The following is a 115,343-nucleotide window of genomic DNA, read 5'->3' on the forward strand; positions in this document are numbered from 1 at the left end:
TGTGCACCCGGGCGCCGAGCAGTTGTTCCAGGTGGGCGAGGAGCGTGACCTGGTCGGTGACGGCCGAGTCGAGCACCATGATCTGGTGCCGGTAGTGGCGCAGCAGCCGGGGATGGTCGCCCAGGAACATCACCACCAGGATCAGCCCCATCAGGCCGGCGCTGAGCCAGACCGAGGTGGTGCTGAGCGCGCCGAGGATGCCCAGGGCCAGCGCCGAGAAGTAGTACGCGACCTCGTGCTGGTCGAGCTCCGTCGAGCGCAGGCGGATGATGGACAGCACGCCGAACAGCGCCAGCCCCAGCCCGAGCCCCGCGCCGACGTTGCTGGCGCTCAGGGCGCTCGCCACGGCGAGGACCCCGACGTTGACCCCGAGGTACGCGACGACGAGGTCGCGGCGGCGGTGTCGGGGGAAGTAGAGCCCGAAGACGAGCAGCACCACCGCGCAGATGTCGATCGCGAACAGGACGAGCTGCGACATCCTCTTCCGTTCCTCCTGGATCGCTGTCGGGCGGTTGCCACCGGCGCAGGGACGGGGTGCGACGTACGGCGGGCCGGCGCCGAGGGAATTTCCGGTAAACTTTCGGCAACTGTTCCGGAAAGAGTAACCCATCGATCGATAGACGTCGATAGTTTTCCTCTGCCTCGCGGCTGCGTGCGGCCCGTTCGAGCGATCAGTTGACTCCGAAAATTCCGGGAATGCGACCAGCCGAGGAGCACGCCCACGGCGGCCCGGACCGGGGGACTGCAACCGGTCGCTCTTCCGTCGCCCGGCCGGCCCACGACCCGGGAGCGAGGCATACGCCGCGCCGCGCCGGGTAGCCCGCGGGCATGGCGCGGTACACGGACCCGGAGCTGAGGAGACGGCTCAAGGACGAGATCCAGGCCGCGGACCGGGGCGGACGCCCGGGACAGTGGTCGGCGCGCAAGTCACAGCTGCTCACCAGGGGGTACCAGAAGCGCGGCGGGGGCTACGCGGGACCGCGGGACGAACGGCAACAGTCGCTGCGCCGGTGGGGTGCCGAGCAGTGGCAGACCCGCGAGGGCGGCACCCGGGCCCGCCGGGGCGCCGAGACGAGCCGATACCTGCCCAAGCGAGCCTGGGAGCAGCTCTCCGACGAACAGGCCCGGGCGACCGACGCCAGGAAGCGGCGGGCCTCGCGGTCCGGCCGGCAGTACGTGGCGAACACCGGCCCGGCCCGACGCGCCCGCCGCGACACGTCGGCGGTGGGGCGGCTGCTCGACCTGCGCGTGGCGGACGCGGTCAAGCAGGTCCCCGACCTCGACACGCGCCAGCTCAGGGCGGCGCTGCGCCGCGAACGCGACGGCAAGGGCCGCAAGACGCTGGTCCGCCGGCTGGAGTCCGAGCTGAACCGCCGCTGACCGGCGGGGCACCCCCACCCGTCAGCGCGATTGAGGTACGCCACCACCCGTCCCTGGGACGCGGTGGTGGCGTTCCGTGTCCGGCAGCGGTTGAGCCTTCACGCTCGGCCACTGAGTCGCATGCATCGATCTGGTGCGCACCCTTGAATCCGCGGCGGCGAAAGCGGATCCTGCCTCTTACATCGACAGTCAACGATCGGAGGTTGCGGGATGCGCCGCGTACCGCTCGTCCTCGCGCTCGCCGTGCTGCTGGCGCCGGCCACCCCGGCCGCCGCGCACGAGCGCGGCACCGCCCCGCCCGCCACCGTGGCCGAGGTGCGCACCGCCGGAACCGCCTGGGGGCCGGACCCGGCGACCGGCCGGCTCACCCTGACCGTGGACGAGTCCGTCGACGAGGCCCGCGCCCACGCCCTGCGCGCGCTCGCCGAACGGTCCGGGGCGCTCTTCCGCCGGGAAGCCGGCCACCTGCGCCTGCTCATCGCCGGCGGGCAGGCCGTTTACGGCGGCGGCGGCCGCTGTTCCCTCGGCGCGAACGTGCGGGCCGGCGGCACCTACTACTTCGTCACCGCCGGGCACTGCACCCGAGCCGCCGCGACCTGGTACGCCGACAGCGGCCGCACGACCGTGCTGGGCAGCCGCGTGGGCAGCAGCTTCCCGGGCGACGACTACGGCATCGTGCGGTACACCGGCACGGTCAGCCACCCCAGCGCGGTCTACACCCATCCCGGCCTGGTTCCGATCAACGCCGCCGGCGCACCGTACGTCGGTCAGGCGGTCTGCCGCAGCGGGGCGACCACCGGGGTGCGCTGCGGCACCGTCACCGGTCTGAACCTGACGGTCAACTACGCCGAGGGCAGCGTGTCCGGGCTCATCCGCACCAACATCTGCGCCGAACCCGGTGACAGCGGCGGGCCGCTCTACGCGGCGGCGACCGGAACCGTCCTCGGCATCCTGTCCGGCGGCAGCGGCAACTGCGCCACCGGCGGGACCACCTACTACCAGCCGATCCTGGAGATCCTGGCCGCGTACGGCGTCACTGTCCCCTAGTCGGCGGCGGTGCCGCTCCGTCGCCCAGCCGGGCGGCGAGGTCGGCCGCGGCCACCAGGTCGGCGGCGACCGCGGCCCGGTCGGTGGCGGGCAGTTCCAGCCCGTCGACCTCGGCGAGGAGGGTGGCCGCGGCGGCCGCGGACGCCGGCTGGCGGGGCGGTGCCGAGCAAGCCCCTCCTGACCGGATCTTGCCTGCTCAGGTGTGGCATTGTGGGTCCAGATGGAGCCGGAGCGGGACGCTGGGACGCGCCGAGCGCTGCCTCGGCATGTGCGCGTCGGCCTACAGGTGCTGCGCGACTACCGGCCCACCCTCGCTCGGCTCCGCGCGCTGCTGCGCAGCACGGTCACCTCGTTCCTGGTGCTCAGCGCGACGCTGTGGCTGCTGCCCGGCGTCACCGCCAGCGGCCTGTTCGCGATCCTGTGGCTGGTCGGGCTGATCGCCGCGATCGGCGCGGTGCTGCGCCCGCTGCTGTTCGCCCTGGCCACCGTGCTGAGCGGGCTCGGCGCGCTGATCATCGGCGTGGCCGTGCAGGCCGGCGTCATGTACGCCGCGTTGGAGCTGAACCCGGAGGCGGAGGTGGCCGGGTTCGCCGACGCCTTCGCCGCCGCGTGGGTCGCCGTGGCCCTCGCGGCGATCGTCAACTGGCTGGCCGACGCCGGCACCGACGACGCGTTCGTCAGCGAGATGCTGTGGGTGATGACCCGGGTGCGCCGGCGGCGGGAGTCCCGGCGGCACCTGCCGTGGCGGCGCCGGCGCGGCGTCGACACGGGCCCGGCGTCCGCCCCCGGGGAGGTCGACGGGCTGCTGGTCATCCAGCTCGACGGGGTGGCCGCGCCACTGGTGCGGTGGGCGATCCGGGCCGGCAACCTCCCCACGATCGGTCGCTGGCTGCGCGAGCGCAGCCACCGGATGACCAACTGGCATACCGGCCTGCCGGCCACCACCCCCGCCGCGCAGGCCGGGATGCTGTACGGCGACGTCCGCCGCGTGCCGGCCTACCGGTGGTACGAGAAGGCGGCGCCGAGCGACGACGGGAACCCCGCCACCGGTCGGCTGATGGTGACCAGCCGGCCCCGTGACGCGGCGGAGGTCGAGCGGCGGCTGTCCGCCGGGCAGGGTCTGCTCCGCGACGGCGGGGTCAGCATCAGCACCGCCTTCTCCGGCGACGCGCCGACCAGCCTGCTGACGGTGAGCCGGGCCGGGCTGCCCGGACGCTCCACCCGGGGCTACGCGGTCTTCATGGCCAGCCCGTACGGCTTCGCCCGCGCCGTCGTGCGCGGGGCCGGTCAGGTGGTCCGCGAGCTGTACGAGGCACGCCGGCAGCGGTTGCGTGACGTCCAGCCCCGGGGCGGCCGCAGCGGCTCCTACCTCGCGTTGCGTCCGATGGCCAGCCTGCTCAGCGACCTGAACGTGTCGCTCATCGCCGAGCAGATGGCCGGCGGCGCCCCCGTCATCTTCTGCGACTTCCTCGACTACGACGAGGTGGCGCACCACGCCGGGCCGGCCCGCCCGCAGGCGCTCGCGGTCCTGGAGGCGCTCGACCAGACACTCGGCATCCTGCAGCGCCTGGCCACCGAGGCGGCACGGCGCTACCACATCGTGGTGGTGAGCGACCACGGTCAGAGCCAGGGCGCCACGTTCCGCCAGCGGTACGGCGAGTCGCTGGCGGAGGTGGTCGACCGGCTCGTCGCCGCGGCGGCGGTGCGTCCGCCCGGCCCGGACGGGCGGCCCGGGCCGACGACCCCGGCGCGGCCGCCGACGACCGCCGAGGCCGCCGGGCCGGTCGAGGAGTGGGGGCGGGTGAACACGCTGCTCACCGAGGTCGCCGGCCACGGTGGGGCGGCCGGTACGGCGACCCGCGTGGCGGTCCGCTCGCACACCGACGGCGGTGAGGTCACCCTCGGTCCGGCCGACCGCGAGGAGGCGGCCACCCGGGCCGATCCGGAGACCGTGGTGGTGGCGTCCGGCAACCTGGCGATGATCTACCTGCCCCGGCACCCGGGGCGGCTGCCCCGGGAGCGGATCGACGCCGTCGCACCGGGGCTGATCGACGGCCTGGCCGCGCACCCCGGTGTCGGGTTGGTCGTGGTGGACTCGGCGGTCGGGCCGCTGGCGATCGGGGCGCGGGGCTGCCACCGCCTGCGTGACGGGCAGGTCGACGGCGAAGATCCACTGACGCCGTACGGGCGGTGGGCCCGCCGGGACCTGCTGCGCCACCAGGCGATGGACCATGTGGGCGACCTCGTGGTGATCAGCGTGGTGGAGCCGGGACTGGAGGAGGTCGCGGCCTTCGAGGAACTGGTCGGCTGCCACGGTGGGCTCGGGGGTTGGCAGACCGAGGCGCTGCTCATCCACCCCGCGGACTGGCCGCAGGCGGGCGAGCTGTTCGGGCCGGACGCCGTACACCGCCAGTTGCTCGGCTGGATGCGCCAGCTGGGCCTGCGCCGGCCGGACGACTGACCTGCCGGCTACGGCGTACCCGACGGCTCCCCCGCCGCGGCCCGCCGCCGGCCCAGCCAGCTCAGCCCCTGGGTGACCAGCAGGACGAGCGCGATCGCGGCGACGACGCTCTGCCACGGCTCCGGGAAGACCGCCCGCCCGAGGACGCCGATCGCGGCGTAGAGCGTCGACCACATCAGGGCGGCCGGCAGGTTGGCGACGGCGAACCGCCGCCAGGCCAGCCCGGACACGGCCGCCGCGAGCAGCACCGGGACCCGGCCGCCCGGGATGAGCCGGGACACCAGGAGCGTCGAGACCCGCCCCTCGCGCATCCGGGCCGACAGCCGGCCGACCCGCGGTCGTGCGTGCAGCCCGTGCAGCCGGCCCGCGATCCGCTCACCGCCCCAGCCGAGCAGGCGGTAGGTCGCGAGGTCCCCCGCGTACGCGCCGGAGGCGCCGGCGAGCACGACCAGGACGACGGCCAGCGGGTGCTGGTGGGCGGCCAGCGCGGCGGCCCCGCTGACCGCCGCGCCGGTCGGCAGCACCGGCACCACGGACCCGAGCAGCACCACCAGGACCAGAGAGCCGAGCGCGGCGAGGGTCGCCGTCACGACCGGCGCACCGTGAACGACTCCCCCGGCCGCAGCACCCGCACCCGGGTGTCCGGCGCGACCGTCTCGGCCCGGCGGGCGAACTCCTCGCCCGGGCCGAAGAACCGGTCCGGGCGGAGCCGGTCGCAGCCGACCGGCCAGAAGGTGCCGAAGTGGATGGGTACCGCCCACGCCGCGGCGGCACGCCGGACCGCCTCGGCGGCCCCGGCCGGGTCGAGGTGGCCCGGGCCGAGCGTCGGTCCCCAGCCGCCGACCGGGATCAGCGCGAGGTCGAGCGGCCCCAGCGCGGACATCCCGTCGAACAGGCCGGTGTCCCCGGCGAACCAGGTGCGCGCGCGGCCCTCGATCAGGTAACCCAGCGCGGGCGCCCGGTGCCGGGACCACGGGGTGCGGCCGGCGGGGTGCGCCGCGGGGACGGCGGTGACGGTCAACCCGCCGACGGTCAGCCGGTCGCCGGGCACGACCTCCCGGCAGCAGCGGGCGGCCGCCGCCCCGAGGGCCCGGTGGATCAGGCCCGCGGCGCCTGCCGGCACGACCAGCGCGGTGTGCCCGGGCAGCCGGCGCAGCGACGGAAAGTCGAGGTGGTCGGCGTGCAGGTGCGACACGAGTACGGCGTCCGGGTCGCCCGGCAGCCGTGGGGTCGGACCGCGACGGCGGCGCAGGTGGGCCAGCCGGTCGCGCAGCAGCGGGTCGGTCAGCAGCCGGGTGCCCGAGTCCTCGATCCAGAGGGTGCTGTGCCCACACCAGGTCAGCTCGACCACGCCACCGCCTCCACCACGCCTGCCACCGTAACCGCTGGGCCGCGCTCCGGGACTACCGACGTACCGGCCCGAGGGGTGTCTGCCGCTGGACGCGCGCCGAGCGACGCGCACACCGCCCGAATCGCTGATCCGGTCCCTGGCCGTGGCACCACTACGATCCGAGGGTGGCTCGCGTTCCTGCCGTCCGCAGGCCGTACCCCCTGCTCGCGGTCGCGCTCGTCCTGATGCTGCTCGGTGCGGGTGTGGCCTGGACGGTGGGCGACACGCTCGCGCTGAGTCACGCCCCCGCCGCCGTCGCCGACGAGGACGTCGCGGCGGCGCCGCAGCGGGCGGCGGCGCCGGCGCCGCCGTTGGCGTCCATCGTGGTGCCGGACGAGCCGCGCCTGGTCAAGGCCGCGTCCGCCGTCGCCGACGCGCTCGCCGCCCGCGGCCTGCCCCGCCCACCCGTCACGGCCGGACGGACCGGGCCGGCCACCACGGCGGCCGGTGCCCGGGGCACGGGTGGCGCGGCCACCGCCCCGGACCTCTCCGGGGTGACCACGCTGCGGGCGAGCGTGAGCCCCGGTGCGCCGGAGTCGTACCGGCTCAGCGTCCGCGGGACCGGGCTGACCGTCGAGGGCGGCGACGTCGCGGGCGCCGCGTCCGGGCTGTACCGGCTCGCCGACCGGATCCGCTCCGGCGCCGAGGCGCTGCCCGCCGCCGAGGCGGGCCGGCTGGTCCGGCCCGCCTCGGCCTGCGGCTGACCGACGCGGGCTCGGTGGGCCGCGAGGCCGACCCGGCCGCCTTCGCGGCGGGTGACGACTACGGCCTGAACACCGACGTGGTCGGCTCGGCGCTGCTGCCGGCGGCGCCCTGGGTGGACGCCACGGCGGTGGCCCGCATCGGCGCGCAGTTCCGGCAGCTCGTCGACCACTCGGTGGCGCAGGGGTACAACGGCGTGGTCGTGCCCGGCTTCCTCGAGTACGTCACCTTCGCGAAGGTCGGCGACGGGCGCGCGGTGTACCCGCCCGGCGATCCGCACGTCGACCGGGCGCGGGCCATGGTGGCGGCGTTCGGCCCGGTCTTCCGGTACGCCGAGGAGATGGGCGTCCGGGTCTTCCTGCTCACCGACATGCTCGCGGTGTCACCGCCGCTGGAGGCGTACCTGGCCCGGACCGTCGGCGGGCTCGACGTGGCCGACCCGCGGCTCTGGGCGGTCTACCAGGCCGGACTGGCGGAGCTGTTCGAGAGCCTGCCCTTCGTCGACGGCCTGATGGTCCGCGTCGGCGAGGGCGGCGAGGTGTACGCCCAGGACGGCTGGGACTACTCGTCGAAGCTCGCGGTCACCACCGAGGAGTCCGTGCGCGCCATGCTGCGGGCGTTGCTGGACACCGCCGGCGCCGCCGGCAAGGAGGTCATCTTCCGCACCTGGACCGTCGGTGTCGGCGCGGTGGGCGACCTGCACACCAACCCCGAGTCGTACGCGCAGGTCCTCGGCGGCTTCGACGACCCGCACCTGATCGTGTCCACCAAGTACACGCTGGGCGACTTCTACAGCCACCTGCCGCTGAACACCACACTGCTGGCCGGCGGGCACCGGCGCATCGTGGAGTTCCAGGCGCGGCGCGAGTTCGAGGCGTTCGGCGCGCTGCCCAACGACCTCGGCGCGCTGCACCGGCGGGCGCTGCGCGAGTTCCTCGCCGCCAACCCGCGGATCGAGGGCGTCTGGAACTGGACCCAGGACGGCGGGCCGCTGCTCGCCGGGCCGATGTCGCTCTACCTGCGCACCGGATTCTGGCAGCTGTACGGCCTCAACACGTACGCGGTCGGGCGGCTGGCGTGGGATCCGGAGGCCGACCCGGCGAGGATCACGGCGGACTGGGCCTACCGCACGTTCTCCGCCGACCCGGCCACGGTCGCCGCGATCGGGCAGGCGATGGCGCTGTCCCGGCCGGCGGTCACCAGGGGCCTCTACATCGGCCCGTACGCCGACCGGTCGGTGCGGGCGCTCGGGCTCGAGCCGCCGCCGATGATGTGGATCTTCGAGTGGGACATCCTGACCGGGGACTCGGCGGCGCTCGGCAGCATCTACGCGGTCAGCGAGGGCCGCGTCGACGCGGCGATCGAGGAGGGCGCGCAGGCCGTCGCGCTGGCCCGGCGCATGCGCGACCTGGTCGCCGGCACCGACCCGGCGACCTGGCGGGACGCCGGGCTGCGCGAACGCCTCGTCCGCACCCTCGACTACCAGGTGAACCTGTTCGAGACGCTGGGCGCCTACCGCGCCATGGTCCTGCGACACGCGCAGTGGCTGGACACCGGCTCCCGCGCCGCGTACGACAGCTGGCGGCAGGCCGAGACCGCGTACCGCGGGGCACGCGACGCGCACCGGCAGCGCTACGGCGCGGACCTGGACCTGCCGGCGTACAACTTCACCGCCGCGGACCTCGGGGCCCAGCGCGCGCACCGGGACCCGGCCATGGCCTGGGCCGCCCGGGCGCTGCTCGCGCTGGTCCTGCTGGTGGTACTGCTCGGCGTGCGCGGGCGTGGGCGCGGCACCGCCGCCGCTCGGGGACTGCTGGTCGGCGCGGTACTGCCGTGGCGGGTCGCGGCCCTGCCGGCGCCCACGTCCCGCGTCGACCGGCTGCTGGTGTGGCTGGTTCCGGCGCTGCTGCTGGTGGCGAGCCGGCTCGTGTTCACCTGGTTCGCCGCACCCGCGCACCTGATGGTCACGCTCGGTGCCTGGGCGCTGTTCGCCCTGGTCGTACGCCTCGCCGTGGGCCGGCGGGACCCGTTCCACCTGTGGGCCGTGGTCGGCGGCGTCGCGCTGCTGCGCACCGTGCTGCTGCTGGCGGCGCTCGCCGGGCGCGGGCCGGGGCGGTACTGGTTCACCTTCTGGACCGCCCCGGCGTCGCGCGCGGTCTACGTCACCGTGGCGTTCGCGGCGTTCTGCTGGTTGTTCGTGGCGACCGCCGTGGTCCTGCGCGACCGGTACGGCCTGCTTCGCCGCCGGGCGGTCGGGCTGACCCTGTGCGCGGCGGGCGTTGCGCTCGGCGTGCTGTCCGGTCTGGTCGCGGCGGTCGGCGCGGAGCGGGCGCTGACGGTGTGGAACGACCAGATGGCACTGCTGCCGTGGGGCCTGTCCCGCATCCTCGGCATCACTGTCCACCTCGGCATCCCCGCCGACCTTCCGGGGTACGCCGCCGTCGCCGGTGCCGCCCTGACCGCGTTCGGGCTGCTGGTGTCGGTCGGCCGCCGCGGCCGACCGGCCGCCGCCGGGCACGCTCGTCCGGCCGCCGCGGGTCCGTAGCCGCCCCCGCCCGCTCCGCTCGGCTCACCGTCCGGCCGGCCGCCGGCCCCGGGTCGACACGAACTGGTACGACATCACGGCGAACCCCGGATCCCGCAGGAGCTGGCGGAACGCGCTCAGCTGGCCCGGCGACAGCCCCGCGTCGATCAGCTCCGGCTCCAGCTGGCGGGAGTTCGTCTCGTACAGCGACGCGCCGACCGAGCCCCCGGGCCAGCTCTCGGACCGGGTGACGGTGTCGACCTCGACCAGGCCCGCCGCCACCAGTTCGGCGTGCACGTCCTGTGCCCACGCCAGGTCCGCGCCGTGGTGGTGCAGAACGCCGAGCATCGCGTCGGTCACCTGGCCGAACAGCTTGGCCGCGTCGTCGCTGGGCGCGGTCAGGACGCGCAGCGGCGCCGTGCAGTCGAACTCCTCGACCACCAACCAACCGCCGGGGGCCAGCGCGCCGGCCAGCGAGCCCAGCACGCGCCGCCGTTCCGGTAGGTGGAGCAGGACCAGCCGGGCGTGGATCAGGTCGAAGTCGGTGCGCGGCGGTGGCTCGCTGCGTACGTCGTGCCGGCGTACCTCCAGGTTGGCCGCCGGTGCGAGCCGCGCGGTGTCGATGTCGGTGGCCAGCACCCGACCCGCCGGACCGACCGCCCGGGCCATGGCGCGGGCCACCGAGCCGCCGCCGGCGCCCACCTCCCAGCACACGCTGCCGGGGGTGAGGACCGGCGGGGCGAGCCGGTCGGTGGTGGTCGGGTCCAGGAACGACTCCAGCGCCCGCAGCTGCGGGACCGCCTCGGGTGCGCCGTTGTCGAAGGTGTACTCGGTGTCACTGATTTCGGTCGGCATCCCTGCTCACCTCTGTAAAGGACCGTTGGTTCAGGTGCCCGGGGTCGGTCCAGAGCCCGGGCACCGGCCGGGCAGCCGGCGGCTCCCCGGCCACGGCGACGCTGAGCATCGCCGCCAGTGCGCCCGGATCGCTCCGGGCCTCGCCCGCCGGCCGGTCGTAGACCACCCGGCCGTACTCGAGCACCGCGATCCGGTCCGCGATCTCGATGGCGTGTCGGAGCTGCTGCTCGACCAGCAGCACGGTCAGCCCGGTGGCGGCCAGCGCGCGGACGAGGTCGCGCACCCGGGCGGCCAGTTCGGGGGCGAGCCCCTCGCACGGTTCGTCGAGCAGGAGCACCCGGGGCTGGCCGAGCAGGGCCCGGGCGATCGCCAGCATCTGCTGCTCGCCCCCGGACAACTGGTCGCCCCGGTGGCGTAGCCGGGCGGCCAGCCGGGGCAGCAGCTCCAGAATGCGCGCCACCGTCCATCCCTCGCCGCCGGGCGTCGCCGCCCGCCACGGGGCGGCGGCCAGGACGAGGTGCTCGGCCACCGTGAGCCGGGAGAAGACCCGCCGGCCCTGCGGCACGAGGCCGACCCCGGACCGGGCGATCCGGTGCGGTTGCCGGCCGGCGACCGGCGTGCCGCACACCTCGATCCGCCCGGCGTACGGCCGCAGCAGCCCGGCGACCGTGTGCACGAGGGTGCTCTTGCCGGCGCCGTTGCGCCCCACCACCGCCTGGACCGTGCCGGGCACCACCTCGAGGCTCACCTCGTGCAGCACCGTGCCGCCTCCGTAGCCGGCGCAGAGCCGCTCCACGCGCAGCATCACGCCACCCCCTCGGCGTACGCCTGCCGGACCTCGTGGGAGGCACGGATCTCAGCCGGGGTCCCGGTGGCCAGCGCCCGGCCGTCGCGCAGCACGGTCACCGTGTCGCTGAGCGCGTACACCAGGTCCAGTCGGTGCTCGACCAGCAGCACGGCGACGGCGCGCGGCAGGACCCGCAGGAACTCCACCAGGCGCTCGACCTCGACGGCGGACAGCCCGGCGGCCGGTTCGTCGAGCAGCAGCAGCCGGGGCCGGCCGGCCAGCGCCACGGCGATCTCCAACTGGCGGCGCTGCCCGTGCGCGAGTTGCCCGGCCGGGACATCACCCAGTTCCGGCAGGCCGACCCGCTCCAGCAGCGTCGCCGCGGTGCGCTCGGCGGCGCGCCGCCGACCGCCCGGTCGCCACGGGTGGGGCCGCATGGCGTGGGGCAGCGCGGCGACCACGACGTTCTCGGTCGCGGTCAGCGTCGACCAGACGGCGGGACGCTGGTGGATCCGGCCGATCCCCCGCCGGGACCGGGCCGCCGGGCCGAGCCGGGTGACGTCCCGGCCGGCCAGGAGCACCCGTCCCCCGCCCGCCGGGGTGGACCCGCCGAGCACGTCGAGCAGGGTGGTCTTGCCGGCCCCGTTGGGCCCGATCAGGGCGTGCCGCTGGCCGTGGTCGATCCGCAGGCCGACCCCGTCCAACGCGGCCAGCGACCCGTAGCGCACGGTGATGTCGTGGGCGGCCAGCAGCGGGGTCATGCGCCGACTCCCGTCGGCGTGGGCCGGTCCCGGCCGAGCGGACGGGCCACCAGGTCCGGGGTCAGCCGTCCCCGCACGGCGGGCCGCCGGTGCGCGGTGCCGGGCAGCAGGTAGACGGTGACCACGAACGCCAGCCCCAGCACCAGGGGCGCCTGCCCGGGCAGCGCGCCGAACAACCAGTCCCGGGCGGCGATGACGAGCACCGCGCCGACCAGCGCCCCGCCCACCGAGACGGTGCCGCCGATGACGACGCCGAGCAGCAGCAGGGCCGAGGTGTCGAAGGCGAAGTCGGCCGGTGAGACGTACTGCTGGGCCACCACGAGCAGGGAGCCCGCGCCGCCGGCGACCGCACCCGCGCCGACGTGGGCGGCGGCGACGTGGGCGGACACCCGGTGACCGCTGGCCCGCAGCCGGGCCTCGTCGTCGCGGCCGGCCCGCAGCAGCAGCCCGGCCCGGGTACGCAGCACCAGCAGCACCGCGCCGACCAGCGCCGCGACCACCACCAGGGCGTACAGGTAGCGGGCCCGGTCGGTGGCCAGCACCGGCATCCCCCACAGCGGACGTACCGGCGGGATGCCGGCGAGCCCGTCCGTGCCGCCGGTGACCGACCGCCACCGCCCGACAACGGTCACCACGAGTTCGCCGACCGCCAGGGTGATCATCAGTACGATCACTCCCCGCGCGTACACCACCAGCGGGACGGTCACCGCCGCCAGGGCCGCGCCGGCCGCCGCGGCGACGGCCAGCTGCACCACGCCGACGTCGGAGACCTGGCTGCCGACGACCGCGCTGCTGTAGGCGCCCGCCGCGTAGGGCGCGGTCTGGCCCAGGGTGGGCAGCCCGGCGACCCCGGTGAGCAGCGCGACGCTCACCCCGACCAGGCCGAGCGCGAGGGTGCGGGCGAGCAGCGCCGCGGTGTAGTCGTCGACGGCCCACGGCGCGAGCACCAGCCCGCCGAGGACGGCCACTGCGACAGCGCGTCGCAGCGCGCGGACGGCCTCCTCCCTCACGTCGCCCTCCGGGCCGTGGCCAGGCTCCGGGCGCGCACCGCGAGCACCGCCGCCATGGCGGCGAAGAGCAGGAACGGCGCGGCGGACGGGGCGAGCGCGACACCGAGGGTCTGGATCTGGCCGACGGCCAGCGCGGCGACCAGCGTGCCGGTCATCGACCCGAGGCCGCCGAGGACGACCACGACCAGGGACAGCAGCAGCACCGCGTCGGCGGTGTCCGGGCCGGGGCCGATGATCGGCGCGCCGAGCACCCCGGCGGCGCCGGCCAGCGCCCCGGCGACGGCGAGCACGCCCACCCGGATCCAGGCCGGGCTCACGCCGAGGACGGCCACCATCTCCGCGTCGTCGACGGCGGCGCGTACCAGCATCCCGGCCCGGGTCCGGCGTACCGCGAGGTGCAGCAGGCCGGCGAGCAGCGCGGCGACGACGATGAAGACCAGCCGGTAGGCCGCGTAGCGGTGACCGGCGACCACCACCGACCCGTCCAGCGCGGCGGGGACGCGCACCGGCGGATCGTCCGGCCCGAACGCCCCGACGAGCAGGCTCCCGCCGGCCAGCGCCACCCCGAAGGTCAGCAACGCCTGGCTGAGGTGGCTACGCGCGGCGACCCGGGTCAGCAGCGCCGCGACCAGCGCGCCGGCCAGGGTGGCCGCGGCCATCCCGACGGCCAGCGCCAGCAGCAGGCTCGACCAGCCGCCGTCCAGCAGCGTCGCCGCGGTGTAGCCGCCGATCGCGTAGAGGGTGCCGTGCGCCAGGTTCAGGATGCCGGCGACGCCGAAGCAGAGCACCAGGCCCGCCGCCGCGACGAACACCAGCAGCCCGTAGGCCACCCCGTCCAGGGCCGGTACGACGTACGGGTCGATGCCGAGGTCGGTGGCCACCGCGGTCACCCGCCGATGGTGGCGAGGTCACTCACGACGGTGTTGGACAGCGCCCGGCCGTCCTGGCGCACCTGGCGCAGGTACCACTTCTGCACGGGCGCGTGGGTGGTCGGCGAGAACTGCCAGCTGCCGCGCGGGCTGGCGATCTGGCCGAGCTCGCCGATGGCCGCGTTGATCCGCTCCGGCGTCGGGTCGTCCCCGGCCGCCGCGATCGCCCGGTCCAGCACGGCCGCCGCGTCGTAGGAGGCCATCGCGTACGTCGTCGGAGAGTTGTCGTTCTTGGCCTTCCAGGCCGCCACGAACGCGCGGTTCTCCGCGTTGTCCAGGTCCGGCGAGTAGTTCAGCACCGAGTAGATGTCCCGGGCGGCGTCGCCCTGCGCGTCGAGCACGCCGCCCTCGGTCAGGAAGCCCGCGGCGTAGAGCGGCAGGTCCTTGATCTCGGACTGGGCGTACTGCTTGACGAAGTCCACGGCCGCGCTGCCAGCGTAGAAGGTGTACACGGCGGACGCGCCCGAGGCCTTGATCCGCGCGAAGTACGGGGTGAAGTTGGTGGTGTTCGGGAACGGGGTGAAGGTGGTCTTGCCGTCCGGGTTGGCCAGTTCGCCTCCGAGCTTGGTGAACGTGTCGGTGAAGCCGCGCAGTTCGTCCCAGCCGCCCTGGTAGTCCGGCCCGATGGCGTAGACGCTGCCCTTGACGTTGTCCAGGACGTGCTGCGCGATCGCCTCCCCCGGCTCGTCGGAGAGGTAGGAGGTGTGCCAGACGCGGGCCACGTCCTTCAGCTCCGGCCGTCCGTTGGAGCCGACGAAGGGCACCTTGGCCTCGTTGAGCAGCGGGTAGACCGCGGCCACCGACCCGCCGCCGACGATGCCGGTGAGCGCCGCCACCCGGTCCTGTTTGAGCAGCTTCGTGGCGGCGGGCACCGCCGTGGCCGCGCCGTTGCCCTCGTCGGCGACGACCAGTTCCACCTCGCGGCCGCCCAGCTTGCCGTCGTGGGTGGACAGGTACAGCTCGAAGCCGTCGCGGATGTCCTTGCCGACCGCCTGGTACGTGCCGGACAGCGAGGCCAGCAGACCGATCTTGATCGATCCGCCGGACGAGGCGCCGCTCTCGTCGTCGGCGCAGGCGGACGCGCCGAGCAGGACGAGGGCGAGCATCGCCGCGGTGCGGGCACGGCGGCGCCGGGGGGTGGTGAGTGACATCTTCTCTCCTACGGAAGGGGTGGATTCCGGCGTGGGGGCGCCGGGGTGTCAGCGGCTGCGACTGAGTGCCGCCGGGGTCAGTGCGTCGCCGATACGGTTCGCCAGCTCGGTCATCTCGTAGGAGACCTTGCCGACGTCGCACTGGGGGTCGGCGAGTACGAGCAGGGAGGCGCCGTCGTTGAAGGCCATCGAGAACATGAAGCCGCCCTCCAGCTGGGTGACGTTGGAGATCACCGCGCCGGCCTCGAAGAAGGCCGCCGCGCCGCGGAGCAGGCTGACCAGCCCGCTGCCGGTGGCCGCCAGCTGGTCCGCCCGGTCCGGCGGAAGGCCCCGGGTGGCGGCCACCATCAGCCCGTCGCTGGAGATGGCGATGGCGTGGCTGACCTCGGGGGCCCGCTGGGCGAAGGCGTCCAGCAGCCAGCCGAGATCCTGTTGGTCGGTCACGTGCACTCCCTGTCGGTTCAGTTCTTGACCAGGTTGGGCCGGCGGGCGGCGACGCCTCGCGCGTACGCGGCCATCGCGGTGGCCACCTGGGCCGGGTCGCGGTACTCGGAGCGTTGCTGCGGCGTCGTGACACCGCCCGGCACCAGGTGCCGCTGTGGCTGCCGCCGGGGCAGGCCGGAGACCGTCGTGCCGGCGACCTCGGGCGAGTGGGCCCGGGCGGCCGTGCGCCACGCGTCGTCGGCGGGGCTCGCCCACCCCGTCCCGTTCCCGTGGTCGGGGTGGTCGGCCTGGAACCAGTGGTTCACCTCGTGGAAGATGACGAGTTCCTCGGTCGGCGCCGCACCCCGCCGGTCCGGGCCGGGGGCGGGCCGGAAGACCGGCGCGGCGGGCAGCACCCGCTCGCTCGCCGGCCTCCCGGCCTGCGGAGCGGTCCGCTGCACCGGGGGTGCCACGGTGGTCCGCGCCGCGCGCCGGGACGGCCGGGTGGGCGTGAGCAGGAACTCCTCGGGGGGCAGCGGCCGGATCATGGCCGCGGGCAGCGCCGCCTCGGCGATGGTGCCGCGGCGGGGACCGGGGCGGAGCTGGACGGCCACGCCGAGCCGTACCGCGAGGTGCCCCACGACGACCAGGCCCATCGCCCGTACGGCGGCGACGTCGATGGCGGGCGGGCGGGCGAGCAGGTCGTTGAGCTGCTGCCGCCGTTGCGGGGTCAGCCCCACGCCCTCGTCGCTGATCTGGATGATGACCCGGTCGCCCAGGCTGCGGCCGCTCACCCACGTCTCGGTGTCCGGCGGTGAGTACCCGGTGGCGTTGTCCATCAGCTCGGCCAACAGGTGCACGACCTCGTCGACCGCGTCGGCCGCGACCGCCACGTCGCCGTCGATCGTGCCGAGCCGGATCCGGGCGTAGTGCTCGATCTGGCTCTGCGCGGCCTGGAGCACCTGTTGCAGTGGCACGTTCTGCTGGCGCACCCGCCCGACGCCGACCCCGCCGAGCACCAGCAGGCTGGCGTTGATCCGTCCCATCCGGGTGGCCAGGTTGTCCAGTGTGTAGAGCTGGTGCAGGCGCTCGGGGTCGGTCTCGTCCCGCTCGACCCGGTCCACCTGGGCCAGCACCGCGTCGACCAGCCGCTGCTCGCGGCGGCTGAGGTGGATGAAGATGTCGGCTGTGTTGGCCCGCATGACCGCCTGCTCGGCGGCGGTCCGCACGGCCGCCCGGTGCACCGCGCTGAACGCCTGCCCCACCTCGCCAATCTCGTCGTCGCTGGACGGTTCCAGCGCGTCGGCGGTCTGCCGGCGGGCCAGGTCGTCCGGGTCGACCTTGGCGCTGTCGGGTTGCTGGAGCCGGGCCACCACCTGTGGCAGCCGCTCGAACGCGACCCGGTTCGCCGCGTCCCGCAGGCGGTGCAGCCGCCGGGTGATCTGCCGGGCCACGGCCCAGGTGACCAGTGCGGTGAGCAGCAGCGCCACCAGCGCGGCGGCGGCCTCCACGACGGTGCGCCGCTGCTGCTCCGCGTGCGCGGCCCGGATGTCGGCGAGGACCGCCGCGTCGACCCGTTGGCGCAGCTCGGCGAGGCGGGCCGACCACTGCTGGGTCGCGGTGATCCAGGTGCCCAGGTTCAGCCGGAGCCGGTCGCCCGAGCGGGTCCTGGACACCTCGTCCTGCATGCGTTGCAGCAGCAGGGCGTCGGCGCCGCTGCCGGCCTGCGCCCACCAGTCCCGCCACTCGGACCGGGCAAGCGCGAGGAACGAGAGGCTGGCCTCGGTGAACCCGGTGCGGGCGGCGGTGACGTCCTGCTGGGTGGCGGGGGTCAGCTGGTTGGCCGCGACCGCCCGCAGGACGGCGACCTGCTGCTGGCCGACCGCCTCGGCCGCCTTCGACAGCGCCGTGGAGGCCCGGATGCCGTCCGCGATCTGCGCGTTGACCACACCGAGTGTGACGCTCTCCCGCAGGCTGAAGAGGTCGGCGATGACGATCCGGTAGCTGAAGGTCATCGCGGAGACGGCGGCGTGCTCCGCCGTACGCACCTGCGCGCGCAGCGGCGGCAGGCCGGCCAGCGCCGCGTCGACCCGCGGCAGCACGTCGCGGCTGGCGGCGGAGCCGGCGGGCACCCGGGCCCGCTGCCGCCGGTAGTCGGCGGCGGCGCTGTCGGTGGCGGTGGCGGCGGCGACGAAGGCGTCCTGCTGCTCCGGCGTACCCCGGGTCAGCAGGTCGGCGGCGACGATCCGTTCGTGCTGCAGCCGGTGGGCGAGGTCGCCGGCGGCGGCGCCGAGCTGGGCCAGGACCTCGAGGTCGCTCGCGCGGGCGGTCTGGCGGGCGCTCTCGGTCAATGCCAGGCCGGCGAAGCCCATCACGGCGACCAGCGGCGCGGCGACCATGAGGCGCATCCGGGCGGCGATCTTCCAGCCGCGGCGGCGGGTCGGGTAGGGTCGGGCCGCGTGGGACCTCGTGCTCGACGCCAAGACGACTCCCGCATTTCATCAACGAAGGTCAATGCGCAATTGCGGATTGCACGTTTCATTGCGCCGGAACCCGCGCCCGCAGGCCAGACCTGACGGTGGTACAAACAGCCCGTACCATCATCTGTACCCAGAGTCAGCAGACCGGAGAGTGACCCGGCCCAGTTCGGCCGCGAGCCGGCGAGGTCAGGGCCGTTCCGCGGACCGGCGCGGCGCCCCGCCCACCTCCGGCTGAGCGAGCACCTGACCGATCAGCTCCCGCAACTCGTCGATCGCCGCCACGACCGCCTCGGGGTCGCGCGCGTCCCGCCGGCGCGCACCGTCAGCGGGATCGAGGCGCGCGACCTCCCCGGACCGCGGACCGCGCCGGCCGTCCGCGGCCAACTGCTCGGCCGCGACCTGCGGCCACAGCGCCGCCAGCCGGCCGCCGGTGCCGAGCACCTCGTCGCAGCGCACGGCGAACTCGTGGCTGCCGTACCGCCGGCCGGCCTCGACCGCGGCGACCGTCTCACGGCTGAAGCGCACCCGCTCCGCGAGCGCCCGCTGGGTCAGCCCCCGCCGGGTCCGCCAGTCGCGCAGTTCGGAGCGGAACCGATGGCTGGCGTCGGATCCAGCGGCGCTCGTCGGAGGCGTGGCATTCATGTGTTCACCTTCATGACGCCAGGCTGGGCATCGGCGTCAGACCGAGGTTGGGCGATGACCGGGCATTCGCAGGGGACAATTCTTAACCCATGGAGCGCCGGGTGTGAAGAGATGACTCCGTTGAGTCACCCTTGAACGATTACTGTCGATGCCCGTCCGATGACCCGGCCGACCCGGTCGCGTTCGCCCGCCCACCGCCCGGGCCGGGGCACCCGACAGCGGCCGCCTGGCGCACCGCGGCGCAGGTCAGCACCCCGATCCGGCTCACGCGGCGGGTCGCTCGACGGCCGGTGTCCCCGAGCCCTCCGACGGCGCCACCGTGTCGACGACCACCGGCAGCCCACGGTGCGCACGAAACGCGACGTTGGGCCGGTACGAACGGCTGTGCCCGGCCGCCAGCCGCAGGCCGGGTACGGCCGCGGCGAGCCGGACGAGTGCGGTCTCGGCCTCGAGCCGGGCGAGCGCGGCGCCGATGCAGAAGTGCGGCCCGTGCCCGAAGGAGAGATGGTCGGCCGCGTCCGACCGGTGCGGGTCGAACCGGTCGGCCCGGGCGAAGACCGCCGGATCCCGGTTCGCCGCCCCGATCAGCAGCAGGCAACGCGCTCCCGCCGGGATCACCACGCCGCCCAGGGCGACCGGCCGCTTGGTCACCCGCAGCCAACCGTCGATGGCGGGCGCGAACCGCAGCGTCTCGGTGACGAACCCGGGGACCCGGCCGGGATCCTCGACCAGCGCCCGCCACCGGTCCGGGTTGGACAGCGCCTGGTCCAGCGCGTGGGCGAGCAGCCCGGCCGTGGTCTCGTGCCCGGCCACCAGGAGGTTGAACACGATGCTCGACGCCTCGGCCACGGTGAGCACCTCGTCGTCGCCGCCGCGGTACGCCAGCAGCCGGCCGACGTAGTCGTCGCCGTACCGGCCGCCGTCGAGCCGGTCGCCGACCAGCCGCTGGCAGTAGCGCCAGAACTCCAACAGCCCCCGCGCGAGCCGGAGCTGCTCGGGCGGATCGGGATTTCCCCAGATGAGCGCGATCTGCCCGTCCGCCCATTCGCGCACCCGACCGATGTCCCCCTCCGGCACGCCGAGGAGGTCGAGCAGGACGAGCAGGGGCAGTTCGGTGGTGAACTCCGGAACCAGGTCGGCCTGCCCGCCGTCGCGGTCGACGAGCCGGGCGACCAGTTCGTCGACCCGGCGCCGGACGATGCCGCCGTAGCGCTGCTCCACGCGATCCGGGGTGTTGGCGAAGGTCGCCCGCAGCGCCCGCCTCGTCCGCGGATGCACCGGCGGGTCGGCGGCGGCGGTGGTGGGCGGCGCGTCGATCTGCATGACGACGTCCATCGCCTCCGGACAGACCTGGTAGACCGGCACGAGCGTGAGGGCGTTGCCGAAGGTCTCGGTGTCACCCAGGGCCCGGCGCACGTCGGCGTGCCGGCTGATCAACCACAGCCCCAGCTCCTCGTCGTGGCGCACCCCTCCGGGGGCCTCGAGAAGCCCTCGCCAAACCTGGGCCGGATCGGTGAGATACGTACCGGCGAACGGGTTCAACCGCATGACCGCCTCCTGGTCCACCGGCTCCGCAGGACCGGATCCGACGCCTTTCCGGGCGGCCCGATCGCCGCCGGACATCCTCAACGGTGAGCCATTGGAAATATCAAGTCAAGATTTGCCGACATCAATGTATTAGGTTTGGGAACTGCGCCGTCGCCACCTTGCGCACCGCCTTGTCCATCTGCAACTTGCCGCCTGCCGATTGCCGGTCGATCAACACCCTCAGCAGCCCGGACGGCCTCGGTCACGGTAGCGGATTGGGGTGCCGTCGGACTATATGCCGGACGCACCGAATGAGACGGACGTCCGACAGTCACCTACGCCGGGACGGGCGAGCACAGAACGGTTCTCGCCATTTCGCGCACCATTGAGGACTGCGCGGCACGCTGGCGGGCCGGTCCTTCGTAAAGAAGAGGACCAGCCAGGTCGCCGCCGTTCGACGCAGGACCGGAAAGCCGGGTCACCCCGAGACGGAACGGCGAGGGTGCCGGCCAGCGGCACCGCCAGGGCCGCCGGCACCGCGACGGCCGCACCGATTCCCGGCAAGCGCCCGACCGGCCACGGCACGCCCGGGGCGAGCACCAAGCCCGCCCGGCGTTCGTCAGGGAGATTCACACGCCTGACCTGCCACCCCGGCGACGACGGCCCGCCGATGATAGGTCCAGGTCGGAGCCGTCCGAAACCAGCCGCACGGAGGGCACGCCGATGGGCCGGATCCGGCCCACCGGCGTGAGAGCTACGTCAAGCGCCCCCGATCAGATCCCGCCGGCGGAACACCGCTACCGCTGCCTGCGCCACCACGACGGCGAGCACGCTCAGCGCCACGACCGCGGTCACGCTGATGTCGTCCAGCGGGTACTCCCCCACGTGCTCGAACGGCGACAGCCGCACCGCGCCGTCGGGGATCTCCAGGATCGGCGCGAAGTATCCGACGACCAGCGCGTAGCCGAGCACCGCCCAGATCATCGGCAGCGCCCGCGGCGCTGCCGCGTAGAGGACGGCGGCTGCGGCGAGGACGAGCCAGACCGCCGGGCCGTGCGCGACGTGGCCGAGCACCAGGTCCCCGATCAGCCCTGGGTCGCCGGTGCTCACCGCCGCCCCGACACCCATGCCGATGCCGGCGACCAGCAGCAACCACGGTACGCCCACCGCCGCCACCACCACATGGCCGCCGATCCAGGCACGGCGACTCACCGCCGTGGCGAGGACCGACTCGGCCCGGCCCTCGGTCTCCTCGGCGCGCAGCGCCTGCACGGCGAGCACCGCGTAGACCCCGACGGTGAGCGCCATGGTCAGGCCCATCATCCCGAGGAAGCCCTCCAGCAGGCGCTCCGCGCCGCCGAAGACCGCGACCATGTCCTCGGGCGCGTCGGCAAAACCGTCGAGCAGCGGCTGGGTGAACCAGCCGTACGCGAGGCCGGCGACGAGCAGCGCGGCGCTCCAACCGATCAGGCTGGCCCGGTGCAGTCGGAACGCGAGCGCGAGCGGGCTGCCCAGCCAAGCGGCGGCCCGCGGCGGTCCGGGGCGGGGCGGCACCAGGCCCGCGCCGAAGTCCCGGCGTGCCGAGAAGGCGTAGCCGGCCGAGGCGCTCACCGCCGCGAAGGCCAGGGACAGGGCTAGCGGCCACCAGCGGTCGTGGACGTACGGGGCGGTCTGCTGGGACCAGCCGATCGGTGACAGCCAGGACAACCATCCCGGACCACTGCCGTGCACCGTCGCCATGTCACCCAGTCCGCGCAGCACGAACGCGGCCCCGAGGAGGGCACCGGCCGCGCCGGACGCCGCGCGCGGGTACTCCGACAACTGGACGGTGAACGCCGCGACGCCCGCGAACGCTATCGCCACCGCGCCGACGGACGCCCCGAACAGCAGTGACCCGCCCGTGTCGTACCCGCGACCGGCCATCGTCCCGGCGATCAGCAGCGCGACCAGGACGGCCATCCCGGCGGTGAGCGCCAGCGCGGCGGTGAGCTGGGCGTGCCGGCCGACCACGTTGGCTCGGATCAGCTCAGCGCGACCGGAGCGTTCCTCGACGCGGGTGTGCCGCACGACCGTGAGCAGTCCCATCAGGCCGGCGCCGAGCCCCACATAGAGCCCGTACTGGCCGGCGAGGAAGCGTTCAATGGTCAAGTCGTCGAAGCCGAAGCCCGGTCCGCCGAACAGCGCGCCAGCGGGGCTGCCAGAGAACGCAGTCAGCCCCGCCAGGTCGTCCGGGGTCTTGACGATGGTCTCCAGCGCGGTGGCGAAGTAGGTCATCAACAGCGTCAGGCCGAGCGTCCAGGCCGGAAGGCGGATCCGGTCTCGGCGCAGCATGAACCGGAGCAGGGTGCCGGTCCCGGTGACCGTGCCTCCCCCGCCGTCGAGGGCCGGGACCGGGCGGGCGAGGGTCGTCGTGGCCATCACGCCACCCCGGCAGTGGTGTCGCGGGTGGGCTGCTCGTCGTAGTGGCGCAGCAGCAGTTGCTCCAGGGTCGGCGGTCGGACGGTCAGTCCCCGCACGTCGAGGTCGCCCAGCCGGCGGACCACCGCGGCGAGGTGGTCACCATCAACTTCGAAGCGGAGGTGACCGTCGTCGTAGGTCAGGCCGTGCACGCCGGGCAGCGTGGCCAGCGCCTCGACCGGGCGGCCGGTAATCGCCTCGACCGAGGTACGGGTCAGGTGCCGCAGGTCCGCAAGCGAACCGGTCTCGACGATGCGCCCCTGCCGGATGATCGAGACCTGGTCGGCGAGCACCTCGACCTGGGCGAGGATGTGGCTGGACAGCAGGACCGTCCGGCCGTCGCCCTTCGCCTCGCGGATGCACTCCTGAAACACCGCTTCCATCAGCGGGTCCAGCCCGGCGGTGGGCTCGTCGAGCAGGAGCAGTTCGACGTCGCTGGCCAGCGCGGCGACGAGGGCCACCTTCTGCCGGTTGCCCTTGGAGTAGGTGCGACCCTTCTTGCTCGGGTCGAGGTCGAAACGCTGGCAGAGCTCGTCGCGGCGGACCGGATCGGTGCCGCCGCGCAGGCGGGCGAACAGGTCGATCGCCTCACCACCGGTGAGGTTGGGCCACAGCTCCACGTCGCCGGGCACGTATGCGAGCCGGCGGTGCAGGCGTACCGCGTCGGCCCAAGGGTCACCGCCCAGCACCCGTGCCCGGCCGGCGTCGGCACGCAGCAGCCCGAGCAGGATCCGGATGGTGGTGGACTTGCCGGCGCCGTTGGGGCCGAGAAAGCCGTGCACGGTGCCGGTCTCGACCCGCAGGTCGAGCCCATTGAGCGCCGTGATCCGGCCGAAGGACTTGTCGATGTGGTGGACGTCGATCGCAGCAGTCATCGTCGTGGACCTCGTTCGAGAAGAGCCCAGGGCAGCCTGGGAACCGATGTCGTCGACCGCGGAAGGACCGCGGGTGGAAGAGACCACGCCGGGGCGTGGCGGCTAGCGTGCAGTGCTGTCTGCGTCGGCTGCCGCGGGCGGGTCCGGGACGTACATCAGGTAGTCGTCGAGCATCGACCGGTCGACGAGCAGCCCCTGAGCGAACAGTTCGAGCGCCGGTGCCATGGTCTCGTCGGCGTACCGGCGGAACAGGGCGGGGAACTCCTCAGGGTCCGCGTCGGCGCCGTGCAGGGTGAACCACAGCAGGAGGCTCCCGGAAGCCTGGTAGGCCAGGTAACGGGTCCGGGCGGCGCGGTCGCGGCTGGGCCGGATCACCCCAGCGGCCTCCCCCGCGGCCAGGTATCCCTCGGCGTCCGCGGTCATCTGCTCGACCAGCTCGAGGGCCAGTTCGCCGCCGGCTTGCAGGCTGCGCAGCAGGTATCGCACCAGCGGAGCGAACAGCTCGATCCCGGCCATCCGCGCCAGCAGCATCCCCCCGGCGCCTCCGGTGAGCGCCTTCGTCTTCTCCCGGCGCAGGACCTCAAGGACGTGCTCGTCGCAGGCACGGCGAAGCCCGTCCTTGGAACCGAAGTGGTGAATGACCAGGCCGGCAGTCACCCCGGCGTCAGCGGCGACCGCCCGCAGCCCCACGCCGAAGCCGTCGCGGCCGAACCGCCCGATCGCGGCGTCACGGATGCGGCAGGCGGTGGCGAACTCGCCATCCCGCCTCTCCGACCGCACGCCGTTCGACGTCACCCCATCAGTTAAACACCCGTTCAATCGACCGGCAACCCTCAGCTGTCGGCGAACGTCAGGCCGGGCCGGCGCGCCGAGTGGAAGAGGTTTCAATCTCGACGAGACTGGTGAAGGTGGGCCCAGCACCTGCGCCCATTGGGGGGAATCAACCGTGTCCGACACCAGTACCTGCACCGAGCGGCCCGAGCACGACGCCGACCGGCCCGACGAGGTGACCGACCCGCTGCTGTGGAAGCGGGCCCTGGAGGTCGCCGACGCACACGAGCCGGACGGGGAGGGCGGCTGCCGCAACCTGCTCTGCGCCGGTCAGCCGTGGCCCTGCGCCGCCTGGAACACCGCACAGCACGCGCTGCACGTCGCCCGGGGCGGTGCCGCGACGGCGACCCCGGCCGTGGGTCCGGCCCGGGGCCAGGAACTGCCGAGCCTGCCGGCACCACGCGCGCAGCGGGTCACGCAGGCCGCGTGAGGCGCCGGCGGAGCCGAGACGGTGCGGGCCGCCCCGACCGTCTCGGCTCCGGGCCGTCCACCCCGCACCGGTGACGTACGCCTAGGGTGGGCGGCATGGCAGGCCCCGACTCCTCCGCCGACGGATTCGCCGCGCGGAACCCGCTCACCCGGCTGACGCTGCCCGAACTCCGCCAGCGCACCAGCGTCAAGTGGCGGATGCACGCGGCCGACGTGCTTCCCCTCTGGGTCGCGGAGATGGACGTGCCGCTCGCTCCCGCCGTGGCCGACGCGCTGCACCGGGCGGTCGACCGCGGCGACACCGGGTACCCGCACGGCACCGCGTACGCCGAGGCGCTCGGCGACTTCGCCGCCCGGCGGTGGGGCTGGAACGACTTCCGGGTGGACCGCACGACGATCGTGCCGGACGTCATGCTGGGCATCGTCGAGGTGCTCCGGCTCGTCACCGGTCCCGGCGACGCGGTGGTCGTCTGCTCCCCCGTCTACCCGCCCTTCTACGCCTTCGTCAGCCACGCCGACCGGCGGGTGATCGAGGCCCCGCTCGGACCCGACCTGCGGATGGATCCGGCCGCCCTGGACGAGGCCTTCCGCCGCGCCCGGGAGTGCGGCCGGCGGCCGGCGTTCCTGCTGTGCAACCCGCACAACCCGACCGGTGTCGTCCACCGCCGTGACGAGCTCGAGACGGTCGCCGAGCTGGCGCGCCGGCACGGGGTGCGGGTGATCTCCGACGAGATCCACGCCCCGCTCGCGCTGCCCGGGGCGCGCTTCACCCCGTACCTCACGGTGGCCGGCGCGGAGGACGCCTTCGCCCTGATCTCCGCCTCGAAGGCGTGGAATCTGGCCGGCCTCAAGGCGGCGCTGGCGGTCGCCGGGCCGCGAGCCGCCGCCGACCTGCACCGGATGCCGGAGGAGGTCAGCCACGGGCCGAGCCACCTCGGGATCATCGCGCACACCGCCGCGTTCCGGGACGGCGGGCCGTGGCTCGACCTCCTCCTCGCCGGTCTCGACGCCAACCGCGCGCTGCTGGAGGCGCTGCTGGCCCGGCACCTGCCGACGGTCCGGTACCACCGGCCCGAGGGCACCTACCTCGCGTGGCTGGACTGCACCGCGCTGGGCGTCCCCACCGAGGGGTCGGGCGCCGGGCCCGGGGTGGCCAGCGACCTGGCCGGACCCGCCCGGATGTTCCTGGACCGCGCGCGGGTCGCCCTCAGCTCCGGGCACGTCTTCGGCACCGGCGGAGCCGGCTTCGTACGGCTGAACTTCGCCACCTCGCCGGGGATCCTCACCGAGGCCGTGGCCCGGATGGGGCGGGCGGTGGCGGCGTACCCCGCGGCGGCGGGCTGAGCCGCGGCCGCCGGGTGCCGGACCGCTGACGGTCGCCGGGCGGTCAGGGAGCGGGGAAGGATCCGTCGCCGAAGAGGATCCGGCCGGCTGCCGCCCGGCCAAGCGGCGTACGCAGCAGGGTGAACGCCGCGCCCGCGAGGCCCGGCGTGCGCAGCTGTGCCAGTCCCCGCCGCAGCAGCAGCCGGCCCCGGAAGCGGGTGCGCAGAGCGCCGCCGTCGTAGCGGGCCAACGCGTCCGCGCGCCCGGTGCGCAGCGCCTCGTCGAGCACGGCGGCGGCGTGGTCGGACAGCCGTAGGCAGGGGTCGAGGCCGCCGGCGGTGAGCGGGGAGACGGCGCCCGCCGCGTCCCCGACGAGGAGCCCGTCGGCGCAGCTGATCCGGCGTAGCACCCCGCCCACGGGGATCGGCCCGCCGCGCCGCTCGACCTGGTCGGGACGGTCGACGCCAGGCAGCCCGGGGGCGGTCGCCGCGAACCGGTCCAGTGCCTGCCGGAGACCGTGGGGGAACCGGTCGACGTAGCCGGCCACGCCGACGTGGGCGTGCCGCCCGTCGTTGACCACCCAGGCCAGGTAACCGGGGGCGAGGGACGGGTCGAGCACGCAGTGAAACGCCGGCGGATCCGCGGAGCCGGGGATCTCGAAGACCTCCTCGGCGCCGACCAGCAGGTGGTGGTTGCGGTCCAGGCCGAGGTCGCGGGCGACCCGCGAGCGGGCGCCGTCGGCGCCGACGACGAACCGCGCCCGGACCGTGGCCGGTCCGGCAGGACCGACCAGCAGGTGGGAACCGTCACGCCGGCCGGCGTACCGGGTGCCGAGCGCCGTCCGCACACCCGCCTCGGTCGCGGCGCGGGCGGCCGCCAGGTACAGCGGCGCCATGTCGCCCACCCGGTACTCGTCGCGGGCGCTGACCAGGGTCACCGGGCGGCGCAGCCCGGGCGGGTAGAGCACCACCCGCCGGATCGGCGGCCCGAGGCACTCCGGCGGCAGCGCGAAGTCCTCGAGGGTGCGCCGGACGAAGATCCCCGTCGTGCGGATCGGACCGGTCAGCGCCGGTCGCCGCTCGACCAGCAGCACCTCGTGGTCGCGTCGGGCGAGTTGCGTGGCCGTGTGCAGCCCGGCCAGGCCGGCTCCGACGACCAGCACGTCTACGACCATCAGTCCCCCATCACCGACCGGCACTCGACTCTCAACCAATATCTATCGAAAGTCAATAGGGATGGCACCCACGATCCGAACCCGCCCGGCGGTACGACCACCGGGCTCGCCGAATCCCATCGACAGTTGTCTCTAGCGCGAACCGTGCGCACGTGGTAGGAATCCTCCAAATCTCCAATCGAGTGCGAAAGTTTTCCACAGAGAGGGTCTGGACGAGGATGAGACGCATCATGGCCAGCCTCCTGGCCGCTGCCGTCGTCGTGACCGCAGCGGCCACACCGACCTGGGCCGCACCCACCGAGGACCAGACCGTCACCTACCGCGGCTACCGACTGTCGGTCCCCGCCGACTGGCAGGTCGTCGACCTCGCGGCCGACCCGCACGCGTGCGTCCGATTCGACCGGCCCGCGGTCTACCTCGGCCGCCCCGGGGACGAGCCCTGGTGCCCCACCCGGCTCGTCGGGCGGACGGCCGGGCTCGTCATCGAACCGATCGACGCCACGACCGACGAGCGGCTGACGGCCGACACCGCGGTCACCGCGCCCGGGACGGCGACCGCCGGCCACGCGGTGTCCCGGGACGGATCGATCCAGGTCGCGGTGCGTGACGCGGGCGTACTCGTCACCGCCCTGCACACGCCGGAGACCGAGCCGGCGGTCCGCCGGGTCCTGGCCTCCGCGCGGCTCGGCCCGGGCGCCACGCCGGCCGACCTCCACGCCGAGGCGAGGCCCGCCGCCGTGGCGCCGGCGATGGCCGCCGGCCCGCAGCCCGGCACCTACACCGGCCGGGGCTTCGACACCTGCACCGCCCCGTCGCAGTCGACGATGGACACCTGGCGCACCCACTCGCCGTACCGTGCGATCGGCATCTACATCAGCGGTTCGAGCCGGTCCTGCACCCAGGCCAACCTGACCGCGAGCTGGGTGACCAACCAGACCAGCAACGGTTGGCGCCTCATCCCCATCGAGCTGGACCGCCAGGCGCCGTGCGGCACCCGCACGCCGAAGATGTCCGCCGACCCGGCCACCGCCCGGTCCCAGGGCGCGACCCGGGCGACCGCCGCGGTGAGTGCCGCCCAGGCGCTCGGCATCCCCGCCGGGAGCGTCATCTACAACGACATCGAGCACTACCCGTCGACCGAGTTGTGCAAGGCGGCCGTGCTCTCGTACCTCTCCGGCTGGACCGAGCGACTGCACGCGCTCGGCTACCTCTCCGGCATGTACTCCAGCGGCTCCTCCGGCGTACGGGACCTGTGCGGCGCCTACCACGACACCCGGTACACCCGCGTCGACCACCTCTTCTTCGCCTGGTGGAACGGGGTCGCCGACACCGACGCCGGCGACTACTGCCCGGACGCCTACTACGCCAACCGGCAGCGCATCCACCAGTACACCGGCGACAGCTACGAGACCTGGGGCGGCGTACGGATCTACATCGACCGCGACTACCTCGACGTGTCGACCAGCACGACACCGCCGCCGGACGGGTTCAGCGTCACCGTCGACAACACCACCACGGGTCGGTTCACGGCGAGCGCGAACTGGGGCACGTCGAGCTTCTCGGCCCAGCGGCACGGCCCCGACTACCGGTTCGCCAGCCCGGTCGCCGCCAGCGACGTCGCCTGGTACCGGGCGGACCTGCCGACGACCGGCTCCTACGAGGTCTCGGTCTGGTATCCCGCCGACCCGGGCTACAACGACTCGACCCCGTACCTGGTGGCCACCACCGCCGGCAACCAGACGGTGCGGGTGAACCAGCGGCTCGACGGCGGCCGATGGGTGTCCCTCGGCGTGTTCACCCTGGCCGCGGGCGACGGCAACAAGGTGGGGGTGAGCCGGTGGACCAGCGGCACCGGGTACGTCATCGCCGACGCCGTCCGCATCACCCGGGTCTGACCCCGGCACCGGTCCCGGAGGGCCACCACGGGTGCTCCTCCGGGACCGGTCACCGCCGCAGGTCCGCCACCTCGTCCAGCCGTCCCAGCTTGTGCGGGTTGCGGATCACGTAGATCCGGCTGATCCGGCCGTCCTCGACCGCGAAGGTGACCGCCGTGTCGAACTCACCGGCCGGGCCGACCCGGACCGCCGGCATCCCGTTGAGCCAGGTGGTGGTCGCCACGAAGCCCGGCAGCCGGGCCGCGAGCGCCAGCAACGTCGACACCTTGCGCACTCCGACGACCGGATTCCGGACGGCGTCGGCCACGCCGCCGCCGTCGGCGACCAGCACCACCTCCGGCGCGAGCACCGCCACCAGTCCCTCCACGTCACCGGTGGCGACGGCCGCCAGGAACTTCTCGACGGCCGCCTGCTGCTCGGCCCGGCCCACCCGCATCCGCGGCCGCCGCGCCGCGACGTGCTCGCGGGCCCGGTGGGCGATCTGCCGGACCGCCGCCGGGGTCCGGCCCACCACCTCGGCGATCTCGTCGTACGGCGTCTCGAACACCTCGCGCAGCACGAACACCGCCCGCTCGACCGGACCGAGCGTCTCCAGCACGGTGAGCATCGCGATCGAGACGCTCTCCGCGAGCTCGACGTCCTCGGCCACGTCCGGGCTGGTCAGCAGCGGTTCCGGAAGCCACTCCCCGACGTACTGCTCGCGTTGCCGCGCGAGCGTCCGCAGCCGGTTGAGCGCCAGCCGGGTGACCACCCGGACCAGGTACGCGCGCGGGTCGCGGACCGCCGCCCGGTCGACGTCGGCCCACCGCAGCCAGGTCTCCTGGACGACGTCCTCGGCGTCGGCCGCGGAGCCGAGCATCTCGTAGGCGACGGTGAACAGCAGGCTCCGGTGGGCGACGAACGGGTCGTCGGTCATGCCGGCGACGGTGGGGCGACGCGGTGACCGGTGGCGGGCATGTCTCCTCCAGGGATCTCTCGTGACTGCGACATGGAGACACCGCCGCCGGCCCGGCTGTGACACCACGGCCGGCCGTCGTGGCTGAGACCCTGGTCACGGGGCCGGCGGCGGGTTCTCCTCCGGCTCGTTCCCCGGTTCGTCCCCCGGTTCGTCCCCGCGGCCGCGGTCCCGGCGGTACTCCGGGCGCAGCTTCGCGCTGGCGAACGCCCCCTTGACGGCCGCCGAGAGCGCCTCGATGTCGTACGAGCCGTGGTGCCGGCGGCCGTTGACGAAGAACGTCGGAGTGCCCGAGACGCTGCTGAGGTCGGCCGAGTCGACGTCCTCGGCGATCCGGTCGGCGCCCCGACGCTCGGCGAGGTGCTCCTGGAACCGGTCCAGGTCCAGGCCGAGCTGTTCGGCGTACCGGATCATGTCGGCGGGGTTGAGCGCGTCCTGGTTGGCCAGGAGCAGGTCGTGCATCTCCCAGAAGGCGCCCTGCTCCGCCGCCGCCTCGGTGGCCTCGGCGGCGAGTTGCGCGTGCGGGTGGACCTCGGCCAGCGGCAGGTGCCGCCAGACGTACCGGATGTTGGAGAAGTCGGCAAGCAGTTCCCGGACCACCGGTTCGGCCTGCCCGCAGTACGGGCACTCGAGGTCGCCGTACTCCACGACCGTCACCGGCGCCTCCGCCGGCCCGCGCAGGTGGTCGCGCTCCGGGTCGACCGGGACCATCAGGTCGACGATCCCCTCGGCCGCGCCCAGCAGCGCGCGGGCCCGCCGCTCGGCGGGAAGCCGGGCGGCGAGGTGGAACACCAGCCAGGTGAGGACCGACGCGCCGACCGTCGCGACGAGGATGGCGAGTTTCGCCTCGTCCAGCGCCTCGCCGTCGAGCGCGTGGGTGGCGATCAGGAGGGCGACGGTGAACCCGATTCCGGAGACGGTGCCGACCCCGGCGACCGCGGCCCAGCCGACCGGCGGCCGGAACCGGTCGCGGCTGAGCCGGGCCACCAGGTAGGAGATGGCGACGACCCCGACCGGCTTGCCGACGAGGTACGCCAGGACGATACCCACGGTGACCGGGGAGGTGAGCGCACCGGCCACGAGCTCGCCGTCGATCACCACTCCGACGTTCGCGAGCGCGAACAGCGGCACGACCAGGTAGCTCGCCCACGGGTGGTAGAGGTGCTGCAGGCGGTCGTTCGGCGACAGCGCCGAGGCGAGCCCGGCCCGGGCCGACCGGGCGAACTGCGGGGTGGGCTGCTCCCGGAACATGCGGAACAGGTTGGCCGCCCGCTGGAGCTGCTCGCGGGCGGGGACGTAGGCGTAGGTGAGCAGCCCCATCAGCAGGCCCACCACCACCGGGTCGACGCCGGATTCGGAGACCGCGAGCCAGGCGGCCACGCCCAGCAGCGCGTACGCCGGCCCCCATCGCACGCCGAGCGCCCGGATGAGCAGCACGACGGCGAAGATCCCCGCCGCGACCAGCAACGCCGGCGGCGAGGGATGCTCCGGGTAGGCGATCGCCAGCACCACGATCACGAGCAGGTCGTCGACGACCGAGACGGTCAGCAGGAAGCCGCGCAACCGGTCCGAGAAGCGCGGTCCGACCACGGCGAGGATGCCCAGCGCGAGCGCGGTGTCCGTCGCCATCACGATGCCCCAGCCCACGGCGGTGGGCTGCCCGGCGTTGACCAGCAGGTAGATCGCGATGGGCAGGAGGATGCCGCCGATACCGGCCAGCACCGGCAACGTCACGCGGCGTCGCTCCCGCAGCTCCCCGATGTCGAGGTCGCGGCGCAGCTCCAGCCCGATCACCAGGAAGAAGAACGTCATCAGGCCGCTGTTGACCCAGGTCCGCAGATCGTGGGACACCCGCCAGTCGCCGAGCTGGACGGTGAACGGGGTGCCCCACAGCGACTCGTACGACGACTCGGCGAGGTTCGCCCAGGCCAGGGCGACCACCGCGGCGGCGAGCACCACCCGCGCGCTGCCGGTTTCGGTGTTCAGGAACCGGCGCAGCGGCAGGTCGAACCGGCCGACCCAGGCGGTCCTACCGGACCACCGTCCACGTCGAGTCTCGCCCGTCACGGTCGAATCCTCCCCCATCGGCCGGTCACCGGGCCCGGATTCCGGCAGCGGCGGGTCGCCGGGCGCGCGGGCCCGACCCAGCCGGCGGAAGCCTGCGGGACCCGGCCTAACCCGCGGTGACCGGCACCGGCGCGCTGAGCGGGCCCTCGTTGCCGCTGCGGTCCAGCCCGGACACGCAGTAGGACAGCGGGCGACCGGCCGGGGCGGCGCGGTCGACCCAGCCGGTACCCCGGGTGGTGCCGACCAGCTTCGCGGTCGCACCGTCCACCCGGTAGACGGCGAAGCTCGTGGCGCCGTCGCCCCGCCAGCTCAGCGACACCCCACCGGTGTCGACGCGACCGGCGCCGGTTAGCTCGGGAGCGCCCGGCGGCGCCGCCGGCAGGTGCGCCATCGGGGGTACGAGGGCCGGCTCGGCGTAGTGCGTGCCGCTGTACCGGCTGACCGCCCCGAGCCGGTCGGCGCGTACCTGCCGGGCACTGAAGTGCACGCTGCCGCTGACCCCGTGCCGGCGGTTGAGGGCGAGCTGGCGGTCCAGCTCGGCCGGGTTCTTCCAGGCGCCGCGCTCGCCCACCCGGTAGTCGGCCTGGCCGATGTAGAGCTGCACCCGGGTGCCCCGCACCGTGGCCGCCCACCAGGGCAGCAGCTTGGCGTAGTCGGCCCGGTCGAACCCGATGTGCCAGTACAGCTGCGGCACGACGTAGTCCAGCCACTGCTCCCGCACCCACAGCCGGGTGTCGGCGTGGATGTCGTCGTAGCTCTGCAGGCCCGCCGTCGCCGAGCCGGCGGGGTCGGTGCGCTGGTTGCGCCAGATCCCGAACGGGCTGATGCCGAACTTCACCCACGGCTTGATCGCCTTGATCCGCTCGCTCATCTCGCGGACCAGCGTGTTCACGTTGTGCCGGCGCCAGGCGTGCTTGTCCGGGAACCCCCGGCCGTACCGGGCGAACGTGGCGTCGTCCGGGAAGTCCTGGCCGGCCTCCGGGTATGGGTAGAAGAAGTCGTCGAAGTGCACCCCGTCGACGTCGTACCGCCGGACCGCCTCCAGCATCGAGTCCTCGACGAAGGTGCGGGCCGCCGGGACGCCCGGGTCGAAGTAGAGGCGGCTGCCGCGCCGGTCGGCGCTGGGATAGGTCACCACCCAGTCGGGGTGCCGCCGCAGCGGGTGCTCCGGCGCCAGGCGATCCACCCTGGGCCCCGGTCCGCCCACGGTGGCCGGCTGGCCACCCCGGTACGGGTTGAACCAGGCGTGGAACTCCAGGTTGCGGGCGTGTGCCTCGGCCACCATGAACTCCATCGGGTCCCAGCCCGGGTCGCGGCCGTCGCGCCGCCCGGTGAGCCACTCCGACCAGGGCGCGTACGCCGACGGCCAGAGCGCGTCGCCGCTCGGCCGCACGTGCACGAAGACCGCGTTGTGGTTGAGCCGCACGGCAAGGTCCAGCCAGGCCCGGAACTCCGCCCGGACCGTCTCGGTGGGCAGCCCGCGCCGGCTCGGCCAGTCGATGTTGTTCACCGTCGTGATCCACATGCCACGCAGCTCGCGGGTCGCCTGGGCCGTCCGGCCGGCGCAGGTCGGGACCGCCCCGGAGCCGAGGGCCGCGCCGGCCGTGCCGGGCGCTGCCGCATCGCCACCGGCCCGGTCCCAGAGGATCCCGGCACCGACCCCGGCCAGCACGGCCAACGCAGCGACCGCCGCGACGGCCGCCCGGGCGCGACGGCGGGTGGGTGGTGCGGACCGGTCGGGGACGGACATCGCCCCAGTGTGCCCAGTTCCGCCCGGTCGGGTGAACCCGGCGGGCGATACTTAACGGTCGGTTAAGGCTCGTCGATCATTTCGCGGACTCCACCCGGTTCCCGCCGGCGCGCTTCGCGGCGTACATCGCCCGGTCGGCGTGCGCGAGCGTCTCCTCGAGCGAGTACGCGGGCCCGCTGGCGGCACCGACGCTGACCCGGGCCCGCCACGCCGGCATGCCGGCGACGGCCTCCACGATCCGCTGGGCGACCTGCCCGGCGGTCACGGCGTCGGCGGTCGGGAGGATGGCGACGAACTCGTCCCCGCCCAGCCGGGCCACGAAGTCGCCCTTGCGGACGCTGGCCATGAGCGTCTGCGCGACGGCCCGCAGCACGTCGTCGCCCGTGGCGTGCCCCAGTGAGTCGTTGATGTGCTTGAACCGGTCGATGTCGACGGTCAGCACCGCGACCGGATCGGGAGCGGTGCCGGGCGCGGCCAGGCCGCGCCGGAAGTCCTCGAGGCCGCGCCGGTTCGCCACCCCGGTGAGCGGGTCGGTCCGCGCCGCCCGCTCGGCCTGCTCGTGCTGCCACCGCAGGAAGTCGTACGACTGCATCGTGACCGCCGTGTGCAGCCAGCGGTGCCGCTGGCGCCACAGCAGCTCCGCGAGCGCGTCGCCGTAGGTGAGCCCCGGCGCGGCCTCGCGTGACCCGTTCGTCGCCAGCAGCACCGCGTGCGTCCGGTGCAGCGCCGCCGAGACCAGCCAGTCGATGTCGGGGGACAGCGCGGCGACCGCCGCCTCGATGACTCGCAGCGCCTCGTCCGGGCGCCCGGAACGGCTGAGCGCGACGGCGTGGAAGGGCCGGCACAGCAGCACCTCCTGGTGCCGTTCCTCCAGGCCGAGGGTCTGCAGGAGCGCGACGTACCGGGGGATGTCGGCGGCCGCGCCGGCCGGGTCCTGGCGGTCGGCGCGGGAGCACGCCGCGTACAGCAGGGCCGAGATCCGCCACACCTCCGCCTTGGGCCCGCTGGCCTCCGCCGCCGCCCGCACCGCGTACTCCTCGGCGGTGGTGGTGTGCTTCTCCGCCTCGGCGACCTGACCGACCTGGTACAGCTCCAGCGCCCAGATCAGGTTCAGCTCCGCCAGGTTGCACAGCCACATCGCGCGGTTGCCGTTGTCCGGGTACGACGCCCGGCAGGCCGCGTCGTACGCCGCCTCGAACTGTGGTGCGGCCAGCTCGTAGAGGCGCAGTTGGGCGTACCCGATCGCGATCCCGGTGTGTGCGTTGCCCGCGATCACCGGATCCGGCTCGCCGGCGAGCAGGGCGGCCTCCGCGCTGACGAGATCCCGCAGGACCGCCTCGATGTCGTACTCGGCGATGTCCTGGTCGCCGAGGCGCAGCCGCCTGGTGGCGCGCAGGGACAGCGCGCAGGAGCGCCAGCCGACGCTGCCCTCGCGGTCGGCGGCGGCCAGCATCAGGTCGGCGGCGGAGATGGCCGCCGACAGGCGACCCAACCGGGTCAGCGCCACCACCCGCGCGAAGTGCATCGCCGCCGGGCCGTCGCGGATCTCGCCGGTTGGTTCACCGAGCGCCGACTCGGCGACCGCCAGCACCTGGGCCGCGCCGCCGGCCTGTGCCTCCTCGAGGAGACGCAGGGCCCGGAGCGTCACGTCGTCCACGCGGTCTCCTCCGCACCGGCCAGGGACGAAACAGCCCGATGTTACGGCACCGGTTCCACCGCGAGGAGTCACCGTCCGGATGGTGGCGGATCCCGCGGCCGTCACCGCGCTGCGCCGACCACCGCCTCCGGCGCGATGACGCCGAGCCGGGCCGGCCGGACGACCGCGTGCAGGATCACGGTCGCCGTGACCATGCCACCCGCGACGACGACCGCCATCGACACCGCGCCGCTGCCCAGGACGCCCACCAGGGGCGCGGCCAGCGCGCCGACGCCGAACTGCACGGCGCCGAGCAGGGCGGAGGCCGTGCCGGCGGCCTCTCCGTGCCGGGACAGGGCCAGGGCCGGCGCGTTCGGCATGGCGAGGCCCGCCGCGGCGAGCACCACCCACAGCGACACCAACAGGCTCGGCAGCCCGCCGAGCCCGGTCGCGGCGAAGGCGAGCAGGGCCAGCCCGGCAGCGGTCCCGACGCCCAGGGCGACGACGAGGATCCGCTGCGGGGAGTACCGGCGCAGCAGCCGGACGTTGACCTGGCTCGCCCCGATCAGCCCGACCGCGCCCGCGCCGAAGGCCAACCCGAACTGCTGCTCGTCGAGCCCGTACTGCTCCTGCAGGACGAACGACGACCCGGCCACGTAGGCGAACAGTGAGGCCATGGCCAGACCGGCGACCAGGACCAGGCCGACGAACGTGCGGTCCCGCAGCAGCGAGCCGTACACGGCTGCGGTCGCGAGCACTCCCCCGCGCCGGCGTCGGGCGGGCGGCAGGGTCTCGCGCAGGCCGAGCGCGGCGAGCCCGGTCAGCAGCACGCCGAAGCCGGCCAGGGCCAGGAACACGCCACGCCAGTCCGTCCAGTTCAGCAGCGCGCCACCGAGGGTCGGCGCGAGGATCGGCGCCGCACCCATGACCAGCAGCAGCCGGGAGAGCAGCTTGGCGAAGGCCGCGCCGCTGAACAGGTCGCGCACCACGGCCATCGCGACCACCGCGGTCGCGGCGACGCCGAGGCCCTGCATCACCCGGAACCCACCGAGGACCACGATGTCCGGCGCGACGACGCAGAGCACCGACGCCACGACGTGCAGCGCGATGCCGGCGATCAGTGGCGTACGCCGCCCGAGTGCGTCGGAGACCGGGCCGATCACCAACTGGCCGAGGGCGAGGCCGGCCAGCGTGCCGGTGAGGGTCAGTTGGACCGCCGCCGAGGTGGTCCGGAAGTCGTCGACGATCGCGGGCAGGGCCGGCAGGTACATGTCGATGGTCAGCGGACCGATCGCCATCAGCGACCCGAGCACGACGACCAGCCGCAGGCGTTGGCCGCGGCCCAGCAGGTCGCCCGGTGTCGCCGGCGGGCTCTCCGGCGCGCCGACCGGCGCGGTCATCGGACCGGCTCCGTGCGTGCGGGGCGCAGCCCCGCGTCGAGCAGCGTAGGAGTCACATCTGGCTCCAAATCCGGATCGGGTGATCCCATTCCCGGTCGGGCGGGAGGTAACGGAGCTCACAACCGGGCGGCGGACGCTCGCGGTGGTCCGGGCCCGACCGCAAGACATCGAGGTACGCCGCCTGCTCCCTGCCCCGTCGACGACTGGTGGCGCCACCTCAAGCGCCGCTACGGCTACTGACCAGCGACGACGGGCCGCGCCGCTGCGGAGAGTCACCATCGCGACACACCCCTACCCCGCCACCGGCCGCCGGGCGAAGACTTCGTCCATGGCGAACAGCGAGCGTGCGCGCAGGGACGAGCGATTCGACAAGGTGGCCGACGAGACCTCGCAGACCGTGACCCACGCGGCCACGGTGCTGGAGGAGGAACTCGCGGCCGGCATGGCCAGCGCCCGGCGACTGGAGGAGCGGCTCAGCGCCGACCGCCGGGTCGACCCGGAGGCGTTCGACGAGTTGGTCGCCCGGGTACGCACCGACGGGCACGCGCTGATCGACACGGTGGTGGCGCAGCTGAAGACCTCCGACGACCAGCGCGGCGAGGTCATCCGCCGGTACACCTCGGACGCGCACGACGCCCTGGAGACGGTGCTCAACCTGGCGCGGCTGCTGCCGGACGTGGCCAACGGACTCGCCGACCGGCTCGCCCAGCCAGCGCGGGAGAACCCGACGCCGTCGGAGCGGTGAGCCGGCCGTGGCGTCGACCACCGGCGTGGCCGGCGGGCAGGTCGAGCGCGTCCTCGAGCGGTACCGCGCGCTGGCGGTCGGCGCGCTGCTGGACGACGTGCCGTCCGGCGGGCCGCGGTACCTCTACGAACTGGTGGCCGCGTACCCGCGACGGTGGGGCAAGGGACTGCGCGCCGCGCTCTGCCTGGCGACCTGCCGGGCGTACGGCGGCTCGCCCGCGGTGGGACTCAACGCGGCCGTGACCGTGGAGCTGTTCCACAACGCCTTCCTCATCCACGACGACATCCAGGACGAGAGCGAACAGCGACGCGGCGCACGGACCCTGCACGCCGAGTACGGGGTCGGCGTCGCCCTCAACGTCGGCAACATGACCAATCTGCTCGCGCTGCACCGCCTCGCCGCCAACCGTCGCGCGCTCGGGTCGGGGATCGCCTGGCGGCTGTTCGAGGAGACCGAGCTCATGCTGCGCCACTCGTTGGAGGGGCAGGCCATGGAGCTCGGCTGGATCCGCGACAACGTGTGCGACCTGGACGCCGACGACTACTACCGCATGTGCCTGAAGAAGACCTCCTGGTACACCTGCGTCTACCCGTGCCGGGCCGGAATCCTGGTCGCCACCGGCCGGGAGAACGCGGTCGACGTCCTGGACCGCTACGGCTGGTACCTGGGCGCCGCGTTCCAGATCCAGGACGACGCGCTCAACCTGACCGGCGACTACGCCCGGTACGGCAAGGAGATCGCGGGCGACCTCTGGGAGGGCAAGCGGACGCTGATCCTCATCGACTTCCTGCGGCGGTGCACCAGCGACGAACGCGAACGGCTGGTCGAGTTCCTGGCCCGGAGCCGGGCCCGGCGTACCGAGGCGGAGGTGCGCTGGCTGCACGGGCGGCTGCTCGCCTACGACTGCGTCGAGGCGGCCCGCCACCGCGCCCGGGAACTCGCCGCCGCGGCGCTGCGCGAGGGACAGCGGGCGCTGGGGCCGGCGGCCGAGACCGAGGACGGCCGGTTCCTGCTCGACCTGACCGAGTACGTGGTGGAACGCAGCCGGTAGCGAGCGCGGCTACCAGCGGTTGCGCGCCTCCTCGGCCCAGCCCACCAGCCCGTCGAGGCTCACCTTCGTACCGTCGTCCGCCTTCGCCCACCCGGAGAAGTGGCCGAAGCACTGGTGTGTCTCGTTGGCGACGACACCGAGGTTGGTGCGGGCCGCCCTCTCGTGGAACGGCCGGAACCCGGCCTCGACCCGCTCACCGCTGATCCGCCACGGGCGGAGCCAGTCCGACCGGTCGTAGGTCCAGCGCAGCTCCTCGCCGATCTTGTGCAGCCGGCCGTCGACGAACAGGCCGTTCTCGGTGACGCCGGTGCCGTCGGTCCACCGGCCGCCGAGCTGGATCGCCCGTCCCGGCGCCGCGCCGGCGGCCCAGTTCCAGGTGACCGAGTACGGCCACCTGCCGCGGCCGTGGTCCAGCACGGCGAACGCGTCCGGCCCGCCGATCTCGTACGCCCGACCGTGCAGCTCCAGCGTGCCGCGCACCGGACGGCCGACGTCCTTGACCGTGTACTGGAACCGGGTGCGGCTCCACGGCACGACCACGCCCAGCGACTCGTGTCCGGGCGGCAGCGGGACGTCCACCGCCAGCCGTACGCCGGGGGCGCTCGCCGAGATCGCGGTGCCGTCCCGGCGCTGGTCGATCCGGATCGCCAGTCCCCTGCCGCGCGCCCCGGCCTCGCCCGCGCCGCTGCGCGGCGGCAGCGCCGTCCCGCGCGCCAGCGGCACCACCGCGTCATGGTTCGTCTCGGTGCCGCTGTCCCGGTCGAGCACGTAGACGCCGTGCACGCCGGCGTAGTCGAGTGAGGAGGCCACCAGCCCGACGATGTGTCGTGGCGTGACGATGCCCCAGTACTCCCACCGCTTGGTCCGGCCCCAGCCGCGCAGGTTGGCGGTGTGCAGCGGCCGGCGGGTCCAGCCGACCGCGGCCGGGTTGAGCCGCCCGTCCGGCCGACACAGGTCGACAGGTGAGGCCAGCTCACGTTCGTGGGTCACCCCGGCAGGATAGCGCCGCCTACCTCAACCGGTTCGATGTCGGGCAGCCCGCCGCACCGCTCTCAGTGGGATTTCGGTGCCCGATCAGCGGCGCGCGCTACGGTCCGTCGGCCCAGAACGGGCGCGCCGTCCCGCACCGCCGTCTCGTCGAGGTCGATGAGGTCGGACGCCAGCCCTCCCCCGTGGGCCCGACGGTACGTCGCGCTCCCGGCGCGCCCGTCCCGCCCACCCCGCAGCGAGGAGCAGCTTACAGCGTCGACAGCCTCACCCAGGGCTGCTGACACCTACCTGGCCCGGCGAGACCGCAGGCCCGTGACGGGCAGCGCGGCGGCCACGACGGCCGCCGTGACGGCGAAGGCGGCGGCGAAGCCGGCCTGCCCGGACAGGACACCGAACGCACCGGCGCCGACGCCCAGACCGGCGTCGTAGGCCACGCTCCACAGCGCGGTGGCCACTCCGAAGCCTCCGACGAGGTTGGCGTCGTACATCGCGACGAGGCTGGCGTTCTGGGCGATGCCGAAGCCGAGGCCGAACAGCGCGGCACCCGCCAGGACCACGGCGGGGCTGCCGAGCATGACCAGGCTGAGCAGCCCCGCCGCGACGAGCAGGACGCCCAGACCCAGTAGGGACGCCGTGCCGTCCCGGTCGGCGCGGCGGCCGGCCCACCACCGGCTGCCGGTGGCGGCGACCGACAACACGAGCAACGCTCCCGCGGCGAGGCCGCCCGAGCCCGCGGGCACCGCGACGGGCAGGAACGTCATCACCGCCCCGGCGCCGACCGCGGTGGCGGTGAAGGCGACGGCCGGCCGCACCAGGGCCCGGTCGCGCAGGGCGGCCGGCCAACCGAGGCGTGGACCGTCGCCGGCGGGCCGGGGGATCGCCGGCAGACCGGCGACCGCCACCAGGCCGGCCAGCGCCGCGACGGCCCCGGCCACCAGGACCGGGCCGAACCCGACCGACCCCGCCAGCCACACGCCGACCGGCATGGCGAGCACCGCCGGAACCCCTGCGACCACCCCGAACACGCCCAGCCCCTCGCCCCGGCGCTCGGCCGGCACCAGCGCCGCTACCAGCTCGCCGCAGACCACGAAGATGACCGCCAGCCCCACGCCCCGCAGCACGCACACCGCGACGATCGCCGCCGGGTCCGGCGCCAGCGGCAGCATCAGGGCGGGCACGCCGAGCAGCGCCAGGCCGGCGGCGAGCACCGCCCGGTGGCCGAACCTGGCGACCAGGCCCGGCATGGCGAACTCGGCGGCGACCGTGGCACCCATCAGCACCGCGGTGGTCAGCCCGGCGCCGGCTCCACCGGCACCGGCCGACGCCGCGTACTGCGGCACCACCGACAGCAACAGGTAGAAGCTGCTCAGGCCGGCGAAATCGGCCAGGAAGACCAGTATCAGGGTGCGGCTGACCAGCCGAGGGCGGGACGGGGCGACGGCGTGGAGGTGCGTGGAAGTGGCCATGTCTCGACGCTAGGAACCGGCACCGGTCGCCCGTAAGCTCCAATTCCATGCCGATCGAGTGGGCCGGTTTGGCGCCCGAGCTGCTCCTGCGGCTGGACCGCCGGGCCGACGCTCCACTCCGTACCCAGCTCGAGGAGCAGTTGCGCGAGGCCATCCGCAGCGGGCGGCTGGCCGCCGGCGAGCGGCTGCCCTCGTCCCGCCAGCTTGCCCAGCAGCTCGGCGTCTCCCGGGGCCTGGTGCAGGATTGCTACGGCCAGCTGCACGCGGAGGGCTACCTGCACACCCGCACCGGCTCCGCGACGCGGGTCGCCCACCTCGCCACCGGGCCGGCACCGGCGAGCGGGCCCGCCCCCCGGGCCGCCGCCAGGGCACGGCTGGCGGCCGACTTCCGCACCGGCGTGCCGGACCTGGCGAGCTTTCCGCGGACCGACTGGGTGTGGGCGCAGCGGGAGAGCCTCCGCACGGCCCCCACGGCCCTGTTCGACTACGGCGACCCCCGGGGCAGCCGGCAGCTACGCGATGTGCTCGCGAGCTACCTGCGCCGGGTGCGCGCCGCCGTCCCGGACCCGGCACACATCGTTGTCTGCACCGGCTTCGCGCAGGGACTGGAGCTGTCGCTGCAGGCACTCGCCCGCATCGGTGTCCGGCGGATCGCCTTCGAGGACCCTGGATACGGCGGCGGTCCGACGATGGCCAGCGTCGCCCGGCACGGCATCGAGGGGATACCCGTTCCGGTCGACGCGGCGGGGATCGACGTCGCCGCGCTGGCCGCCACCGGCGCCCAGGCCGCTGTGCTCACCCCGGCCCACCAGTGGCCGACCGGCGTGGTGCTCGCCCCCGAACGCCGGCACGCCCTGCTCGCCTGGGCCCACCGGGCCGGCGCCCTGGTCATCGAGGACGACTACGACGCGGAGTTCCGCTACGACCGCGACCCGGTCGGCAGCCTGCACGGCCTCGCCCCGAGCCACGTGATCACCATCGGGACGGTGAGCAAGTCCCTCGCCCCCGCGGTACGGCTCGGCTGGATCCTCTGCCCGCCCGCTCTCACCGACGCGATCGCCGAGGCGAAGCGGGTGACCGACCGCGGTTCGCCGCTGCTGGACCAGCTCACCCTCGCGACCCTGATGGAGTCGGGCCGGTTCGACCGGCATCTGCGCCGGATGCGCGCCGAGTACGGGCGACGCCGCGAGGCGCTGCGTGCGGCGCTGACCCGCCACGCGCCCGGCGTACGCCTCACCGGTCTGGCCGCCGGTTTCCATGCCGTCGCCCACCTACCGGCCTCCGTCGACGAACAGGCGGTGATCGCCGCCGCCCGCCGCCGCTCGGTCGGGTTGTCCGGGATGAGCGAGTACCGGTCCACGCGCGCCACCACGCCGCCGCAGCTCGTGCTCGGCTTCGGCGACCTGTCCGCCGGCGCCATCCACGAGGGCATCGCCGCGATAGCGGACCTGCTCTCGGGGCCGGTGCCGGATACCAGGGTTGGACCGGGTCCGGTCGGGTAGACCCGTCTGCCACGCGCGTGGCGGGGACGATCCTCGCCACGTCATGCGTCGTGGGACCGCCGAGGTGTCCCGGAGGGTCGATGTCCGTTGGACCAGCGGGAGCACGCCGGCCGGCGTCGCCGGCCGGCGTGGTGGAGCTGCGGGTGCACGGGGTCTCCTCCCCCGGCCCCGGGCAGCTGCTGGACCTGCCGCACGTGCGGCAGGTCGCGGGGGACGCCAGCGCCGGCTTCTACCGGCCCCGGCCCACCTGCCCGCACGAGGGCGACAGCGACGGGGTCACCCTCGAGGCGTACCGGTGGAGCGACCTGCCCTCCGGCACCGTGGTCCGCACCCTGTCGCTGGTCTTCCTGCTGCCGTTCATGCTGATGAACGTGGCGGTCTGGATGCGTCCCGGCGAGCCGCCCGCCGACGCGGTGGTCAGATCGCTGTGCCGGGTGCTGGGGCTCACCCTGACCGCGCTGTACGTCCTCGCCACCGCGGGCGTCGCGCTGGACCTGGTCGCCTGGCAGTGCATGTCGTCGCCGGACTGCCTGTCCGGCCGAAGCTGGCTGTCCTGGCTGGGCCAGCGACCGGCCGGGCTACGGCTGACGGTGCTCGCGCTGGTACCGGCGGCCGTCGTCGGCCTGACCTGGTGGGCCAGTACCCGCCCGGGACGGTCCTTCACGGCGTTCGAAGCACCGGCGGGCGAGGTGTCCGGGCTTCCGCTCGGCACGGTCGGCCAGTGGGACGCCGAGCCGCTGGTGGGCCGGCTGCGCTCGATCCACATCGCCGCGGCTTTCGCGACCCTCGGCGTCACCCTGCTCGGGGCCCGCGGCGCCCAGGGCGTCTCGGGCGCCACCGTCGTGCTGGCGGTGGCGACGGGGGCGGTCCTGGTCACCTGTGTGGCTCTGCTCTGCACCCCACCGCTGATCGACCGGGCCCCGTCGGACGCCCGACTGGATGGGGCCGCCCGCACGCTACGGACGATCGCCATCGGCCTCACCATCGCGGTCGGCGCCCACGTCCTGGCCGCCACCGACTGGCGCGAGGGAGGCGGCCTGCCCGGCTACGGATCGACCCTCACCTGGCTGTTCGTCGTCCACGCCGGGCTGTTGGCCGCCCTGGCGGCGGTGCTGCTGTCGCGCCGCGGTCGGATGCGGGACCGCACGCCGCTGAGCGGGCTGGGCTCGCTGGTGGCCGTGGCCGTGGCCGCCGGGCTCGCGGTGGCGTTCTCCGCCGAGCTCGTCCACCGGGCGGCGGACGTGCTGGACCACGGCATATCCGATCCACGGACCGTGATGCCCCGCCCGCCGAAGGCCTACACCTGGGCGCTCTACGGCTTCTTCCGGGCCGCCCTGATCACGCTGGTCGTCGCCGGGCTGGTGGCCGTGATCTCCCGTCGCGGCCGCTCCCGCGCGGCTGCCGCGGTCGTCGCACGCGACTTCCCGGACCCGCCGGCGGAGGCCCGGCCGCGACTGCGGCAGGTGCAGCAGGCGATCGTCCGTGCCCGGTTCACCGAACTGCTGATCCCGCTGGCCGTGGTCTACGCCGGCATGGTCGGGCTCGGCGGGGCGACCTCCGCCCTGGACCTGCTCGGGCTCTATCCGGCTGACGCCATGGAGCGGTACGCCGGGGTGCCGGCCGGCCTGGTCGACTTCGGCATCCGAACGGGCGAGTACGCGGTCGCGGCGGCCCTGCTCGGCCTGGTCGTCGGCGGGCTCTTCGCCTATCGGACCGCCACGTTCCGGCGCTACATCGGCGTGCTCTGGGACCTGGCCACCTTCTGGCCCCGCGCCGCCCACCCCTTCGCGCCACCCTGCTATGCCGAACGGGCGGTGCCGGAGCTGGCGCGCCGGGTCACCTACCTGGTCGACAGCGGCAGCGCCGTCCTGATCGCCGGGTACAGCCACGGCTCGGTACTGGTCGCCGCCACCGTCCTCCAACTGCCGCCGCGGGTGAGCGGCCGGGTCGCCCTGCTCACCTACGGCTCGCCGCTGCGCCGGCTCTACGCCCGGCTCTTCCCCGCCTACATCGACGACAGCATGCTCGACGAGGTGGGTGGCCGGGTCGGCTGGCGATGGGTGAACCTGTGGCGCGACACCGATCCCATCGGCGGCTGGATCTTCTCGCCCCACCGGCGGGGCGACCCGCCCGTCGTCACCGGTCCCGCGGCCGGGGTGGACCGCCGCCTTCGCGACCCCAGCGGCTTGGTCGCCCCGCCGGGCGACAGCGTCCCACCAGCGATCAAGGGACACTGGCCGGACGAGTCCGACGAGTCGTTCATCGAGGCGGTGCGGGAGTTGGTCGGACGCCTCCGGAAACCCTGACCGGCCCCTGGAATATCGATCGCCACGACCGGCGTTCACCACTAACGTGATCGCCATGTTCGGCACCGTCGGCTCCGTGCCGCCCGCAGGTCTGCACCTGCCGGGCGCCGCCGGCGTGTGCGCATGGCTGGCTGATACCCGAGGCTGACCCTCCTCCGCTGCGGCAGAACCACGGAGGAGGGTGGCCCGCGTTCCGGCGCTGCCCTTCGCGGTCGCGTCGGGACGTGCGGTTCTGGCGCGGTTCCGCGGAGTGGCACCCGCCCGCGTTCGTCATCCGCCACTTCGTTCCCAGCGTGGAGTCGCACCATGGCCAAGAGCCAGTTCGTCCGCACGAAGCCGCACCTGAACATCGGCACGATGGGGCACGTCGACCACGGCAAGACGACCCTGACCGCCGCCATCACCAAGGTCCTCGCCGACCGCGACCCGGCCGCCAACCGGTTCGTGTCCTTCGACGGCATCGACCGCGCGCCGGAGGAGGTCGCGCGGGGCATCACCATCAACATCGCCCACGTCGGGTACGAGACCGCGACCCGGCACTACGCCCACGTGGACATGCCCGGCCACGCCGACTTCGTGAAGAACATGATCACGGGGGCGGCGCAGGTCGACGGCGCGATCCTGGTCGTCTCGGCGCTCGACGGGGCGATGCCGCAGACCCGGGAGCACGTGCTGCTCGCCCGCCGGGTCGGGGTGCCCTACCTGGTGGTCGCGATGAACAAGGCGGACGCGGTGGACGACCCGGAGCTGCTCGACCTGGTCGAGCTCGAGGTCCGGGAGCTGGTCTCCGAGTACGGGTTCCCCGGTGCCGAGGTGCCGGTCGTGCGGGTGTCGGCGCTGCGCGCCCTCGAGGGCGACCCGCGCTGGGTGTCGTCCATCGTGGAACTGCTCGACGCGGTCGACCGGTACGTCCCGGTGCCACCCCGCGAGCTCGGCGAGCCGTTCCTGATGCCGATCGAGAACGTGCTGACGATCTCCGGTCGGGGGACGGTGGTGACCGGCGCGGTCGAGCGTGGCACGCTGCGGGTCGGTGACCCGGTGGAGGTGGTCGGTCTCGGCCCGACCCTGTCGACCGTGGCGACCGGGTTGGAGACCTTCGGCAAGTCGCTGGCGACCGCCGAGGCCGGGGACAACGCGGCCGTCCTGCTGCGCGGGGTCAAGCGGGACCAGGTGCAGCGGGGCCAGGTGGTGGCGCTGCCGGGCAGCGTCACGCCGCACCGGCGGTTCCGGGCCCGGCTCTACGCGCTGACCACCGCCGAGGGCGGCCGCCACACGCCGTTCCTCGCCAACTACCGTCCACAGTTCTACTTCCGCACCACGGACGTGGTCGGGTCGGCGGACCTCGGTGACGTGCCGATGGTCCGGCCGGGCGACACCGTCGACCTGTCGGTGGAGCTGGGCAGGCCGGTCGCGATGGACGTCGGGCTCGGCTTCGCCGTCCGGGAGGGTGGCCGTACGGTGGCCGCCGGCACGGTGACCGAGCTGCTGGACTGAGACGCATGGAATGGCCCCTCGCGGGTGAGGGGCAATTCCGTCCGCGGTGGAATGAGCGTGCGGGGCCGGACGATTTCGACTGCCCGGCCCCGCACCCTCATCGTGGTCGGTGCGCCCGGCTCAGCAGCCCTGCTGCCGGCTGTAGATCCAGTGGCGTTCCCCGGCCCAGCCGATGTATCCGACCGCCTCGACGCAGTAGTTCGCCACGCCGGTGACGGCGACGGGACCGGCGTAGTAGCTGAAGTCGCCGGAGTCGGTGTCCCGCGTACCGCTGGGGGTGCAGTGCGCCCCCTCGTTGCGCGGCAGCGCGCAGCGGTAGATCTGCACGAACGTCGGCGCGGATCGTCCGTACGCCGCTCCGCGGTGGTAGAAGCACGCGCTGTTGGTGCCACCGTTGCTGCTGTTGTAGTAGATCACCAACTCGCCGAGGCCCGACGAGTGCACCTTGCTGTAGGTGATCGACCCGGAGCAGGAACCCGCCGCCTGCGCGGCGGGCGCGTTGACCGTCAGGGCCGATGCGCCCGTCACCAGTGCCAGCAGTGCCGCAAGTACTCTTCGCACGTTCAACCGGATCCCATCCCTCGTGGACTGATGCCGGGCAGACCATAGGCAATGAGTCCAAGTAGGACAAACTCGGTGGTCCGGCCCTGATCGCGGCTCACCCGGCCCGCTGGCAGCGGCGATGGCCGCGCTCCCGGCTTTGCTCCGCGGGCCCACCGTGGGAAACCTCACTGCCGCGGAAGCCGGGTGGCGGGCATGCAGATCATCGAGCACAGCATCATCGGGACCCGCTCCGCGGTGTTGCGGCTCCGGCGCCCCGGCAGCCAGTTGCAGTTCGCGCTGTTCCCGATGATCCATGTCGCGAGCCCGACGTTCTACGCGGCGGTGGCCGAGCGGCTCCGTCAGTGTGACGTGCTCGTCGTCGAAGGAGTCAACGGGCGCTCGGCACTCGCCTGGGCCATCACCCTCTCCTACCGGATCATGCCGGCCAACAAGCGTTCCGGGCTGGTGGTCGACAACATCGCGTACGCATCGCTGGGCGTGGAGGTGATCAACCCGGACGTGACGACGGCGGAGTTCGCCCAGGGTTGGCGGGCCATGCCGCTGCGGTACCGGCTCCTGATGTGGTCCGCCCTTCCGGCGGTGGTCCTCACCGGGTTCTTCGGCGGCACGCGGCGACTGCTCTCGCCGGAGATCGAGTTGAACGACCTGCCCAGCGCGGCGGACGAGGCGTACGCCGACGACGAATTCGCCGATCACTTCGAGCGCACGTTCGGCGGCGTCCGGGACGAGCGGTTGCTCGCCGCGCTGTCCGAGCTGGTCCGGACCCGCTCGTCGGAGCGGATCGACGTGGCGGTCGTCTACGGCGCCGGTCACGTGCCGGCGATCGTACGGGGACTGGCGGACCGGCACGGCTACCGCCCCTGGACGGCCGAGTGGCTCACCGTGCTGGACGGGTGAGCGGGCCCGTCCCGCCGGCAGGCGACCGCTCCGAGTCGCGTACCGGACATCGATAGTCTTGCATGTATCACTGGAGTCGGGTATGAAGGCCGAAAGCACGACCACGTGCTGGTTCCTGGGGAGGAGAGCCAATGAAGCACGCTCTGCGTCGCCTGCGAACAACGGCCGTCACGCTCGCCGCCTGCACACTCGGGCTGGGCCTGCTGTCGGCGCCCGCCGAGGCGTACTCGGCCCAACCGCTCGCGCCACAATCCGAGCGCGCGCCCGAGTCGGAACAGTTCTCGGTGGAGGGCGTCACCACCGTCGGCGAACTCCGCACCGTCGACGGCACCCTGTCCCACGCCCGGGACGGCCGGACACAGATCATCCGGCACCCCGGAGCGTCCTACGTCAAGGTGCACTTCAACGCGCTGCGACTGGCCCACGGCGACTACGTCACCGTGTCGAGCCCGGACGGCCGGGAGAGCTACCGGTACGACCGCTACCTGAACCGGGCGACCGGCTCGGACTACACCACCGACGGACGGCCGGGCTTCTGGGCGATGTCGGTGGAGGGCGACACCGCGGTGGTGACGCTGCACAGCAGCCGCCCGTCGCGTGGCGTCGCCGCGACCATCGACCGGTTCTGGCGCGGCTACGACCGTACGGAGATCGCGCAGCACAACTTCTCCACGCTGTCGGTCTGCAGCACCGACGCCCGCCGCGACGTGGTCTGCTACCAGAGCAGCCACCCCACCGAGTACGCCCGCAGCAACGCGGTGGCCCGGCTCCTGATCAGCGGCGGTGGGATGTGCACCACCTGGCGGGTCGGCAACACCAACCGGATGCTGACCAACAAGCACTGCTTCTCGACGCAAGCCGCCGTCAGCGGCAGCGAGATGCAGTTCAACTACCAGTGCGCCACCTGCGGCGGCAACAACCCGGGTCCCGGCACCAAGGTCAGCGGCGCCACCCTCTACCGGGTGAGCAGCGGTGGCTCCAGCCAGCTGGACTACACCCTGTACTCGGTGAACAACTTCGCCAGCATCCAGGGGTTCGGCACGCTGTACCTGGCGACGACCGCCACCACCACCGGCGCCCAGATGTACATCCCCGGGCACGGCGACGGCCGCCCCAAGCGCCTGTCCATCTACGACAACACCCAGGGCGGCGCGCGGTGCACCGTACGGAACGCCAACTACAACACCTGGAACATCAGCTACAGCTGTGACACCTCCGGCGGCAACTCTGGCTCGCCGGTGCTGAACGCCAGCCACCGGGTGATCGCCCTGCACCACCTCGGCGGCTGCCCGTCGAACCAGGGCGCGAAGGCACACCTGATCTACAACGAGATCGCCAGCCTGATCGACAACGGCTGACCGCTGAGGGCCGTTGGGGCGGGCCCGCCCCAACGGCCCCCACGCGTCCGGTGTCCGACACGGCGCCGGCGCGGCACGCGGGCCCCGGCGGTGGGTATCGATGAGTGCTCGGATCGACGAGCACCTGCATTCGCTTTTCGAGGGGAAACGCCCCCTCCATTTTCAAGATATAGCGCACCCCGGGTCTTGCCGCAAGACCCGGGTCTTGCTGCAGAATCACCGGCCGGACGCGAAACCGGGAATGCAGAGCGACCAGCAGGTCGCGCGTGTCCTAGACGCGATACGCCACCCGGGCGCAATTGTTTCCACCCGCCGTTGATCGGAGCTGATCAGCTAAGTGATCCGCAGTTTCTTCGACCTTCCCGACCATCTTTCGGCCAAGACCGACCCGTCTCTGATCGCCGCCGACGAGCGGCACTTCGCGGCCGTCGCGGAGCGGCTCGACACGTTGTCCGCCGACCTGTCCGCCCGGCTCGACGCCGCGCGCCGGGCGCCCGGCGGCATCGGCCAGCAGGCGTTGGATCGCGACCAGGAGGTCCACCGGCTCACGGCCCGGCTGCGTACCCTGCGCCGCTTCGGTCTGGACCTGTGCCTCGGACGGATGGTCGGCGCGGACGACTCCGAGCCCGTGTACGTCGGGCGGCTCGGCCTCACCGACAGCGCGGGCCGCCAGTTGCTGGTCGACTGGCGCTCCCCCGCGGCCGAGCCGTTCTTCGGCGCGACCCACGCCAACCCGATGGGCCTGGCCAGCCGGCGCCGGTACCGCTGGACCCGGGGCCGGATCAGCGACTACTGGGACGAGGTGTTCACCGCGGACGGGCTCCAGGGGCACGCCGCGCTCGACGACCAGTCCGCCTTCATCGCCAGCCTCGGCAGCAGCCGGTCGGCCCGGATGCGGGACGTGCTCGGCACCATCCAGGCCGACCAGGACGCCATCATCCGGGCCGGCTCGCGCGGCGCCCTCGTCGTGGACGGCGGTCCGGGCACCGGGAAGACCGTCGTCGCGCTGCACCGCACCGCGTACCTGCGCTACGCCGACCCACGCCTCGGTCAGCGCCGCGGCGGCGTGCTGTTCGTCGGTCCGCACCAGCCCTACCTGGCCTACGTCGCCGACGTTCTGCCCAACCTCGGCGAGGAGGACGTGCAGACGTGCACCCTGCGGGACCTCGTCCCCGAGGGCGCCGCGGCGACCGTCGAGACCGATCCCGAGGTGGCCCGGCTGAAGTCGTCCGCGGACCTGGTGAAGGCGGTCGACGCAGCCGTCCGCTTCTACGAGGAGCCGCCGGCCAAGGGGATGACGGTCGCGACCGCCGACTCCGACATCTGGCTGAGCGCCGACGACTGGGCCGAGGCGTTCGACGCCCCGGATCCCGGCACGCCGCACAACGAGGCGCGGGACGAGATCTGGGCGGCCCTGCTCACGATCCTGATCGACCGGTACGACGGCGACGAGGCGGCCGGCCTGGTCCGCGGCTCGCTGCTGCGGAACCGGGAACTGCGCACGGCCTTCCACCGGGCGTGGCCGCTGCTCGACGCGGCCGACGTCGTCGGCGACCTGTGGACGGTCCCCGCGTACCTGCGCAGGTGCGCGCCCTGGCTCGGCCCGGACGAGATCCGCACGCTGCAGCGCGACGACGCCCGGGCCTGGACGGTGTCCGACCTGCCGTTCCTGGACGCGGCCCGGCAGCGTCTCGGTGACCCGGCGGCGTCCGGGCGCAAGCGCCGGCACGACGCCGTCGTCGCTGTCGAACGCGAGCGCATGACCAGGGTCGTCGACGACCTGATCCAGGCCGCCGACGACGAGTACGGCGTCGGCCTGGTGACGATGCTCCGGGGCGAGGACTTCCAGGACGCGCTGGTCGACGAGGCGGGCCTGCCGGGCGCTGATCCGGACCGGCTCGCCGGCCCGTTCGCGCACATCGTCGTGGACGAGGCTCAGGAACTGACCGACGCGGAGTGGCAGATGCTGCTGCTCCGCTGCCCGTCCCGGAGCTTCACGATCGTCGGGGACCGCGCCCAGGCGCGGCACGGCTTCACCGAGTCGTGGCCGGAACGCCTCGAGCGGGTCGGGCTCGACCGGATCAACCTGGCGTCCCTGACCATCAACTACCGGACGCCGAAGGAGGTCATGGCGGCGGCCGAGCCGGTCATCCGGGCCGTGCTCCCGGACGCCAATGTGCCGACCTCCGTCCGCGCCAGCGGACTTCCGGTCGTCCGCGGCTCCACGTCCGAACTGCGCTCGATCCTCGACACCTGGCTCGCCGGGCACGCCGAGGGTCTCGCCTGCGTGATCGGCGATCCCACCTTCCGCGCGACGCCCCGCGTCCGGTCGCTCACCCCGGAACTGGCCAAGGGTCTCGAATTCGACCTGGTCATCCTCGTCGACCCGGAGACCTTCGGCACCGGCGTCCAGGGGGCGGTCGACCGGTACGTCGCGATGACCCGCGCGACCCAGCGGCTCGTCGTCCTCACCGGCGCATGACGGGTCGCCGCCATCCGCCGCTGCCACCGCCGTTTCGGCGTCCGGTCACCGCCGTGCGCTTTCGAGGTGTGAGGTTGGGCATGGTGAGCGCCGCCGGGGCCGCCGACCGCTATGTTGTCGGCGTGTCTGGTGACCGGCCCGGCGAGGCGGCTTCGCAGTTCCCCGTACCGGGCGCGGAGCAGCGGTCGCACCCGGGCGCGGCCCGACCGGCGGTGCGGCGCTCCGCGCGGGACCTGATCGACCTGGTCATCGAGCCGGGGACCTGGGTGTCGTGGGACGAACCGCTCGCCGATCCGGCCCCGCTCGACCCGGCCTACGCCGCTGCCCTGGCCGCAGCCCGGCGGACCGCGGGCGTCGACGAGGCGGTCATCACCGGCGCGGGCCGGCTCGGCGGACGCCGCGTCGCCGTCGTCGCCGGCGAGTTCGCCTTCCTCGGCGGATCGATCGGCGTCGCGGCAGCTGAGCGGCTGACCCGGGCCGTCGAGCGGGCGACCGTCGAGCGGATCCCGCTGCTGGCCGCGCCCGCGAGCGGCGGCACCCGGATGCAGGAGGGCACGGTCGCGTTCCTGCAGATGGTGAAGATCAGCCAGGCGATCACCGCGCACAAGGCCGCGGGCCTGCCCTACCTGGTGTATCTGCGGCACCCGACGACCGGAGGCGTCTACGCGTCCTGGGGCTCCCTCGGGCACCTCACGGTCGCCGAACCGGGCGCGCTGATCGGCTTCCTCGGGCCCCGGGTGCACGAGGCGCTGACCGGCTCGCCATTTCCGCCCGGCGTGCAGGTCGCCGAGAACCTGCACCGGCACGGCCTGGTCGACGCGGTCGTCGCGCCCGAGCAGGTGGCGCCGCTGGCGGCGCGGGCGTTGGCCACGCTCTGCGCGCCCCGCCGCCTCTCCGGCACGCCGGTCCCGCCGGAGCCACCATCCAACGACCCTGATGCCTGGGATTCCGTCCGGCGGTCCCGCCGCGCCGACCGTCCCGGAATCCGCCGGCTGCTCAGACACGCCGGCCGCGACGTGGTGCCGTTGCACGGCACGCAGAGCGGCGAGACCGGAGCCGGCGTGATCGTGGCGCTGGCCCGCTTCGGCGCGGCCCCGGCCCTGGTCGTCGGGCACGACCGGCGCGACGCCCCGCCCGACCCCGCCGGCCTGCGGGCGGTCCGGCGGGGGTTCAAGCTCGCCGCGGACCTGGACCTGCCCGTCGTCACGGTCGTCGACACACCCGGCGCCGCGCTGTCCGCCCAGGCGGAGGAGGGTGGCCTGGCCGGCGAGATCGCCAACTGCCTCGCCGATCTCGTCACCCTGCCGGTGCCCACGCTGTGCGTGCTGTTGGGTCAGGGCAGCGGGGGTGCCGCGCTCGCCCTGCTGCCGGCCGACCGCGTCATCGCCGCGGCGCACAGTTGGTTGTCACCGCTGCCGCCGGAGGGCGCCGCGGCGATCCTGTACCGCTCGACCGAGCGGGCGCCCGAGGTCTCCGCCGCGCAGGGCATCCGCGCTCAGGACCTGCGGGCGAGCGGCATCGTGGACCGGATCGTGCCGGAGCGGAACGACGCCGCCGACGAGCCGGAGGCGTTTCTCGGCCGGCTGGGGGCGGTGCTGGCGCACGAGCTGGTGACCCTGCTCCACGCGGACCCGGCGATCCGCCTGCGGGCCCGCCGGGCCCGGTACCGCCAGCTCTGACCGCGGCAGATTGCCGCTTCACCCCGCTTGGGTGGTTGATCCCGGTACGCTGTGTTCTGGTCCTGATACCGCCGGGCCGGGCCGGACTAGAAATGGTCGAGCGGACGATGAACCTGCTGCAGTCCCTGCTCGGCATCGGCGCGGACCAGCTCACGCCGGTGCAGATGGCACTGCGGGCGATCCTGACGTTCGTGGTGGCCGTGGCGATCGTCCGCCTCGGGCACAAGCGGCTGTTCGGCAAGGCGACGGCATTCGACCTCGTCGTCGCGATCATGGTCGGCTCGGTGCTGAGCCGCGCCATCACGAACACCTCCGGGCTCCTCGCGATCTGGCTGGCCGGCCTCGTGCTTGTCATGCTGCACCGGTTGATGGCTACGGTCGCCTACCACTTCGACTGGTTCGGTCCGGTCGTCAAGGGCCATCCCGTCCGCCTCGTCGAGGACGGGCAGGCCGACCGCAAGGCGATGCGCGACACCCACGTCTCCTGGCTGGACCTCGACGAGGCCCTGCGCGGGACGGGAAGCGAGGCGGACCTGTCGCGGGTGCGGCTCGCCTACCTCGAACGCGACGGCAGTATCAGCGTCGTCCCGCGCAAGGGCGGGCCGCGCATCCTCGACGTCACCGTCGAGGGGGACGTCCAGGTCGTACGCATCGCGTTGGACTGACGCCGCGATCGGGCCGGAACGCCGCGCTAACCGGTTCGTGCCGCCGGGGCCGGCTCGCGCCGGCGCAGCACCGCGGCCACGGGGAAGAGCAGCGCGAAGCCCGCCAGCGAGGTCACGATCACCATCACCACCGTGGCGTTGTCCGCGAAGCCCTGCGTCGCCATCACGGTCGCCGCCGCGATGTTCCGCTGTGACGTGCCGAGCCCGAGTACGGTGCGCGCGTCGCGGTCCTTGCCGCCGAGCAGGTAGCCGATCACGAACGCGCCCGCGACCACCAGGATGGCCGGCACGATCGCCCCCTCGACGAACAGCGCGACGATCGTCCGGACGTTCGCCAGTGTGGCGGCCAGGACGATCACCACCAGGGCGAGGGTCGAGGTACGGCGGGCGACCGGTCCCCACCGCCGGGCCGGGGCCGGCCAGCGGGAGTTGACCAGCAGGCCGGCGCCGAGCGGTAGGAGCATGGTCAGGAACAGCGGCACCGCGAGGGCGCCGGCGGAGACCTCGGCCTCGGGCAGCACCCGGGGTACGGCGATCGGCGCGTACACGACGGTGACCGGCAGCAGCAGCACCAGCAGCGTGGCGCTGAGCGCGACGTCGGACCGGGCCGTTTCCGTCAGTTTGATCAGGAACGGCGCGCCGGCTGACATCGCCACCAGGATCAGCCCGGCCGCCAGCGGACGGTCGAGCGGCCAGAGCCGGAGGATGCCGAGCGCGAGGAGCGGGACCAGCACGAAGTTGGCCAGTACTGCCCGTGCCAGCGCCCACAGGTCGCGCAGCGGGCCGAGGACCTGCTTGGCCGAGTGGGCGAGACCGACCGAGAGCATCGACGTCACGGCGAACACCAGGACCGCCAGGTCCGCGACGGTGGCGAGGAGGTCGCGCATGGTCACCCACCGCCTCCACTAGTCCGGCTCGCTGGTGGCGGGCCTCGGCTCCGGCGGTTGCGGCACGCCCGGATGACTCGGCGGATACGGCAGCAGGTCGGCTTCGATCCGCGACCAGGTCGTGCGCAGGTCGTCCAGCAGCTCCGGGTGGTGGTCGGCGATGTCCGCCTGCTCCCGGCCGTCGACCGTCACGTCGTACAGCAGGTGGAAGGGACCGGGGCGGCGCGGCCAGTTGCCCAGGACCGACCGGTCGCGGCGGTCGTACAGGTACTTGAACCGGCCGCGGCGCAACGCGCCCTGGTTCGAGGTACGCCAGTACAGGTCGTGCTCGGGGAAGGCCGCGCCCTCGACCAGCCACGGCAACAGGTCCACTCCGTCCAGCGGATACCGTTCGTCCGGGGCGGTTCCGCCGGCCCCGATCAGCGTCGCGGTCAGATCCAGGGTGTGGATCGGGTGGTCGGTGACCTGGTTGCCGGCCACGGCGGCGGGCCAGCGCAGGATCAGCGGCACCCGGATGCCGCCCTCGGTCAGGTCGCCCTTCTCACCCACCAGCGGCCAGTTCTTCGACCATCGCTCACCGCCGTTGTCGGAGGTGAAGACGACGATGGTGTTGTCGGCGTGGCCGGCGTCGGAGAGCGCGGCGAGCACCGTGCCGACGCCCGCGTCCAGCGCCTCGACGAGCTCGGCGTACTTCGCCAGCGAACCCCCGTCGGGGTGGATCAACGGGGTGGGCACCGACTGCTCGCCGAACCGGCGCCGGATCTCCGCGCCGACCGCACGATCCTCGGGGCCCTCCCAGGGCCAGTGCGGCGCGGTGTAGTTGAGCTGTACGTAGAACGGGCCGTCCCGGTCGCTCCCGACGAACTCGGCGGCGCGTTCGGAGATCAGCGACGTGTAGTAGCCGGCCTCCGCCACCGAGGTCTCCCCCTCGTAGAGGTCGTGGTCGCCCTTGGTGTTGATGTGCTCGAAGTAGTCGATCGCCCCATCGAAGTTGCCGTAGAAGGTCTGGAAACCGATGCGCAGCGGGCTGTACCAGGGCAGCCACCCGCAGTGCCACTTGCCGAACATCGCCGTCTGATAGCCGACCGCCAGCAGCAGCGAGGACAGGGTCGGATGGTCGGCGGGGATCCCGTTCCCCTCCGCGTGCGTGGTCAACGGCTCCTCCAGGCCCGCCGGCAGGCGGGTGGGGTATCGCCCGGTGTACAGCCCGATGCGCGTCGACGAACACCACGGCGAGCACGCGTAGCCGTGGCGGAAGAGCAGGCCCTCCTCGGCCAGTCGGTCGAGGTTGGGCGTGCGGATCGACCTCGAGCCGTAGCAGCCGAGATCCGCCCAGCCGAGATCGTCGGCCAGGATGAACAGGATGTTGGGCCGCTCGGCCGGCCGACCCCCGCCCGGCTTCCCGGCTGACGCGGCCGCCCCTCCAGCGGAACCTGTGCTCGCCACGCGGCAGGAGTACCTGCCCGTCGACGCTTCTAACCTCCATCAACGGTTTCGTATCGCGATGACCGGACGCAGTGGGGTCGTCGGTTCCCGCCGCCGGCGTACTCATTGCGGGGCCGCGACCTTCCCGGCGTTGGGACGGCCGGTGCCCGGGTAGTCAGGGGCACCGACGTGCCCACGCGCTTGTCCCCAGGCCCGGCTTGACTTTAAGCAGGGTTCAGCTTGCAGGCTGATCATCGACGTGAGGAACGGAGCTGTCTGAGATGATCGACCCGCGGGCCCATCTGCGCCTCGCCCGACCGAGCCGTGACCTCGCCGCGGTCGAACGCTTCTACGTGCAGGGGCTGGGCCTGGAGGTGCTGTACCGGGCGGCGGGCCAACCGGGAGAGCACGACCTGCTGATGCTGGGCTGGAAAGAGGCCTCCTGGCATCTGGAACTCGTCGGCGGACCGCACCTCAGCGTGCAGCCGTCGCCGACGGAAGAGGATCTCCTCGTGCTCTACCTGTCCGGACCGGTCGACGAGGCACTCGTGGCGCGCCTCGAGGAGGCCGGCGGCAGGCGCGTCCCACAGGGCGCGTACTGGGACCGGTGGGGCGTCACGCTGGAAGATCCGGACGGCTACCGCCTGGTCCTGTCCGTCCGCTCCTGGTCCAGCCTCGACTAGCCGCCCACGTCTCGCCGGTATGACGGACGGCCGGGTGAGCCGCGGTCAGATGTTGGAGGTGTCGGGCGGCAGGTCGTCGGGCGGCTGCGGGGACCCACCCTCGCCCGCCGCATCGGGGCAGGAGAGGCCGAGGGTGTACGCCGTCATCGACAGCGAGCCGTAGGCGTAGCCGTCCACCAGCACGTCGGTGTCGGCGGTGGTGCCCGTCGCCGAGGCGAGGCCGGCGAGATAGAGGGCGGGAATGAAATGGTCCGGCGTCGGCGCGGCGAGGCGGTAGTCGCGGTGGCCGTCGAGCGTCGCGAACCCGGCGGGATCGCTGAGCATGCGGGTCTTGGCATCCTCGTCGAAGCGCTGCGCCCAGTCGTACCCGCCGTCGGTGAGTTTCCAGTCCATGCCGCGAAGGTTGTGCACGACGTTGCCGCTGGCGATGACGAGGACTCCCCGCTCGCGTAGCGGGGCCAGCTCGGCGCCGAGCCCGAGGTGGTAGTCGAAGGGCTTGTCGGCGTTGATGCTGAGCTGGACGACGGGGATGGAGGCGTCGGGGAAGGCGTGCACCAGCACCGACCAGGTGCCGTGGTCGATGCCCCAGCTGTCGACGTCCGCGCCGACCCAGGTGGGGTGCACGACGTCGCTGATCTCGGCGGCCAGTTCGGGAAGCCCGGGCGCCGGGTACTGAACGTCGAACAGCGCCTGCGGGAACCCGTAGAAGTCGTGGATCGTCCGAGGTCGCGGCATGGCGGTGACCGCGGTGGCGTTGATGTACCAGTGCGCGCTGACGACGAGGATGGCCCGTGGGCGTGGCACGGACGCGCCGAAGGCCCGCCAGGCCGCGGTGTAGCGGTTGACTTCGAGGGCGTTCATCGGGTTCCCGTGGCCGAAGAACGCCGCGGGCATCAGAACCCCCGACACATCGGTGGCTTCCGCGCTCACGATCGTGGCCCTCCTCGCGCGCCGGCGAACGGCACCTCGGTCCTGGCGTACCGCCTCAGCGTAGGGCTCCCGGCGGATTCTGCCGGGCTCCCTGACCGCGGGGGTCTCAGGGCACCTCGACCACCTCACGGCCGAGGGGCCAGAACGCGGCGGGAACGAGCTTGAAGTTGGCGACGCCGAACGGGATCCCGATGATCGTCAGACACAGAGCGGCGCCGGTGACGATGTGGGCCAGCGCGAGCCACCAGCCGGCGAGGACGGCCCACAGGATGTTGGCCACCCCGGAGGCCACTCCGGCACCGGGCTTGGGCACGAGGGTGCGACCGAAGGGCCACAGGGAATAGCCGGCGAGGCGCAGGGAGGCGACGCCGAACGGGATCGTGACGACCAGGAGAAAGCACACCAGCGCGGCGATGCCGTAGCCGACGGCCAGCACGATGCCGCCGCCGAAGATCAACCACAGCAGGTTCAGCAGGAAACGAATCACCGCTCCAGCGTGACCGGTGGCCGCCACCCGGGCCGGTTCGCGTCCGGCCGTTCGGTTCCGTCCCGTGTCCGACCGTTCGGTTCCGCCCCTTGTCCGACCATTCGGTTTCGCCGCTTGTGCATTCGGGCAACGATGGGAGCCGACACCTGATCTGGAAGGGACGGCTCTCGTGGAAGTCACCGGTTTCTTCACCGCGATCATCATCGGTCTGATCATCGGCGCGCTCGGCCGGCTCGTCGTGCCCGGCAAGCAGAACATCCCGATCTGGCTCACCCTGGTCATCGGTGTGGTCGCCGCGATCCTCGGCACCCTGGTCGCCGGTGCGCTGGGCGTCGACGACACCCGTGGCGTCGACTGGATCGAACTGGCCATCCAGGTGGCCTTCGCCGCCATCGGCGTCGCCATCGCCGCCGGCGCTTACGGACGCCGCCGGCTCTGACCCCGGCTCCCGCCGGTCGGCCCGTATCCCGGGCCGACCGGTCACGGTCGGCACGCCTGCTGGCCGGCCCGGGCTGGCCGGTGTGCGCGCCCCCGGGGTACAGTCGGCGATGATCATCAGAACCGTCCGCGGAGCGCGGCCATGACCTCGGAGTTCGTCCGCGACGCGGCCATGACGGCCGCCGTCTTCGGCTTCTTCGGGATGGGTTGGTTCGGCTGGGCCCAGGAGCACCCACCCCAGCGCTGGCGGAAGTGGCTGGTCACCGGGTCCGCGCTGTCCGCCCTGATCCTGGTCGCGGCCGGCCTGCTCGCCTGGAACGTCTGGAACACCGGCACGGTGTTCGACCGCGACACCTCTCAGTTGTTCGGCATCGTCGTGGGCGTCGAGTTCGGCCTGGCCGGCGTCGGCGCGTGGCTGCTGACCCGCCGTGGCCGCCGCGAACTGGTCCCGGCCTGGATCGCGCTGGTGGTTGGGCTGCACTTCGTCCCGCTCGCGCCGCTGCTCCGATCCCCGCTGCTCTACCTGGTGGCCGCGCTGGTCGTCGTGGTCGCGGCCGCCGCCGTGCCGGTCGCCCGACGGCGGTCACTCCCGGTCAGCGCCGTCAACGGGCTCGGGGTCGGCACGACACTGACGGCCGCCGCGCTGGTCGCGCTCACCGAGGCTCTCATCCGCGCCTGACAGAGATGATGTTCATGAGCACCTCCCGCCGGGGTCTGACCCAGCGCCTGACTGACTTCGGGTCCTTCACGGGATTTGTCGGCCTCGGTCGGGAGGTGCTCGTGCACTCACTGGACGTGGCGTTGTGACTTAATAGGAGCCTGGCCAGAGGCCCCATCTCTGTCTTGTCCGCGTTGCCCGGCTGGTGCGTGCCGCCCTGCCCACAGTCACGAGCGACAGGACGACGATGCCCTCTATTACACCTGAAGAAGCCGCGATCGAGGTCGTCGGTGGAGTCGACACCCACCAGGACACCCACACTGCAGCGGTGATCGACCTGGTCGGGCGGGTGCTAGGCACCCAGCAGCTCCCCGCCACGGCGGCCGGATACGCCGCCCTGCTGGCCTGGATGCGCGGGTTCGGCCGGCTGCTGCGCGTGGGGGTCGAGGGCACCGGCGCCTACGGCGCGGGACTCGCTCGCCTGCTGCGCGACGAGGACGTCGACGTGATCGAGGTTGACCGCCCGGACCGCAAGACCCGCCGGTTCCAGGGCAAGTCTGACCCGATCGACGCCATTCAGGCCGCCAAGGCCGCCCTGGCCGGGGAACGCACCGGCATCCCCAAGCAGCGCGACGGCCGCGTCGAAGCACTGCGCAACCTACGGGTGGCCCGGCGCAGCGCGGTCGACCAGCGCGCCGACACCCAACGCCAGATCAAAAGCCTGATCGTCACCGCCCCCGACGAACTGCGTGCCCGGCTGTGCGGTCTCACCGTCAAGCAGCTGATCGCCACCTGCGCGAACCTGCGACCCGACCGGGCCGACGCCGCCACCCCGGCCACCGCCGTCAAGCTCGCCCTGCGTGCTCTGGCCCGCCGCCACCAACAGCTCACCACCGAGATCGCCGACCTGGACGAACTGCTGCAGCCTCTCGTCGCCGCCATCAACCCCGGCCTGCTGGCCGCCAACGGCGTCGGCGCCGACACCGCCGGCCAACTGCTCGTCAGCGCCGGCGAAAACCACGCCCGACTCAACTCCGAGACCGCGTTCGCCATGCTCTGCGGCGTCGCCCCGATCCCCGCCTCGTCGGGCAAGACCACCCGGTACCGGCTCAACCGCGGCGGTGACCGGCAGGCCAACGCCGCCCTCTACCGCGTCGTGCTCTGCCGCCTTCGCTGGGACCCCCGCACCCGCGCCTACGCCGAGCGACGCACCAAAGAAGGCCTGTCCAAGAAAGAGATCATTCGATGCCTAAAGCGATACGTCGCCCGCGAGCTCTATCAGATCATCACAGCAAACGATCTTGAACTCGCTGCTTGACATCCATAGGAGCATCCCCCGGGACGACCTGCGGGTTGCCCTTTCCGAGCGAAGTGCGTAACGTTCGTTTATGCGCATAAGCGGATCGGGGCGGAGCGCCCGTCGGCGGGTCTCCCAGGCCGACATCGCACGGCAGGCCGGCGTCACGCAGGCAGCGGTGTCGATGATCCTGCGCGACCGCGCCGACGGCATCCCCGAGGCCACCCGGCAGCGGGTTCTCGCGATCGCGCGGGAGCTCGGCTACCGGGCGGACCCGCTCGCGCGACGGCTCGCCAACGGGCGCAGCCAGATCATCGGCGTGTTCACCTACGAGAAGGTGTTCCCGGTCGCGCACCGCACCTTCTACCACCGCTTTCTGCTCGGGATCGAGGAGGCGGCGGAGGCACACGACCAGGACCTCCTGCTGTTCACGAGTGCCGCCGCCGGGCGCGGCACCGGCCGGAGCGACGGAGCTCGCAGCATCTACGCCGGCGGCGAGAACAAGCTGCGCCTGGCCGACGCGGCCGTCCTGCTCGGCCGCGACGAGATCCCCGCCGAACTGGAGCAGCTGTGCGCCGAGGACTACCAGTTCGTGTTCATCGGTCGCCGGTTCCTCGCCGACGGCCGGGAGGTCCCGAACGTCGCTCCCGACTACGCCACAGCCACCCGGGCGCTGACCCGGCGCTTCGCCACGCTCGGCCACCGCAGGATCGCCTACCTGGGCACGGACCCGACGCTGCCCGCCTCAGCCGACCGGCTCTCCGCGATCACCGCCGGCGACCTGGACGTGCACCTGCACTTCGCGCCCGTGACCGAGATCGACGACGTGCTGCTCCACCGGCTGCTCGAGACCGGGGTGACCGGCCTCATGCTGGAGAACAGCGCGTACGCCGAGCGGGTAGCCGGCCTCGCCGCCCAGCTGGAAGCCGGCAGGAAGGCCCAGCTGTCGCTCGCCGTGGCCGGCCTGACCGAGGAGGATCCCACCCCCTGGTCCGGCTTCACCGTGCCCGGCCACCGGATCGGCTACCAGGCACTGACGGACCTCCTGGCCCGGCTGGAGGGCGCCCCGCCAGGCTGCCGACTCGTGCCCTGCCCCGAGGCACCCGGCCGAACCCTCGGCGCCGTTCCCCCCGACACCGGCTAGACCCCGACGACAGCAACCTCCGCCAGACCCCCGGATCGGAAGAACAATCATGGAACTCGACTGTGACGTCCTCGTCGTGGGCGCGGGCTGCGGCGGCGTGGCCGCGGCCCAGTCGGCCGCCCAGCTGGGACAGACCGTCATCCTGACCGAAGCGACCGATTGGATCGGTGGGCAGCTCACCGCCCAGGCGGTTCCGGCCGACGAGCATCCCTGGGTGGAACACACCGGCGTCACCGCGACGTACCGGCAGCTGCGCGACGCGGTACGCGACCACTACCGCCGCAACCGCCCGCTGGTGCCGGCCGCGAGGGCCGCCGCGCACCTCAATCCCGGCCAGGCGTGGGTCAGCAACCTGGCCGCCGAGCCGACCGTCCTGCACAGCGTCCTGCGCGACATGCTGCGACCGTGGCTCAGCGTCGGCCAGGTGCGCCTGCTCACCCGGCACGAGCCGATCTCGGCGGAGGTCACCTTCGACCGGGTCGACGCCGTCACCTTCACCGACACCCGCGACGGCGAGACGGTCCGGATCACCGCCCGCTACGTACTCGACGCCACCGAGGAAGGCGACCTGCTGCCGCTCACCGGATGCGAGCACGTCCTCGGGGCGGAGAGCGCGGCGGAGACCGGCGAACCGCACGCGCTGGCGGGGCCGGCCGACCCGCACGACCAGCAGGCCATCACCTGGTGCGTCGCGCTCGAACTGCGCCCCGGCGAGGATCACACGATCGACCGGCCGGCGGAGTACGCCTTCTGGCGGAACTACCGCGCCGATCACTGGCCCGGCCCGCAACTCGGGTGGACCACCCAGGAGCCGGAGACCGGCAAGCCGCTGCGGCGTCCGCTCTTCGGCGCCCCCGGCGAGCAGGATCTCTGGACGTTCCGTCGCATCCGGTACGGCCGGCACGTCCGCCCCGCGGTTCCCGACATCACCCTCGTGAACTGGCCGCAGATCGACTACTGGCTCTCCCCGATCACCGGCGTCCCCGCCGCCGAGCGCGCCACTGGTCTGGAGCGGGCGCGGCAGCTCACCCTCTCGTTCGTCCACTGGCTGCAGACCGAGGCGCCCCGCCCGGACGGCGGCGTGGGGTATCCGATGCTGCGTCCGGCCGGCGAGACGCTGGGTACGGCGGACGGACTCGCCGCCGCCCCGTACATCCGGGAGGCGCGACGTATCCGGGCCGAGTTCACGGTCCTCGAGCAGCACATCGGCGTCACGGCTCGACCGGGTGCCACCAGCGCCGAGAACTTCAGCGACAGCGTCGGCGTGGGCTGCTACCGCATCGATCTGCATCCGAGCACGTCGGGGCGCGGCTACCTCGACATCGCGACCTATCCCTTCCAGATTCCGCTCGGCGCCCTGGTACCGGTTCGGCTGGAGAATCTGGTCGCGGCCGGCAAGTGCCTCGGCGTCACCCACATCACCAACGGCTGCTACCGGCTGCACCCCGTCGAGTGGAACGTCGGCGAGGCCGCGGGTGCGCTGGCGGCCTTCAGCATCAAGCGCGGCGTACCGCCACGTGCCGTCCGGTCGAAGCCCGAACTGCGTGACGAGTTCCAGGCGATGCTGACCGACCTGGGCGTCCAACTGCAGTGGCCGGACGCCATCCGCGTGCAGACCCGCTGACCGGATGCCGCTGCCGGTCGCCGTGCGGCAGCGGGCCGCTCTCGCCGTCGACGGACGGGTGCACCTGCCGTGCGGCTGTCACATGGTCTGGCTACGGTCCGACCATGGCTGACTTCACCGAGGAAGACCTGAGCGGTTCCCGTTTTCACCGGGTCGATTTGACCGGCGCCGAGTTCCGCGCCGTCGATTTGTCCGGCGCCCTCTTCCGCGGTGTGGATCTGAGCGGGGTGGTGATGCGCGGCGCGGAGTTGGCCGACGTCCGCATCGACGGTGAGATCCAGCACCTGGTGGTGAACGGGGTGGACGTCGGGCCGCTCATCGAGGCGGAGCTCGATCGGCGCGACCCGCTCCGAGCCAAGATGCGGCCCACCGACCCGGACGGGTTCCGGGAAGCGTGGGACATCGTCGAGCGGCTCTGGGACGGCACCGTCGAACGGGCCCGCACGCTGGACCCGGCGTTGCTGCACGAGTCGGTGGACGGCGAGTGGTCGTTCATCGAGACCCTTCGTCACCTGGTGTTCGCCACCGACGCGTGGGTGCGGCGGGCCATCCTCGGGGATCCCTCGCCGTGGGATCCGCTCGACCTGCCCTGGGACGAGATGCCCGACACGCCGGGGATCCCTCGGGACCGCGCGGCCCGTCCCTCGCTCGAGGAGGTCCTGGCGCTGCGCCGCGATCGGATGGCGACGGTGCGCACCGTGCTCGACGGCCTGACCGGTGAGGTTCTGGGCAGCCGCACCGAGCCGGTGGCCGGCAGCGGCTGGCCGCCGCCGCGAAGCTTCCCGGTACGCGAGTGCCTGCTGATCATCCTCAACGAGGAGTGGCACCACCGGCAGTTCGCCGAACGGGATCTCGATCGCCTGCGGTCCGGCGCGACAACGAGCCCGGCCTGATCGCCCGCGGATCAGTGCACGACGGCGTACCGGACGTGCACGGCGTACGGCGAGTGGTGCACCGAGAGGATCTTGAGGTCGATGTCCCGGTCGAAGCCCTCGAAGAGCCGTTTCCCGCCACTGAGGACGACCGGGGCGGTCGTGAATCGCGGTGATCTGCCCCGGTCGTGGTCCGCACGGACGTACCGTCAGGGCGGGGCCGCCCGACGGGCGCGCGGCTGACGAGCGTCGCGCGATCCGCGCTCGGGTCCGCCGTCGGAGAAAGGGAGGACGTCCCGTGCCGGGTCAGGTCACGTCGGCCGGCGTGCGCGCGTACCCGGTGGCCGGTGCGCCGTTGCTCTGCAACGCCCGGGACCATGGTCTGACCGGTGACAGCACGACGAACGACCAGCCGGCGCTCGCCGCGCTGGTCGACCGGCTCGGCGACGCCTTCGCCGCGGACGGTCGCGCGCGCGTGATCTACTGCCCGCCCGGGGTTTACGCCATCCGCGACGCCGGCACGGTCTGGCGCAGCGGGGTGTCGCTGATGGGGGCCGGCCCGGGGGCCACCCGGTTCGTCCTGAGCAACGAGGGCAACCGGTCCCAACCGGTGCCCCTCGCCTTCTACACCGCCCAGTTGCACGGTGCCGGTCCGGACCGTCCCCTCGCCTACTGCACGTTCGCCGACTTCGAGATCGACGGATCGGGCGTGGCGTCGGCGGACTACAACCCCCTGGCCAAGGGCCTGGGGTTGCAGTACGTGAGCGGGGGCCTGTTCCGGAACCTGTTCATCCATCACACCGCCGCCACCGGCTTCGGCTGCGACTTCCTGCAGGACAGCCTGGTCCAGGCGGTCCGGGTGCTCGAATGCGGCCGGATGGACAACGGCCTCGAGATGGGCGGCGCCGGCATCGGCGTCGGCATCGGCGGGTGGGGGCCGGTGGAACGGCTCACCATCGCCAACTGCATCGCCGTCGGCAACGCGACCAACGGCATCTTCCTGGAGATGCAGCACCCCGACCGGCCGCAGCCGCGCGGGATCCGGATCGTCGGCTGCCACGCCGAAGGCAACCGCTTCGGCATCTCCGACTGGGGCGCGGACGGGCTCATCGTCACCGGATGCACCATGATCGGCAACCTGGAGGCGGGCTTCCAGGTCTCGGCCAAGGGCACCACCGGTATCCCCGGCAGGGGCGGCCTGCTGACCGACTGCCTCATCGACGGCAACCTGCGCGACGGCGTCAGCATCGGCAACACCCCCGGCCCGTACACGGTGCGCGGCAACCGGATCAGCGGCAACGGCCGCTACGGGTACCACCATCAGGACCTCGGCGGCGGCGACCGGGTCGCCGCCGAGGAGATCGTGATCGAGAGCAATGACATCTGGGGCAACAGCCTCGACGGCATCCGGTTCGACCGGCCGCTGCGCGACGCCGTCATCCTCAACAACCGCGTCCGCAACAACGGCCGCCAGTGCGCCCCGGCGGCCGGCGGCAGCGGCGAGTCGGTCCGCTACACCGACCACGCCGTGATCGACCAGCGGGCGGACTGGCCGGCCGACGGCCACCGGGGCAAGGTCCTGCGGGTCGGCGACCGGTACGCCGTCGTGGCCGCGAACGACGCCACGACACTCACCCTCGCCCCGATCCGCCCCGGCGGCGACAACGGCTGGAGCGCGGACACCCCGCTGCCCGGAACGCCGTACGAGCTGCCGGCGGCCCCGGACAACCGTGCCGGCCTGACCCTCAACGCCACCTCCGACTCGGTCACCATCCGGGGCAACCTGATCCGCGACAGCGGCTCGGGCACCCAGACCCAGGGGATCTGGATCACCAACCGGGGCAGTTGCCTCAACTGCCGCATCGTCGAGAACGATCTCGACGGCAACGAGACCCCGATCCAGGCGGACACCCCAGCCGTCGGCGGTCACTGGAGCGGCAACCACGGCAACCGGTGACCGCCGGCACGCCGCGGCGAGCGGAGTGCGGCCGCCGCCCGGTCCGGGTCGCGGTTTGTGAGCGGATCGCCAGGGTAGGACCTGCACTGCTTCGGATGATCCGGGGCGAATCATCCGTGCGTGCACAGTCCGGAGGCAGCCGATGCGAGCAATGGTCTACCGCGGTCCGTACCGGGTGCGGGTGGAGGAGAAGGACCGGCCCTCCGTCGAGCATCCCAACGACGCGATCGTCCGAGTGACGCGGGCCGCGATCTGCGGGTCGGACCTTCATCTCTACCACGGGATGATGCCCGACACGCGGGTCGGGATGACGTTCGGCCACGAATTCATCGGCGTGGTCGACGAGGTCGGCCCGTCGGTGCAGAACCTGAAACCCGGCGATCGGGTAATGGTCCCCTTCAACGTGTACTGCGGCTCGTGCTTCTACTGCGCCCGGGGCCTGTTCAGCAACTGCCACAACGTCAACCCCAACGCCACGGCCGTCGGTGGCATCTACGGCTATTCGCACACCTGCGGCGGGTACGACGGCGGCCAGGCCGAGTTTGTACGGGTGCCGTTCGCCGACGTCGGCCCGAGCGTCATCCCCGAGTGGCTGGACGACGAGGACGCCGTACTGCTCACCGATGCGGTCGCCACCGGCTACTTCGGGGCGCAGCTCGGCGACATCGTCGAGGGCGATGTGGTGGTCGTCTTCGGCGCCGGGCCGGTCGGCCTCTTCGCGGCGAAGTCGGCCTGGTTCATGGGTGCGGGTCGGGTCATCGTCGTCGACCATCTCGACTACCGGTTGGCGAAGGCAGCGTCCTTCGCCCACGCCGAGACCTACAACTTCACGGAGTACGACGACATCGTCGTACACCTGAAGAAGATCACCGACCACCTCGGTGCCGACGTGGCGATCGACGCCGTCGGCGCGGAGGCCGACGGCAACCTCCTCCAGCACGTGACCGCCGCCAAGCTGAAGCTGCAGGGCGGATCCCCGGTCGCGCTCAACTGGGCGATCGATTCGGTCCGCAAAGGCGGCACGATCTCGGTCATGGGCGCCTACGGACCGATCTTCAGCGCGGTGAAGTTCGGCGACGCCCTGAACAAGGGGCTCACCCTGAGGATGAACCAGTGCCCGGTCAAGCGGCAGTGGCCGCGTCTGCTCGAACACATCCGCAACGGCTACCTCAAGCCCAGCGAGATCGTGACCCATCGCGTCCCGCTGGAGCACGTCGCCGAGGCCTATCACATCTTCTCCGCCAAGCTCGACGGCTGCATCAAGCCACTGATCGTCACGAACGCCGCCTGATCGAACCGGAGGCCGACCATGCCCTACCTGCCGGACAAGCCGAAACTGGCGCACTCCAGCGACGAACTGCGCGCCCGCATCCCCGGTTGGGGAGCCGACCTCGATCCGAAGGACCGTCCTTCGGTGCCGAAGGAACGGTTCGACCCGGACCTGAACGGGGCACCCTGGCAGTTCCCTGAGCGGCAGCCCGAGCGGTGGCCGCGGGAGCGGTCGATCGAGCACAAATTCCTCACCCCCGTGTTCGGCACGGCGTGCCCGCCCAAGGGACTGTCGGGAGTGCTGCGCCGGTACGCCTACCGCCGCTACAGCGAGGGCCGTGCCGCGCACTGGCTGCTCCTGATGGCCGCCGACCGGGTGGACGTCGTGGAGAGCGTCCTGCGGTCGTTCGCCGCGGGCCGTCCCGACAACCCGCTCGCCGCGGCCGGCCTGCGGACCGAGATCTCGAACCACGGGTTGTCCTCCCGGCTCCGTCGCGGTCGAGCGGACGTGGCGCATCATCCGCTCGACCCGATCGTCGTCGCAGCGCCCTGGGCGCTGGGTGGCGGCCTCGCCTACCTCAGCCTCAAGTGGATCGCGGGACGACGCCGGCGTTGAGGCCTCGCCCGCCGCGCAGGCACGATCATTCGCGCACGTAGCGCGGGTAGGTCGTCTTGGCCCTCCTGGCCACGTCGAGGTCGATCTGAACCGTGACGAACGGTTCGTCGGGGGTGGTGGTGGCGAGCACCGCGCCGTCCGGGTCGATCACCCAGCCGAGTCCCCCACCGTCCAGGCCGGATCCGGTCGGGATCCAGTGGTTCGACGAGAGGCAGTAGGCCCCCGAACAGACGGCGGCCGCCTGGCCACCGGCCAGCCACTTGGCCAGTGACTCGCCGGGGGTCGCGCGCGGCACGCACAGCATCTCGACACCGCTGCGGGCGTAGTGCCGGGCCCACTCGAAAAACCACAGGTCCGTACAGAGCAGCACGCCCACGCGGGCCCCAGCGACACGGCACGTGTCGAAGGTCGGCTCGCCCCGGTCGTACCAGGAGGCCTCCCAGAAGCCGGGCTCGTCGGGCAGGTAGTACTTGTCGCGGATCCGGGCGGCGCCGGTGGGCGCGGTCCACACGAAGGCCTGGTTGCGTCTGCTGCCCGTCGCCTCGATGGTGGGTCGGGAGGAGATGACCGAGGCGGCGCCGAGTTCCGCGAGCCGGGCGATGCCGGCCTCGTGTTCGGTGACGCTGCGTCGCCAGCGCGCCGGGTCCGCGACGGGCTCGGCAGCGAGCCAGTCGGAGTACGGCAGCTCCGGCAGGACCACCAGGTCGGACCCGGTACTCGCAACGTGCTCGGCCAGGGCTGCCAGGGCCGCCGCGCGTTGCGCTTCGCGGGTGTCGAGCTGGCAGACGGTGACGTTCAGGGTGTCGCTCATTCCGACAGCCTCGCCGATGAGGAGCGGGACCGGGCAGGTGGGCCGGGTGACGATCAAGCCGGCGGTAGCGTCGATCCCTCACCTTCTATACGGTGGGGCGGCGGTCGCGGCCGACGTCGTCCCCAATGGTCCGTCCCGCGACCCGACAACACGACGGAGAAGGACGGGGGTCACCGTGACCTTGGAATCGCAGGCGACCGGGCAGCCGAAGATCGACACCTCGGTGCCGCACTCGGCGCGGATCTGGAACTACTGGCTCGGCGGCAAGGACAACTTCGCGGTCGACCGCGAAGCCGGCGACCAGTACCGGCAGGTCTTCCCCGGCGTCGTCGACGTCGCCCGCGCCTCCCGGCAGTTCCTGGTCCGCTCGATCACCTTCCTCGCCGCCGAGGCCGGCATCCGGCAGTTCCTCGACGTCGGCACCGGGCTGCCGACGGCCGACAACACCCACGAGGTGGCGCAGCGGATCGCGCCGGACGCCCGGATCGTGTACGTCGACAACGACCCGCTGGTGCTGGTGCACGCCCGCGCGCTGCTGGTCGGCACGCCCGAGGGAAAGACCGCCTACCTCGACGCCGACCTGCACGATCCCGCCGCGGTCATCGCCGAGGCCGGCAGGACGCTGGATTTCCAGCAGCCGGTCGGGCTCATCCTCAGCGGCGTCATGGGCCACGTCCCCGACTACGACACCGCCCGGTCGATCACGCGGCAACTGCTGGCCGCGCTGCCGTCCGGCAGCTACCTCTCGCTCAACGACGGCACCAGCCTGATCAGCGCGGAGATGCAGCAGGCGCAGGACGACTACAACGACACCGGCGCGACGCCGTACACGCTGCGCTCGCCGGAGCAGATCGCCGGGTTCTTCGAGGGCCTGCAGCTGGTGGAGCCGGGCGTCGTACCGTGCCCGCAGTGGCGGCCCGACGACAAGGTCGACACCCCCGCCGACATCGACGCCTTCGGCGGTGTGGGCCGCAAACCCTAGGGCCAGTCGACGCTTCGCGGCCGAGCGGCAGGAACGCGGCGCAGCCGTGCTCGGGGCGCCCCCGACTCAAGGGGGCGCCCCGAGCATGTCCGTTCTAGAGCGTCGTGCAGACCGTGCCGTTGAGCCGGAAGACCCCCGGCAGCACGTTCGGGCCGCCGTACCCGCCGACGAAACCGGCGGAGGTCGTGCCGCCGCCGGCCGCGAGCTCTCCGTTGTGCTCGGCGTTGGTCACCCGGATGGCCCGGCCGTCCTGCACCCAGTTGGCGTTCCAGCCGCTGTCGACGCGCTGCCAGGCGGTGGGCCAGTCGAACGTGAGCGTCCAGCCGTCGATCGGGTCCGGCCCGGTGTTGGTCACGTCGAGGTTCGCCACGTAGCCGTTGCCCCAGTCGGTGGTGACACTGAACCGCACCGTGCAGGTGCTCTCCGCCGGGCTACCGGTGACGAACGTCAGCGGCGGCGACGACCAGGAGATCCGGCCCGCCGTGTCCCGGGCCAGCACGTTGGCCGTGTACCGCGTGCCCGGACGCAGGTTCCGCACGGTGAACGAGGTCCCCGAGGTCTCGCCGAGCTGCTCACTGACCGGTCCGTGCTGCCGGTACACCTCGTACTTGGCGATCGGGTCGGCGCCGGCCCGCGACGCCGGCCAGCCGATCGTCGCCGTCTGGTCGGTCACCGCGCCGGCGACCGGCTGGCCGGGCGCGGTGGGAGCGCCCGTGACGACGTGAGCGGTCCGCGCCTCGAGGACGGTCAGGGAGTACGGCGGCAGCGTCTGGCTGGTGGCCGTTCCCTTCTGCGCCGTGGTGATGGACGTGGCGCCGTTGGCGTACGTGTGGACGGTCGGTGCCGCCGCGGCGGGTGTGAAGCCCGCGTAGTCCAGCTTGACCGTGTACTCGTTGTCCGGGTCCTTGTTCAGCAGCAGCACCGCGACGTCCCCGTTCGGCCGGCGCACCGCGTGCGCGGTGACCGCCGTCCGGTCGGCGCCGGCGCGGATGAACTGGTCGCCGGTGTTGGTGAACCGGCCCATCATCGCCAGCGCGTGGTACGGCGCGAACGGCGTGTTCATCGGGGGCTGGCAGACGCTGTTGTCCGCGGTGCAGTTGCCGCTGGAGAGCAGGCCGAAGTCGCCGTAGTCGGTCTGCCCGGCCACGGTCGACACGGTGCCGATGCCGTTGTGCACGTTCCACCACTGCACGGTGAAGACGCCGTTCGCGAGCAGGCCGCTGTAGGCGTCGGCGAGGAAGAGCGCGCCCGGCAGGGTGTTCTGTCCGACCCCGACGTTGAGTTCGGTCAGGCTGATGCCGATGCGGGAGGCGTTCGGCCCCGCGTACCTGGTGATCTGCTGCCGGGCGAGGTGGACGGCGTCCACGATGTGCTCGGTCCTGGCCACCGCCTCGGCGGCGGTGCTGCCGCCCGGGTACCAGTGCAGGTCGACGAAATCGATCTTCGATCCGGCGAGGGACAGCACCACCTGGTTCCAGCTTCCGGCGTCGCCCTCGGCCACGATGGCGTCCGGCCAGTTCCCCGGCATGGTCAGCACGGCGCCCACCTTGATCGTCGGGTCGACGGCCTTCATCGCGTCGGCGTACGCGACGACCTCGGTGGCGTACTGCCGCGGGCTCTTGTCGGCGTGGTCGTCGGCCTCCCATTCGGCGCCGTAGTGGCCGTTGCCGTAGTTCTCGTTGCCGATCGTCCAGTACCGGACGCCGTAGCCCTTGACCACGTTGGCGTACCGCACCCAGCCGGCCGCCTCCTCGGCGCTGCCGGTGCCGTAGTTCGCCACGATCATCGGCTGGGCGCCGGTCCGGCGTGCACCGGCCATGAAGGTGTCGAAGTCGGTGCCGGGAGCCACGTAGCCGCCCGGCGCGGTGTGGTCCTCCCAGTGGTAGATGTCCGAGTAGGAGCCGCCCGGGTACCGGCGCATCTGCACCCCGGCCGCCTTCAACAGGTCGGCCACGGCGGCGGTGCCGAGCTGGGCGTCCCAGATCGCGTCGTTGACGCCGAGGGCGGTGTCCGGCACGGTTGCCAGCCCGGCCTTGGCGTTCACGGTGACCGTCACGGGAACGACGTCGGCGCTGGCGACGGGTTGGTGGACGAGGGCCGGGGTGCCGGCGAGGACGAGCACGGCCGCGGCCGTCGCCAGGCGGCGCGGGAGCTGACGTCTGGGGGTTTTCATGGAGTCGATCCTCCGGAGCAGGGCGCATGGACGGGTGACGATCGAGGAGTTGCCCTCGCCCTCGACCACGGCCGGCTCGAACCACCAGAAGTATCGATGGAGTGGACCGCGCCAGCAAGGCCGGCCGGCGCCGGTCAGCCGATTCCCTGCCCCACCAGCGGTGGCAGCGGACAGTGCAGCAGGCCGCAGATGGTCCGCAGCAGCTCGATCTCCGGCACGGTCATCGTCCCGTCGTGGCTGGTCACCGCCACGGTGGCGGCCACCAGCCGCTGCTTGTCCTCCGGTCGCAGCGCGTCGAGCACCGGCCACGCGGTCTCCAGGGCCAGCACACCGTTCTCCGGTGGTGCGTACGGCAGGGCGGCACCGGGCAGCAGCGCGTCGACGCCGGCCCGGAAGGCCGCCTCCGCGGCGGCGGACTCGCCATGCCCCACCTGGGCGAGTGTCGCCAGCAGGGCGGCCGCGGCGGAGCGGGCGTCGGTGAGCTTGCGCCGCTCGGTCCGCCAGCGGGACCGCGGGTGCAGCGACTCCTGGAGTTCGTCGAGCAGCAGCCGCGACAGGCAGTACTCGGTGACGTCGATCGCGCTGTCGGCGTGGATCAGCGTGAACACGGCGGCCAGCAGGGCCTCCAGCTCCGGGCCCGGGCGGTCGCGCAGGGCCGGGAAGGCCAGCTCAGCCAGCGGGAGCCGGAGCAGCGGGTGCAGCCCGGCTTGGGCGTCCGCCTCGCGCCGGGCGGCGTCGGCCAGCTCACGGCCGTGCTGGTCGGCCAGGTCGGCGTGCTGCCGCTGGCGCACCTGCGGGTCCGCGCTGAGCAGCAGGCCGAGCAGCACCGGTACGACGGCCGTCCGGTCGCGTGCCCGGGCCAGCAGGTCGGGTGGGATCCGGTCGAGGATCGTCGCCGCGTGCGAGTAGGCGGTCTCGGTAGGGGCGGCCACCCGGTCGAGCACGTCGGCCGGTGCGACCGGCACGCGCAGCCCTTCCCGCGGCAGTGCCGGGCCGGCCGGCGGCCGGCGCGACGCGCTCGTCTCGGGTCGGCGCGCGGTGGCGGGCGCCCGCGCCCCGTCGGGCGGCGCCAGGCCCAGCGCGACGTCCTCCTGTCGTCCGGACGGTGGCGTGGCCGCCCACTGCCGGGACAGCCGGCCCAGCTCGCCCGGGTCGAACGAGGGATCCAGCGCGCGGATCCGGTCGACCAGCGGGGGGTGGGTGGCGAACCAGGACGCCCGCGTGGCCTCGCCGAAGAGCATGTGACCGACCTCGTCGCGCTTGGTGGCCTTCAGCTCGGAGCCTTCGGTGAGCCCGCCGATCTTCTTCAGCGCCCCGGCGATGCCGCGGGTCTGCCGGGTGTACTGCACCGCCGAGGCGTCGGCCAGGTACTCGCGCTGGCGGGACACCGACGCCTGGATGAGCCGCCCGGCGAGGACGCCGACGTACCCGGCGGCCAGCATGGCGATCCCGACCAGCGGCAGCGGGTTCGCGCCGCCACCACCGCCACCGCCGCGGTTGCGGCCGCCGCCGAGCACGCCGGCGCGCAGCAGGCCACGGCCGATCACCGCCAGGAAGAGGATGCCGAACAGCAGGCCCATCAGCCGGATGTTGAGCCGCATGTCGCCGTTGACGACGTGGCTGAACTCGTGGGCGATCACCCCTTGGAGCTCGTCGCGGTTGAGCCGGCGCAGCGCGCCCCGGGTGACCGCCACGGCGGCGTCGGTCGGGCTCCAGCCGGCGGCGAAGGCGTTGATGGAGTCCTCGTTCGGCAGGACGTAGATCTCGGGCACCGGCACGCCGGAGGCCAGCGCCATCTCCTCGACGACGTTGCGCAGTCGCCGCAGCTCCGGGTCGGTGGTGTCCGTCGGCACCGGCACCCCGCCCAGCTCGCGGGCCACCTTGCCGCCGCCGCCGCGCAGCGCCACCGTACGGAACAGGGCGGCGAGCCCGATCGCGGCGACGGTGCCGAGAGTGACCACGGCGACCAGCCCGATCAGGTCCCCGGTGCCGCCGGCGGTGGCGTTGAACGCCACCACCGCGGCCGCGTCGACCACCGCCACGATGCCGACCACGGCCAGCACGAAAAGCAGCACCAGCCGTACGGACAGCCGCCGCACCTGCCGCTGGCGTTCGAAGAAGTTCATCCTCAGAACGAGACCTGCGGTGCTTGCCGCTGCTGCGGGTCCTCCGGCTGGAACAGCTCGGCCGGGCCGAAGGAGAACATGCCCGCCACCAGGCTGGACGGGAAGACCTCGCGCTTGTTGTTGTAGGTCATCACCGCGTCGTTGTAGGCCTGGCGGGCGAAGGCCACCCGGTTCTCCGTCGAGGTCAGCTCCTCCGACAACTGCATCATGTTCTGGTTGGCCTTCAGGTCCGGGTACGCCTCGGCCAGCGCGAACAGGCGGCCCAGCGAGGCGGTGAGGGCGTTCTCCGCGCCGCTGAGCTGCCGCATCGCGCCCGGTTCGCCGGGTGCCGCCGCGGCGGCGGCCTGAGCGTTGACCGCCGACGTCCGGGCGGCGATCACTGCCTCCAGCGTCTCCCGCTCGTGCTTCAGGTAGCCCTTGGCCACCTCGACGAGGTTGGGGATCAGGTCGTGCCGGCGGACGAGTTGGACGTCGATCTGAGCGAAGGCGTTGCGGTACGCGTTGCGGCTCCGCACCAGCCCGTTGTAAATCGAGACGCCGAACCCGAGCACCGCCACGACGATCAGCGCCAGGCACACCAGTCCGATGATCAGTTCCACGGCCGCTCCCTCGGTTCGCGTCGGCCTGCCCTGTCGATGATCATACGTCGTGGTCGCGACCTGCCGCTGCGTTGAGCGCGCTGGTCGCGGGGGACTTCGGTCAGCGACCACCACGGCTGGCCGTGCGGGCGACCAGGACGAGGACGGCAACGCCGAGTGCGGTGGCGCCGACCGCCCACCACCAGAAGAATCCCGAGAAGACCGAGGCGATCAGGAGCCCGATGCCGAGGCCGGCCAGCAGGCCGAGCGCGAACACGGCCCGCGGGGGGAGGGCGAGGTGCGGCAGGCGCCACACCACGAGCGCCTCCAGCCAGGTGCCGCCGGACGCCAGCAGTGCCGCGCCGGCCCCGTCGACGGCGGACAGCCCGTGACCTTCGCTGATCGGCACGACTACCGGACCCTCGGCGCCGGCGGGGACGAACAGGATGAGCACACCGGCGACGACGAGCAGCGCGGCGATCGCCACCTGGGTGCGTGGCGCTCCCGCGACATCGTGAGCCATCGCCCCAGTCTTGGTCATCCGCCCTGGTCGCGCCAGGAGCCGAAGCGCCGAATTGATCCGGCGGGCGGCGACCGGGCCGTCCTCAGGCGGCGTGGAGGGCGAGGCGGTCGCCGAGGAGCCGGGCGAGGGCGGGAGTCGGTTCGACACCGAACTCGCTGCGCAGCAGGTCGCGACAGCGCTGGAACTGGCGCACGGCCTCGGCGATGTTGCCCTCGGCGAGGTGCACCATGATCGCTGCTCGGTGCGCCGACTCGCGGAGTGAGTCGGCACGCACGGCGGCGAGCGCCGCCTCGAGCGCCAGGCCGTACCGACCCTGGGCGGTCAATCGCTCGGCGAGCCGCTCCAGCGCGTGCAGCCGCAGCTGGCGCAGGCGCTCCCGCTCGATCACGAGCCAGTCCTCGGACCAGTCCGGCAGCAGGTCGCTGACGAACCGACCGCTGAACCACCAAGGCGAGAGGTGCTCGACCCCGTCGTTGAGGAGCATCCGCGCGGTGGCCGTGAGCTCGTGCACGTCGACGTCGAGGGCGTCGGTCAGCTCCACCGTGGTGGAGCCGGCGGCCACGAGGCCGCGGTCGATCTGCTGGATCCGCCACAGGCAGGTGCGCAGGCTGGCCAGCGCCTTCTCCTCGCTCACCTCGGGCCAGAGCGTCCCGGCGACGCTGGTGCGGCTCATCGTCCCGCGGACGGCCAGCAGTGCCAGCACGCGCTGCGCCGTCGCCGGCACCTCGACGGAGTGCGCGCCAAGGGAGAGTTTGAATCCCCCGAGCAGATCCAGGTTCAAAATCTCCCCCCTCCACGTGGCTTCAGCTTGGGTCCGCCCGGAGCGCTGGTCAATGTCGCGTTCCTGACCTTGATCGCGCGGGGTGGCGGGCCGCCGGTGGACTCGGTGACGCACAGGTGACGGCGGCGGGTCAGCCTGCTCGCATGGACGGTGCGGCGATGCTGGTGGTCCGAGTGTGGTTCGAGGACGAGGCCGCGGCAGGTTTCCGCGCTCGCGTCACCATCCGACCGGATCTGACGAAGCCCGCCGAGACCGTGCTGTCGAGCAGCGAGCCGGACGAGGTGCTGCGGCTGATGCGAGAGTGGCTCGCCGCCGTGACGCAACGCTGACGGTGCGGTGATGGCGCCCTGTCATCGTGACGGACGTGGACTTCGTCGACAGCGTCCTGGTCAGGCTGGCTGACCCCGCCACGCGCGCCGGGCTCTTCTCCGAGGAGTCCCTGGCGCACCTGGTGGAGGCGGCTTTCGACACCGAGGCGATGCCGGTGTCGCCGCCGTTCGCGCCGGTCTTCGACGAGCTGCGGCTCGGTTTCGCCGAGCCGCCCACCACCGTGCTGGAGGGTGAGTGGGCCGGTGTCGGCGGCGCGGACCGGACCGAGCTGCGGCTGCGCCTGCACGGACTGGGCAGCGGCGGGGCGCGCGCCGACGCCCTGTGGCGGGGCGCGCTCGTGGTCCGTACCGCGCCGATGCTGGACCGGATCGAGCTGGTCGAGGTGGCCCTGCCCTCGTTCGACGTGGATCCGGAGATCATCGCGGACCTGGGCTCGCTCCCCACCGACCCGGCGGTGCTGGAGACCGAGCGACGCAACCGCGTCCTGGCCCGGCTGCGGTCCGGGTTGGACCAGCCGGCGGCGTTCACCGACGCCCACCTCGACCGGATCCTCGCGGGGGTGGGCGTGTCGAGTGTCTCCGAGCTCGTGCTCCGCTGGCGCGGGCAGGGCGCCACGGGCACGGCGCAGGTCCGGTTCACCGAGCCCGCGGCGGTGACACCGACGGCGAAGCCACTGCCGTTCGCCGCCGCGGTGCTGGTCCGGGACGAGCCCCTGTCCCTCGCGGATCTACTGGCGGAGAGCCGGCTGCTGCGCTCCCGCGCGCTCGATCTCGGTTTGGAGCTGCCGGTCGAGCCGCACGTGCGTCGGCGTCACCGGGTGGTCGTGGTGTGGATCGTCCCGGCGGCCGTCTTCGACGACGAGGACTGGCCCGGAGGAACGACGGGAACGGCGGAGCAGCGACGGGCCGCGCGCTTCGCGCAGGCCGGGCAGTGGCTCGGCAGGGAAGGCATCGGACTGGTCGCGGTGCCAGCGAACTGAGGAGGATCAGTGCCCATCCCAGCGGCATTTCCGTACGTCGAAGTGAAGATCGTCCCACCGCCGGCGCCGCTCGCGCAGCGCTCGCCCGGCGTGGTCGCGGTGGTGGGCAAGGCCCCCGCCTCGGCCGACGGCGGCTCCGCCCCGGCCAACACCCCGGTGCGGATCGAGACGCTCGACGACGCGGTGACGAACTTCGCCCGCGTCAACGCGGGCAACGTCGTCCGCAACGCGCTCTACAACTCGCTCGAGCTCGCGCTCCTGCAGGACCCACGACCGGCCAAGGTCTACGGCGTCAAGGTCAGCGGCGACGACTACGCGGCGGCGCTCAGCGGCCTGGAGGCAGCCGACGACGTCACGATGGTCTCCCTCGCCAACGAGGTCGCCGTCGGCACACCCGCCGGCAGCAACCCGCCCACCGCCCTGCAGGCGCTGAAGGCACACGTCGAGTCGATGTCGGCGGCGGGCCAGCGGCGGCTCGGTTTCGCGATGGTGGACCCGGCGACGGCGAAGAGCCCCACCTACGCCGCGGACGTCATCGACACCGTCGACCCGTTGAAGAGCAGCACCAGCCGGATGGTGATGATCGCCGCGCGGGGCGCCACCACCGACGCGGCGACAGCGGCGATGGCGGCCGTCGCCGGGCTCCCGGTGCACCACAGCATCGTGCTGAAGAAGATCCGCGGCGTGACGATCCCGGTCGCGAAACAGTACAGCCCGAGCGAGATCAAGACCCTCTCCGAGGCGAACATCATCCCGCTCATCGACCCGGCGCTGATCACGGGCGAGAGCCTGCACTTCGCCGACGGGCGGCTGTTCACCAGCGACGCCAGCATCCTGCACCTCGACATGGCGCGCACCCTCGACCAGGCGGAGTTCAACCTCCGCGCCGGCCTCATCGGTCTGATCGGCGACGCCCGCATCACCAAGGCCGGGATGACCCAGCTGAAGATCCAGGTCGACAGCATCCTCGGCCCGATGCGGCGGGACAACGTGATCGACGACTACCGGATCGAGATCCCGGTCCTGGACATCCTGAGCATCCCCGAGGCCGCCCGCACCGCCACCGACAACGCCGTGCTCACCGCGGCGCGGGAGAACCGCGTGGTGGACCTCATCGCCACGATCATCTACGGCCCGGCCTTCAGCAAGCTGCTGGTCACCGTCGTCGCAAAGTTCTGACAGGGATAGGGGCCTGACAACCATGCCGGAATGGAACACCAAGCTCGCGGTGACCTACACCAAGGGCGCCGACACGATCGACATCTCGCCGATCGACTCGTTCAGCCCGTCGTTCTCGATGAATGTCGAGCCGCTGCACTCGATCGAGAAGAGCCACATCGGAGCGGTCTTCTCCCCGCCGACGATCAACTTCTCGATGACGGTCAAGGCGATCGGCGCGGTCGTCGGGCAGCTGACCAAGCTGGCACTCGACGGCGAGCTCTTCAACATCTCCCTCTTCGAGAAGGTCGGCGACGACTGGTCCTTCTCGTCCTTCGTGCTCACTGACTGCCTCATCACGAGCGCGACGCCGACGACGGCGACGATCTCAGGTGCGCCGGCGGCGACCTTCAGCGGCTTCAGCCTCGCGGCGAACATCGATCCCAAGGTCGGCGACGCGAGCACCCTGCCCTGATCATGAGCGCGATGGAGAGCGGGTCCTGGCAGGCGAGCCGGGTCCACACCACCGGCCTGGCCGTGGTGCACGAGGGCGAGTGGGTGGTCGCCGGGCCCGGCAGCGCCGCCGAGGCCGAGGCGTTCGTCGGCAGCGAGCAGACGATCGTCCAGTACCACTTCCCGGTCGAGATCGAGGTGGTCTCGACCGGCACGGCGATCGACCCCGAGGAGCTGATCGACCTGACCCTGGCGCGGCTCGCGGAGAACCTGGAGGAGCTGGCGTAGATGGCCGTGACGGTGCGAATCCCGGCCCGCCTGCGGGTGGACGGCGACGCGTTGGCGCACCATGCCGACGACCTCGTCGACGCCTTCGGCGCGGCGCTCGGTCGCGCCCTGGCCACCGCCGACCGCGAGGTGCTCCGGCCGCGCCACGGCAGGCTGACGGTGGCGCCCGGCCAGCCGACGATCCACTGGTCCGGCCCCGGCCTGTCGGGCGTCTCCGACCAGACCAGACAGGACCTCGAAGAGCGCCTGCGCCGGGCCGTCGCCGCTGCGGTCACCGGAGCCGGGGTCGCCGCCGACGCCGCGACCGCGGAGAGCGACCGGGCGGCCCCGCTCAGCGACCCGCCGGCCGAGCGGCTCGATCCGACCCGGCGCCGCCCCGCGATGTGGACGTACTGGCTGCCCTCCTACGACGGCGACGGCAGTCCGCGGGACGTGCCGATCGCCTCGCCGCCGACGTACGGCTGGTCCGTGCTGCCCCGACCGCCGGACCGGGAGACCGTCATGCGGCTCGCGACCGAGGCGGTGGGGCGCTTCGGTGGCTGGCCGGAGAGCACCTCGCCGCGGGGCCTGATCATGCGGGCGGACACGCCGGTCGGCCCGTCGTGGATCGTGCTCGTCGACGGCGCGCCGCCCAGCGTCGTCGGGTTCCGGCAGTTCGGGCGGCACAGCTACACCCCGAAGGCGGCGGTCCCGTTCACGGAGACCCCGGTCGAGCCCGACCCCGGTCCGGCGACGGCGGAGATCCGGCGCATCACCGACCGGAACGCCCTGATCGATGTCATCGACGAGACGATGGCGACCCAGATCCGGTTTCAGATCCAACGCGCCGAGCCGCGCCGGGGCACCACCTCGGTCGCCGAGCACGACCTCCAGCTCGAACGGGCCGTGCGGCACGAGGTCGAGCGGCGCGCCGACCACCTGATCGCGCTGCTCGACGGCAGGCCGATGGGCTCGGTCGTGATCGTGCGGATGGGCAACTCGATGGCCATCATCATCGAGGACACCACCGTCACCGCCCGGCTGCGGTGGACCGGCACGGCGAACCTGCTGCCGATCGGCACCGTTCCCGCGGCCCGCACCGGCGGCGGCGAGCCGGGCGGTGGCCAGGGCGGTGGTGAGCCGGGGCGCGGCACGACCGGGTCGGGGCCCGCCGGGGGCGCTGGCAGCGGCAGCGGCTCCGGCGCCGGTGCCGGCGATGGCGATGGCGACGGCGGTCGGCCCCGGCGCGGCTCGTTCGTCTACGACCCGACCGCGCCGTCCGCCGCGGATGACCGGCGGGCCAGCCTCTTCCCGGCCTCGGGAGGCGGCGGCGACCCGCTGAAATGCCAGTCGATGAACGGCGAGCCGTCCCTGCGCGACCTCGGCCCCGCCGGCGAGGAGCTGCGCCGTCGCATCGCCGACCTCGCCTTCCGGCTGCAGATCGAGCCGTGCGAGTTCGCCGCGAACTTCTGCATCATGGCCTGCCGCACCCTGCAGGGGCGCGCGGCGGACATCAGCCGGTACATCACCCAGACCGAACGCCCGGGCTTCACGTTGCCGGTGCCGGAGGGCACCGGCGACCTGGGGCCGATCAACTTCCGGCCGGTGGCGTCGCCCGCCATCCAGTTCCTGCGCCACCTCGCCGGGGTGGTGCCGAGCCTGCACGCGCTGGCGATGCGGGTCATGCGCACGTACGAGTCACCGGAGCACTGGCCGAAGGTGCGCGGCGGCTGGATGGACACGCCCGCCTCGTGGAACCTGCACTTCCTGCACGAGTTCACCCCGGGCATCAAGGAGGCGGTCAGCGAGATCTTCGTGACCGGCTGCCAGGCGCTGCTGCTTCAGCTGCTGCTCTCCTCGCAGCAGGGGATCCAGGCCCGGATCAGCAACTTCCAGCAGTACGCCCCGATCTTCGAGCGGCTGATGGTCTCCCAGCTGTCCGACTACGCCGAGCTGCAGCGGCTGCGCGACCGGCTGCGCGCGCACAACGCCGCGACGGCGGTGCAGGAAGCCACCGGCTGGGCCGGCGGCGACCTCACCGCGACCCTGTCCATGGCGAGCGCCGCGACGGTGTGGTTCGGCGCCGCGCGGTCGCTCTCCGGTGCCTTCCTCGCCAGCGAGACCGCGCAGACCAGCGCGGGATCGGCCGGCGAGATCGTCACGGTGAACGGCGTGCCGAAGATCCGCGACTCGCACGGCGTGCTCTGGGCCGAGGCCGACCTCGAGCAGGCCCTGGTGATGATCCGGGGCGAGGCCGAGGGGATCGACCCCCTGGTCAAGCAGATCGCGGACATCCCCGACGTGATGCTGCGGTTCCGGCTCAACCGCAACGCCATCCGGGACGAGCTGTGGCGCGTGCTGCACGAGATGGCCGCGAACAACAAGGAGATGGTGGAGAAGGCGCGCGACTCGGCTCGGTGGGCCTTCAAGTCGAGCCAGATCAGCGAGAACGTCCGCAACGCCACGATCCCGGGCACCACCGTGGTGCTGCAGGGCATCCACCTTCAGGTGCATCAGCAGCTCGGCGAGTTCTTCGGCGGCAACGTCTGCTACGCCCTCGGCGTCGACCAGCTCTTCAGCAGCGAGCTCGGTCGGGAGGCACTGACCAACTTCGGTCTGACGGTCGGCATCGTGGCGCTGTCGGTGCTCTGTCCGCCGGCGGGCTTCCTGGTCGGCGTGGGCGTGGCGCTGGTCGAGGTGGCGCACGCGCACGAACGCGCCCGCCTCTACGCCTCCATGCTCGACCCCGAGCTGGTGCTCACCCGGGCGGAGGTGGAGATCGGACTCTTCGCCGCCTACCTCGGGCTGGCTCTCTCGCTCGTCCCCGAGGCCGGGACGGCGGTCGGCGCGGTGGCCCGCGGCGGCAGGTCTGCGCTGCGCGTCGGGGCGCGCCATGGGCTCGGGGCCGGGCTGCGCGCCGGCGGGCGGACGGCACGCCGGTTCGTGGTCCGGCGCGCCACCCGGCAGATGATCGAGGCCGCCTCGCGTGACCTGCTCACCGAGTTCATCACCCAGGTGACCACCGCGTTGGTGATGGAGAAGATCGTCCAGAAGGTGATGGAGCCGCTGCTCGCCTATCTGGAGCGCGAGGCGATGATCCGCGGCTCGGTCGGCGGTCCGGGCGGCGCCCGTTTCGTCCTGGCCGCGATCGCGCGGGACGACGACCCGCCGGCAGGAGGCACGCCGTGACACCTCGACCTCGAGTCAGCGCTCCGGGGCGCTTCAGCGTGATGGCGCACATCGACCGTGCGGCGGTACGCGCGGCGATCGACGCCAACCCGCGCCTGCGCCAGTTCATGCACGACTACAGCCGGCTCTCCGGCCGGGGCGACCCGCACGCCGCCGCGTTCCTCGAGTTCATCGTGGCCCGGGTCATCGACGACGTGGGCGAGCTGCACATGTCCAACGTCATCGGCCGGCTCGAACGGATCCAGGTGCTCCGGGACAACATCGCCGGCATCCTGGACGTCGTCCTCGAGGGCGGGGAGCTGCCGCCGCACGTACGGATGGAGACCCTCGGTGAGTACTTCGACGAGCTGAGCCTGCAGATGCGGGAGCTGAGCCGGCCTCGGGAGGCGCTGGTCGGCGACGCGCCGCTGCGCCTGCACGACGAGTCCTGGGCCTACGCCGACGACCTGCTGCGCGAGTTCGAAGGTGAGACCGGCGCCCTCGCGGCCGGCGGCCGGGCCCGCCCGGACGTCGAGATCGACGCGATGCGCGGGCGGCTCGGGTCGCTCTCCCCGGACCGGCGCGCGGCCATCCGCAAAGCGGCGGAGCTCGAACCGAACGCGCTGGTACGGGTCCTGACCGAGGAGACCCAGGGGCAGGCCCTGACTCCGGACATCCCGATGCGTCGCGGGCGGGCCCCCGCGCTCGCCCAGTTGGAGGCGGCGATCGGCGGTCGGATGAGCGCGGCCGAGCTCGAGCATCTGCGCGCGGCGATCGACGAGCTGGGCCGTGCCCGGGCCCGGGCCGCGCAGGTGACACCCGATCGGCTCGCGCCGGTGCTGCGGACGATCCAGGACCCGCACCTGCGCGCGGTGGTGGCGGCCGGCGACGTCTGGATCATCCAGCAGCTCGCCATGCACAACCTGTCCGCGCTCGAAACGCTCTGGGCGAACTTCCGGCGCAACGGCGGCGATGACGCGGGCACGGGTTTCCGCGGCTATGTACGCCACCAGATGGTGACGTTCGGCCGGGCCACCCCGGCCGAGTTCACCGCGGCGTTCTGTCTGAGCAGCATCGAGATGTTCCTCAAGGGCCCCGACGACGCGCCCAACATCCGCGGCACCGATCTGGTCGGCATCGCCGACGACGGCTGGGTGACACTGATCGACGACAAGTCGCACCGCACCGCCAGCGTCTCGAGCGTCCCCGCGCTCACCGACCACCTCGCCACCAACCTGCGCTCGGACGTGCGGGCGTTCCGGGCCCAGCTGGCCGAGCTGCAACGGCTCGACCCCGAGTTCGTCCCCGACCCGCGGGTCGTGGACGCGTTGCGGCGCATGGAACTCACCGCCGACCACGTCGAGCGGGTGGTCCGGGACGCGCCGGTCGAGCAGCGACCGGCGATGATCCGCTCGGTGCTGCGGCACCACCAGCTCCGGATGCGGATCACCAGCGCGATGGGCGAGGTGGTCGAGATCTCCGACGCGCTGCGTGCCCTGGGCATGGCGCCCCAGCCGACCGGACCCGTGGTGGTACCGCTACCCCGACCTGGAGGGCAGTGATCGATGGGCATCACGTCGAGCTTCCTGCAGTACGCCAACATCCCGTCGGCGGTGATCAGCGACGGAATCCTGCCCATCCCGCTGTGGTCGGTCACCCAGATGACCCTCGCGCAGACGTACCACCTGCCCCCGATCGGCTCCACCGCGCACCGGGCGATCGTCGCCACCCACGACGACACGATCACGCTCGCGGGGGTGCTGGTCGGCGCGGAACGGTACGCCTGGAAGTTCGCGCTGGAGACGATGGCCGAGGCGAGCAAGCGCGGCACCGCGCTCGCCGCGATGTCCGGCGGGTCGGTCGGCGGGCTGATCCTCGTCACCTCGATGACGATCCGCACCGACATGCAGGTGCAGTCGCTCACCTTCACCGCCTCGGCGGCCAAACGCGACGCCCTCGACGTGTCGATCTCCATGGCCCACCTTCCCCGACCGAGCCTGCTCGGCAAGCTCCTCGACGTCGCCAGCGTCGGCGTGGGGGCGCTCGCGGATTTCGGAGGTTCGTGATGCCGCGCTTTCCCATCGACCGGTATCTCTTACCCGAGCACTCCCCCGACGCGGTCCCGGCCGGGTTCGTCGCCCTGCGTCAACCGATCACCGGCGGCCTTCCGCACCGCGTCGACATCGACCAGGCGGTGCACGCCTTCCTGGTGCTCCCGACCGGCCTGGCCCGGCAGTGGTCGGACGCCGATCCCCTCGATGTCGTCTCCTCCTCGGAGACCGACCTGGCGCCCCGACCGGTCGCCGACCCGCAACCACCGGCGCTGGTGCCGCGGGCGCCGCTGCGCCTGGTGGTGCGCCAGGGCACGGCGGTGATCGGGGCGATCCCCCTCGCGGCGGGCCTGCGCCGCGGCTGCGGTCCGGTCGAGATCCTCGTGTGCGGATGGAGGCTCTGCGCCGGGTCGGTGCGGGGCGCCGGCGACTACGGCTCCTACCTCTCCCTCGCGTGGCGTCCCGCCGACAAGGCGGTCGACGTCTTCGGGACGCCACCGGTGCACCGGTTCGTGCTCCGGCGCAAGCCGCTGGCGCTGCGCATCGAGTCCGAGCTGGGCGAACTGCGGCCGGAGTACCTGCGTCTGGCTGACAAGCGACTGCGACGGAGGTGGATCAGGTGATTCCCGGCGACACGACCTCAGGCCCGATGCTCGGCACCGACGCGGGCTGGGCGCTCTCCTTCCACCGGGAGACCGAGACCGGCATCGCCAACACCACGATCATGCCGGACCTCACGAGCGCGCAGTACTACGCCTCGATCGACGCCACCCTCCCGGAGGGGATGGCGCCCGGCGCGTACAAGATCGTGATCGAGCAGCTGACCGACGCCGACTTCGCGAAGCTGCGCGATCCGGAGCGGCCGCGCGGCCTGCATCTCGTCTGCAAGCTCCACCTGTTCTGGCGGGACGCCAACACCTCGGCCGGGGCCTACCTGACGAACCTGCTCGGCGTCAACGCCGGCCCCTCCCCCGCCGATCTGCACCGTTCGCTCGTCGCGGTGCTGCGGGTGAAGAAGATGACCCGCCGGGTCGGCACGCGGGGCTACGACACCGAGCTCACCTGCGTGGAGGAGGCGTACGCGCGGCTCTCCGAACCGATCACGGGCGAGCCGCTGACGGCGGAGAACTTCCGGGCGGCGCTGCAGGAGATCCGGCGGCGCACCACGGTCGGGTTCGCGCCGTGGGAGTACAACCCGGACGGGACGATGACCCACGGCCGGGGCGAGGCGGGCGGCAGCGAGTCGGTGACGTTCGGCGTCGGGATGCGGTACCGGGACGCGGTCGAGGCGATCGGCAATGCGATCCAGCTCGGACGCAACCTCTACGGCCGCAAGATGATCCTCATCCGGGACGGCACGGTCCATATCGGCAAGCGCCCCATCCCCTACCCGGAGGGCCCACCGAAGGAGCTGACGCTCGGCACGGGGCTGCTCGACTGCGCCGAGGCGGGGGACGAGGCCGCCGACCCCTACGGGGGCGAGGGCGGCGCCGGACCGCGCCGCAAGGTGTGGAACCTGACGCTGCGGGGCCGGCCCGACCTCAAGCCCGGCGACGTGGTGCGGTTCGAGCCGCCGCCGGTCGACGAGGGCACCACCCTGCCGAGCGTCGGGGTGGCCCTGGCGGGCGCGTTCGCGGCACCCTTCCTGGACAGTGTGGGCGGTGGCGGGGGCAAGTTGCTCTACGTGCGCTCGGTCCGGCACACCCACTCGCGCCAGGCGAGTTTCGCCACGCAGCTGTCGGGCGTGGAGATCGAGAGCACGGCGCAGGCCTGGGACACCTGGAGCGACGCGACGCCGACCGGTGGCCCGCAGCCGGCGTCATCGTCGGGGGCGAGCGGTGCCGTGTCCGCGGCGGACCAGGTACGACGGGTGGCGCGGGCCGCCCGGCTGGAGTCGCGCTCGGTCGAGGTGGGCGAGGTACGCGGGAGCACCACCAACGCCAGCGGCGCGGTCGAGCCGCCGGCACAGACCCTGACCGTCTGGGAGGGGCTCGAGCGCTCCGACGGGCGGCCCAACGCGGCACGCCGGGTGCCGATCCGGCGCGAGCCCGCGGTCCCGGTCAACGGGGTGCCCTACCTGACCCCGTTCGCCTGGGGCGGCTGCGGCCTGGTCCTGCCGCGCTACCCCGGGATGCGGGTGGCGCTCGCCTACCGCAACGGGGCCGGCGAGGATCCGATCGAGATCGGGGCGCTCTGGCCGTCGGGGCACGCGCCGCGCTCGGAGCCGGGCGACTGGTGGCTCTCGCTTCCGGTCGGGGTGGCGTCGAGCAAGCGCGCCTCGGTGTCGGACACCGAGACGGTCGGCGATCACACCGGCAACGTGGTGCACGACCTCACCGACGGTGACGGCCACCGGGTGATCGAGGTCGGTGAGCTGACGGTCCGCGTCGGACAGTTGCGCGACCGCAACCAGCGCCCGGCCCGCGCCGCCGACGAGGGCAGCGTCACGATCGAGCACACCGGCGGCGCGAAACTCGTTCTCAAGCAGGACGGGTCGATCCTCATCAAGGGCAAGGCCATCGAACTGGACGCCGGCACCGGTGACATCACGATGAAGGCGAACAAGGTCGACGTGCAGGTCACCTCCGAGATGGAGGTCCACTGATGCCCTACGCGCTGACCACCGACAGCCGGGTGAGCTGCCCCGCCACCGGCACGGTGTCCACCTCGGGGCAGTCCAAGCTCAAGATCGCGGGCGGCCGGGCCCTGCGCAAGGACGGGGTGGCGGGCCGGTCGATCGCCAACTGCACGACGCCGAACAGCAACAGCAGCACCCGGTGCAGCTCGGTCGCGGGTGTGACGGCGGGCGAGGCGACCAAGCTCAAGGTCGCCGGGCAGCCGGTGCTGCTCGACTCGTTCGCCGGCACCAGCGACGGCTCGCTCAACACCCTGACGGCGACGGCCAACCAGTCCAAGTTGAAGGCGGTCTGAAGATGGATCAAGCGGAGTCCGACCGCAGGGCGCGGCGTGAGCGGCAGCTCGGCTGGGGTCTCGCCTTCGAGGAGACGATGCCCGGGGTCGACCTGGCCCGGGACATCACCTTCACCGACACGGCGCGCGGCAGGGACCTGGCGCTGGTGCGCGGGGTCGACAACCTCGGTCAGGCGCTCTCGGTCGCGCTGACGACGCTGCGCGGGTCCAACGTGTTCAACACCGAGTTCGGCTTCGACGGCCTCAATGCGCTGGTCGAGCCGATCGACCCGGTACTCGCGCGGGAGCGGGTGCGGATCGGGGTCATCAAGGTGCTCGACCGCGATCCCCGGGTGCACCGCATCCTCGACGTCAACCTCGACGACGGCCGGCTCGACCCGGGCGGTCCGGTCGACGACGCGGAGCGGGCCGCGCTGCGGCTCTCGCGCACCCTCGCCGTGCAGGTTCAGTTCGAAACCGTCTCCGGCGATCGGATGACGGTCCGTCTGGGGGAGCTACCTGTCGATGTCTGACATCCTCGCTATCGACGCCGCGGCACTGCGCTCGACCGGCTCGGCCGGGTTCGGCATTGTCGAGACCGGGTTCGTGCCCAAGTCGTTCGCCCGGCTGCTCGCCGAGAAGCTCAGTACCGCCCGCCTGCTCTTCGGCGACGACACCGACCTGACCAGCGGCTCGGTCCTCCGGAAGATCCTGGAGTTGACGGCATTGGAGGACGCCCGGCTCTGGGCCGCCGCCGGCGCCGTCTACGACAACGGTTACATCGTCTCGGCGACCGGCGACGCGCTCGACCGCCTCGGCGAGGACCTGGGCATGGTCCGCCCGCACCTCCCGGCCACCGGCACCATCAAGGTCAAGTTGACGGGTACGCTGCCCGCCGGCCACCCGCAGCTGGTCCTTCCGCGCGGAGCCCGGCTCTCCACCCCCGGCGGGCACCACGTCGCCCTGGACGAGACGGTCGTCCTCACCGCCACCGACGACACCCGGGAACCGGCCGTGGTCGCCTTCTATCCCGGACCGTCGCACAACCTCGACCCGGCGCAGCCCAACCAGCGGATCGACAGGTGGAATCGGGCCGACACCGCACTCGCCGGTCTGGACGCCGCCGAGCAGGCCGCCGGCGCGGAACTCACCGAGATCGTGCACGCCGCCCCGCTCACCGGAGGCGAGCTGCGCGTCACCGACACGCGCTACCGGCAGCTGCTCCTGGCGGCACCGCGATCGATCTGGACCGCCGAGGCGATCGGCCTCGCCGTGGGCACCGTGCCAGGGGTACGCCAGGTGCAGGTCTTCGACGGGCGGGGCGGTCTCGACATCAACCAGTCCATCTTCGGCAACTTCAACTTCATCGACCGGGTCTTCGCCGGCGAGCGGGACCTCGGCAACCCGTACTACTTCACGGTGCTGGTCGCCCCGACCGCCGCCGCGATCTGGGATGGGCCGGACGGCCTCAAAGCGGCCGTGGAGACGGTGATCGAGGACCTGCGCCCGATCGGCATCTTCGCCTCGGTCGAGAAGGCCGAGGAGGTCGGCATCGGCGTCGAGGCCGACCTGGTCGTGCGTGGCCTACCGCTGCCCACCGGCTCGAAGGAGACGATCAACGCCTCGACCGCGGCGGCCGAGCTGCGCTCCCGCCTGCACGCGCGGCTGCGCAGATACGTCGACGAGCTGCCCTTCGGGGAGCCGGTGCGGGTCGCCGAGGTCGTCTGGACGCTGATGAACGAGCCGGGCATCGCCGATGTGCGCAACCTGCGCCTGGTTCGCTTCCCCGCCGACGCGTCGACCGTCGTCACCGCGACCGCACCGGTCGGCGACGGGACCCAGAAGCTCCCGGTCGGTGCGAACGCCGACCTGGCGGCGAACCAGATCCCAGCCTACGTGGACCGCGACGTCCCGCGTCCGTTCACGATTGCCTGAGGGGGACGGCCATGGCGGCAGTTGCGGTGGACGGCCCGGGCGCGGCGGTCGAGAAGAACCTCCTCGGGCAGCTCGAAGGCCCGTACGTCGGCACGGCCACCCGCACGGCGGTCCCCGTCGCGGCCGACGGCACCGCCGACGTGGACTGGACCACCCGGCGCACCCTGCTCATCGCGGTGCTCAAGCGCGATCTGGACGAGGAGACGGTCGCCGTCGAGAGCCGCCTCGACCCCGACGGCCCCGACGAGGTGGTGCTGCCCCGGGTCGAGTTCGCCCCGTGGAGCGAGGCCGGCGCCTCGGTCCCGGTCCACGCCTTCCCCGGCGAGTTGGTGCCGCCCTTCACCGTGGCGGTCGACGCCGGGCTCGTCGGCACGGTCGAGTTCGCCGTCATCGAAGGCAACCTGGGTCGCCTGCTCTACCTGCTCGCCCACGAGAAGGTGCGGCTGCGCCGCGCCCTGCGGGAGATCCACGCCTACCGCTCGCTGCGCCACGCCCGCCGGGACGCCCTCGACCGGGCCGGCGCGGACGTCGGGGTGGCCCGCTTCGACGACGAGCTCGTCTACGAGGCCTCGACCGGGAACGTCTTCGCGCGGCGGCTCACCGCGTCGGAGGTCGAGTCCGACGACGACTACCTGCGTCGGCTGCGCATGTACCGGCGCTTCCTGCTCCCCACCCCCGGGGCCATCGACGGTCTGCTCGACGAGCTCTTCGAGGACCTGCCCGACGGGGTGCGGCCGAGGGTGCGGGAGGAGGACGACCAGTTCGCCGTCGCGGTGCACCTGATGGCGGTCGGACCGGTCGCCCACCGCGACAACTTCCTCGCCCTGATCCGCCGCGACCTGCTCGTCCTGCCCGCGGCCGGTGCCGCCAACGACGCCGTGCACGCCGCGCGGCGGCTCTCCGCCCGCCGCTCCGCGGCCGTTGACGACCTGCGGGAGCGGCTGCGGCGTTCGTTCGCCTTCGCGGCCACGCACGCGGTCGCACCGCCGCTCGCCCAGGCGCTCGACCGGGCCGGCCGGATCTGTCGGGCGCTCGGGTTCCTCGGCACGTTCACCGTGCAGCGGGCACAGGACGCCAGCGCGGGCAGCAGGTACCAGCTGGGTCTGGGCATCGACCTGGCCGTGCCCACGGCCGCGCAGGCGGCGCAGCTCCACAACCGGTTGGTGGACCCCGACCGTACGCCCGGCACCGACACCACCGCCGAAGCACTGATCGCCGCTGCCCTCGCCGCCGGAACCCCGGCCGACCCCGAGCTGGCCTGGCTGTGGCGGCTCGCCGGTCTGCAGACCGTGCACCGGGTCGACACCGACTCGCTCTACCTCTCCCACCTGCCGACCGGTGGCCTGACGATCGTCGGCCCGGCATCGGCCGCGGCCGGATCGACCCAGGAGCTTCAGGCGCACTTCCACGCCCCTGGCGACCCGGGCACGAACGCGCTCCTGCTCGCCGGTCTGACCGAGGCGGCCGCGGCGTGGGCCGACGCGGGCGAGCCCGCCTGGGCCAGCCTCACCGACGCTGCCGCCCGCACCCGCTGGGCGACGGTGCCGGCCCGGCCGGCGAGCCACCCGATGCACCAGGCCTTCGCTGCCGCCGGCCTCACCTCGGTCACCGAGCCCGCGCCCGTCGTCGCCGCGCTCAACCGGCTCCCCGAGGAGCTCGTCGAGACGGTCGAGCTCCCGGCCGCCCTGTCCGGCGGTCTGGTCGCCGGCGCTCCGGCGGCCGCGGCCAAGCTCGGCGAGCTCGTGGCGCTGCTGCGGGACAAGGGCCTCGCCGCGGCGCTGCCGTTGGTGGACAACGGCAACCGGGTGCTGCTCGTGGTCAGCGTGATCGGACTGCCGCTGGCCGGGCTCAACCTCGCCGAACGGCGTGGCACCGGCTTCCGCTGGCACCTGGTCAAGCTCGGCGGGGCCGACGGTCAGATCAAGACCGTCGGCAGCAGGACGACGCTGCAGCCGCGCGCCGCCGGTGTGCTCGCCGTCGTGGCGCTCTCCTACGTGCGCACCGGCCGTACCGACCCGTACGAGTTCCGGGTGGAGCTGCCCGAGGACGCGGTGCTGAGCCTCGCCCAGTACGAGCGCCTGATGAACGCCCTGACCCGGGTCTATCCGATCGGTGTCGAGGTGAACACGTTCGCGATCCGGCGCGGCCACGTCGATCTCGACGGCGACGGCACCGCGGAGCCGCTGCGCCCCACGGTGGCGAGCACGTTCCGCACCTACCAGCGTCGTCAGCAGCGCGGTGTCTACGACCCCAGTCCTCCGGAGGAGAGCAGCAATGGCTAACGAGATCAACTTTGACGGTCTCACTGTCGAACAGCTCTACGACACCTTCGTGGAGAAGGAGATCCACCCGTCCGACGCGGCCGTGATGGTGTCGTCGTGGATCTTCGAGAACGTCGGGCGCACCCGCCGGACCTTCAACTACGTCGAGCCGTTCCCCGCGGTCGAGCCGTCGTGCCAGCCGACGCCGTTCGCCCGCAGCTTCCAGCACACCGACTGGGTCGACGGCGAGGACGTCGTCCAGGCCGGGCAGACGCCGGGCGAGCTCGGTTTCAACGAGCGTTTCCACCGCATCGAGGCGGACCTCGACGCCCTCGGTCAACGGGTCGCCAAGGCGTTCGCCTGCATGGCCGCGATGCGGGTGAGCCTGCGCCACCTGCTCGACGAGATCCGCGCCGAGATCAACCGGATCAACAGCTCCACCTACGACTACCAGTACCTCGGCCCGGTCACCGTCGACAAGATCCCCAACTACATGGGTGTGCTCGACTTCGGCAAGTACATGGGCACCACGCGCTTCCTCGACAAGAACGTCAGCGTCTGGCAGACCAAGGACGGCACGCTGGTGCTTCCCGCCGTCGAGACAGTCGGCGTGGACGTCCTCGTCGGGCAGAAGCTGAAGAACGGCGCGTATTTCCAGCGCTTCGTCATCGAGCATCCGGAGGTCAAGGAGCGCTTCGGCGACCGCCAGGTGGTGCTCGAGGAGTTCCTGGATCTCTTCGGTGACGAGCAGGTCGCCGACGGGCGCACGGTGCGCGACATCCTCAAGGTGCTGCCGGCCGGCTCCAGCTACGACAAGCTGAGCAACATGCTGAACGACGTCGGCGAGCGGGAGGCGGCGATCGTCCGCACCACCATGGGCGCCCAGTCGGCGATCTCGGTCGCGCTCGGCATCGAGGGCGAACTGGAGAAGGTGACCGAAGCCGACGTCGCGAAGCTCAACACCGTGCCCAGCAAGGCCCGCACCGCGCTGGTGAAGGCGGGCGTCAACACCATCGGCGCGCTGGCGAAGCAGTCGCCGGAGTCGATCGTGCGGATCATGAACGAGCAGGGCGTCCCGGCGACCGAGGGCGACGCGGCCGAGTGGATGGGGTTCGCGAAGACGTTGACCAACCTGCGCTGAGGGCGCGCACCGGCGCCTCCGGGACGTTGGGCCGGTAGCGTTCGGTGCCGTGCCGTACGTCTTCCTGCTCGCCGCCATCGCGGCCGAGGTCTTCGCCACCAGCATGCTCAAGGCGACCGACGGATTCAGCCGGCTCTGGCCGACGGTCGCCTGCCTCGCCGGCTACCTGGTCTCCTTCGCCGCGCTGTCGCAGGCGGTGAAGGACATCCCGGTCGGTGTCGCGTACGCGCTGTGGTCGGCCCTCGGCACCGCGGCGATCGTCGCCATGGGCGCGGCCTTCCTGAACGAGCCGATCACGCCGGCCAAGGTGGTCGGGATCAGCCTCATCGTCGCCGGTGTGGTGACCCTCAACGTGGGCGGGGCGACGACGCACTGACCGGGCGGCCGGAGCCGGCCGGGATGCGCCAGCGCGGCGGGGTGGACGACGACCCCGACCGGCCGCGGCCGGCGCTCAGCTCCCCGGGGAGCCGGTGGTCGCGACGATCGAGACGGGCGTGCCGAGTTCGACGGTGCGGGAAACGGTGCACAGCCGGTCGTGCGACTGCTGCAGCGACCGGGGCAACGCCTCGCGCGCCTTGTCGCCGTCGGCTCCCGCCGGGAACTCCACGGTGAAGGTGACCGTGAGGTTCTGCATCCGGTTTCCCCCGGTCTCGTCCCGAACCTTGTCGCCGGTGGCCTCGACGGAGAACCGGGTCGGCTCGGCGCGGCGGCTGGTGAAGTGATCCACGTCCACGGCGGTGCAGCCGGCGATGGCGGCCAGGAGCAGCTCCACCGGGGTGAAGCTGCCGTCCTCGCCGGTGCCCATCGATATCGATCCACCGCGGACGTTCCGCACGACGTACTGGCCGACGCTGGTGCGCTCGATCTCCACCGAGCGGAAGGTGCTGGCGCTCATGACCGGGAACGCTACCCCTCGCCGGCGGTCACATCGGTACCGCCCTGGCCGGAGCGAGACCGGTCAGCGCAGGTGCAGCAGATTGCCGGAGATCAGCCGGCCTCCCTCGCCGGTCAGGAAGGCGATGACCTCGGCGACCTCCTCGGGCTCCGCCACCCGCGACAGGTTCGGGTCGTCGCGGACCGCCGCGCGGACCTCGTCGCTGACCCAGCCGGTGTCGGTGACCGGTGGGTGCACCGCGTTGGCGGTGATCCCGTACGGCGCGAGCTCGTGAGCGGCGGCCATCGTGTAGTTGACCAGGGCGGCCTTCGCCGCCCCGTACGAGACCTCCTCCGGAAAGCCGTCGGGACCGCCGGAGGTGAGGCTGACGATCCGCCCCCAACCGTGCCCGGCGGCGATGTTGCGGCGGGCGAACTCGGCGATCAGCAGCGCGCCGGCCCGGGCGTCCACCGCGAACTGACGGTCGAACGAGTCGGCGGAGACCGGCCGCAGGGCCCGGCCGTGCCGGTCGCTGCGGACCGGCTTGAAGGTGTCGGCGAGCCAGCCGGTGGCATTGTTGACCAGGATGTCCACCGTGCCCAGCTCGCGCTCGGCCAGGTCGAACAGCCGCGCCGGCGCGGCCGGGTCGGTGAGGTCGGCTTCCGCGGCGACCGCCCGGCCACCGGCCTGTGCGATGCGTTCGGTCACCGCCGTCGCGTCGCCGGCCCGGTTCCGGCGGTAGCGCTCGGGGATTCCCGGGTCGGCCTCGTCGTGCAGCCGAAGGTAGGTCACCAGCACGGCGGCGCCCCGCGCGGCCAGCGCGACGGCGGTGGCGGCACCGATGCCGTGGTTGGCGCCGGTGACCAGAGCGACCCGACCGGCCAGGTCGCCGGCCGGCGGGAGGCCGGCGGAAAGTGGGTTCGAGGTCATCGCGCCCGACCGTACCGGATCCGTGGCGTGACCTTCAGCCGCGCCGGCTCAGGCCGCGCTACGGGCGATTCGGGTGATCGCGGCCACGCTGCGGTCCACGTCCGCCTCGGTGGTCAGGTGGTTGGCGACCGAGATCCGCATGAGCCGCCGGCCGCGCCAGGTTGTCGCGCCCAGCCAGCAGGTGCCGTCGCGCTGCACGGCCGCGACGACGTCGTCGGTCCGGGCGTCGTCGCCGAAGCCGACCAGCACCTGGTTCAGTACCACGTCGTTGGCGACCTCGAATCCGGCGGCGCGCATCCCGCCGGCGAACCGCTCCGCCAGCGCGCAGCAGCGCTCCACGAGCCCGGCCACGCCGTCGCGTCCCAGCTCACGCAACGCCGCCCACACCGCGAACCCGCGCGAGCGGCGAGACGACTCGGCGGTGTAGTCGGCGCCTCCGGTCGTCGCGCCGGCCCCGGTGAGGTAGGCGGCGGAGTACGACATCGCCGCGGCGTGCGCGTCCGGCCGTGCGGTGATCGCGAAGGCCGAGTCGTACGGCACGTTCAGCCACTTGTGCGCGTCGCACGCCCACGAGTCGGCCAACTCGACCCCGTCGACCAGGTGTCGCTTCGCCGGCGAGGCCGCCGCCCACAGCCCGAAGGCACCGTCCACGTGGACCCAGCCCCCGTACCGGTGGGCGAGTCCGGTCGCCGCGCGCAGGTCGTCGCAGGCACCCGTGTTGACGTTGCCGGCCTGCAGGCAGACGATCGTCGGTCGGCCGCCACCGGAGGCCAGGACGCGCTCCAGATCCGCGACGTCGATGGCGCCGTTGCGGTCGGCCCGCACCGTCGCGACGGCGTCGGTGCCGATCCCGACCAGCCGCACGGAGCGGTCGATCGTGGCGTGCCGCTCCTGCCCCACCACCACCCGGATCTCCGGCGCGCCACCGAGGCCGCGCCGCTCGACATCCCAACCCGCCTGGGCCAGTACGTGGTGCCGCGCGGTCACCAGGCCCACCGTGTTGGCGGCCTGAGCGCCGGTGACGAATCCGACCGACGCGGACGGCGGTACGCGCAGCAGCTCCTTGATCCACGCACCCGCCGCTTCCTCGGCGGCGATGCCGGCCGGTGCCAGAGCGGCGTTGAACGCGTTCTGATCCCAGCCGACCGCGAGCATGTCCGCCGCCGTCGCCGCCGGGAGCGCCCCGCCGACGACGAAGCCGAAGAACCGCGGCCCCGGTGACCCCATCAGCCCGGGCTCGGCGGCCGCGACCAGTTCGGCGAGCACCTCGTCCGGCGGTGCCGGATCCGCGGGCAACGGCCCGCCGAACGCCTTGCGGAGCGTGGCGAGGTCCGCCTGGGGTCGCACCGGGCGATCCGGCAGCGAGGCCCGGAACCCGGCCGCGTGCCCGGCCGCCCGCACGAGAAGCTCCCGGAGGTCGTCCCGGTGCCGGTGGGACTCCCCGATCCGTTGATCCATCGCGCACTTCCCGCGTTGTCGGCCATGGTTTCTCGAAATTCCACTGCGGCCAGGCGGCGATGACAAGCGTTCTCGTCCTGACCATCGGTGGAAACAGTCGCCTCGGTGGCGACGCGAACGGGCGTTCGGACCCGTTCGGGGCCGTTCCAATCCGTTCCGCAAACGTCTGTCTGTTGTCTCCGGCCGCGGGTCAGCGTGGCGGCGGGCCGCCGACGCTGCGACGCGGAATGAGGGTCGGTGCGATGGTCTGCCGCAACGGGCCGACGACGTCCGACTCGATCTGGGCCAGCAGCAGATCCAGGCTCGCCCGGCCGACCGCCGCGAAGTCGGGCCGCACGGTCGTCAGCGGCGGGATGAAGTATGCCGCCTCGGGCACGTCGTCGAAGCCGACCACGCTGATGTCGTCCGGAACCCGCCGGCCGTGCTCGTGCAGCGCCCGCAGCACCCCGAGCGCCAGGTGGTCGTTGGCGGTGAAGACCGCGGTGACCTCGGGCATCCGGGCCAGCATCTGCCCACACCGGTAGCCGGCCGCCGCAGACCAGTCCGCCGGCACCAGGGGCGGCACCTCCGCGCCGGCCTCCTGCAACGCCGCCCGCCATCCTTCGATCCGCCCGGCGCTGTCGAACCAGTCCGACGGCCCCGACACGTGCCAGACCGTCCGGTGCCCGGCGTCGAGCAGGTGCTGCGTGGCGGCTCGGGCACCGGCGACCTGGTCGACCGTCACCAGGGGCACCGGCCGACGGGGGTCGCCGTCGACGGTCACCAGGGGCACGTCGTTGGGCAGCCGCTCGAGAGCCTCCCCGGCGGACTCGACCGGAGCGATCACCACGATGCCGGCGACCCGGTGTGCCAGGTGCCGCTCGACCGCGGCCGAGATCGACCGATGGTCGAGGTCGCGTACGCTGCCGACGCTGACCGCGAAGCCGGCCTCGGCCGCCGCCTGTTCGAGGGCGGCCAGCAGCGAGGCCGGGCCGTAGAGGGTGGTGTTCTGGGCTACCACGCCGATCACCTGGGATCGGCCGGTGACCAGCGCGCGGGCGGCCCGGTTGGGCCGGTAGCCGAGTTCGGCGATCGCGGCCTGGACCCGCAGGCGGGTCTGCTCGCGCACGTTCGGGTGCCCGTTGAGGACCCGGGACACCGTCTGGTGGGAGACGCCGGCGAGGCGAGCCACGTCCGTCATCGCAGGACCGCGCACGGCCACCTCACCTTCCCCGCGTGCCCGTGGCGACCGCGCCCGGTCGGCGCCGACTGGGACCGGCCAGGGTGGCACGAATCGCTCACGCGGCCGCCGGTGCCTTTCCGGGCGGCCGAGTTTGAATCGCCGACAGTCTACGTCAGTTGTCCCGCCGGATACGGCGCGGCCGAAGCCACCGCTCCGGTGTCGTGGCGGAATGCCGGAGAATTGAGGTAACGCATCCTTCGGGCCGCTGCCGACGAGGCGCACCGGTCACCGTCCCCCCTTCCGGACCTGCGGCGCGCGCTCCACCGGGGGGCCGATTCCGCTGCCCGCGGCGGGGCGCGCGGGGTGCTTCGAAGCGATGGCGGCGGTCACGGTGTCGTCACCGAGAACTGGCGTACGGTCACCGTTCCGCCCAGCGATTGGGTGGCGTAGTTGAAAATGCCGAACCGGTATCCCATGAAGAATTGCCAGGCGTTGTTGAGGGTCAGCGCATTGCCCAGCGGGACGAAGTTCACCCCGTCGGTGCTGTACGAGAACCTCGCCTGCCGGCCGGAGCCGGGTCGGATGTCCGCGTTGGCCCGCAGCCAGATCCGTCCGCCGGACACCGGCGCGCTGGCGATCTCGGTGCCGGTCCCGGTGGTGTTCCAGTTGTCGGTACCCATGGTCAGGCCGTTGGTCATGACCACCCGGGCCGTCCCGTTGTCCCGTTTGACGCCGATCCACGCCGACCTGTCCCGCAGCATCGCGAGACCGGCCCGGTCGCCGTCGCGCATCGCCGAGTAGTCCAGTTCGATGGTTCCGGTGGAGGTCGGCCCCTGGATCCGGTGGGTCAGCGTGTTGCGGGCCCGGTAGAGGTCGTTGGTCACCGACGCGGTCTGCAGCCGCAGGCCGTCGTTCACCGACCACCGGCCGTTGTCCGGGTTGTGGTTCCATTCGTACTGGACGCCCAGGGTCGTGCCGGGGAAGGTGTCGGTGCCGGTGAGCGGCTTGACCGGTCGCAGCGGCAGGGGGTGGGGGTAGTTGAGGCCCCAGGCGCCGTTGACGGCCTGCACCTGCGGCCAGCCGTCGGCGGTCCAGGTGATCGGCGCCAGCGTCGGCATCCGGCCGCCGGGGTACGCGTCGGTGAAGGCCATGTAGTACCAGGCGCCGCTCTGGGTCTGCACCAGCCCGCCCTGGTGTGGAACACCGCCACCGGCGATCGGCCCCGGCATGTCGAGCAGCACCTGTCGCTGCTCGTACGGGCCGAACGGACCGTTGGTGGACCTCAGCACGTACTGGCCGTTGGCGGGCCGGGTGAGCCAGATGTAGTAGGCGCCGTTGCGCTTGTAGAACCGGGCTCCCTCCAGGGTCCCGATGGTCGACGGGGTCTGGTAGACCTGCTGGGCCCGCACCTGGGTACGCCCGTCGGCGGAGAGTTGGGCCACGCTGATGGTCCCGTTGCCGTAGGCGACATACATCGTGTCGTTGTCGTCGATCAGCATCCCCGCGTCGTAGTAGCAGGTGGGGATGGTGGTGTGCCGGGTCCAGGTGCCGTCGACGGCGGACGCGGTGTAGATGTGGGTCTGGGCGAAGTCGATGCAGCCGGCCCAGTAGAAGGTCCGGTTGCTCGGCCGGTAGTTCAGCGTGGAGGCCCAGATGCCGTCGACGTACGCGTGGGCGCCGCCGCTCAGGTCGTATTTCGACCCGAAGTCCAGCCTCGGCACCGAGTGGCCGGCGAACTCCCAGTTCACCAGGTCCCAGGAGCGCAGCACCGGTGCGCCGGGCGAGTAGTGCATGGTGGAGGCGGACAGGTAGTAGACGTCGCCGACCCGGATGATGTCGACGTCGGCGAAGTCCTGCCAGACCACCGGGTTGGTGAAGCTGCCGCCGGGGTTGCCGGTGTCACCGACGCGTACGAGTTGCCACTGCTGGTGGGCACCGTTGAAGTCGTCGTACTGCACGATGTTGCCGCCGTCAGCGGTCGAGGCGTTCTGCACCTCCAGCACCTTGTTCGAGTTCCGGTTGATGAGCCGCACCTGGCCACCGGCCGAGTCCGCCAACCGGAACTGCTGGTTCGTCCCGTTGTGATCCGACCACTGCACGATGCTCGCCCCGTTGGCCGTGGAGAAGTTGGCCACGTCCAGCACCTTGCCGGAGTGTCGCGACCGCAGCCGGTAGTAGCCCCCGCCGGAATCCACGAACTGCCACTGCTGCCAGTTCCCGTCGTTACGCGACCACTGCGTGATCCGCGCCCCGTCGTTCGTGGCCCGGTTGTACACGTCCAACGCCTTGCCGCTGTTGCGGTTCACCAGCACGTACCAGGCACCGGTGTCCACGACCGCAGCCGACGCCGGCGACGGCGGGACCCCGACCAGCGCACCACCCACCACGACCGCGACAACCGCAGCGACCAGTCGGGACCACCACGTACGTGGCCGCGTCGGCCTTTCGACGGCAACCATGATTCTCCTTCCGACCAGGCTCAGAACCCCCGGGCGAGCCGGTAGTACGCCTGGTTCCAGCGAAGTTCGTCCGCGAAGCGCCGCGGGTCGGTGTCGGCGTCGATGACGACGAGTTCGGTGCGGGTCATCTCGGCGAGGTCGTGCAGCTCCTCGACACCGACGGCCTGCGACAGCACGGTGTGGTGCGGGGCACCGGCGGTGATCCAGGCCTCCGCCGACCCCGGGAGGTGCGGGCGGGGCCGCCAGACGGCCCGGGCCACCGGCAGCCGGCGCAGCGGATGCGGCGGTGTCACCACGTCGACCTCGTTGGCGACCAGGCGGAAGCGCTCCCCCATGTCCGCCAGGCCCAGCACCACCGCCGGCCCCGGCGCGGCGTCGAAGACCAACCGGACCGGATCCTCCCGCCCGCCGATGCTCAGCGGATGGATCTCGACGCTCGGGGTGCCACCGGCGATCGTCGGGCACACCTCGAGCATGTGGGCGCCGAGCACCAGTTCCTCGCCGGGGGTGAGGTCGTAGGTGTAGTCCTCCATGAACGACGTCCCGCCCTCGACCCCGACCGCCATCGCCTTGAGGGTGTGGACCAGCACGGACGTCTTCCAGTCACCCTCGCCGCCGAAGCCGTAGCCGTCGCTCATCAGCCGCTGCACGGCGATGCCGGGCAGTTGGCGCAGGCCGCCGAGGTCCTCGAAGTTGGTGGTGAAGGCCCGGAAGCCGCCCTCGTCGAGGAAGGTCCGCAGGCCCAGTTCCAACCGTGCGGCGTAGCGCAGGGAGTCGTGGCGCGCACCGCCCGGGCGCAGTTGCGGATCGACCCGGTACGTGTCGTCGTACGCCTTGACCAGGTCGTCGATCTCGGCCTCGGCCACCTGGTCGACGACCGCGACGAGGTCGTTGACGCCGTAGGTGTTCACCGACACGCCGAAGCGCAGCTCGGCCTCGACCTTGTCGCCCTCGGTCACGGCGACGTCGCGCATGTTGTCGCCGAAGCGGGCCAGCCGCAGGGAGCGCATCGCCGACCAGCCCAGCGCCGCACGCGCCCAGGCGCCGACCCGCGCGACCACCCGCGGATCGCTCACGTGGCCGGCGACGGTCTTGCGGGCGACGCCGAGCCGGGTCTGGATGAATCCGAACTCGCGGTCACCGTGTGCCGCCTGGTTCAAGTTCATGAAGTCCATGTCGATCTCGTCCCAGGGCAGCAGGACGTTGGCCTGGGTGTGCAGGTGCAGCAGCGGCGTCTGCAGCGCGTCCAGGCCGGCGATCCACATCTTGGCGGGCGAGAAGGTGTGCATCCAGGCGATCACCCCGACCGCTCCCTGCCCGGCCGCGTCCCGACAGGCCTTGAGGATGTCGGCGCTGGAGGTCAGGACCGGCTTCCAGACCACCCGCACCGGGATGCCCGGCGAACCGTCGAGCTGCGCGGCGATCCGCCGGGACTGGTCGGCGACCTGCCGGAGGGTGTCCTCGCCGTACAGGCCCTGGCTGCCGGTGAGGAACCAGACCTCGGGTTCGGGATGCGTTGCCATGGAGTTGCCTTCCGCGAGAGGGGCGGTCACTTGATGCGGATGCCGATGAGGCGCTGGAGAAGGATGAAGGCGAAGAGCAGCCCGCCGATCACGATCTTGGTCCACCACGAGTTGAGGCTGCCGTCGAACGTGATCAGGGTCTGGATGACACCCAGCACCAGCACGCCCAGCACGGTGCCGAAGACGTAGCCGGACCCGCCGGTGAGCACGGTGCCGCCGATGACGACCGCCGCGATCACGTCCAGCTCCATGCCGACGGCGATCAGCGGGGCGCCGGAGAGCGTGTAGAACGACAGCAGGATGCCGCCGATCGCCGAGCAGAGCCCGCTGACCGTGTAGACGGCGATCCGGGTACGCCCCACCGGCAGGCCCATGAGCAGCGCCGACTGCGGGTTGCCGCCGATCGCGTACACGTTGCGGCCGAAGCGGGTGTACGCGAGCACGTACGCGGCGACGAGCACCACCGCGAATGCGATCAACACGCTGATCGACACGAAGTTCCCGGCGGGGTTGCCGATGCGCTCCTGGGACATGGCGGTCCAGAAGCCGTCGGTGATGGGGACGGACGCGTCGCTGATGAAGGTGCACATGCCACGGGCGAAGAACATCCCGGCGAGGGTGACGATGAACGGCTGGATGTCGAAGAAGTGGATCGCGCAGCCCATCAGGAAACCGAGTGCCGGGCCGATCAGCAGGGCGATGGCGAGCACCAGGGCCGCGGGCAGTCCGTCCTGGAGCAGGGCGGCCGACACCATCGCGGTCATCGCGACCACCGAGCCGACCGACAGGTCGATGCCGCCGGTGAGGATCACGAAGGTCATGCCGACCGCGACGACGAGCAGGAAGCCGTTGTCGATGAAGACGTTGTAGACGACCTGGATGTTGGAGAACGCCCGGTACTGGGACACCCCGATGCCGTACATCACCAGCAGCAGGGCGAGGGTGGCCAGGACCGGCACGTGCCGGCGGGGCAGGGAGAGCCGCCGGATGCGGCCGACGGTCACCGAGGGGCTGCTCATGCCGACACCTGCTCCTTCTCCCGCTGCCGGCTCGCCGGTCTCGGCGCGGTGCCGCGGCGGCGGCGGGTGAACCTGGCGCGGAAGGCCGGCGCCTGGATGAGGCAGACGGCGATGACGACGACGGCCTTGAACAGCAGTGACGTCTGCGGCGAGATGTTCATGGCGTACACCGTGGTGGTGAGGGTCTGGATGATCAGCGCGCCGAGGATGGTGCCGCTGAGGAAGAACCGTCCGCCCGCGAGCGACGTGCCCCCGATGACCACCGCGAGGATCGCGTCGAGCTCGATCCAGAGGCCGGCGGCGTTGCCGTCGGCGCTGGAGACGTTCGCGGTGATCATGAAGCCGGCGAGCGCCGCGCAGGCCGCGCTCACCACGTAGACGAGGAAGACGACCCGGCCCGAGCGGATACCGGCCAGCCGGCTCGCCTCGGCGTTGCCGCCCACCGACTCGACGATCAGGCCGAGGGCGGTACGGCGGGTGAACGCGGCGACGACGAGGGCCGCCGCCAGAGCGATGAAGATCGCCAGTGGCAGGGTCAGGAGGTGCCCGAGCCCGATGGCCCGGTACGGGCCGGAATTGATCGTGATGATCTGGCCCTCGGTGACGAGTTGGGCGAGGCCCCGACCGGCCACCATCAGGATCAGCGTGGCGATGATGGGCTGGATGCCGATGACGGCGACCAGCACCCCGTTCCACATGCCGAGCACGAGCGCGGCCCCGAGGGCCAGGGCGAGTGCCGTGACGACGGTGGACGGGCTGTTCTGATCCGGCGCCTCGCTGATGTAGAGACAGGCGATGGCGCCGCTGATGGCGCACAGTGAGCCGACGGACAGGTCGATGCCACCGGTGGCGATGACCAGGGTCATGCCGAGCGCGACCAGGATCAGCGGCGCGCTCAGCCGGAGGATGTCGATCGGGGTGCCGTAGAGGTGTCCGTTCTTGACCTCGATGGACAGGAAGCCGGGCCGGTAGATCGCGTTGGCGACGATCATGACCACCAGCACGAGGGCGGGCCAGAACAGGCGGTGACCGGTCAGCGGGCGGAGCCGGTCGGCGACGGCGGTCATCGGTCCGCCTCCGCGTCGTCGGCGCCACGGGCGATGGTTCGCATGACGCGGTCCGCGTCGAGGCTGTCGTCGTTGCCGAGGCGGGCCACCATCGTCCGGTCACGCATGACGGCGACCTGGTGGCTCAGCCGCAGCACCTCCTCCAGCTCGGCGGAGATGAACAGCACCGCCATGCCGCCGTCGGACAGCTCCACCACCAGCCGCTGGATCTCGGCCTTCGCGCCGACGTCGATGCCGCGCGTGGGTTCGTCGAGGATCAGCAGGCGCGGCTCGGTGATGAGCCAGCGGGCCAGGAGCACCTTCTGCTGGTTGCCGCCGGAGAGGTTGCGCACCGGCAGGTCGGGGTCGGCCGGTCGGATGCTGAGCGCCTTGACGTACCTGTCGACCAGGTCGTCCTGCCGGCGTCGGGGAATCGGTCGCAGCCAGCCGCGGGCCGCCTGCATCGCGAGGAGCATGTTCTCGCGCACCGACAGCTCGGGGATGATGCCCTCCGCGCGGCGGTTCTCGGAGCAGAAGCCGACCCCGCGGTCGATCGCCTGGACCGGGCTACGCAACCACACCTTCGCGCCGTCCACCGTGATCTGCCCGTGGTCGGCGCGGTCGGCGCCGAAGAGCAGCCGCGCCACCTCGGTGCGGCCGGAACCGAGCAGGCCGGCCAGGCCGACCACCTCACCGGCGTGGATGCGCAGGCTGAACGGGCTGACCGCCCCCCGGCGGCCGAACTCCGCGGCGTCCACCAGCGGCACCGCGTCGGCCCGGACGGCGGCGGTTCGGTTCTGCTGCTCGTCGAGGCGCTCCAGGACGTCCAACTCCTTGCCGATCATCTTCTCGACGAGGCTGACCTGCGGCAGCTCGCCGGTCCGGTACTCCCCCACCAGGGCGCCGTTGCGCAGCACCGTGATGCGGTCGGCGATCGCGTACACCTGGTCGAGGAAGTGGGTGACGAACAGGATCGCGATGCCCTGGTCGCGCAGCTGCCGCATGATCCGGAACAGCTGCGCCACCTCGCCGGCGTCCAGGCTGGAGGTCGGCTCGTCGAGGATCAGCACCCGGGCCTGCACGTCGATCGCCCGGGCGATGGCGACCATCTGCTGCACGGCCAGCGAGTACGTGCCCAGCGGCGCGGTGACGTCCAGGTCGAGATCGAGTCGGGCCAGGAGTTCGCGCGCTCGCCGCCGGATCTCGCCCCACCGCACGGCGCCCAGCCAGCGCGGCTCCCGGCCGATGAAGATGTTCTCGGCCACCGACAGGTTGGTGCAGAGATTGATCTCCTGGTAGACGGTGCTCACGCCGGCGGCGGCCGCCTGCATCGGGCCGCTGAAGGCCACCTGCTCGCCGGCGAGGCTGATCGTGCCCTCGTCGATGCCGTAGACGCCGGTCAACACCTTGATCAGGGTGGACTTGCCGGCGCCGTTCTCGCCCATCAGGGCGTGGACCTCGCCGGGAAACAGCCGGAAGTCGACGTCGTGGAGCGCGCGGACCCCGGGGAAGGTCTTGCTGATCCCGGTCATGGCCAGGACCGGGCGGCTACCCGTCATCCATCAGACCTCTTCTGCACGGTATCGGTACGGAAGCGAGCGACGGGTCGGGGTCGCCGCCGGTCGGACGGCGACCCCGGCGTCGGTCAGTACTTACGGTTGGGCAGCGCCTCCTTGGCCTGCTCCTGGGTGAAGGTGGTCTCCTCGGTCTCGATCCGGGGCGGCACCTCCTCACCGGCGTGGACCTTCTGCACCAGTTCCATCAGCTGTGGGCCGAGCAGCGGGCTGCACTCCGCGATGAAGTTGAACTTGCCGTCCGCGAGGGCCTGCATGCCGTCGCGCACCGCGTCGACGGTGATGATGACGATGTCCTTGCCGGGCGTCTTGCCGGCGGCGCTGATCGCCTCCAGCGCCCCCAGGCCCATGTCGTCGTTGTGCGCGAAGAGCACGTCGATGTCCGGGTTGGCCTTGAGGAACTGCTCCATCACCTGCTTGCCACCGGCCCGGGTGAAGTCACCCGACTGGGAGGCGATGATCTTCAGGTTCGGGTTGGCGGCGATGGCCTCGGCGAAGCCCTTCTTGCGGTCGTTCGCCGGGGCGGAGCCGGTCGTGCCCTGCAGCTCGACGATGTTGACCGGCCCGGTCGCCGACTTGGTGTTCTCCACCAGCCACTCGCCGGACAGGCGACCCTCCTTGACGAAGTCCGACCCGAGGAACGTCTTGTAGAGCGTCTTGTCGGGAGAGTCCACGGCGCGGTCCGTGAGGATCACCGGGATGCCCGCGTCCTTGGCCTCCTTCAGGACGGTGTCCCAGCCGGACTCCACCACCGGCGAGAAGGCGATCACGTCCACCTTCTGCTGGATGAAGTTGCGGATCGCCTTGATCTGGTTTTCCTGCTTCTGCTGGGCGTCGTCGAACTTGAGCTCGATCCCCGCCTCGGCGGCCGCATCCTTGATCGAGGTGGTGTTCGCCGTCCGCCAGCCGCTCTCCGCGCCGACCTGGGAGAAGCCCAGGACGATCTTGTCGTCGCCGCCGGCGTCGCCACCGGTGTCGCTGTTGCCGCAGGCCGCCAGGCTGCCCGCGAGCAGCACGGCGGCGATCGCCGCGGTGATGGTGCGTGCCGTTCTCCTGCTCCTCATCGGTTTCTCCTCAGGGTTGGGTCATCCGGACCGTGGCCTCGACGGCGCGGGCCCGGCTGTGGTGGGGGTTGGGCGCGAGAAGCGGCGCCGGCCAGGAGTTCGGCGGCGTCACTCAGCCCGTCGCCGGGCGCTGGCCGTAGACGTTCTGGTAGCGGTCGTGCAGCGAGTCGATGTCGGCCTGCGCTATCGGCAACGGCTGCCCGAGGGCGCGGGCCAGGTGCGCGGTGCGGGCGACGTCCTCGCACATCACCGCCGCCTTGACCGCTGCCCGGGCGTCCCTGCCGATCGTGAAGACGCCGTGGTTGCGCATGAGCACCGCGGGCGAGCGGTGCCCGGACAGGGTGCTCACGATCCCCTTGCCGATGTCGTCCCCGCCGATCAGCGCGAACGGCCCGACCGGGATCTCCCCGCCGAATTCGTCGGCCTGGGCGGTCAGCCAGCACGGGATCGCCTCGCCCCGCGCCGCCCAGGCGGTGGCGTAGCCGCTGTGCGTGTGCACGACGCCGCCCACCTCGGGCATGGCGCGGTAGACGTAGGCGTGGGCCGCGGTGTCGCTGGACGGGGAACCGATGCCGTCGACGACGTTGCCGTTCAGGTCGCAGACCACCATGGCGTCCGCGGTCAGGTCGTCGTAGTCGACACCGCTGGGTTTGATGACCATCAGATTCTGGCCAGGAACCCGGGCTGACACGTTGCCGGCGGTCCAGGCCACGAGGTCGTACCGGGTGAGTTCGCGGTGCAGGCCGGCGACGCTCTCCCGCAGCGCGGCCACCAGCCGGGTCACCTCGGTGTTCATCCGACCACCTCCAGAGCACTGTCGGCCTGGGTGCCGGACGCGTCGAGGGCCGCGTTCCGGATCGCCCGCAGGCGGAGCATGACGTCGTTGCCGGCGCGGCCGAAGTGGTCGTGCAGCGCGCGGTACTCGGCGAAGAGGGCGTCATAGGCCCGTACGTTGTGCGGGTCCGGGCGGTAGCCGCTCTCGTTGACCCGGCCCATCGCCGCCGACGCCGCGTGGATCGACGGGTACGCCCCGGCCGCGACCGCCGCGTGGATGGCCGATCCGAGCGCCGGCCCCTGGGCGGAGCCGATGATGCTCAGCGGTCGGCCGGTCACGTCGGCGTAGATCTGCATCAGCAGCCGGTTCGAGGTGAGACCGCCGGCCACGACGAGGTCGGTGACCGGCACTCCGGCGTCGACGAACGCCTCGATGATCATCCGGGTGCCGAACGCGGTGGACTCCAGCAGCGCCCGGTAGACGTCCGGCGGCCGGGTGGCCAGCGTCATCCCGACGATCAGGCCGCTCAGGTCGTGGTTGACCAACAGCGAGCGGTTGCCGTTCCACCAGTCGAGCGCGATCAGGCCGTGCGCTCCGACCGGCTGGGCGGCGGCCAACGCGGTCAACCGCTCGTGCGAGTCCACGCCGGCCGGGGCGGCGTGTTTGACGAACCAGCCGAAGATGTCGCCGACACCGCTCTGCCCCGCCTCGAACCCCCAGGCGCCGGGGCTGACACCGCCGTCGACCACACCACACATGCCGGGCACCTCGGCCGGACGGTCGCCATTGAGGATATGGCAGGTGGAGGTGCCCATGATCGCCACCAGGCGGCCGGGCGTCAGGGCCTGGGCGGCGGCGGCGGTGACGTGCGCGTCGACGTTGCCGACCGCGACGGCGATGCCCTCCGGCAGCCCGGTCCAGGCCGCCGCCCGGCCGGTGAGGGTGCCGGCGCGCGAACCGAGCGGCCGCAGCGGACCGTCCAACTTGGTCACGAAGTCGGCGAAGCCCGGATCGAGTGCCGTCAGGTAGTCGCTCGACGGGTACCGGCCGTCCTGCCGGATGCCCTTGTAACCGGCGGTGCAGACGTTGCGGGTCTCGGTGCCGCACAGCTGCCACACGATCCAGTCGGCCGCCTCGACGAAGCGCTCGGCGCGCCGGTAGATCTCCGGATCCTCCGCCAGGATCTGCAGGCCCTTGGCGAACTGCCACTCGGCGGAGATCTTGCCGCCGTAGCGGCCGATCCACGGCTCGCGCCGCTCGTGGGCGAGTGCGTTGATCCGGTCGGCGTGCGGCTGGGCGGCGTGGTGCTTCCACAGCTTCACCCAGGCGTGCGGCCGGTGGCGCAGCTCCGGGATCTCGCACAGCGGGGTGCCGTCGGCGCGGGTCGGCAGGACGGTGCAGGCGGTGAAGTCCGTGCCGATCCCGATGACCTCGTCGGGGCGTACCGCGGCGGCGGCCAGCGCGGCGGGGACGGCGTGGCGCAGGACGTCCCGGTAGTCCTCCGGGTCCTGCAGCGCCCAGTCGGGGGGCAGCGCCGGCCCGCCGTCGGGGAGCGCGGATTCGATCACACCGTGGCGGTACTCGTGCACCGCGGTCCCCACCTCGGCGCCGTCGCGTACCCGGACGACCAGGGCCCGCCCGGAGAGCGTGCCGTAGTCGACCCCGACCACGTACCGATCGCCGACACCGTCCGCGCTGCTCATGACCACCTCCACCAAGCACGATTAGTGTTAACGCTCACATCCAAGGTCGTCAAGGCAGGTTCCGGCAACAGCTACGTAACAGATGTGCGCTCCTCGCCGGCCGGTGATCCGACGGCGGCGCGTGGTCAGCACCGGCGAGTCGGCAGCAGGATTTACATACGTTGATGTCAGCGATAACATCCGTTCGTCCCGCTGGCCCAGGAGCTGCCGCCGAGGCTGGAGCCGGCCAGGGTCCGCGAGGTCCGGCGGCGGTCCGTCCGGACCGTCTCGCTGCGCTGCCGGCCGCAGGCACCACGACCGCGAGCACTCACTGGCGAGCGCTCAACCCGCCGTCGTCACCACGCCCAGCCCCCGCGGCCGTCGCGGACGGCAACCACCGCCGAACCGATCATCGCGTCAACGAGGAGGAACCCACATGCGTAGGCTGACAGCCGTCCTGAGCGTGGTGGCGATGGCCGCCGCGGTCGCCCTCGTCGGCGGGGTGATGTCGCCCAGACCCGCTCAGGCGCTGAACAACGGTGTCGCCCGGACCCCACCGATGGGTTGGAACACCTGGAACACATTCGGCTGCAACATCAACGAGACGCTCATCCGGCAGATGGCCGACGCGATCGTCAACCACGGGCTGCGGGATCTCGGGTACCGGTACGTCGTCGTCGACGACTGCTGGTTCAACCCGGACCGGGACGCGCAGGGCAACCTCCAGGCCCACCCGCAGCGGTTCCCGAGCGGGATGAAGTCCCTCGGTGACTACCTGCACTCCCGGGGCCTGCTGTTCGGCATCTACCAGGGGCCGCTGGACCAGACCTGCGCGCAGTACTTCGACGCCTTCCCCGGCTCGACCGGCAGTCTGGGACACGAGTACCAGGACGCCCGGCAGTTCGCCGCCTGGGGCGTGGACTACCTGAAGTACGACTGGTGCTCGCCCACCGGCAGCATCAACGACCAGGTCGCCCGGTTCAACATCATGCGCGACGCGCTGGCGGCCACCGGCCGGCCGATCGTCTACAGCATCAACCCGAACAGCATCCACGAGAAGACCGGGCCGCAGCGCAACTGGAGCGACGTGGCGAACCTCTGGCGGACCACCGAGGACATCACCAACGCGTGGGACACCGGCCAGACCAACGGTTACCCGATGGGCATCCAGAACATCGTCAATGTCAACGTGCCGCTGGCCGGGTACGCCGCACCGGGCGGATTCAACGACCCGGACATGCTGGAGGTCGGAAACGGCGGCATGACCGACACCGAGACGCGCAGCCACTTCGCCCTCTGGGCGATGATGGCCGCACCGCTGATGATGGGCAACGACCTGCGCTCGGCCAGCACGGCGACGCTCAGCATTCTGAAGAACCAGAACCTGATCGCGATCAACCAGGACACCCTCGGCCGGCAGGCGGTGCAGGTGTCGCACGACGGCACCCGGCGGGTCCTGGCGAAGCGACTGGCCAACGGCGACGTCGCGGTCGCGCTGTTCAACCAGGGCAGTTCCACGACGACGGTATCCACCACGGCGGCGGCGATCGGCAAGAGCGGCACCTCGTTCACCCTGCTGGACGCGTGGACCAATGGCACCACCACGACCACCGGGAGCATCTCCGCGAGCGTTCCGGCCCACGGCACGGTGGTGTACCGGGTCAGCGGAGGCGGCACCGTCGACCCGCCCGCCCCGAGCACCTTCCGCCTGCGCAGCGAGTCCGCCGGCCGGTGCCTGGACGTCGACAACTCCAACACCACCAACGGCACCGGGACGTTGATCTGGGACTGCCACGGCAACGCCAACCAGCAGATCACCCAGAGCGGCCAGACCCTGCGGATTCTCGGCAAGTGCCTGGACGCCCCGCCGAACGCCGGCAACGGCACCCGGGCGCAGATCTGGGACTGCAACGGCGGCACCAACCAGCAGTGGACGTTCAACGGCAACGGCACGGTCAGCAACGTCCGCTTCCCGTCGCTGTGCCTGGACGTCAACAACGGCGGCACCGCGAACGGCACGGCGGTGATCCTCTGGTCCTGTCACGGCAATGCCAACCAGCGGTGGAGCCGGGCCTGACCGGCGAGCGCAGGGCCGGTCGGAGGGCTGCCGCCGACCGGCCGGCCGGCACGGGCGGCAGGGCCGAACCCGTCAGCGGTTGTTCCCGGCACGCCGCTTGTTGTAGACGTCGAAGGCCACGGCGACGAGGAGCACCAGCCCTTTGACCACCGATTGGATCGACTGGTCGACGCCCATGAGCTGCATGCCGTTGCTCATCACCGCCATGATCAGGCCACCGACCATCGCGCCGACGACGGTGCCGACCCCGCCGGTGACCGCCGCGCCGCCGATGAAGGCCGCCGCGATGGCGTCCAACTCGAACATGTTGCCGGCGGCGGGCTGGGCGCCGTTGGACCGCGACGAGTAGATGACCCCGGCGACGGCGGACAGGAAGCCCATGTTGACGAAGATCCAGAAGTTGACCGTCTTGACCTTCACACCGGACAGCATCGCCGCCGGCAGGTTGCCGCCGATGGCGTAGACCTGTCGTCCGAAGACGGTACGCCGGGTGAGCAGTCCGTAGGCGAGCACCAGCACGGCCAGGATGATCAGCACGATGGGCAGGCCCCGGGCGTGGGCGAGCTGCCAGGCGAAGTACATGATGACGGCGCCGACCAGCGCCACGCGCGCGACGAACAGCGGGAACGACTCCACCTTCTGCCCGTAGCGGATGCGAGCGGTCCGGGTCCGGAAGACGCTCACCGCGTAGCCGGCCACCGCGAAGGCTCCGATGAACAGGGTGAACGCGTCGAAACCCTGCCCACCGAGGAGCCCGTTGAGGAATCCGGCGGCGACCCGCTGGTACTCGGCGGGGAACGGCGACAGCGAGATGTTGTCGAGCACCCGCAGGGTCAGACCGCGGAAAAGCAGCATCCCCGCCAGGGTGACGATGAAGGCCGGGATCCCGGCGTACGCGACCCAGAAGCCGTGCCACGCGCCAACCGCGACGCCGACCACGAGAGCGGCCAGGATCCCGACCCACCAGGGGTGGCCCTCGCGGATGACGACCACGGCGGAGACCGCGCCGGTGAGCGCCACCACCGAACCCACCGACAGGTCGATGTGGCCCCCGATGATCACGATGACCATGCCGATCGCGAGCACCAGGATGTAGGAGTACTGAAGGACGATGTTGGTGATGTTGCCCGGGCTCAGCGAGACGCCGTCGGTGAGGATCGCGAACAGCCCGACGATCACGACAAGGGCGATGTAGATGCCGCTCTGCCGCAGGTTGCCCAGAATCAGCGTCCGGGGATCGCTGGTCCCGGCGTGCAGGGCGGGCGCCACCCCGGACGGGCCGCTCTGCCGGTTCGTGGCGGGCTTCGTGCTGGTCATCCGGCGTGATCCTTGTCCGTCGTCATGAGTTGCATGAGGTTCTCCTGGGTGGCGGCACCCACCGGAAGCTCGCCGGTTATCCGGCCGGCCGCGAGCGTGTAGATGCGGTCGCACATGCCGAGCAGCTCGGGCAGCTCCGAGGAGATGAGGATGACGGCCTTCCCGTCGGCCACGAGCTGATTGATGATCGTGTAGATCTCGAACTTCGCGCCGACGTCGATGCCCCGGGTCGGCTCGTCCAGGATCAGCACGTCGGGATCCGTGAACAGCCACTTCGACAGCACGACCTTCTGCTGGTTGCCACCGGAGAGCTTGCCGACCAGCGACATGACGCTCGTGGTCTTGATGTTCATCTCCCGCCGTCCCCGCTCGGCGACCTCGATCTCCTCGTTGCCGTTGACCCAGCCGAACCGGGCCAGCCTGCCGAGCCCGGCCGCCGAGATGTTGCGCCGGACGTCGTCGATCAGGTTGAGGCCGTAACGCTTCCGGTCCTCGGTCGCGTACGCGATGCCGTTGCCGATGGCCTCCGCCACCGTGCGGGCCGTCACCTCCCGTCCGCGGACGAACAGCCGCCCCTCGATGTCCCGACCGTAGGAGCGGCCGAACACGCTCATTGCCAGCTCGGTCCGCCCGGCACCCATCAGGCCGGCGATGCCGACGACCTCGCCCGCCCGGACGGTGATGGAGGCGCCGTCGACCACCAGCCGGTCCTGCGTCGGGTGCCGCACCGTCCAGTCCTCGATGCGCAGCACCTCGCCTCCCGGCGAGGACGCCCGCTCGGGGTAGAAGGCGGCCAGGTCCCGCCCCACCATGCCCCGGATGATCCGCTCCTGGGTGGCCCCGTCGTCGCTCATGTCGAGCGTCTCGACCGTCCGGCCGTCCCGGATGACCGTGGTCGAGTCGGCGATCGCGGTGACCTCGCCGAGCTTGTGGGAGATCAGGATGCAGGTGACGCCCTGCTCCCGCAGCCGGCGCATCAGGCTCAGCAGGTGCGCCGAGTCGACGTCGTTGAGCGCGGCGGTCGGCTCGTCCAGTATCAGCAGGCGGACCTTCTTCGACAGCGCCTTGGCGATTTCCACCAGTTGCTGCTTGCCCACCCCGAGCTGAATGACCGGGGTGACCGGGTTCTCGTCCAGCCCGACCGACTCGAGCAGGCGCGCAGCCTCGGCGTTGGTCCGGTGCCAGTCGATCAGACCGCCTGGCCCGCGCCGCTCGTTGCCGAGGAAGATGTTCTCGGCGATCGACAGGTACGGCACCAGGGCCAGCTCCTGGTGGATGATGACGATGCCGTGCGCCTCGCTGTCCCGGATGCCGCGGATGTGCACGGGCGCGCCGTCGAAGACGATCGTCCCGTCGTAACTGCCCGCCGGGTACACCCCGGACAGCACCTTCATCAAGGTGGATTTGCCAGCGCCGTTCTCACCGCAGATCGCGTGGATCTCTCCGCGCCGCACGGCGAGCGACACGTCCTGGAGTGCCCGCACTCCGGGAAAGGTCTTAGTGATGTTGCGCATGTCGAGGATGACGTCGCCCATGCAACCCGCCCTGCCCGTGGTCTTCGTAGCCGGATCCGGCGGGCCGGCGGTGACGGCGTGCACCACCGGACCCGCCGGGCGCGGTCAGCCCTTCGCCTGCCCGGCCGCGACCTCCTCGGCCGTCCAGTAGCCGGAATCGATCAACACGGGCTTGATGTCGTCCTTGTACACCGTCTGGACCGGCAACAGGTACGACGGGACGACCTTGACCCCGTTCTCGTAAGTCTTGGTGTCGTTGGCCTGCGGCTCCGTCTCCTGCAGGAACGCCCAGGCCGCCACCACGGCCTGCTCAGCCAGTAGTCGGGTGTCCTTGAAGACGGTGGAGCTCTGGACACCGTCGTTGATGAGCTTGACCGAGGCGATCTCGGCGTCCTGGCCGGTGATCACCGGCATCTTCTTGGTCGCGGCGCCGTAGCCGGCGTTCTGCAGCGCGGTGATGATGCCCCGCGACAGGCCGTCGTAGGGCGACAGCACGCCGTGCACCGGGCTGCCGTCGTTGTAGCTGGCGGTCAGCAGATCCTCCATGCGCTTCTGCGCGGTCTCCTGCTGCCAGCGCAGGATGGCCACCTGCTCGATCTTCGTCTGACCGGACTTCACCCGCAGGGTGCCGGCGTCGACGAACGGCTTGAGCGTGTCCATCGCGCCGCCGAAGAAGAAGTGGGCGTTGTTGTCGTCCAGCGAGCCGGCGAACAGCTCCACGTTGAACGGTCCGGTCGCCGTGCCCTTCGAGCCGTCCTTGTTCTGCAGTCCGAGGCCGACCAGCAGCGCGTTGGCCTGGGCCACCCCGACCTTGTAGTTGTCGAAGCTGACGTAGAAGTCGACGTTGGGGCTGTCCCGGATGAGCCGGTCGTACGCGATGACCGGGATCTTCGCGTCCGCCGCGGCCTGGAGCTGACCGCTGAGCGCGGTGCCGTCGATCGCGGCGATGATCAGCACGTCCGCGCCCCGGGTGATCATCTGGTCGACCTGCTGCGACTGGGTCGGGATGTCGTCGCCGGCGTACTGGAGGTCGACCTTGTACCCCTTCGCCTCGAGCTTCTCCTTGACCGAGTTGCCGTCGGCGATCCAGCGCTCCGAGGTCTGGGTCGGCATCGAGACGCCGATGGTCAGGTCGGCGGGCCGGTCACCGCCGGTGTCGCCGCCGCCGGCTCCTTCGCCACCGCACGCCACCAGACTGATGGCGAGCGCCGCCCCACCCAGAGCGGCGAGAGTTCGTCTGCGCACAGCTTCTCCTCCACACGATCTCGGACGTGCCCGGCATCACCCTGGAGTGTTAGCGCTCACAATCCCATCGTCAACCGATGTCGTTGAATGTGTACGTCTCGGTCTCATAACAACGGCGGCGCCGGCCGGCGGTCCGGTGCGGCATCGCGCCCGTTGACGGGCTCCGTCCACATCAGTACGGTGCGTCGTAAATGTTCGATGCGAAGGTTGATCTATCAATCGTGTCGAGCGCTCCACATGCGGATCTCCGCACGCGCATAAGCCCAGGCTGCAGCAGCAATGACCACGCCAGGAAACGACACCGCAGAGCTGTTAGCGATAACAGCTCAGGACCGTTGACCTCGTTGGCGCCGGGGACGGCCGGGTGCGGCGGCGGTCGTGCCCATCGGACACCGTTCGACGACCTGGGAGTCACCGTGAAGCTGACAGTTCCCCGCCGGACCCGATCGGCGATCCGGCGCGGCGTCGCCGCAGTCGCCGGCCTGCTCTGCGCCGCCGCCCTGCTGCCCGGCCCGGCACAGGGCGACAACCCGATCGTCCAGCACATCTACACCGCCGATCCGGCGCCGATGGTGCACAACGGCCGGGTGTACCTGTACACCGGACACGACGAGGACGGCTCGACCTACTTCACCATGCGTGACTGGCGG

The 115,343-nt window shown here is 72.5% G+C and carries 96 protein-coding genes and 2 pseudogenes (2 of these 98 running past the window's edge); 47 read left to right on the forward strand and 51 right to left on the reverse strand.

The features are described 5' to 3' along the window. Positions 1–478, reverse strand: partial view of a DUF4956 domain-containing protein gene (locus tag EV376_RS21685; protein ID WP_130326006.1) — the 5' portion only. 116 nt of this gene lie to the left of the window's left edge; the window shows 478 of its 594 coding nt (coding positions 1–478); the start codon lies at positions 476–478; its stop codon lies off the left edge, out of view. Between the two features lie 350 nt (positions 479–828). Between EV376_RS21685 and EV376_RS21690 the strand changes: the two genes are divergently transcribed. The 3 genes from EV376_RS21690 (at position 829) to EV376_RS21700 (ending at position 4,888) form a co-directional block, all read left to right on the forward strand. Next, positions 829–1,380, forward strand: coding sequence for a hypothetical protein (locus tag EV376_RS21690; RefSeq protein WP_130326008.1), 552 nt, complete (start codon positions 829–831; stop codon positions 1,378–1,380). A 210-nt stretch (positions 1,381–1,590) separates the two neighbouring features. Continuing rightward, the gene (locus EV376_RS21695) at positions 1,591–2,427 is read left to right on the forward strand and encodes a trypsin-like serine protease (RefSeq protein WP_130326010.1); all 837 of its coding nucleotides are present in this window, start codon (positions 1,591–1,593) and stop codon (positions 2,425–2,427) included. 268 nt (positions 2,428–2,695) lie between these two features. After that, the gene (locus tag EV376_RS21700) at positions 2,696–4,888 is read left to right on the forward strand and encodes a phage holin family protein (protein WP_486482751.1); all 2,193 of its coding nucleotides are present in this window, start codon (positions 2,696–2,698) and stop codon (positions 4,886–4,888) included. A gap of 8 nt (positions 4,889–4,896) precedes the next feature. Here the strand turns inward: EV376_RS21700 and EV376_RS21705 are convergent, their stop codons facing one another. Then, entirely contained in the window at positions 4,897–5,478 is a 582-nt protein-coding gene (locus EV376_RS21705; protein ID WP_130326012.1) for a VTT domain-containing protein, read from the reverse strand. Beyond that, complete coding sequence (locus tag EV376_RS21710; RefSeq protein WP_130326014.1) at positions 5,475–6,239, reverse strand: MBL fold metallo-hydrolase; 765 nt, start codon at positions 6,237–6,239, stop codon at positions 5,475–5,477. Before EV376_RS21710 ends, EV376_RS21705 begins: the two co-directional genes overlap by 4 nt. Positions 6,240–6,403: 164 nt before the next feature. Between EV376_RS21710 and EV376_RS30515 the strand changes: the two genes are divergently transcribed. Next, complete coding sequence (locus EV376_RS30515) at positions 6,404–6,982, forward strand: hypothetical protein (protein WP_207228262.1); 579 nt, start codon at positions 6,404–6,406, stop codon at positions 6,980–6,982. 14 nt (positions 6,983–6,996) lie between these two features. After that, a complete protein-coding gene (locus EV376_RS21715) occupies positions 6,997–9,525 on the forward strand; it encodes a hypothetical protein (protein ID WP_207228264.1) in 2,529 nt (842 codons plus the stop codon). 24 nt (positions 9,526–9,549) lie between these two features. Here EV376_RS21715 and EV376_RS21720 read toward each other — a convergent pair whose 3' ends face one another. The 14 genes and pseudogenes from EV376_RS21720 to EV376_RS31010 form a co-directional block, all read right to left on the reverse strand. After that, positions 9,550–10,359, reverse strand: a complete 810-nt coding sequence (locus EV376_RS21720) for a methyltransferase domain-containing protein (protein WP_130326016.1) — start codon at positions 10,357–10,359, stop codon at positions 9,550–9,552. Then, entirely contained in the window at positions 10,340–11,164 is an 825-nt protein-coding gene (locus EV376_RS21725; protein WP_130326018.1) for a branched-chain amino acid ABC transporter ATP-binding protein, read from the reverse strand. Before EV376_RS21725 ends, EV376_RS21720 begins: the two co-directional genes overlap by 20 nt. After that, entirely contained in the window at positions 11,164–11,907 is a 744-nt protein-coding gene (locus EV376_RS21730; protein ID WP_130326020.1) for an ATP-binding cassette domain-containing protein, read from the reverse strand. The genes EV376_RS21725 and EV376_RS21730 overlap by 1 nt, the downstream gene beginning before the upstream one ends. Further along, complete coding sequence (locus EV376_RS21735) at positions 11,904–12,917, reverse strand: branched-chain amino acid ABC transporter permease (RefSeq protein WP_130326022.1); 1,014 nt, start codon at positions 12,915–12,917, stop codon at positions 11,904–11,906. The genes EV376_RS21730 and EV376_RS21735 overlap by 4 nt, the downstream gene beginning before the upstream one ends. Beyond that, positions 12,914–13,807 carry a branched-chain amino acid ABC transporter permease gene (locus tag EV376_RS21740; RefSeq protein ID WP_130326024.1) on the reverse strand — a complete coding sequence of 298 codons (894 nt, stop codon included), beginning with the start codon at positions 13,805–13,807 and terminating at the stop codon, positions 12,914–12,916. Before EV376_RS21740 ends, EV376_RS21735 begins: the two co-directional genes overlap by 4 nt. Beyond that, complete coding sequence (locus tag EV376_RS21745; RefSeq protein WP_130326026.1) at positions 13,804–14,997, reverse strand: ABC transporter substrate-binding protein; 1,194 nt, start codon at positions 14,995–14,997, stop codon at positions 13,804–13,806. Before EV376_RS21745 ends, EV376_RS21740 begins: the two co-directional genes overlap by 4 nt. Positions 14,998–15,045: 48 nt before the next feature. Then, entirely contained in the window at positions 15,046–15,441 is a 396-nt protein-coding gene (locus tag EV376_RS21750; RefSeq protein WP_130326028.1) for a roadblock/LC7 domain-containing protein, read from the reverse strand. Between the two features lie 17 nt (positions 15,442–15,458). Continuing rightward, on the reverse strand, positions 15,459–17,903 hold the full coding sequence (locus EV376_RS21755; RefSeq protein ID WP_130326030.1) for a nitrate- and nitrite sensing domain-containing protein: 2,445 nt from the start codon (positions 17,901–17,903) through the stop codon (positions 15,459–15,461). 183 nt (positions 17,904–18,086) lie between these two features. Then, positions 18,087–18,542, reverse strand: a complete 456-nt coding sequence (locus tag EV376_RS21760) for a helix-turn-helix domain-containing protein (protein ID WP_130326032.1) — start codon at positions 18,540–18,542, stop codon at positions 18,087–18,089. Positions 18,543–18,806: 264 nt separating this feature from the next. Then, positions 18,807–20,090 carry a cytochrome P450 gene (locus EV376_RS21765; RefSeq protein WP_130326034.1) on the reverse strand — a complete coding sequence of 428 codons (1,284 nt, stop codon included), beginning with the start codon at positions 20,088–20,090 and terminating at the stop codon, positions 18,807–18,809. Positions 20,091–20,828: 738 nt separating this feature from the next. Continuing rightward, positions 20,829–22,487 carry an ABC-2 transporter permease gene (locus EV376_RS21770; protein ID WP_130326036.1) on the reverse strand — a complete coding sequence of 553 codons (1,659 nt, stop codon included), beginning with the start codon at positions 22,485–22,487 and terminating at the stop codon, positions 20,829–20,831. Next, on the reverse strand, positions 22,487–23,401 hold the full coding sequence (locus tag EV376_RS21775) for an ABC transporter ATP-binding protein (protein ID WP_130326038.1): 915 nt from the start codon (positions 23,399–23,401) through the stop codon (positions 22,487–22,489). Before EV376_RS21775 ends, EV376_RS21770 begins: the two co-directional genes overlap by 1 nt. A 102-nt stretch (positions 23,402–23,503) precedes the next feature. Next, the gene (locus tag EV376_RS31005) at positions 23,504–23,932 is read right to left on the reverse strand and encodes a hypothetical protein (RefSeq protein WP_486482914.1); all 429 of its coding nucleotides are present in this window, start codon (positions 23,930–23,932) and stop codon (positions 23,504–23,506) included. 78 nt (positions 23,933–24,010) lie between these two features. Further along, positions 24,011–24,370 (reverse strand): annotated as a pseudogene (locus EV376_RS31010) (TetR/AcrR family transcriptional regulator); the annotation flags it as partial. Between EV376_RS31010 and EV376_RS21785 the strand changes: the two are divergent. Next, positions 24,348–24,662, forward strand: coding sequence for a hypothetical protein (locus EV376_RS21785; protein ID WP_486482752.1), 315 nt, complete (start codon positions 24,348–24,350; stop codon positions 24,660–24,662). The pseudogene EV376_RS31010 and the gene EV376_RS21785 overlap by 23 nt on opposite strands. Before the next feature lie 95 nt (positions 24,663–24,757). Then, positions 24,758–26,005, forward strand: a complete 1,248-nt coding sequence (locus EV376_RS21790; protein WP_130326042.1) for a MalY/PatB family protein — start codon at positions 24,758–24,760, stop codon at positions 26,003–26,005. Between the two features lie 43 nt (positions 26,006–26,048). On the opposite strand, the gene EV376_RS21795 is transcribed toward EV376_RS21790, so the two are convergent. Further along, positions 26,049–27,146 (reverse strand): NAD(P)/FAD-dependent oxidoreductase, encoded by a 1,098-nt coding sequence (locus EV376_RS21795; RefSeq protein WP_486482753.1) that lies wholly within the window; start codon positions 27,144–27,146, stop codon positions 26,049–26,051. Between the two features lie 680 nt (positions 27,147–27,826). On the opposite strand from EV376_RS21795, the gene EV376_RS21800 reads away from it, so the two are divergent. Beyond that, a complete protein-coding gene (locus tag EV376_RS21800; RefSeq protein WP_486482915.1) occupies positions 27,827–29,053 on the forward strand; it encodes a glycoside hydrolase domain-containing protein in 1,227 nt (408 codons plus the stop codon). Between the two features lie 49 nt (positions 29,054–29,102). Here EV376_RS21800 and EV376_RS21805 read toward each other — a convergent pair whose 3' ends face one another. The 5 genes from EV376_RS21805 to EV376_RS21825 form a co-directional block, all read right to left on the reverse strand. Then, positions 29,103–29,969 carry an RNA polymerase sigma-70 factor gene (locus EV376_RS21805; RefSeq protein ID WP_130326048.1) on the reverse strand — a complete coding sequence of 289 codons (867 nt, stop codon included), beginning with the start codon at positions 29,967–29,969 and terminating at the stop codon, positions 29,103–29,105. A 135-nt stretch (positions 29,970–30,104) separates the two neighbouring features. Next, complete coding sequence (nhaA, locus tag EV376_RS21810) at positions 30,105–32,075, reverse strand: Na+/H+ antiporter NhaA (protein ID WP_130326050.1); 1,971 nt, start codon at positions 32,073–32,075, stop codon at positions 30,105–30,107. Between the two features lie 106 nt (positions 32,076–32,181). Beyond that, positions 32,182–33,825 carry a family 10 glycosylhydrolase gene (locus EV376_RS21815; RefSeq protein ID WP_130326052.1) on the reverse strand — a complete coding sequence of 548 codons (1,644 nt, stop codon included), beginning with the start codon at positions 33,823–33,825 and terminating at the stop codon, positions 32,182–32,184. Positions 33,826–33,901: 76 nt separating this feature from the next. After that, complete coding sequence (locus tag EV376_RS21820; RefSeq protein ID WP_130326054.1) at positions 33,902–35,482, reverse strand: GGDEF domain-containing protein; 1,581 nt, start codon at positions 35,480–35,482, stop codon at positions 33,902–33,904. Between the two features lie 101 nt (positions 35,483–35,583). Beyond that, positions 35,584–36,861, reverse strand: coding sequence for a multidrug effflux MFS transporter (locus EV376_RS21825; protein ID WP_207228266.1), 1,278 nt, complete (start codon positions 36,859–36,861; stop codon positions 35,584–35,586). Positions 36,862–37,189: 328 nt separating this feature from the next. Between EV376_RS21825 and EV376_RS21830 the strand changes: the two genes are divergently transcribed. Together EV376_RS21830 and EV376_RS21835 are read left to right on the forward strand one after the other, a co-directional pair. Next, on the forward strand, positions 37,190–37,606 hold the full coding sequence (locus EV376_RS21830) for a hypothetical protein (protein WP_130326056.1): 417 nt from the start codon (positions 37,190–37,192) through the stop codon (positions 37,604–37,606). A gap of 7 nt (positions 37,607–37,613) precedes the next feature. Continuing rightward, positions 37,614–38,657 carry an FPP/GGPP synthase family protein gene (locus tag EV376_RS21835; protein ID WP_130326058.1) on the forward strand — a complete coding sequence of 348 codons (1,044 nt, stop codon included), beginning with the start codon at positions 37,614–37,616 and terminating at the stop codon, positions 38,655–38,657. 9 nt (positions 38,658–38,666) lie between these two features. Here EV376_RS21835 and EV376_RS21840 read toward each other — a convergent pair whose 3' ends face one another. Together EV376_RS21840 and EV376_RS21845 are read right to left on the reverse strand one after the other, a co-directional pair. Then, on the reverse strand, positions 38,667–39,647 hold the full coding sequence (locus tag EV376_RS21840; RefSeq protein ID WP_130326060.1) for a DUF2804 domain-containing protein: 981 nt from the start codon (positions 39,645–39,647) through the stop codon (positions 38,667–38,669). Positions 39,648–39,931: 284 nt separating this feature from the next. Further along, the gene (locus EV376_RS21845) at positions 39,932–41,113 is read right to left on the reverse strand and encodes an MFS transporter (RefSeq protein ID WP_130326062.1); all 1,182 of its coding nucleotides are present in this window, start codon (positions 41,111–41,113) and stop codon (positions 39,932–39,934) included. Positions 41,114–41,160: 47 nt separating this feature from the next. Between EV376_RS21845 and pdxR the strand changes: the two genes are divergently transcribed. The 3 genes from pdxR (at position 41,161) to tuf (ending at position 46,415) form a co-directional block, all read left to right on the forward strand. Then, the gene (gene pdxR / locus EV376_RS21850) at positions 41,161–42,615 is read left to right on the forward strand and encodes a MocR-like pyridoxine biosynthesis transcription factor PdxR (protein WP_130326064.1); all 1,455 of its coding nucleotides are present in this window, start codon (positions 41,161–41,163) and stop codon (positions 42,613–42,615) included. Positions 42,616–42,695: 80 nt separating this feature from the next. Continuing rightward, complete coding sequence (locus EV376_RS21855; RefSeq protein ID WP_130326066.1) at positions 42,696–44,921, forward strand: hypothetical protein; 2,226 nt, start codon at positions 42,696–42,698, stop codon at positions 44,919–44,921. A gap of 306 nt (positions 44,922–45,227) precedes the next feature. Beyond that, positions 45,228–46,415, forward strand: a complete 1,188-nt coding sequence (gene tuf / locus EV376_RS21860) for an elongation factor Tu (RefSeq protein ID WP_130326068.1) — start codon at positions 45,228–45,230, stop codon at positions 46,413–46,415. 120 nt (positions 46,416–46,535) lie between these two features. On the opposite strand, the gene EV376_RS21865 is transcribed toward tuf, so the two are convergent. Next, complete coding sequence (locus EV376_RS21865; RefSeq protein ID WP_130326069.1) at positions 46,536–46,976, reverse strand: hypothetical protein; 441 nt, start codon at positions 46,974–46,976, stop codon at positions 46,536–46,538. Between the two features lie 195 nt (positions 46,977–47,171). Between EV376_RS21865 and EV376_RS21870 the strand changes: the two genes are divergently transcribed. The 5 genes from EV376_RS21870 to EV376_RS21890 all read left to right on the forward strand — a co-directional run bounded on the left by EV376_RS21870 (position 47,172) and on the right by EV376_RS21890 (position 54,060). Next, complete coding sequence (locus EV376_RS21870; RefSeq protein WP_130326071.1) at positions 47,172–47,876, forward strand: hypothetical protein; 705 nt, start codon at positions 47,172–47,174, stop codon at positions 47,874–47,876. 131 nt (positions 47,877–48,007) lie between these two features. Further along, positions 48,008–49,234 carry a S1 family peptidase gene (locus EV376_RS21875; RefSeq protein ID WP_130326073.1) on the forward strand — a complete coding sequence of 409 codons (1,227 nt, stop codon included), beginning with the start codon at positions 48,008–48,010 and terminating at the stop codon, positions 49,232–49,234. A 337-nt stretch (positions 49,235–49,571) separates the two neighbouring features. After that, positions 49,572–51,716 (forward strand): RNA polymerase recycling motor ATPase HelR, encoded by a 2,145-nt coding sequence (helR, locus tag EV376_RS21880; RefSeq protein ID WP_130326075.1) that lies wholly within the window; start codon positions 49,572–49,574, stop codon positions 51,714–51,716. Positions 51,717–51,838: 122 nt separating this feature from the next. After that, complete coding sequence (locus tag EV376_RS21885; RefSeq protein WP_486482754.1) at positions 51,839–53,395, forward strand: carboxyl transferase domain-containing protein; 1,557 nt, start codon at positions 51,839–51,841, stop codon at positions 53,393–53,395. A 107-nt stretch (positions 53,396–53,502) separates the two neighbouring features. After that, positions 53,503–54,060, forward strand: coding sequence for a YetF domain-containing protein (locus EV376_RS21890; RefSeq protein WP_165438048.1), 558 nt, complete (start codon positions 53,503–53,505; stop codon positions 54,058–54,060). A gap of 26 nt (positions 54,061–54,086) precedes the next feature. Here the strand turns inward: EV376_RS21890 and EV376_RS21895 are convergent, their stop codons facing one another. Next, positions 54,087–54,947 (reverse strand): bile acid:sodium symporter family protein, encoded by an 861-nt coding sequence (locus EV376_RS21895; RefSeq protein WP_130328796.1) that lies wholly within the window; start codon positions 54,945–54,947, stop codon positions 54,087–54,089. A gap of 18 nt (positions 54,948–54,965) precedes the next feature. Next, a complete protein-coding gene (locus tag EV376_RS21900; protein WP_207228270.1) occupies positions 54,966–56,393 on the reverse strand; it encodes a sulfatase-like hydrolase/transferase in 1,428 nt (475 codons plus the stop codon). A 260-nt stretch (positions 56,394–56,653) separates the two neighbouring features. Between EV376_RS21900 and EV376_RS21905 the strand changes: the two genes are divergently transcribed. Continuing rightward, positions 56,654–57,055, forward strand: coding sequence for a VOC family protein (locus EV376_RS21905; protein ID WP_130326079.1), 402 nt, complete (start codon positions 56,654–56,656; stop codon positions 57,053–57,055). Positions 57,056–57,100: 45 nt separating this feature from the next. Here the strand turns inward: EV376_RS21905 and ygiD are convergent, their stop codons facing one another. Next, positions 57,101–57,985: a DODA-type extradiol aromatic ring-opening family dioxygenase gene (gene ygiD / locus EV376_RS21910; protein WP_486482755.1), complete on the reverse strand. Its 885-nt coding sequence runs from the start codon at positions 57,983–57,985 to the stop codon at positions 57,101–57,103. Positions 57,986–58,091: 106 nt separating this feature from the next. Then, the gene (locus EV376_RS21915) at positions 58,092–58,472 is read right to left on the reverse strand and encodes a YccF domain-containing protein (protein ID WP_207228272.1); all 381 of its coding nucleotides are present in this window, start codon (positions 58,470–58,472) and stop codon (positions 58,092–58,094) included. A 169-nt stretch (positions 58,473–58,641) separates the two neighbouring features. Between EV376_RS21915 and EV376_RS21920 the strand changes: the two genes are divergently transcribed. From EV376_RS21920 to EV376_RS21965, 9 genes are all read left to right on the forward strand, one after another. Further along, positions 58,642–58,911 (forward strand): GlsB/YeaQ/YmgE family stress response membrane protein, encoded by a 270-nt coding sequence (locus EV376_RS21920; RefSeq protein WP_130326083.1) that lies wholly within the window; start codon positions 58,642–58,644, stop codon positions 58,909–58,911. Between the two features lie 141 nt (positions 58,912–59,052). Next, entirely contained in the window at positions 59,053–59,589 is a 537-nt protein-coding gene (locus tag EV376_RS21925) for a hypothetical protein (RefSeq protein WP_130326085.1), read from the forward strand. A 226-nt stretch (positions 59,590–59,815) separates the two neighbouring features. Then, positions 59,816–60,886: an IS110 family RNA-guided transposase gene (locus tag EV376_RS21930; RefSeq protein ID WP_130326087.1), complete on the forward strand. Its 1,071-nt coding sequence runs from the start codon at positions 59,816–59,818 to the stop codon at positions 60,884–60,886. 70 nt (positions 60,887–60,956) lie between these two features. Further along, positions 60,957–62,009 (forward strand): LacI family DNA-binding transcriptional regulator, encoded by a 1,053-nt coding sequence (locus EV376_RS21935; RefSeq protein WP_130326089.1) that lies wholly within the window; start codon positions 60,957–60,959, stop codon positions 62,007–62,009. Positions 62,010–62,058: 49 nt separating this feature from the next. Next, positions 62,059–63,633: an FAD-dependent oxidoreductase gene (locus EV376_RS21940; protein WP_130326091.1), complete on the forward strand. Its 1,575-nt coding sequence runs from the start codon at positions 62,059–62,061 to the stop codon at positions 63,631–63,633. A gap of 104 nt (positions 63,634–63,737) precedes the next feature. Beyond that, positions 63,738–64,526 carry a DinB family protein gene (locus EV376_RS21945; protein WP_130326093.1) on the forward strand — a complete coding sequence of 263 codons (789 nt, stop codon included), beginning with the start codon at positions 63,738–63,740 and terminating at the stop codon, positions 64,524–64,526. Positions 64,527–64,803: 277 nt separating this feature from the next. Then, positions 64,804–66,462 (forward strand): right-handed parallel beta-helix repeat-containing protein, encoded by a 1,659-nt coding sequence (locus EV376_RS21955; protein WP_130326095.1) that lies wholly within the window; start codon positions 64,804–64,806, stop codon positions 66,460–66,462. Positions 66,463–66,604: 142 nt separating this feature from the next. Then, complete coding sequence (locus tag EV376_RS21960; protein ID WP_130326097.1) at positions 66,605–67,753, forward strand: zinc-dependent alcohol dehydrogenase; 1,149 nt, start codon at positions 66,605–66,607, stop codon at positions 67,751–67,753. 18 nt (positions 67,754–67,771) lie between these two features. Further along, positions 67,772–68,347: a hypothetical protein gene (locus tag EV376_RS21965; RefSeq protein WP_130326099.1), complete on the forward strand. Its 576-nt coding sequence runs from the start codon at positions 67,772–67,774 to the stop codon at positions 68,345–68,347. Positions 68,348–68,372: 25 nt separating this feature from the next. Here EV376_RS21965 and EV376_RS21970 read toward each other — a convergent pair whose 3' ends face one another. Beyond that, positions 68,373–69,158, reverse strand: coding sequence for a carbon-nitrogen hydrolase family protein (locus EV376_RS21970; protein WP_130326101.1), 786 nt, complete (start codon positions 69,156–69,158; stop codon positions 68,373–68,375). 175 nt (positions 69,159–69,333) lie between these two features. Here EV376_RS21970 and EV376_RS21975 point away from each other — a divergent pair, with 175 nt between their 5' ends. Continuing rightward, positions 69,334–70,140, forward strand: a complete 807-nt coding sequence (locus EV376_RS21975) for an SAM-dependent methyltransferase (protein ID WP_486482756.1) — start codon at positions 69,334–69,336, stop codon at positions 70,138–70,140. Positions 70,141–70,234: 94 nt separating this feature from the next. On the opposite strand, the gene EV376_RS21980 is transcribed toward EV376_RS21975, so the two are convergent. The 5 genes from EV376_RS21980 to EV376_RS22000 form a co-directional block, all read right to left on the reverse strand. Beyond that, on the reverse strand, positions 70,235–72,313 hold the full coding sequence (locus EV376_RS21980) for a cellulose binding domain-containing protein (RefSeq protein ID WP_130326105.1): 2,079 nt from the start codon (positions 72,311–72,313) through the stop codon (positions 70,235–70,237). Positions 72,314–72,447: 134 nt separating this feature from the next. Beyond that, a complete protein-coding gene (locus EV376_RS21985; RefSeq protein ID WP_130326107.1) occupies positions 72,448–74,439 on the reverse strand; it encodes a M48 family metallopeptidase in 1,992 nt (663 codons plus the stop codon). Positions 74,440–74,441: 2 nt separating this feature from the next. Beyond that, positions 74,442–75,038, reverse strand: coding sequence for a LemA family protein (locus tag EV376_RS21990; protein ID WP_130326109.1), 597 nt, complete (start codon positions 75,036–75,038; stop codon positions 74,442–74,444). Between the two features lie 100 nt (positions 75,039–75,138). Next, positions 75,139–75,540, reverse strand: a complete 402-nt coding sequence (locus EV376_RS21995; protein ID WP_130326110.1) for a hypothetical protein — start codon at positions 75,538–75,540, stop codon at positions 75,139–75,141. Positions 75,541–75,622: 82 nt separating this feature from the next. Continuing rightward, positions 75,623–76,321, reverse strand: coding sequence for a BTAD domain-containing putative transcriptional regulator (locus EV376_RS22000; RefSeq protein WP_207228274.1), 699 nt, complete (start codon positions 76,319–76,321; stop codon positions 75,623–75,625). A 143-nt stretch (positions 76,322–76,464) separates the two neighbouring features. Between EV376_RS22000 and EV376_RS22005 the strand changes: the two genes are divergently transcribed. The 16 genes and pseudogenes from EV376_RS22005 to EV376_RS22080 all read left to right on the forward strand — a co-directional run. Continuing rightward, positions 76,465–76,650, forward strand: a complete 186-nt coding sequence (locus tag EV376_RS22005) for a hypothetical protein (protein WP_130326111.1) — start codon at positions 76,465–76,467, stop codon at positions 76,648–76,650. Between the two features lie 35 nt (positions 76,651–76,685). After that, positions 76,686–77,630 (forward strand): hypothetical protein, encoded by a 945-nt coding sequence (locus EV376_RS22010; RefSeq protein ID WP_130326112.1) that lies wholly within the window; start codon positions 76,686–76,688, stop codon positions 77,628–77,630. Positions 77,631–77,639: 9 nt separating this feature from the next. Then, positions 77,640–78,809: a hypothetical protein gene (locus EV376_RS22015; RefSeq protein WP_130326113.1), complete on the forward strand. Its 1,170-nt coding sequence runs from the start codon at positions 77,640–77,642 to the stop codon at positions 78,807–78,809. Positions 78,810–78,831: 22 nt separating this feature from the next. Further along, entirely contained in the window at positions 78,832–79,263 is a 432-nt protein-coding gene (locus tag EV376_RS22020; RefSeq protein ID WP_130326114.1) for a hypothetical protein, read from the forward strand. Positions 79,264–79,265: 2 nt separating this feature from the next. Further along, on the forward strand, positions 79,266–79,529 hold the full coding sequence (locus tag EV376_RS22025; protein WP_130326115.1) for a hypothetical protein: 264 nt from the start codon (positions 79,266–79,268) through the stop codon (positions 79,527–79,529). Continuing rightward, entirely contained in the window at positions 79,530–82,697 is a 3,168-nt protein-coding gene (locus tag EV376_RS22030; RefSeq protein ID WP_130326116.1) for a hypothetical protein, read from the forward strand. Next, on the forward strand, positions 82,694–84,238 hold the full coding sequence (locus tag EV376_RS22035) for a hypothetical protein (RefSeq protein ID WP_130326117.1): 1,545 nt from the start codon (positions 82,694–82,696) through the stop codon (positions 84,236–84,238). The genes EV376_RS22030 and EV376_RS22035 overlap by 4 nt, the downstream gene beginning before the upstream one ends. 3 nt (positions 84,239–84,241) lie before the next feature. Further along, a complete protein-coding gene (locus EV376_RS22040; protein WP_130326118.1) occupies positions 84,242–84,742 on the forward strand; it encodes a hypothetical protein in 501 nt (166 codons plus the stop codon). Further along, the gene (locus EV376_RS22045; protein ID WP_130326120.1) at positions 84,742–85,350 is read left to right on the forward strand and encodes a hypothetical protein; all 609 of its coding nucleotides are present in this window, start codon (positions 84,742–84,744) and stop codon (positions 85,348–85,350) included. Before EV376_RS22040 ends, EV376_RS22045 begins: the two co-directional genes overlap by 1 nt. After that, positions 85,347–87,332, forward strand: coding sequence for a hypothetical protein (locus EV376_RS22050; RefSeq protein WP_130326122.1), 1,986 nt, complete (start codon positions 85,347–85,349; stop codon positions 87,330–87,332). Before EV376_RS22045 ends, EV376_RS22050 begins: the two co-directional genes overlap by 4 nt. Next, the gene (locus EV376_RS22055) at positions 87,332–87,658 is read left to right on the forward strand and encodes a hypothetical protein (protein ID WP_130326124.1); all 327 of its coding nucleotides are present in this window, start codon (positions 87,332–87,334) and stop codon (positions 87,656–87,658) included. Before EV376_RS22050 ends, EV376_RS22055 begins: the two co-directional genes overlap by 1 nt. A gap of 2 nt (positions 87,659–87,660) precedes the next feature. Beyond that, on the forward strand, positions 87,661–88,170 hold the full coding sequence (locus tag EV376_RS22060; protein WP_130326126.1) for a GPW/gp25 family protein: 510 nt from the start codon (positions 87,661–87,663) through the stop codon (positions 88,168–88,170). Then, entirely contained in the window at positions 88,163–89,572 is a 1,410-nt protein-coding gene (locus tag EV376_RS22065; protein WP_130326128.1) for a baseplate J/gp47 family protein, read from the forward strand. Before EV376_RS22060 ends, EV376_RS22065 begins: the two co-directional genes overlap by 8 nt. 11 nt (positions 89,573–89,583) lie before the next feature. Continuing rightward, positions 89,584–91,854, forward strand: coding sequence for a hypothetical protein (locus tag EV376_RS30305; RefSeq protein WP_165438049.1), 2,271 nt, complete (start codon positions 89,584–89,586; stop codon positions 91,852–91,854). After that, positions 91,847–92,974: a hypothetical protein gene (locus EV376_RS22075; protein ID WP_130326130.1), complete on the forward strand. Its 1,128-nt coding sequence runs from the start codon at positions 91,847–91,849 to the stop codon at positions 92,972–92,974. Before EV376_RS30305 ends, EV376_RS22075 begins: the two co-directional genes overlap by 8 nt. 25 nt (positions 92,975–92,999) lie before the next feature. Next, positions 93,000–93,350 (forward strand): annotated as a pseudogene (locus EV376_RS22080) (DMT family transporter); the annotation flags it as partial. A gap of 75 nt (positions 93,351–93,425) precedes the next feature. Here EV376_RS22080 and EV376_RS22085 read toward each other — a convergent pair. From EV376_RS22085 to araB, 12 genes are all read right to left on the reverse strand, one after another. Beyond that, a complete protein-coding gene (locus EV376_RS22085) occupies positions 93,426–93,869 on the reverse strand; it encodes an OsmC family protein (RefSeq protein ID WP_130326134.1) in 444 nt (147 codons plus the stop codon). Between the two features lie 63 nt (positions 93,870–93,932). Then, positions 93,933–94,778 (reverse strand): SDR family oxidoreductase, encoded by an 846-nt coding sequence (locus EV376_RS22090; protein ID WP_130326136.1) that lies wholly within the window; start codon positions 94,776–94,778, stop codon positions 93,933–93,935. A 48-nt stretch (positions 94,779–94,826) separates the two neighbouring features. Continuing rightward, the gene (locus tag EV376_RS22095; RefSeq protein WP_130326138.1) at positions 94,827–96,236 is read right to left on the reverse strand and encodes a pyridoxal-dependent decarboxylase; all 1,410 of its coding nucleotides are present in this window, start codon (positions 96,234–96,236) and stop codon (positions 94,827–94,829) included. Between the two features lie 190 nt (positions 96,237–96,426). Then, entirely contained in the window at positions 96,427–97,416 is a 990-nt protein-coding gene (locus tag EV376_RS22100; protein ID WP_207228276.1) for a LacI family DNA-binding transcriptional regulator, read from the reverse strand. 368 nt (positions 97,417–97,784) lie between these two features. After that, positions 97,785–99,857: a family 43 glycosylhydrolase gene (locus tag EV376_RS22105; RefSeq protein WP_130326142.1), complete on the reverse strand. Its 2,073-nt coding sequence runs from the start codon at positions 99,855–99,857 to the stop codon at positions 97,785–97,787. A 20-nt stretch (positions 99,858–99,877) separates the two neighbouring features. Then, on the reverse strand, positions 99,878–101,380 hold the full coding sequence (araA, locus tag EV376_RS22110; protein ID WP_130326144.1) for an L-arabinose isomerase: 1,503 nt from the start codon (positions 101,378–101,380) through the stop codon (positions 99,878–99,880). Positions 101,381–101,406: 26 nt separating this feature from the next. After that, complete coding sequence (yjfF, locus tag EV376_RS22115) at positions 101,407–102,399, reverse strand: galactofuranose ABC transporter, permease protein YjfF (protein ID WP_130326146.1); 993 nt, start codon at positions 102,397–102,399, stop codon at positions 101,407–101,409. Further along, complete coding sequence (locus tag EV376_RS22120; protein ID WP_130326148.1) at positions 102,396–103,466, reverse strand: ABC transporter permease; 1,071 nt, start codon at positions 103,464–103,466, stop codon at positions 102,396–102,398. Before EV376_RS22120 ends, yjfF begins: the two co-directional genes overlap by 4 nt. Next, positions 103,463–105,004, reverse strand: a complete 1,542-nt coding sequence (locus tag EV376_RS22125; RefSeq protein WP_130326150.1) for a sugar ABC transporter ATP-binding protein — start codon at positions 105,002–105,004, stop codon at positions 103,463–103,465. The genes EV376_RS22120 and EV376_RS22125 overlap by 4 nt, the downstream gene beginning before the upstream one ends. 86 nt (positions 105,005–105,090) lie before the next feature. Then, on the reverse strand, positions 105,091–106,083 hold the full coding sequence (locus EV376_RS22130; RefSeq protein WP_130326151.1) for an ABC transporter substrate-binding protein: 993 nt from the start codon (positions 106,081–106,083) through the stop codon (positions 105,091–105,093). Between the two features lie 112 nt (positions 106,084–106,195). Further along, positions 106,196–106,879 carry an L-ribulose-5-phosphate 4-epimerase gene (locus EV376_RS22135; protein WP_130326153.1) on the reverse strand — a complete coding sequence of 228 codons (684 nt, stop codon included), beginning with the start codon at positions 106,877–106,879 and terminating at the stop codon, positions 106,196–106,198. Further along, complete coding sequence (gene araB, locus EV376_RS22140) at positions 106,876–108,561, reverse strand: ribulokinase (protein ID WP_130326155.1); 1,686 nt, start codon at positions 108,559–108,561, stop codon at positions 106,876–106,878. Before araB ends, EV376_RS22135 begins: the two co-directional genes overlap by 4 nt. Before the next feature lie 415 nt (positions 108,562–108,976). Between araB and EV376_RS22145 the strand changes: the two genes are divergently transcribed. Next, positions 108,977–110,617 (forward strand): ricin-type beta-trefoil lectin domain protein, encoded by a 1,641-nt coding sequence (locus EV376_RS22145; protein WP_130326157.1) that lies wholly within the window; start codon positions 108,977–108,979, stop codon positions 110,615–110,617. A gap of 72 nt (positions 110,618–110,689) precedes the next feature. Here EV376_RS22145 and mmsB read toward each other — a convergent pair whose 3' ends face one another. The 3 genes from mmsB to chvE all read right to left on the reverse strand — a co-directional run bounded on the left by mmsB (position 110,690) and on the right by chvE (position 114,693). Next, positions 110,690–111,934, reverse strand: coding sequence for a multiple monosaccharide ABC transporter permease (mmsB, locus tag EV376_RS22150; RefSeq protein WP_130326159.1), 1,245 nt, complete (start codon positions 111,932–111,934; stop codon positions 110,690–110,692). Beyond that, on the reverse strand, positions 111,931–113,469 hold the full coding sequence (gene mmsA, locus EV376_RS22155) for a multiple monosaccharide ABC transporter ATP-binding protein (RefSeq protein ID WP_130326161.1): 1,539 nt from the start codon (positions 113,467–113,469) through the stop codon (positions 111,931–111,933). The genes mmsB and mmsA overlap by 4 nt, the downstream gene beginning before the upstream one ends. A gap of 84 nt (positions 113,470–113,553) precedes the next feature. After that, positions 113,554–114,693 (reverse strand): multiple monosaccharide ABC transporter substrate-binding protein, encoded by a 1,140-nt coding sequence (chvE, locus tag EV376_RS22160; RefSeq protein ID WP_130326163.1) that lies wholly within the window; start codon positions 114,691–114,693, stop codon positions 113,554–113,556. Positions 114,694–115,109: 416 nt separating this feature from the next. Here chvE and EV376_RS22165 point away from each other — a divergent pair, with 416 nt between their 5' ends. Further along, positions 115,110–115,343: the 5' end (the start) of a family 43 glycosylhydrolase gene (locus tag EV376_RS22165; RefSeq protein WP_207228278.1), read on the forward strand. Its footprint extends 1,575 nt past the window's final position; only the first 234 of its 1,809 coding nucleotides appear in the window; the start codon lies at positions 115,110–115,112; the stop codon falls past the right edge of the window.

Source organism: Micromonospora sp. CNZ295 (assembly GCF_004217535.1).

Bases quoted from the DNA above. Each gene is read 5' to 3' on its own strand.
- EV376_RS21690 (WP_130326008.1), top strand. From the start codon at position 829: ATGGCGCGGTACACGGACCCGGAGCTGAGGAGACGGCTCAAGGACGAG.
- EV376_RS21695 (WP_130326010.1), top strand. From the start codon at position 1,591: ATGCGCCGCGTACCGCTCGTCCTCGCGCTCGCCGTGCTGCTGGCGCCG.
- EV376_RS21720 (WP_130326016.1), bottom strand. From the start codon at position 10,359: ATGCCGACCGAAATCAGTGACACCGAGTACACCTTCGACAACGGCGCA.
- EV376_RS21725 (WP_130326018.1), bottom strand. From the start codon at position 11,164: ATGCTGCGCGTGGAGCGGCTCTGCGCCGGCTACGGAGGCGGCACGGTG.
- EV376_RS21730 (WP_130326020.1), bottom strand. From the start codon at position 11,907: ATGACCCCGCTGCTGGCCGCCCACGACATCACCGTGCGCTACGGGTCG.
- EV376_RS21745 (WP_130326026.1), bottom strand. From the start codon at position 14,997: ATGTCACTCACCACCCCCCGGCGCCGCCGTGCCCGCACCGCGGCGATG.
- EV376_RS21760 (WP_130326032.1), bottom strand. From the start codon at position 18,542: ATGAATGCCACGCCTCCGACGAGCGCCGCTGGATCCGACGCCAGCCAT.
- EV376_RS21765 (WP_130326034.1), bottom strand. From the start codon at position 20,090: ATGCGGTTGAACCCGTTCGCCGGTACGTATCTCACCGATCCGGCCCAG.
- EV376_RS21770 (WP_130326036.1), bottom strand. From the start codon at position 22,487: ATGGCCACGACGACCCTCGCCCGCCCGGTCCCGGCCCTCGACGGCGGG.
- EV376_RS21775 (WP_130326038.1), bottom strand. From the start codon at position 23,401: ATGACTGCTGCGATCGACGTCCACCACATCGACAAGTCCTTCGGCCGG.
- EV376_RS31005 (WP_486482914.1), bottom strand. From the start codon at position 23,932: ATGCTGCTGGCGCGGATGGCCGGGATCGAGCTGTTCGCTCCGCTGGTG.
- EV376_RS21790 (WP_130326042.1), top strand. From the start codon at position 24,758: ATGGCAGGCCCCGACTCCTCCGCCGACGGATTCGCCGCGCGGAACCCG.
- EV376_RS21805 (WP_130326048.1), bottom strand. From the start codon at position 29,969: ATGACCGACGACCCGTTCGTCGCCCACCGGAGCCTGCTGTTCACCGTC.
- EV376_RS21815 (WP_130326052.1), bottom strand. From the start codon at position 33,825: ATGTCCGTCCCCGACCGGTCCGCACCACCCACCCGCCGTCGCGCCCGG.
- EV376_RS21825 (WP_207228266.1), bottom strand. From the start codon at position 36,861: ATGACCGCGCCGGTCGGCGCGCCGGAGAGCCCGCCGGCGACACCGGGC.
- EV376_RS21830 (WP_130326056.1), top strand. From the start codon at position 37,190: ATGGCGAACAGCGAGCGTGCGCGCAGGGACGAGCGATTCGACAAGGTG.
- EV376_RS21845 (WP_130326062.1), bottom strand. From the start codon at position 41,113: ATGGCCACTTCCACGCACCTCCACGCCGTCGCCCCGTCCCGCCCTCGG.
- pdxR (WP_130326064.1), top strand. From the start codon at position 41,161: ATGCCGATCGAGTGGGCCGGTTTGGCGCCCGAGCTGCTCCTGCGGCTG.
- EV376_RS21855 (WP_130326066.1), top strand. From the start codon at position 42,696: ATGTCCGTTGGACCAGCGGGAGCACGCCGGCCGGCGTCGCCGGCCGGC.
- tuf (WP_130326068.1), top strand. From the start codon at position 45,228: ATGGCCAAGAGCCAGTTCGTCCGCACGAAGCCGCACCTGAACATCGGC.
- EV376_RS21870 (WP_130326071.1), top strand. From the start codon at position 47,172: ATGCAGATCATCGAGCACAGCATCATCGGGACCCGCTCCGCGGTGTTG.
- EV376_RS21875 (WP_130326073.1), top strand. From the start codon at position 48,008: ATGAAGCACGCTCTGCGTCGCCTGCGAACAACGGCCGTCACGCTCGCC.
- EV376_RS21890 (WP_165438048.1), top strand. From the start codon at position 53,503: ATGAACCTGCTGCAGTCCCTGCTCGGCATCGGCGCGGACCAGCTCACG.
- EV376_RS21895 (WP_130328796.1), bottom strand. From the start codon at position 54,947: ATGCGCGACCTCCTCGCCACCGTCGCGGACCTGGCGGTCCTGGTGTTC.
- EV376_RS21905 (WP_130326079.1), top strand. From the start codon at position 56,654: ATGATCGACCCGCGGGCCCATCTGCGCCTCGCCCGACCGAGCCGTGAC.
- EV376_RS21925 (WP_130326085.1), top strand. From the start codon at position 59,053: ATGACCTCGGAGTTCGTCCGCGACGCGGCCATGACGGCCGCCGTCTTC.
- EV376_RS21930 (WP_130326087.1), top strand. From the start codon at position 59,816: ATGCCCTCTATTACACCTGAAGAAGCCGCGATCGAGGTCGTCGGTGGA.
- EV376_RS21935 (WP_130326089.1), top strand. From the start codon at position 60,957: ATGCGCATAAGCGGATCGGGGCGGAGCGCCCGTCGGCGGGTCTCCCAG.
- EV376_RS21940 (WP_130326091.1), top strand. From the start codon at position 62,059: ATGGAACTCGACTGTGACGTCCTCGTCGTGGGCGCGGGCTGCGGCGGC.
- EV376_RS21945 (WP_130326093.1), top strand. From the start codon at position 63,738: ATGGCTGACTTCACCGAGGAAGACCTGAGCGGTTCCCGTTTTCACCGG.
- EV376_RS21960 (WP_130326097.1), top strand. From the start codon at position 66,605: ATGCGAGCAATGGTCTACCGCGGTCCGTACCGGGTGCGGGTGGAGGAG.
- EV376_RS21965 (WP_130326099.1), top strand. From the start codon at position 67,772: ATGCCCTACCTGCCGGACAAGCCGAAACTGGCGCACTCCAGCGACGAA.
- EV376_RS21970 (WP_130326101.1), bottom strand. From the start codon at position 69,158: ATGAGCGACACCCTGAACGTCACCGTCTGCCAGCTCGACACCCGCGAA.
- EV376_RS21980 (WP_130326105.1), bottom strand. From the start codon at position 72,313: ATGAAAACCCCCAGACGTCAGCTCCCGCGCCGCCTGGCGACGGCCGCG.
- EV376_RS21985 (WP_130326107.1), bottom strand. From the start codon at position 74,439: ATGAACTTCTTCGAACGCCAGCGGCAGGTGCGGCGGCTGTCCGTACGG.
- EV376_RS21995 (WP_130326110.1), bottom strand. From the start codon at position 75,540: ATGGCTCACGATGTCGCGGGAGCGCCACGCACCCAGGTGGCGATCGCC.
- EV376_RS22005 (WP_130326111.1), top strand. From the start codon at position 76,465: ATGGACGGTGCGGCGATGCTGGTGGTCCGAGTGTGGTTCGAGGACGAG.
- EV376_RS22020 (WP_130326114.1), top strand. From the start codon at position 78,832: ATGCCGGAATGGAACACCAAGCTCGCGGTGACCTACACCAAGGGCGCC.
- EV376_RS22025 (WP_130326115.1), top strand. From the start codon at position 79,266: ATGAGCGCGATGGAGAGCGGGTCCTGGCAGGCGAGCCGGGTCCACACC.
- EV376_RS22030 (WP_130326116.1), top strand. From the start codon at position 79,530: ATGGCCGTGACGGTGCGAATCCCGGCCCGCCTGCGGGTGGACGGCGAC.
- EV376_RS22040 (WP_130326118.1), top strand. From the start codon at position 84,242: ATGGGCATCACGTCGAGCTTCCTGCAGTACGCCAACATCCCGTCGGCG.
- EV376_RS22045 (WP_130326120.1), top strand. From the start codon at position 84,742: ATGCCGCGCTTTCCCATCGACCGGTATCTCTTACCCGAGCACTCCCCC.
- EV376_RS22055 (WP_130326124.1), top strand. From the start codon at position 87,332: ATGCCCTACGCGCTGACCACCGACAGCCGGGTGAGCTGCCCCGCCACC.
- EV376_RS22060 (WP_130326126.1), top strand. From the start codon at position 87,661: ATGGATCAAGCGGAGTCCGACCGCAGGGCGCGGCGTGAGCGGCAGCTC.
- EV376_RS22065 (WP_130326128.1), top strand. From the start codon at position 88,163: ATGTCTGACATCCTCGCTATCGACGCCGCGGCACTGCGCTCGACCGGC.
- EV376_RS30305 (WP_165438049.1), top strand. From the start codon at position 89,584: ATGGCGGCAGTTGCGGTGGACGGCCCGGGCGCGGCGGTCGAGAAGAAC.
- EV376_RS22075 (WP_130326130.1), top strand. From the start codon at position 91,847: ATGGCTAACGAGATCAACTTTGACGGTCTCACTGTCGAACAGCTCTAC.
- EV376_RS22085 (WP_130326134.1), bottom strand. From the start codon at position 93,869: ATGAGCGCCAGCACCTTCCGCTCGGTGGAGATCGAGCGCACCAGCGTC.
- EV376_RS22090 (WP_130326136.1), bottom strand. From the start codon at position 94,778: ATGACCTCGAACCCACTTTCCGCCGGCCTCCCGCCGGCCGGCGACCTG.
- EV376_RS22095 (WP_130326138.1), bottom strand. From the start codon at position 96,236: ATGGATCAACGGATCGGGGAGTCCCACCGGCACCGGGACGACCTCCGG.
- EV376_RS22100 (WP_207228276.1), bottom strand. From the start codon at position 97,416: ATGACGGACGTGGCTCGCCTCGCCGGCGTCTCCCACCAGACGGTGTCC.
- EV376_RS22105 (WP_130326142.1), bottom strand. From the start codon at position 99,857: ATGGTTGCCGTCGAAAGGCCGACGCGGCCACGTACGTGGTGGTCCCGA.
- araA (WP_130326144.1), bottom strand. From the start codon at position 101,380: ATGGCAACGCATCCCGAACCCGAGGTCTGGTTCCTCACCGGCAGCCAG.
- yjfF (WP_130326146.1), bottom strand. From the start codon at position 102,399: ATGAGCAGCCCCTCGGTGACCGTCGGCCGCATCCGGCGGCTCTCCCTG.
- EV376_RS22120 (WP_130326148.1), bottom strand. From the start codon at position 103,466: ATGACCGCCGTCGCCGACCGGCTCCGCCCGCTGACCGGTCACCGCCTG.
- EV376_RS22125 (WP_130326150.1), bottom strand. From the start codon at position 105,004: ATGACGGGTAGCCGCCCGGTCCTGGCCATGACCGGGATCAGCAAGACC.
- EV376_RS22130 (WP_130326151.1), bottom strand. From the start codon at position 106,083: ATGAGGAGCAGGAGAACGGCACGCACCATCACCGCGGCGATCGCCGCC.
- EV376_RS22135 (WP_130326153.1), bottom strand. From the start codon at position 106,879: ATGAACACCGAGGTGACCCGGCTGGTGGCCGCGCTGCGGGAGAGCGTC.
- araB (WP_130326155.1), bottom strand. From the start codon at position 108,561: ATGAGCAGCGCGGACGGTGTCGGCGATCGGTACGTGGTCGGGGTCGAC.
- EV376_RS22145 (WP_130326157.1), top strand. From the start codon at position 108,977: ATGCGTAGGCTGACAGCCGTCCTGAGCGTGGTGGCGATGGCCGCCGCG.
- mmsB (WP_130326159.1), bottom strand. From the start codon at position 111,934: ATGACCAGCACGAAGCCCGCCACGAACCGGCAGAGCGGCCCGTCCGGG.
- mmsA (WP_130326161.1), bottom strand. From the start codon at position 113,469: ATGGGCGACGTCATCCTCGACATGCGCAACATCACTAAGACCTTTCCC.